This is a genomic window from Alcaligenes sp. Me129 (assembly GCF_050487245.1).
Lineage (GTDB): Bacteria > Pseudomonadota > Gammaproteobacteria > Burkholderiales > Burkholderiaceae_B > Alcaligenes > Alcaligenes phenolicus.
Genome location: NZ_JBKQGX010000001.1, coordinates 168,935 through 284,277 on the forward strand (window position 1 = coordinate 168,935; position 115,343 = coordinate 284,277).

At 56.3% G+C, this 115,343-nt stretch carries 93 protein-coding genes and 2 tRNA genes (2 of these 95 running past the window's edge); 55 read left to right on the forward strand and 40 right to left on the reverse strand.

Annotated features, from left to right (window positions below):
* The 5 genes from ACLPGZ_RS00825 to selD form a co-directional block, all read right to left on the reverse strand.
* On the reverse strand, positions 1-1,086 hold the 5' portion of the coding sequence (locus ACLPGZ_RS00825) for a nitrous oxide reductase family maturation protein NosD (RefSeq protein WP_239054819.1). Its footprint begins 255 nt before the window's first position; only the first 1,086 of its 1,341 coding nucleotides appear in the window; the start codon lies at positions 1,084-1,086; its stop codon lies off the left edge, out of view.
* 7 nt (positions 1,087-1,093) lie between these two features.
* Complete coding sequence (gene nosZ, locus ACLPGZ_RS00830; protein ID WP_239054818.1) at positions 1,094-2,998, reverse strand: TAT-dependent nitrous-oxide reductase; 1,905 nt, start codon at positions 2,996-2,998, stop codon at positions 1,094-1,096.
* A gap of 62 nt (positions 2,999-3,060) precedes the next feature.
* A complete protein-coding gene (locus ACLPGZ_RS00835; protein WP_239054817.1) occupies positions 3,061-5,322 on the reverse strand; it encodes a NosR/NirI family protein in 2,262 nt (753 codons plus the stop codon).
* Between the two features lie 171 nt (positions 5,323-5,493).
* Entirely contained in the window at positions 5,494-6,588 is a 1,095-nt protein-coding gene (mnmH, locus tag ACLPGZ_RS00840) for a tRNA 2-selenouridine(34) synthase MnmH (RefSeq protein ID WP_083054841.1), read from the reverse strand.
* On the reverse strand, positions 6,588-7,622 hold the full coding sequence (selD, locus tag ACLPGZ_RS00845) for a selenide, water dikinase SelD (protein ID WP_239055706.1): 1,035 nt from the start codon (positions 7,620-7,622) through the stop codon (positions 6,588-6,590). Before selD ends, mnmH begins: the two co-directional genes overlap by 1 nt.
* Before the next feature lie 237 nt (positions 7,623-7,859).
* Here selD and ACLPGZ_RS00850 point away from each other — a divergent pair, with 237 nt between their 5' ends.
* Positions 7,860-9,980 carry a TonB-dependent siderophore receptor gene (locus ACLPGZ_RS00850; RefSeq protein ID WP_239054816.1) on the forward strand — a complete coding sequence of 707 codons (2,121 nt, stop codon included), beginning with the start codon at positions 7,860-7,862 and terminating at the stop codon, positions 9,978-9,980.
* A 33-nt stretch (positions 9,981-10,013) separates the two neighbouring features.
* On the opposite strand, the gene ACLPGZ_RS00855 is transcribed toward ACLPGZ_RS00850, so the two are convergent.
* Entirely contained in the window at positions 10,014-11,102 is a 1,089-nt protein-coding gene (locus ACLPGZ_RS00855) for a hypothetical protein (protein ID WP_239054815.1), read from the reverse strand.
* A 183-nt stretch (positions 11,103-11,285) separates the two neighbouring features.
* Positions 11,286-13,268 carry a ligand-gated channel protein gene (locus tag ACLPGZ_RS00860; RefSeq protein ID WP_239054814.1) on the reverse strand — a complete coding sequence of 661 codons (1,983 nt, stop codon included), beginning with the start codon at positions 13,266-13,268 and terminating at the stop codon, positions 11,286-11,288.
* A gap of 702 nt (positions 13,269-13,970) precedes the next feature.
* On the opposite strand from ACLPGZ_RS00860, the gene ACLPGZ_RS00865 reads away from it, so the two are divergent.
* Positions 13,971-14,753: an aldolase gene (locus tag ACLPGZ_RS00865; protein WP_239054813.1), complete on the forward strand. Its 783-nt coding sequence runs from the start codon at positions 13,971-13,973 to the stop codon at positions 14,751-14,753.
* A 62-nt stretch (positions 14,754-14,815) separates the two neighbouring features.
* On the opposite strand, the gene ACLPGZ_RS00870 is transcribed toward ACLPGZ_RS00865, so the two are convergent.
* The 9 genes from ACLPGZ_RS00870 to ACLPGZ_RS00910 form a co-directional block, all read right to left on the reverse strand.
* Positions 14,816-14,911: transfer RNA gene (locus ACLPGZ_RS00870), tRNA-Sec, on the reverse strand.
* A gap of 87 nt (positions 14,912-14,998) precedes the next feature.
* Positions 14,999-16,918 carry a selenocysteine-specific translation elongation factor gene (gene selB, locus ACLPGZ_RS00875; protein ID WP_115634498.1) on the reverse strand — a complete coding sequence of 640 codons (1,920 nt, stop codon included), beginning with the start codon at positions 16,916-16,918 and terminating at the stop codon, positions 14,999-15,001.
* Positions 16,915-18,333 carry an L-seryl-tRNA(Sec) selenium transferase gene (gene selA / locus ACLPGZ_RS00880; RefSeq protein WP_239055705.1) on the reverse strand — a complete coding sequence of 473 codons (1,419 nt, stop codon included), beginning with the start codon at positions 18,331-18,333 and terminating at the stop codon, positions 16,915-16,917. Before selA ends, selB begins: the two co-directional genes overlap by 4 nt.
* Positions 18,334-18,420: 87 nt before the next feature.
* The gene (fdhE, locus tag ACLPGZ_RS00885) at positions 18,421-19,347 is read right to left on the reverse strand and encodes a formate dehydrogenase accessory protein FdhE (protein WP_083054831.1); all 927 of its coding nucleotides are present in this window, start codon (positions 19,345-19,347) and stop codon (positions 18,421-18,423) included.
* Positions 19,348-19,424: 77 nt separating this feature from the next.
* The gene (locus ACLPGZ_RS00890) at positions 19,425-20,078 is read right to left on the reverse strand and encodes a formate dehydrogenase subunit gamma (protein ID WP_009463457.1); all 654 of its coding nucleotides are present in this window, start codon (positions 20,076-20,078) and stop codon (positions 19,425-19,427) included.
* Positions 20,071-20,988: a formate dehydrogenase subunit beta gene (fdxH, locus tag ACLPGZ_RS00895; RefSeq protein WP_021447214.1), complete on the reverse strand. Its 918-nt coding sequence runs from the start codon at positions 20,986-20,988 to the stop codon at positions 20,071-20,073. Before fdxH ends, ACLPGZ_RS00890 begins: the two co-directional genes overlap by 8 nt.
* 3 nt (positions 20,989-20,991) lie before the next feature.
* Complete coding sequence (fdnG, locus tag ACLPGZ_RS00900) at positions 20,992-24,066, reverse strand: formate dehydrogenase-N subunit alpha (RefSeq protein ID WP_143241241.1); 3,075 nt, start codon at positions 24,064-24,066, stop codon at positions 20,992-20,994.
* 237 nt (positions 24,067-24,303) lie between these two features.
* Positions 24,304-24,978 carry a DUF1971 domain-containing protein gene (locus ACLPGZ_RS00905; protein ID WP_115634495.1) on the reverse strand — a complete coding sequence of 225 codons (675 nt, stop codon included), beginning with the start codon at positions 24,976-24,978 and terminating at the stop codon, positions 24,304-24,306.
* 87 nt (positions 24,979-25,065) lie between these two features.
* Positions 25,066-25,779, reverse strand: a complete 714-nt coding sequence (locus tag ACLPGZ_RS00910) for a Crp/Fnr family transcriptional regulator (protein WP_239054810.1) — start codon at positions 25,777-25,779, stop codon at positions 25,066-25,068.
* 229 nt (positions 25,780-26,008) lie between these two features.
* Between ACLPGZ_RS00910 and ACLPGZ_RS00915 the strand changes: the two genes are divergently transcribed.
* The 6 genes from ACLPGZ_RS00915 (at position 26,009) to ACLPGZ_RS00940 (ending at position 32,238) form a co-directional block, all read left to right on the forward strand.
* Positions 26,009-27,121, forward strand: coding sequence for an ABC transporter substrate-binding protein (locus ACLPGZ_RS00915; protein ID WP_429640930.1), 1,113 nt, complete (start codon positions 26,009-26,011; stop codon positions 27,119-27,121).
* On the forward strand, positions 27,118-27,897 hold the full coding sequence (locus ACLPGZ_RS00920) for an ABC transporter permease (RefSeq protein ID WP_239054808.1): 780 nt from the start codon (positions 27,118-27,120) through the stop codon (positions 27,895-27,897). The genes ACLPGZ_RS00915 and ACLPGZ_RS00920 overlap by 4 nt, the downstream gene beginning before the upstream one ends.
* Entirely contained in the window at positions 27,890-28,591 is a 702-nt protein-coding gene (locus ACLPGZ_RS00925) for an ABC transporter ATP-binding protein (RefSeq protein ID WP_239054807.1), read from the forward strand. Before ACLPGZ_RS00920 ends, ACLPGZ_RS00925 begins: the two co-directional genes overlap by 8 nt.
* The gene (locus ACLPGZ_RS00930; RefSeq protein ID WP_035270184.1) at positions 28,588-29,031 is read left to right on the forward strand and encodes a CopD family copper resistance protein; all 444 of its coding nucleotides are present in this window, start codon (positions 28,588-28,590) and stop codon (positions 29,029-29,031) included. The genes ACLPGZ_RS00925 and ACLPGZ_RS00930 overlap by 4 nt, the downstream gene beginning before the upstream one ends.
* Positions 29,032-29,054: 23 nt before the next feature.
* Complete coding sequence (locus ACLPGZ_RS00935; protein ID WP_429640931.1) at positions 29,055-31,163, forward strand: TonB-dependent receptor family protein; 2,109 nt, start codon at positions 29,055-29,057, stop codon at positions 31,161-31,163.
* A gap of 655 nt (positions 31,164-31,818) precedes the next feature.
* Complete coding sequence (locus ACLPGZ_RS00940) at positions 31,819-32,238, forward strand: helix-turn-helix domain-containing protein (RefSeq protein ID WP_239054805.1); 420 nt, start codon at positions 31,819-31,821, stop codon at positions 32,236-32,238.
* A 139-nt stretch (positions 32,239-32,377) separates the two neighbouring features.
* Here ACLPGZ_RS00940 and ACLPGZ_RS00945 read toward each other — a convergent pair whose 3' ends face one another.
* Positions 32,378-33,328, reverse strand: a complete 951-nt coding sequence (locus ACLPGZ_RS00945; RefSeq protein ID WP_021447211.1) for a carbon-nitrogen hydrolase family protein — start codon at positions 33,326-33,328, stop codon at positions 32,378-32,380.
* A gap of 20 nt (positions 33,329-33,348) precedes the next feature.
* A complete protein-coding gene (locus ACLPGZ_RS00950; protein WP_060185407.1) occupies positions 33,349-34,671 on the reverse strand; it encodes an MFS transporter in 1,323 nt (440 codons plus the stop codon).
* 103 nt (positions 34,672-34,774) lie between these two features.
* Here ACLPGZ_RS00950 and ACLPGZ_RS00955 point away from each other — a divergent pair, with 103 nt between their 5' ends.
* The 7 genes from ACLPGZ_RS00955 to ACLPGZ_RS00985 all read left to right on the forward strand — a co-directional run bounded on the left by ACLPGZ_RS00955 (position 34,775) and on the right by ACLPGZ_RS00985 (position 42,177).
* The gene (locus ACLPGZ_RS00955; protein WP_009463447.1) at positions 34,775-35,707 is read left to right on the forward strand and encodes a LysR family transcriptional regulator; all 933 of its coding nucleotides are present in this window, start codon (positions 34,775-34,777) and stop codon (positions 35,705-35,707) included.
* A 66-nt stretch (positions 35,708-35,773) separates the two neighbouring features.
* Positions 35,774-36,457 carry a response regulator gene (locus ACLPGZ_RS00960; RefSeq protein WP_035270192.1) on the forward strand — a complete coding sequence of 228 codons (684 nt, stop codon included), beginning with the start codon at positions 35,774-35,776 and terminating at the stop codon, positions 36,455-36,457.
* A 24-nt stretch (positions 36,458-36,481) separates the two neighbouring features.
* Positions 36,482-37,888: a sensor histidine kinase gene (locus ACLPGZ_RS00965; protein WP_115634489.1), complete on the forward strand. Its 1,407-nt coding sequence runs from the start codon at positions 36,482-36,484 to the stop codon at positions 37,886-37,888.
* A gap of 124 nt (positions 37,889-38,012) precedes the next feature.
* Complete coding sequence (locus ACLPGZ_RS00970; RefSeq protein ID WP_035270195.1) at positions 38,013-39,005, forward strand: Bug family tripartite tricarboxylate transporter substrate binding protein; 993 nt, start codon at positions 38,013-38,015, stop codon at positions 39,003-39,005.
* Positions 39,006-39,099: 94 nt separating this feature from the next.
* The gene (locus ACLPGZ_RS00975) at positions 39,100-39,537 is read left to right on the forward strand and encodes a tripartite tricarboxylate transporter TctB family protein (protein WP_035270589.1); all 438 of its coding nucleotides are present in this window, start codon (positions 39,100-39,102) and stop codon (positions 39,535-39,537) included.
* Complete coding sequence (locus ACLPGZ_RS00980) at positions 39,534-41,057, forward strand: tripartite tricarboxylate transporter permease (RefSeq protein ID WP_009463441.1); 1,524 nt, start codon at positions 39,534-39,536, stop codon at positions 41,055-41,057. Before ACLPGZ_RS00975 ends, ACLPGZ_RS00980 begins: the two co-directional genes overlap by 4 nt.
* 79 nt (positions 41,058-41,136) lie before the next feature.
* Positions 41,137-42,177 carry an AbrB family transcriptional regulator gene (locus ACLPGZ_RS00985; protein WP_239054804.1) on the forward strand — a complete coding sequence of 347 codons (1,041 nt, stop codon included), beginning with the start codon at positions 41,137-41,139 and terminating at the stop codon, positions 42,175-42,177.
* Between the two features lie 91 nt (positions 42,178-42,268).
* On the opposite strand, the gene ACLPGZ_RS00990 is transcribed toward ACLPGZ_RS00985, so the two are convergent.
* The 6 genes from ACLPGZ_RS00990 to ACLPGZ_RS01015 form a co-directional block, all read right to left on the reverse strand.
* On the reverse strand, positions 42,269-42,796 hold the full coding sequence (locus ACLPGZ_RS00990; protein ID WP_115634485.1) for a pyridoxamine 5'-phosphate oxidase family protein: 528 nt from the start codon (positions 42,794-42,796) through the stop codon (positions 42,269-42,271).
* Between the two features lie 36 nt (positions 42,797-42,832).
* Positions 42,833-43,381, reverse strand: a complete 549-nt coding sequence (gene sodC, locus ACLPGZ_RS00995; RefSeq protein ID WP_009463437.1) for a superoxide dismutase family protein — start codon at positions 43,379-43,381, stop codon at positions 42,833-42,835.
* Between the two features lie 141 nt (positions 43,382-43,522).
* Positions 43,523-44,425: a LysR family transcriptional regulator gene (locus tag ACLPGZ_RS01000; RefSeq protein ID WP_239054803.1), complete on the reverse strand. Its 903-nt coding sequence runs from the start codon at positions 44,423-44,425 to the stop codon at positions 43,523-43,525.
* Between the two features lie 245 nt (positions 44,426-44,670).
* Entirely contained in the window at positions 44,671-45,732 is a 1,062-nt protein-coding gene (locus ACLPGZ_RS01005; RefSeq protein WP_239054802.1) for a carbon-nitrogen hydrolase family protein, read from the reverse strand.
* 19 nt (positions 45,733-45,751) lie between these two features.
* Entirely contained in the window at positions 45,752-47,599 is a 1,848-nt protein-coding gene (locus tag ACLPGZ_RS01010) for a solute symporter family protein (RefSeq protein ID WP_239054801.1), read from the reverse strand.
* A 10-nt stretch (positions 47,600-47,609) separates the two neighbouring features.
* The gene (locus ACLPGZ_RS01015) at positions 47,610-47,948 is read right to left on the reverse strand and encodes a DUF485 domain-containing protein (protein ID WP_060185399.1); all 339 of its coding nucleotides are present in this window, start codon (positions 47,946-47,948) and stop codon (positions 47,610-47,612) included.
* Between the two features lie 198 nt (positions 47,949-48,146).
* Between ACLPGZ_RS01015 and ACLPGZ_RS01020 the strand changes: the two genes are divergently transcribed.
* The 3 genes from ACLPGZ_RS01020 (at position 48,147) to ACLPGZ_RS01030 (ending at position 52,424) form a co-directional block, all read left to right on the forward strand.
* A complete protein-coding gene (locus ACLPGZ_RS01020) occupies positions 48,147-48,653 on the forward strand; it encodes an RNA polymerase sigma factor (RefSeq protein WP_239054800.1) in 507 nt (168 codons plus the stop codon).
* Between the two features lie 78 nt (positions 48,654-48,731).
* Positions 48,732-49,718 (forward strand): FecR family protein, encoded by a 987-nt coding sequence (locus ACLPGZ_RS01025; protein WP_239054799.1) that lies wholly within the window; start codon positions 48,732-48,734, stop codon positions 49,716-49,718.
* A gap of 300 nt (positions 49,719-50,018) precedes the next feature.
* On the forward strand, positions 50,019-52,424 hold the full coding sequence (locus ACLPGZ_RS01030; RefSeq protein ID WP_239054798.1) for a TonB-dependent siderophore receptor: 2,406 nt from the start codon (positions 50,019-50,021) through the stop codon (positions 52,422-52,424).
* Positions 52,425-52,481: 57 nt separating this feature from the next.
* Here the strand turns inward: ACLPGZ_RS01030 and ACLPGZ_RS01035 are convergent, their stop codons facing one another.
* The gene (locus ACLPGZ_RS01035; protein ID WP_239054797.1) at positions 52,482-53,246 is read right to left on the reverse strand and encodes a class I SAM-dependent methyltransferase; all 765 of its coding nucleotides are present in this window, start codon (positions 53,244-53,246) and stop codon (positions 52,482-52,484) included.
* 234 nt (positions 53,247-53,480) lie between these two features.
* On the opposite strand from ACLPGZ_RS01035, the gene ACLPGZ_RS01040 reads away from it, so the two are divergent.
* Complete coding sequence (locus ACLPGZ_RS01040; protein WP_021447206.1) at positions 53,481-54,110, forward strand: class I SAM-dependent methyltransferase; 630 nt, start codon at positions 53,481-53,483, stop codon at positions 54,108-54,110.
* A gap of 144 nt (positions 54,111-54,254) precedes the next feature.
* Here the strand turns inward: ACLPGZ_RS01040 and ACLPGZ_RS01045 are convergent, their stop codons facing one another.
* The gene (locus tag ACLPGZ_RS01045) at positions 54,255-54,578 is read right to left on the reverse strand and encodes a hypothetical protein (protein WP_239054796.1); all 324 of its coding nucleotides are present in this window, start codon (positions 54,576-54,578) and stop codon (positions 54,255-54,257) included.
* Between the two features lie 445 nt (positions 54,579-55,023).
* Here ACLPGZ_RS01045 and ACLPGZ_RS01050 point away from each other — a divergent pair, with 445 nt between their 5' ends.
* From ACLPGZ_RS01050 to ACLPGZ_RS01125, 16 genes are all read left to right on the forward strand, one after another.
* The gene (locus tag ACLPGZ_RS01050; protein WP_021447205.1) at positions 55,024-56,562 is read left to right on the forward strand and encodes a ShlB/FhaC/HecB family hemolysin secretion/activation protein; all 1,539 of its coding nucleotides are present in this window, start codon (positions 55,024-55,026) and stop codon (positions 56,560-56,562) included.
* A 51-nt stretch (positions 56,563-56,613) separates the two neighbouring features.
* Positions 56,614-58,566, forward strand: a complete 1,953-nt coding sequence (locus ACLPGZ_RS01055) for a DUF2341 domain-containing protein (protein ID WP_239054795.1) — start codon at positions 56,614-56,616, stop codon at positions 58,564-58,566.
* A 9-nt stretch (positions 58,567-58,575) separates the two neighbouring features.
* Entirely contained in the window at positions 58,576-58,989 is a 414-nt protein-coding gene (locus tag ACLPGZ_RS01060; protein ID WP_009461843.1) for an ExbD/TolR family protein, read from the forward strand.
* Between the two features lie 19 nt (positions 58,990-59,008).
* Positions 59,009-59,728, forward strand: a complete 720-nt coding sequence (locus tag ACLPGZ_RS01065) for a TonB family protein (RefSeq protein ID WP_247966356.1) — start codon at positions 59,009-59,011, stop codon at positions 59,726-59,728.
* A gap of 42 nt (positions 59,729-59,770) precedes the next feature.
* Positions 59,771-61,489, forward strand: coding sequence for a putative porin (locus tag ACLPGZ_RS01070; RefSeq protein ID WP_239054793.1), 1,719 nt, complete (start codon positions 59,771-59,773; stop codon positions 61,487-61,489).
* A gap of 66 nt (positions 61,490-61,555) precedes the next feature.
* A complete protein-coding gene (locus tag ACLPGZ_RS01075) occupies positions 61,556-62,206 on the forward strand; it encodes a DNA repair protein (protein ID WP_239054792.1) in 651 nt (216 codons plus the stop codon).
* Between the two features lie 32 nt (positions 62,207-62,238).
* A complete protein-coding gene (locus ACLPGZ_RS01080; RefSeq protein WP_021447202.1) occupies positions 62,239-62,772 on the forward strand; it encodes a YbjN domain-containing protein in 534 nt (177 codons plus the stop codon).
* Between the two features lie 14 nt (positions 62,773-62,786).
* On the forward strand, positions 62,787-63,767 hold the full coding sequence (locus ACLPGZ_RS01085; RefSeq protein ID WP_239054791.1) for a peptidylprolyl isomerase: 981 nt from the start codon (positions 62,787-62,789) through the stop codon (positions 63,765-63,767).
* Between the two features lie 91 nt (positions 63,768-63,858).
* On the forward strand, positions 63,859-64,329 hold the full coding sequence (locus ACLPGZ_RS01090) for a hypothetical protein (RefSeq protein ID WP_429640932.1): 471 nt from the start codon (positions 63,859-63,861) through the stop codon (positions 64,327-64,329).
* A gap of 249 nt (positions 64,330-64,578) precedes the next feature.
* Complete coding sequence (locus ACLPGZ_RS01095) at positions 64,579-65,187, forward strand: STN domain-containing protein (protein ID WP_160289042.1); 609 nt, start codon at positions 64,579-64,581, stop codon at positions 65,185-65,187.
* A gap of 3 nt (positions 65,188-65,190) precedes the next feature.
* Complete coding sequence (locus ACLPGZ_RS01100; RefSeq protein WP_009461859.1) at positions 65,191-65,745, forward strand: RNA polymerase sigma factor; 555 nt, start codon at positions 65,191-65,193, stop codon at positions 65,743-65,745.
* A 10-nt stretch (positions 65,746-65,755) separates the two neighbouring features.
* A complete protein-coding gene (locus tag ACLPGZ_RS01105) occupies positions 65,756-66,733 on the forward strand; it encodes a FecR family protein (protein WP_239054789.1) in 978 nt (325 codons plus the stop codon).
* A 222-nt stretch (positions 66,734-66,955) separates the two neighbouring features.
* Positions 66,956-80,443: a filamentous haemagglutinin family protein gene (locus ACLPGZ_RS01110; protein WP_429640933.1), complete on the forward strand. Its 13,488-nt coding sequence runs from the start codon at positions 66,956-66,958 to the stop codon at positions 80,441-80,443.
* 22 nt (positions 80,444-80,465) lie between these two features.
* On the forward strand, positions 80,466-81,116 hold the full coding sequence (locus tag ACLPGZ_RS01115; protein WP_427975533.1) for an RNA polymerase sigma factor: 651 nt from the start codon (positions 80,466-80,468) through the stop codon (positions 81,114-81,116).
* Positions 81,117-81,224: 108 nt separating this feature from the next.
* Positions 81,225-81,467: a helix-turn-helix domain-containing protein gene (locus tag ACLPGZ_RS01120; RefSeq protein WP_080655514.1), complete on the forward strand. Its 243-nt coding sequence runs from the start codon at positions 81,225-81,227 to the stop codon at positions 81,465-81,467.
* A 2-nt stretch (positions 81,468-81,469) separates the two neighbouring features.
* On the forward strand, positions 81,470-82,819 hold the full coding sequence (locus ACLPGZ_RS01125; RefSeq protein WP_427975535.1) for a type II toxin-antitoxin system HipA family toxin: 1,350 nt from the start codon (positions 81,470-81,472) through the stop codon (positions 82,817-82,819).
* Between the two features lie 172 nt (positions 82,820-82,991).
* On the opposite strand, the gene ACLPGZ_RS01130 is transcribed toward ACLPGZ_RS01125, so the two are convergent.
* Positions 82,992-83,067, reverse strand: a tRNA-Phe gene (locus ACLPGZ_RS01130).
* Positions 83,068-83,362: 295 nt separating this feature from the next.
* Between ACLPGZ_RS01130 and hemA the strand changes: the two genes are divergently transcribed.
* From hemA to ACLPGZ_RS01155, 5 genes are all read left to right on the forward strand, one after another.
* Complete coding sequence (hemA, locus tag ACLPGZ_RS01135; protein ID WP_021447198.1) at positions 83,363-84,637, forward strand: glutamyl-tRNA reductase; 1,275 nt, start codon at positions 83,363-83,365, stop codon at positions 84,635-84,637.
* A 98-nt stretch (positions 84,638-84,735) separates the two neighbouring features.
* Complete coding sequence (gene prfA / locus ACLPGZ_RS01140; RefSeq protein WP_009464100.1) at positions 84,736-85,815, forward strand: peptide chain release factor 1; 1,080 nt, start codon at positions 84,736-84,738, stop codon at positions 85,813-85,815.
* A gap of 2 nt (positions 85,816-85,817) precedes the next feature.
* Entirely contained in the window at positions 85,818-86,684 is an 867-nt protein-coding gene (gene prmC / locus ACLPGZ_RS01145) for a peptide chain release factor N(5)-glutamine methyltransferase (RefSeq protein ID WP_083054779.1), read from the forward strand.
* Positions 86,685-86,705: 21 nt separating this feature from the next.
* The gene (grxD, locus tag ACLPGZ_RS01150; protein ID WP_003804985.1) at positions 86,706-87,032 is read left to right on the forward strand and encodes a Grx4 family monothiol glutaredoxin; all 327 of its coding nucleotides are present in this window, start codon (positions 86,706-86,708) and stop codon (positions 87,030-87,032) included.
* The gene (locus ACLPGZ_RS01155; protein ID WP_080748002.1) at positions 87,029-87,610 is read left to right on the forward strand and encodes a UbiX family flavin prenyltransferase; all 582 of its coding nucleotides are present in this window, start codon (positions 87,029-87,031) and stop codon (positions 87,608-87,610) included. Before grxD ends, ACLPGZ_RS01155 begins: the two co-directional genes overlap by 4 nt.
* A 159-nt stretch (positions 87,611-87,769) precedes the next feature.
* Here the strand turns inward: ACLPGZ_RS01155 and ttcA are convergent, their stop codons facing one another.
* Genes ttcA through ACLPGZ_RS01170 form a run of 3 tightly spaced genes read right to left on the reverse strand, consistent with a single transcriptional unit; the run spans position 87,770 to position 91,069 of the window.
* Positions 87,770-88,825 carry a tRNA 2-thiocytidine(32) synthetase TtcA gene (gene ttcA, locus ACLPGZ_RS01160; protein WP_060185382.1) on the reverse strand — a complete coding sequence of 352 codons (1,056 nt, stop codon included), beginning with the start codon at positions 88,823-88,825 and terminating at the stop codon, positions 87,770-87,772.
* 57 nt (positions 88,826-88,882) lie between these two features.
* A complete protein-coding gene (gene folB, locus ACLPGZ_RS01165; protein WP_060185381.1) occupies positions 88,883-89,242 on the reverse strand; it encodes a dihydroneopterin aldolase in 360 nt (119 codons plus the stop codon).
* Positions 89,243-89,293: 51 nt separating this feature from the next.
* Positions 89,294-91,069 carry a M61 family metallopeptidase gene (locus ACLPGZ_RS01170; protein WP_429640934.1) on the reverse strand — a complete coding sequence of 592 codons (1,776 nt, stop codon included), beginning with the start codon at positions 91,067-91,069 and terminating at the stop codon, positions 89,294-89,296.
* Between the two features lie 34 nt (positions 91,070-91,103).
* Between ACLPGZ_RS01170 and ACLPGZ_RS01175 the strand changes: the two genes are divergently transcribed.
* The 11 genes from ACLPGZ_RS01175 (at position 91,104) to ACLPGZ_RS01225 (ending at position 99,805) form a co-directional block, all read left to right on the forward strand.
* Positions 91,104-91,880 carry an enoyl-CoA hydratase gene (locus tag ACLPGZ_RS01175; RefSeq protein ID WP_035270221.1) on the forward strand — a complete coding sequence of 259 codons (777 nt, stop codon included), beginning with the start codon at positions 91,104-91,106 and terminating at the stop codon, positions 91,878-91,880.
* Positions 91,881-92,162: 282 nt separating this feature from the next.
* On the forward strand, positions 92,163-92,648 hold the full coding sequence (locus ACLPGZ_RS01180; RefSeq protein ID WP_429640935.1) for an ATP synthase subunit I: 486 nt from the start codon (positions 92,163-92,165) through the stop codon (positions 92,646-92,648).
* A gap of 56 nt (positions 92,649-92,704) precedes the next feature.
* Positions 92,705-93,586 carry a F0F1 ATP synthase subunit A gene (gene atpB, locus ACLPGZ_RS01185; protein ID WP_042486016.1) on the forward strand — a complete coding sequence of 294 codons (882 nt, stop codon included), beginning with the start codon at positions 92,705-92,707 and terminating at the stop codon, positions 93,584-93,586.
* A gap of 104 nt (positions 93,587-93,690) precedes the next feature.
* Positions 93,691-93,933: a F0F1 ATP synthase subunit C gene (gene atpE / locus ACLPGZ_RS01190; RefSeq protein WP_003805001.1), complete on the forward strand. Its 243-nt coding sequence runs from the start codon at positions 93,691-93,693 to the stop codon at positions 93,931-93,933.
* 154 nt (positions 93,934-94,087) lie between these two features.
* Positions 94,088-94,558: a F0F1 ATP synthase subunit B gene (locus tag ACLPGZ_RS01195; RefSeq protein WP_009464119.1), complete on the forward strand. Its 471-nt coding sequence runs from the start codon at positions 94,088-94,090 to the stop codon at positions 94,556-94,558.
* 14 nt (positions 94,559-94,572) lie between these two features.
* The gene (locus ACLPGZ_RS01200) at positions 94,573-95,112 is read left to right on the forward strand and encodes a F0F1 ATP synthase subunit delta (RefSeq protein ID WP_003805005.1); all 540 of its coding nucleotides are present in this window, start codon (positions 94,573-94,575) and stop codon (positions 95,110-95,112) included.
* 35 nt (positions 95,113-95,147) lie between these two features.
* Entirely contained in the window at positions 95,148-96,689 is a 1,542-nt protein-coding gene (atpA, locus tag ACLPGZ_RS01205) for a F0F1 ATP synthase subunit alpha (protein WP_003805007.1), read from the forward strand.
* A gap of 94 nt (positions 96,690-96,783) precedes the next feature.
* Positions 96,784-97,692 (forward strand): F0F1 ATP synthase subunit gamma, encoded by a 909-nt coding sequence (gene atpG, locus ACLPGZ_RS01210; RefSeq protein WP_035270228.1) that lies wholly within the window; start codon positions 96,784-96,786, stop codon positions 97,690-97,692.
* Positions 97,693-97,736: 44 nt separating this feature from the next.
* Complete coding sequence (atpD, locus tag ACLPGZ_RS01215) at positions 97,737-99,158, forward strand: F0F1 ATP synthase subunit beta (protein ID WP_035270229.1); 1,422 nt, start codon at positions 97,737-97,739, stop codon at positions 99,156-99,158.
* 12 nt (positions 99,159-99,170) lie between these two features.
* Positions 99,171-99,593 (forward strand): F0F1 ATP synthase subunit epsilon, encoded by a 423-nt coding sequence (locus tag ACLPGZ_RS01220; protein ID WP_009464130.1) that lies wholly within the window; start codon positions 99,171-99,173, stop codon positions 99,591-99,593.
* Between the two features lie 74 nt (positions 99,594-99,667).
* Complete coding sequence (locus ACLPGZ_RS01225; protein ID WP_429640936.1) at positions 99,668-99,805, forward strand: hypothetical protein; 138 nt, start codon at positions 99,668-99,670, stop codon at positions 99,803-99,805.
* A 118-nt stretch (positions 99,806-99,923) separates the two neighbouring features.
* Here the strand turns inward: ACLPGZ_RS01225 and rfbD are convergent, their stop codons facing one another.
* The 4 genes from rfbD to rfbB are packed head-to-tail and all read right to left on the reverse strand — an operon-like array spanning position 99,924 to position 103,381.
* A complete protein-coding gene (rfbD, locus tag ACLPGZ_RS01230; protein ID WP_429640937.1) occupies positions 99,924-100,916 on the reverse strand; it encodes a dTDP-4-dehydrorhamnose reductase in 993 nt (330 codons plus the stop codon).
* Positions 100,913-101,452: a dTDP-4-dehydrorhamnose 3,5-epimerase gene (gene rfbC, locus ACLPGZ_RS01235; RefSeq protein WP_429640938.1), complete on the reverse strand. Its 540-nt coding sequence runs from the start codon at positions 101,450-101,452 to the stop codon at positions 100,913-100,915. Before rfbC ends, rfbD begins: the two co-directional genes overlap by 4 nt.
* 1 nt (position 101,453) lies before the next feature.
* Complete coding sequence (gene rfbA / locus ACLPGZ_RS01240) at positions 101,454-102,320, reverse strand: glucose-1-phosphate thymidylyltransferase RfbA (protein ID WP_042486025.1); 867 nt, start codon at positions 102,318-102,320, stop codon at positions 101,454-101,456.
* Entirely contained in the window at positions 102,317-103,381 is a 1,065-nt protein-coding gene (rfbB, locus tag ACLPGZ_RS01245) for a dTDP-glucose 4,6-dehydratase (RefSeq protein WP_429640939.1), read from the reverse strand. Before rfbB ends, rfbA begins: the two co-directional genes overlap by 4 nt.
* Before the next feature lie 249 nt (positions 103,382-103,630).
* Between rfbB and ACLPGZ_RS01250 the strand changes: the two genes are divergently transcribed.
* A complete protein-coding gene (locus ACLPGZ_RS01250) occupies positions 103,631-105,013 on the forward strand; it encodes an O-antigen ligase family protein (RefSeq protein WP_247966369.1) in 1,383 nt (460 codons plus the stop codon).
* A 498-nt stretch (positions 105,014-105,511) separates the two neighbouring features.
* Positions 105,512-106,441, forward strand: a complete 930-nt coding sequence (locus ACLPGZ_RS01255) for an exopolysaccharide biosynthesis polyprenyl glycosylphosphotransferase (protein ID WP_429640940.1) — start codon at positions 105,512-105,514, stop codon at positions 106,439-106,441.
* Here the strand turns inward: ACLPGZ_RS01255 and ACLPGZ_RS01260 are convergent.
* The 6 genes from ACLPGZ_RS01260 to ACLPGZ_RS01285 all read right to left on the reverse strand — a co-directional run bounded on the left by ACLPGZ_RS01260 (position 106,418) and on the right by ACLPGZ_RS01285 (position 113,027).
* Complete coding sequence (locus ACLPGZ_RS01260) at positions 106,418-107,542, reverse strand: glycosyltransferase family 4 protein (protein WP_429640941.1); 1,125 nt, start codon at positions 107,540-107,542, stop codon at positions 106,418-106,420. The genes ACLPGZ_RS01255 and ACLPGZ_RS01260 overlap by 24 nt on opposite strands.
* 253 nt (positions 107,543-107,795) lie before the next feature.
* Positions 107,796-108,911: a glycosyltransferase family 4 protein gene (locus ACLPGZ_RS01265; RefSeq protein ID WP_247966372.1), complete on the reverse strand. Its 1,116-nt coding sequence runs from the start codon at positions 108,909-108,911 to the stop codon at positions 107,796-107,798.
* A complete protein-coding gene (locus tag ACLPGZ_RS01270; protein ID WP_429640942.1) occupies positions 108,908-110,179 on the reverse strand; it encodes an oligosaccharide flippase family protein in 1,272 nt (423 codons plus the stop codon). Before ACLPGZ_RS01270 ends, ACLPGZ_RS01265 begins: the two co-directional genes overlap by 4 nt.
* A complete protein-coding gene (locus ACLPGZ_RS01275) occupies positions 110,179-110,553 on the reverse strand; it encodes a hypothetical protein (protein ID WP_429640943.1) in 375 nt (124 codons plus the stop codon). Before ACLPGZ_RS01275 ends, ACLPGZ_RS01270 begins: the two co-directional genes overlap by 1 nt.
* Complete coding sequence (locus tag ACLPGZ_RS01280; protein WP_247966375.1) at positions 110,546-111,613, reverse strand: glycosyltransferase; 1,068 nt, start codon at positions 111,611-111,613, stop codon at positions 110,546-110,548. Before ACLPGZ_RS01280 ends, ACLPGZ_RS01275 begins: the two co-directional genes overlap by 8 nt.
* Positions 111,614-111,620: 7 nt before the next feature.
* Complete coding sequence (locus ACLPGZ_RS01285) at positions 111,621-113,027, reverse strand: hypothetical protein (protein WP_247966376.1); 1,407 nt, start codon at positions 113,025-113,027, stop codon at positions 111,621-111,623.
* A gap of 723 nt (positions 113,028-113,750) precedes the next feature.
* On the opposite strand from ACLPGZ_RS01285, the gene ACLPGZ_RS01290 reads away from it, so the two are divergent.
* On the forward strand, positions 113,751-114,764 hold the full coding sequence (locus ACLPGZ_RS01290; RefSeq protein WP_321291001.1) for an ABC transporter substrate-binding protein: 1,014 nt from the start codon (positions 113,751-113,753) through the stop codon (positions 114,762-114,764).
* Positions 114,764-115,343, forward strand: the 5' portion of a protein-coding gene (locus tag ACLPGZ_RS01295) for an ABC transporter permease (protein ID WP_238441731.1). Its footprint extends 248 nt past the window's final position; the window shows 580 of its 828 coding nt (coding positions 1-580); its start codon is at positions 114,764-114,766; the stop codon falls past the right edge of the window. The genes ACLPGZ_RS01290 and ACLPGZ_RS01295 overlap by 1 nt, the downstream gene beginning before the upstream one ends.

Here is a 115,343-nt window from a genome sequence, read left to right on the forward strand (position 1 = left end):
GTGATCGCTCCAGTAATTGCCCCGGTCCTTGCTGGACCACTCCAGGTAGCGGGTGCCCACATACTTCACCTGATTCTGGTTCTGGATGAAGGCGTTTTCCGTGATCTCATTGCCCTCGGAACCGGCGGTGTAGTGCACCCCGATCTGGGTGTTCTGAATCAGGTTGCCGGAGATCTTGTTGAAGTTGGCGTTGTAGAGAAAGACGCCTTTTTCGGCACCGTCCACGATGTTGTCAGTAATGGTCGATTGCTGAGCGGCATTGAGCATCAAGCCTTGATGCGTGCTGTTGATGCTGATGTTTTCACGTACTGTCAGGAACTGCGAAAACATCAGGGCATAGGCAATGTCATTGCCTATGGAAACATTGCTGCTGACCTCGCTGTTATTGGTGTACATGTAGTGCACCGCATAGCGCAGCTGGGTAAAGCGGTTATGGCTGAAAACGTTGTCGCGGCTGGTATTGGAAAAAATGCCGTCGCGACCCCAGGAAATATCGTTATGCAAAATGCGAGAGCCGGGGGAGTTCCACAGCGTGACGCCATTGCCGCGTTCGTTCAGACGCAGTTCTTTATTGCCTACGATGGTGTTGTTTTGCACCAGCGCGTTATGGGGCCCCCAGACATACACCCCCACCAGATTGTCGAGGATGTCGTTGTTTTCAATCAGGGCGTTATGGGCGGGTTTATCCAGGAATATGCCTGCATCCATGTCGGGCAGGCTCAAGCCGGAATTACGCACGGTAATCTGACGTATCTGCACATCTTCCGCCTGCACCCACACCGTGCGGCCTTCACGTTCGCCCAGCAACACGGCTTGCCGGTTGCTGGGGCCTTGAAGCGTCAAGGGCTTGTTCACGATGATGTTGCCCTGATACGTGCCGGGAGCCAGCATCAGGATGTCGCCAGCTTGGGCGGCATCGATGGCGGCTTGCAGCGATGTATCGGCAGACACCTCAATGGTGGCCGCGTGAGCCATCAGGCCACTGGCCGCCAGGGCCAGGACCGTAAGCGGCTTGAAGGCCAGCCTCAGCACCAGGGTTGGGCTGAGGCATCGTGCACGGATAGGGAGCAGGCAGAAAGGCTTCATGTCACCGTCAGACTTTGGGTTTCACGTTCATCTGACCGGACATTTCCATGTGCAGTGCGTGGCAGAACCACTGGCAGTAGTACCAATGCACACCGGGGCGGGAGGCCGTGAAGGTGACCGAGCTGGTTTGCTGCGGTCCAATTTCCATGGCCACGCCGTAGCCGGACAAGGTAAAGCCGTGGGTCAAGTCCTCGATCATCTCCATATTGGTGACCACGACGGTGACCTCATCGCCCTGATTGACCTCGAAGCTGGGTACGGAGAACACGGGCGCCACAGCGGTCATGTAGACCCGTACCTTGTTGCCATCCCGAATGACTTTGGACGCCCCCTCCAGGGTGACGCCGTCTTTTTCAGCCATTTTCCGTGCGCCGTCCCACCATGGGTCGTCACGAGTCCAGACGCGCTTGGGGCGCACTTTGTCAGCAGCAACCAGCAGCATGTCGTGTGGTTCGGCAAAGCTTGGGCCATCGTGAACCAGCTTCATGACGTCGCCCGAAATGTCGATCAGCTGATCGTTTTCTGGTTTGAGCGGGCCTACGTTCAGGAAGCGGTCTTTGGAGAACTTGTTCAGCGAGACCAGCCATTTACCATCGGCCTCTTTGGTCTCGCCCATGGTGGTGTGGTTGTGGCCGGGCTGGTAGTGCACGTCCAGTTTCTGGATGATGGGGTCTACGTCCTTGCCCTGGTAAGCCTCAATGGCTTTGGCCATATTCCACTTCACGATCTGGCTGTCGATAAACAGCGTGGTGTAGGCATTGCCGCGGCCGTCATAGGCTGTGTGCAGTGGGCCCAGGCCCAGTTGAGGCTCTGCCACTACGCAGTCGCGCGGTTTGATCTTGTCGGCGAACAAGTCGTCCAGGCGGCGCACGTCAATCATGGTGACGGTGGGCGAGAGCTTGCCGTTAAACACCACGTGGATGCCATCGGGGCTGGCATTGCAACCGTGCGGGGAGTTGGGCACAGGAATGTAGCGGGTGTAGCGCGACCCTTTGCGGCCATCCAGCACTTTGACGCCCTGCATTTCCTTGAAATCGCCTTTCTTGACGCCGTCTTCAATGGCCTTCAGGTTGAACACCACGGCCCAGTCCTGCTCGTTGGCGCTCATCTCGCCGACATCCAGTCCCTTTTCGGAGTTGTAGCAGGTGGAGAAGGCGTACTTGCCCTGGTAGTCGGCGTCGCAGTTGTCCAGGTTGCCATCCACGATCACCTGCCAGGCAATTTCCATGGTGTCGCCATCAATGGCGGTAAAGACAGAGAAGTAGTTCTCTTTGGGGTTGCCGAAGATGGTGCCGTTATTGGGCAGGGGAACGATGTGTTCGCCGTTGCAGAACACATAGCCGGTGCGGGGGTAACGTTGGGGGCGCAGGCCGTGGATGCCGTCGGCATTGGGGATCTCGATGATCTTGTCGCATTTCATGACATCGCAGCGCACGCGAGCCACGCGGTTATTGGCCTTGTCATTGATGTAGATGAAGCGCCCGTCGTAAGTTCCGTCGGTAAAGGACATATGGGGGTGGTGGGCATCGCCGTTAGGCAGGATACCGCCCAAGGAGTCAGCAAAGGCCAGGGTTTCAGGCGTCAGGTTGGCGCGCATGATCTGGCGGCTTTCGTTGGTAATGCCCCAGCCCGTCGCGCTGCAAATGTTGAAAATCGGGATGCGCATCAGCTCGCGCATGGAGGGCAGGCCCATGATGCGGATTTCGCCGGATTGACCGCCGGAGTTGAAGGCGTAGTACTGGTCCAGTTCACCCGGCTCGATATGGGCGTTTTGCCCGTCCGGTGCTTTTTTCGTATCGGCCAGGGCATTGCCAATATGGGTGGCGCTGACGACTGCGGCACCTGACAAGGCGGCGGTGCCCAGAAAGGCGCGGCGACTCAAGCCGTGTTTATCCTGTGTGTTCTCGGACATGGTGTGATCTTCCTTTTGTGTGATGACGTGACCGACTTGGCGCTGGGGCGCGCCCAGCCGTCTCACGGCGTGGCTGGCGTGGAATCGGTACTGTCTACGCTGCGTGGACGCACGGTAGGGCGGGCAGCAGCATCGTCTTGCAGCGAGCTGGCAACGGCGACGGGGGCCGGTTTATCTCGTTTGCGCTTGGCGATCTTTTGAATCAGGTGCGGGCATTTTTTCTCGTGGTGATACAGCATCTGGCAGTTCAGGCACTGGATGCACTCGTTGGGGTTGATCGGGCCTTCTGGCTCGATGGCTTGGACGGGGCAGTCGCTTGCACAGCGCTGACAGGGGTTGCCACACATGGGGTAGCGACGCAGCCAGTCAAAGATGCGCAAGCGGGCGGGGATAGCCAGGGCAGCACCCAGGGCACAGAGGTAGCGGCAGTAAAAACGCTCGATAAACAGGCTGGCAATCAGCAGCAATACGGCAAAGATGGTGAAGGGCCAGTCGCGGATGAATTTCAGGATAATGGCGGTCTTGAAGGGTTCGACTTCGGCCATCTTTTCCGCCACGGCCATGTCGTACAGGGCAAAGCCAAACAGCAGAATGAAGATCACGTATTTGATGGACACCAGGCGCTTATGGGCGCTGTAGGCTACCTTGATTTGCGGAATGCGCAGGAAGCGGGCCAGCTTGTTGGCTAGTTCTTGCAGTGCTCCAAAGGGGCAGAGCCAGCCACAGAAGGCACCTCGGTTCCAGAAGATCAGGGAGATGGCGGTGGCGATCCACAGAATGAAGACCAGCGGATCCATCAGGAAGTACTCCCAGCGGAAATCGGTGCGCAGTGCGTGGGAGAAAGTCAGTACGTTCACCACGGACAACTGGGCCGAGGCGTACCAGCCTATCCAGACCAGGGAGAACAGCAAAAAGCCGATGCGAAAGCGTTGGTAAAAGACCTCGTGCTTGGTCAGCGTGTCCTGAAAGAAGAAGACTCCACCCAAGGTCAGCAAGGACAGCAGCAGCACGGCAATTTGCACTTTCTTGCCCGCCCAGATTTGCTTGTACAAAGGCTCGCTGGCGGTTTCCAGGTCATCGTGCGCTGCGGTATCGGGGGGCGCTGCAACGGCTGCTGGAGGGGGCGCTGTCAAATAGGCGTCAGGAAGCTGGTAATTCAGGTTCAGCGTTACAAAGGCTTTGTCCTTGACGCTCAGCACGCGCTGAACCAGCAGTTGGAGCCGCCAGGGCTGGACCGGATCAAAGGTAGCAGTAGCCGGAATTTTGAACAGGGCGGCTTCTTTGAAGTCAGGGGCATTGGCAGCTTTCACGCCGGGCAGACGCTGGTGGTCCAGATCGGTGAAGTGAAAGCTGTCCAGATCCTGGACGATCTCGATACGGTCAAAAATCCCGCCGCGTACATAGCCTGATCCCTTGAAGGAATACAGCCCGTTCCCGACGACCAGCATGGCTTGCTGACCGGGTTTCAGTTCTTGCTGCAGGTATGTGTAGTCAGATTCGCCCAGCAGGCTTTTACCAATGCTGGGCACGCTGACCAGGGCGGCGTACAGATCAATAAAAGTGTCTTGTGGGTCGCCTTCCTGCGGATGAGCGGCGGCTTCTGTACGGCCACTGTCGATGAAGGCCTGGTTGATGTCGGCCACGCTGACGTGCAGGCGTTGGATGGCACCGCTTTGGAGCAATTCATCCCAGCTTGCAATGGTTTGATTGCTGCTGTCTATGCTGCGTTTGACTGCAGCCGGTGCTGTGGCGGGGGCGGCAGGCTGGCCTATGCCTTCTTGCCGGGCCACCAGTTGCGAAGAGCGCATGATGCTGTCACCGACCACCATCAAGGTCACGGTGGCGCCACTGATAATGTCGACAGGTGGTGGTGCGCCGGGTTTGGGACGGTTCTTGATGTAGTTCTGACCCACATAGCCTTGAATGAAGGCCTCTACCCGCGACTCGGGGATGCCAATCAAGACAATGGGTTCATGGTGTTCCAACAGTTTGGCAGCGACGATGCTGCCATCCATGCTCATGGCGACCAGGGTGTCGATGGGGAAGCTGGAGTAACCACGGGTGTTGACGATGTCGGTCGTCACATACACATACCCTAGCTGTTCCTGATCCTTAAAGACCTTGGCAACAGGCAAAGTGCCTGCGGGCTCGCTGGTGTGGGTGGCGGTGGGAAAGATCTCGTTAAGGGCAATGTCCGGCAAGAAATGGGCAATGCGTGAACTGGAGTGTGCCGGAGGACTGCTCAGACAGGCTGCCAGTACAAAAAGCAGGAGCCAGATAATACGGAACTGAACATGCCGGGCAACGCGATTGAGGGACGTCATTTCTTACCACCTGCAACAAGATTCTTGCGAGATGGTAGGGGTTACCCTTTGTTTACTCTTTGTGTCAGAGCAAGGACAGATTCTGACAAGAGTGGATGTGGGTCGGCGTCAGCCGGTCCTTGATCTGTGAGGAATGATGGCAGGCTTTGCTGGCCGGGCTTTAGATGAGGTTCAGCCTTGCTGACGCAAATAATTCAGGACCGCGTCGGCATCACCCTGAAAAATGATCCGTTCCGCTTTTTGTTCGCGTTGATAGGCGTACATGGGGTCGTAGTATTGCGTCAGCAAACCACCGATCCAGTCCCGGTGACCCTCCAGCGCGCCGCTGCGCTCCTGCTCCTGCAAGGCATCGTCCATGATGGCGGCCAGTTGCTGGTAGCGTTGATGGCCCAGGCGCTTGGTAATGCGGGCCAGGCTTTGACGCAGTTGTTCGGCAAAGAGGGCAAAGCCTGTTTGCGGGTCGTGCTGGGCAATGTACTCCGCGTGCAGGTTCTGGACATAATCGCGCACGATGCGCGTAATGCGGTTTTCCAGGCTATCTTCCAGCCAGATGATGGACCACTGCTGCATCCCCCGGTACAGGCCCAGTGGCAGGCTGCAACGGCCTATCGTTTGGCTTTCATCTTCCAGGACGAAGCGCTGGTGCCCTTGGGCCGTCTTTTTGAGCATGGCGATCGATAGCCTGTGCTCGAAGTCGATCTGGCTGGGTTGGCTGGTGGCGTGTTTGCCAAAGCTGGAACCACGATGATGTGCGTAGCCTTCCAGGTCCAGACTGTTATCAAGCTGCTGCAGGACATCGGTTTTGCCCGTGCCTGTCATGCCGCCCAGAACCTGAAAACGGGCGCTGCCGACGGTTTGTTCCAGATTATTCAGCAAAAAGCCACGCATAGCCTTGTAGCCGCCCACTACGCGGGGATAGGGGATGCCTGCCTCTTCGCGCAGCCAGGTTTGTGTGATCTGGCTGCGCAGGCCACCTCGAAAGCAATACAGGTAGCCGTCGGGATGGTCTTGCGTAAATTGTGCCCAGGCCTGCAGGCGAGCTTGCTTGAGCTGGCCACTGACCAGCTTGTTACCCAAGGCAATGGCGGCATCCTGGCCATGTTGCTTGTAGCAGATCCCCACCAGGTGACGCTCCTCGTCGTTCATCAGTGGCAGGTTCAATGCGCCGGGAAAGGCGCCTTTACTGAATTCGATGGGAGCGCGAGCGTCCATCAAAGGCACATCGTTCAGGAACAGCTCGCGGTAGTGGTGGGTATCAGGACGCATCAAGCGATTTCGACGGCGTGGGTTTTGGCGGGGATGAATTCCCCGATGGCTTCCAGGGTCAGGCCCAGTTCTTGTGCTGTTGCCAGAAACTCGGCAGTGGCAGCAGGCTCTACGGCGATCAGCAAACCGCCGCTGGTTTGTGGGTCGCACAGAATGTTGATCTGATCCTGGCTGATAGGGGCGATGCGATGGCCGTAGCTGTCGAAGTTGCGTTGCGTGCCGCCGGGCACACAGCCTTCTTGCAGGTAGTATTCAATGCCGGGCAACAGGGGCACACGATCCAGATTCAGACGGGCGGTCAGGCCGCTGCCATCAGCCATTTCGATCAGGTGGCCCAGCAGGCCAAAGCCAGTCACATCGGTCATGGCTTTAACACCGGGCAGTTGTGCAAAGCGGCTGCCGGGTTTGTTTAGCGTGCACATCCAGTCGCGGGCCAGGTTTTGATCTTCAGGACGAAGCTTGGCTTTTTTCTCGGCCGTGGTCAGCACGCCAATACCCAAAGGTTTGGTCAGATAGAGCTGGCAACCTTCGGTAGCCGTGTCGTTGCGCTTTAACTGGCCTTTATCAACCACGCCGGTGACGGCCAGACCAAAAATAGGTTCGGGTGCATCAATGGAATGGCCACCGGCCAGGGTGATGTCTGCAGCATCGCAAGCAGCCCGTCCGCCTCGCACCACTTCGCGGGCGACCTCAGGAGACAGCACATTGATAGGCCAGCCCAAAATGGCAATGGCCATGATGGGTTTGCCGCCCATGGCGTAGATATCGCTGATGGCGTTGGTCGCGGCAATGCGTCCAAAGTCATAGGGGTCGTCCACGATAGGCATGAAAAAATCGGTGGTCGAGACGACGCCCGTTTCCTCATTCAGGCCGTAGACAGCGGCGTCGTCGCGCGAGGTATTGCCTACCCACAGGTTCGGGTCCATGTTCTGGGCGCCACTACCGGCCAGGATAATGTCCAGTACCTTGGGGGAAATCTTGCAGCCGCAACCGGCTCCATGACTGTATTGGGTCAGACGAATAGGAGTATCCATATTGCTCGGGGGTAGGTTGTGATCGGAAGCTGTCATGGTAAATCGATCAGAGCACTTAGGCGAGGTCTGGGCGTCATGGACAGGTGAACGGTTTGCCCGCTGAGCACGTTTGGGCATTTGAACAGAGCGGGTTTCGTGCCTGAGTATTTACCTGTTGCTTATTAAATTGCATATTCAAAAATAATTAGTTCGCATTACAATAATGAGAATAATTCGCATTTAATAAAAGGGGAAGGTATGAAAGCAGTGGTTTGGGCTGGCGGGTACTCCATGGTTTTGGGGCTTTTGATGGGTGTAGCACAAGCTCAGGAAACGCCTCAGGAGGTATCCACCCTGTCGTCCATCAAAGTGCGGGCTCAGAATGAGAAGTCAGAGGGCACAGGCAGCTATCAGCAGCAAGCAGTGCCTCAAATTCTGAAACTGCCAGTGACGCTACAGGAACTGCCCCAGTCTGCAACGGTCATTACGCGTCAACGTATGGAAGACCAGGGCCTGGATACCTTGGGTCAGGTCATGGAGCAAAGTCCCGGGGTCAGTCGCCGGCAATATGGTGATGATGGCGCAGGTTACACCTCATTTCAGGCACGTGGCTTTAACATTACGAACTACGTGATTGATGGGGTGCCTACTACGGCTGCCGCCTTGCAAGGGTATGGCGGGGTCAGCGTCATGGATACCGCCATTTATGACAATGTCGCCATTGTGCGCGGTGCGACCGGCCTGCTAAGCGGAGCTGGGGAACCGTCGGCATCCATCATGATGCAGCGCAAGCGACCAACGGCCGAGTTTCAAGGACAGGTTTCAGCAGGAGTGGGGAGCTGGGACCGGTACCGGGGCATGGCGGATATTTCGGGCCCGCTCAATGACAGCGGTTCTGTGCGGGGACGGCTGGTTGCTGCTTATGATCAGTCCCGCTCCTGGAAGGATGGCTACAAGGGCAAACGGGATGTTTTCTATGGCGTGATAGAAGCGGATCTGGGGGCACGAACGGTCGCCAGACTGGGTCTTGAGCACATGGATAATCGTTACGATGGCTCTAGCATGCACGCATTCAGTGTCTCGGATACGGACGGAAATCTGGTGGAGTGGGATCGTAGCGATTCTGCGACGGCCGTCTGGGCCTACAGCAAGCAGCGCCGGACGATGGCATTTGCTCAACTTGAACACGAGTTCAATGATGACTGGTCCATTCAAATGGCGATGGGGCGTTCTTGGCTGAATAACGAGCAGTTGTATGGAGTGGCCGCTCCGGAGCCGACCCCGCAGGGACGTGGCTCCATGACGGCGGGCTTCAATGAAAAAACACCCACGCAGGATACGGCCGATATCACGATCAAAGGGCGCTTTCAGGCATGGGGGCAAGGGCATGACATTATGCTGGGGGCCAATTACTACGAGCTCTCCCGACATGACATGGCTTATGCGCGCCAGCGTATCCCCATTGCTCAGATCAAGGACTTTGACCGTAACCTGCCACGTCCGGACTTGAAGATTACCGGGCCGGATAATCAGCGGGCGCGCCAGTGGGGGGCTTATGCTGCAACACGCTTGCGCTTGACGGACAAGTTGGCTTTGATCGCGGGCGGACGAGTCACCAATTGGAAGGACCATTCCAATACGACCTTGCGTAAAGAAAATGGCGTGTTCACTCCGTATGCAGGTCTGGTTTACGACTGGAATGAGCAGTGGGCAACGTATGCCAGCTATACGCAAATCTTCAACCCCCAGTCCAGCCAGGACAGAGACGGCAATTATCTGGACCCTGAGAAAGGCAATAACTACGAACTGGGGGTCAAATATCTGTTCCCTGGAGAGGCGGCTTCAGCCTCTTTGGCGGTGTTTCAGACCCGCAAGGACAATCTGGCTGTTGTTGATGGCAAGGAACTGACTCCTAGCGGATCCCAAGCGTACACCGCAGCCAGCAATACGCGTTCTGAAGGGATTGAGTTCGAGATCAATGGCGAGCTTGCCCCTGGCTGGCAAATGGGGGCGGGTTATACCCACTACCGCTTCCGGGGTGCTGACGGGGAGAAGATCAAGACGGATATTCCGGCTGACCAGGTCAAGCTGTTCACGACTTACCGCTTGCCGGGTGCATGGCATAAATTGACGGTAGGCGGCTCTGTGCAATGGCAAAGCAAGATTTTTGATAATCAGCTGACCGGCGTAGCCCGTGAAACCAATACACAGAAAGCCTATGCGGTGGTGGATCTGATGGCTCGATATGCCATTACGCCTCGGGCGGATTTGACCGTGAATTTCAATAACATCTTCGACAAAACCTATCGTCTAGCGTACAGCAGTCATACCTACGGCGCACCCCGTAATGTGATGGCATCATTGCGCTATCAATTCTGAGCTGACTGGCACTTGTTGTGTGGCAAGTGCCGCTTATGGGAAGGGCAGGGGGCGTACAACCCGGGCAAGCTGGTCATCAGCGACCCACTGCGCAAACTGCTCGCCCAGGCGCTGGCTTTGTTCAACGGAGTGCTGCCAGGCCAGACGTCGCTCCGAATCAGACAGCCGTTTGTAGTCGGAGCGATCCGGGATTTTTTGGCCTTTCAGGCGCTGATAAAAGCGTGGAGTGGGGCACAGCAGAATCAAATTATCCAGGCAGTGGGGGCGGCGGGCTTTCTGCCAACGCGGCAGATATTTGTCGAACCAGCTGGCGCTGATTTTTTGCGTGAAATGGGGGAACAAGGTCAGGCCGGGACTATCCAGATCCAGCGCGCAGAAGTTGTAGTCAACCAGCCCTCCATCCCGGTAAAGCCCGGCGGGCCAGTTGTGGGCCGCATCCACACCATCGATGACCAATGGAATGGCCGTGCTGGCGGCCAAGGTCTCGAACAGATTGTGCTGATCCAGCGCCGCGTAACGGGCCCGGCCTTGATGTTTGCCATGAATGGGCAAGGGGCTGCGAGCGTCGTGCACGATGACCCGCTCAAAGAACCAGTGCGGGATGGCAGGGTGTACATAGTTGCCGACCATGCAGCTAAGCAGGGCCGCGCCAAGCTGCTTTTGATTTCGGGAACCCGCCCAGCCTTTGCTGCGCGCCACGGTAATGGCAAAGCGATAGCGCGGGTGGTTCAGGATCTCTGCCTGTGAGTCACTATCTCCCAGCAAGGTTTTCAGCATGGTCTGGGTCGACCGGGTAATGTCCGCTACCGTGGAGTTGGGCAGAAAGGGGCTGTGTATATAAAGCTGCGCAAAGTCTGCAAAGGCTTTGTGGGGATCGCTCTGAGCCGCGCAGGCAAAACGCCAGGAGGCAATTGAACTGCCAAATAACCACAGTGGTTCGTCATGCGTGTTGAGCCAGCCCCCAAACAGATATTGATCCAGTCCGGTCAGCGCCAAAGCCTTGGGTCCGCCCGCACTGCCAATCAGCGTGCTGATGTCCTTGGCATGTAAACCATGGCTTTGAATGTGGCGATAGGCACGAGGCCCGGCGTAGATCGCGAGATCAGACTCGGTGGATGACAAGATCAGCTCCCGAATGTGGTGGTGATTCTGTAGCCAGAAAGCTGGACAACAAGGCTTTAGTCTAGCGCTGTTGGGGCGAAAGGAAGAGCTTATCTGTCCTGTCGGCTGAGAGGGATTAACGCCGTGGAGAAATAAAAATGGCCGGCTCCAGAGGCGCCGGCCATTTGAAGGGACTAAAGGTGTTTAGAAACGCAAGCCTACGCCCAGCCAGTAGCGACGACCATCTTCGACGTAGCTGTAATCATCGTAGCGAATTTGCTTATCCAAAATATTGTAGATACCCGCGTACAGGTCTACGTTTTTGTTCAGTTTGTAGGTGCCACCCAGATCTACAAAGGTGTAGGACGGAGCCCGTGTTGTCGAGGAAGAGGCAGAGGTGACGGGTTCACTTTCTTTGCCACGGTAGTTCACCCGAGCCCATGTGCTGATTTTTTCTGTAGGGTGCCAATCCAGACTGACATTGGCCATGTGTTTGGGCATTTGATTCAGAGGCTGACCTTCGTTGGGACCGCTCTTTTGCTTGGAGTGGGTGTAGGTGTAATTGGCTTTCAAAGTCCAGTCTTGAGCCAGATCCCAGCTGAAGTTGGTTTCAATGCCACGAGTGACCGCCTTGTCCACGTTCTCGTAAGTAGTGGGGTCGGAACCAAACTGGTTAGGACCGTCGGTACATTTGCTGGCCGGGCATGCAATGCGAGTGATCTTGTCTTTGAAGTCGTTATTAAATAAAGTCACGCCAGCGGAAAAACCCTCCAGACTGTCATACATAACGCCGAATTCCTGCGACAGCGATTTTTCTGGCTTCAGATCGGGGTTACCGTACATATTGCCACCGCGGCTGACTTGACCCCAACCAGGAATGGTTTGACGCAGGTCAGGTGCACGGAAGCCGGTGGATACACCGCCTTTGATGGTCCAGTTGTCCGTGGCAGACCACACGCCATATATACGTGGACTGAAGTGCTTGCCAAAGTTCTCGTCGTGGTCGTAGCGAAGGCCGCCGGTCAGGGCGAAGCTATTGGTCAGGCTCCACTCATCTTCCATGAATAGCGACCATTGGGTGCGTTTGATACGGTTGATTCCAGTTGTGAGCTGGTTACCAGTTTCGTCGTTCAGTTTTTGATGCTGGTAGGAGGCGCCCAGCGTCAGCAGGTGATCGCCCAGCGGGGCAACCCATGCAGTGCGTGCATCGGTATTTTTGATGCGCATGTCACGCGACTTGTTGTTGAAGTCTTCCTGTTGCACGTAGGTGTCCGAGGTTGCAAATCCCCAGTTACCACTGTGAGTCAATGAAACCTTTTCACCGCGGTAATCTGTTTCGGAACTGGCAGGGCAGCCGGAGCGTCCGCAAGCAGTGCCGGGAGCGATTGGCTCAACGGTTTTGCCCAAGGTGGAATTGTATTTTTGACGCTTTGTGCTGCCTTCCAGTACAAAGCTGTGGTTTTCTGAAGGGGTCAGGCTCAGCTTGGCACCCACTTCAAAGGACTCACGCTTGCGGTAGCCGTTGTAAATATCGTCTTCTTTACGATTGGTTTGCTGACCGTAGACTTGCAAGCCCAGAACGCCCTCTTTAATCGGGCCGCCCAGCATGAAGTTACCCTGGAAAATATCGCCGGAGCGGCTGTGCGACTGCAAGGTGCTATCCAGGCGAATGGAGCCGCCCCATTCCTTGGGCACTTTGCGGGTAATGATGTTGATCACACCGCCCATGGCGTCGGAGCCATACAGCGAGGACATAGGTCCGCGTACGACCTCGATACGCTCAATTTCGGACAGGGGAGGGGTCCAGCCGCCTTCCACACCGGAGGAATCCGAGTTGGTACGTGTTTCGGTAGAGCTTTGGCGTTTGCCGTCGATCAGGATCAAGGTGTACTTGGAGCTCATGCCGCGAATGGTGATGTCGCGACGGTCGCCGCCGCCAGTCACAATAACGCCGGGTACATCTTGCAGGGCGTCGTAGGCATCGCGGTAGAACTTGTTTTCCAGTTCATCGCGGGTAATGACGGTAATCGACGCAGGAGCTTCTTTAATGTCTTGTTCGAAGCCCGAAGCGGTAACGACAACAGGGCTGAGTTGAACGGGTGTGCTTTCTTGAGCAACTGCACCACTGGCAGCAAAAACGCTTGCCAGAACGAGCGGCAAGCGCTTTACGGTAAATAGAGATTTCATTGACGACTTCCAATTTGTGTCTGTTTTTAGCGTGTGCTGCGGTTGCTTTGCTCTTGATAGCCGTGTTCCCCGTACAGCGAAATTAATGATACCTATTCTCATTTCCAAAGCAAAAATAAAACGCTGAATCGAGGGTAAAAATGAGAATAATTGCTAAACACGTGGTTGAATTGCAACATAACTGTAACTTCAACGGGAGAAGCGGGAACAAAGTCAGAGTGTTGGGGGGGGGGTATTCGTCTGGAAGGTTAGAAGAGCCTGGGTATTACTTGGTAAGCGGGGGGGGGCGGACGTTTAGGTGGCTAGCCGTTTAACTTAGGAGTTTTGGCATTGCTTGGCGCTGAAATGTGTCATATCGGGCTTCTGCAGCCAGTGTTTGAGGATGTCGCTGCCACTCGGTGGGCGTTAAGGGCTTGGTAAAGGTTTGATGGTGTATGAGCTCTGAGGAAATTCTGTTTCCTGATTGACAGGATTGGACTTTAAAGGAAACATGCTTGCTTGAAGATGTAGTTCAGAACAATTCCAAACAACACATTCTTCATCTTACGGATACGGCTAATGCTGTATCAGCCTTCACAGCAGTTCTTGGCCTGGGCCAGGATCGCCATCACTGAAGCGACTTCTTTTCAATAGCGCAGGAGCCCTGTTTAGGCATGAGGCTCTGTGCCTTTTGATGCTCCAGGCTGTTCACAAGGAATACTCATGACTACGACGATGGATTTGTCCAAATCAACGTTGATCACCCGCGCTCAGGAACAGATGCAGGCTCAGTTTCAGGTTCCGGAACGCAGTGTTAGAGAAAAGTTGGCCCTGACCTGTCGCATTCTGTTTGATGGCGGTCACGACTCGGGCTTGGCTGGGCAAATTACGGGGCGGGGCGAGCAGGACGGTACGTATTTCACCCAGCAGCTAGGCCTGGGGTTCGATGAGATCAGTGTGTCCAATATTTTGCTGGTGGATGAAGATCTGACGGTTCTTGAAGGGCAGGACATGCCTAACCCCGCGAATCGCTTTCACTCCTGGGTGTATCGGGCTCGGCCAGATGTGAATTGCATCATCCATACCCATCCCTTGCATGTGGCGTCTTTATCCATGTTAGGTGTGCCTTTGGAGGTATCTCATATGGATAACTGCACGTTGTACGAGGATTGTGCTTTTTTGAAGGACTGGCCTGGTGTGCCTGTCGGCAATGAAGAAGGGCAGATCATTTCCCAGGCATTGGGTAATAAGCGTGCGATTTTGCTGGCGCATCACGGCATGTTGATTGCGGCCAATTCCATTGAGGAGGCCTGTGTGCTGGCCTTGCAGTTCGAGCGTGCGGCGCGGATGCAGTTGCTGGCCATGTCGGCCGGGCAGATCAAGCCGATTCTTCCGGAACTGGGACGCGAGGCACATGACTGGATTTTGCGCCCTCGCCGGTCCGAGATCGGCTTCGAGTATTACGTGCGCAAGGCTTTAAAGCATCATGCCGATGCACTTGAGTAAAACAGAGGGGTGGATAGCTTTGAGGCGATTGGAGTGTAAGAGGTCTCTAGCCCAAAGGGAGTTGGCGGAAAGCAGCAGGAGTCGAACCTACCTGGGAACGTCTGACGCCCCCAACCGGGTTTGAAGCCCGGCCGTGCCACCGGGCACGGATGCTTTCCTTCAAGAGGCCCTATCATACGTTAGGGCCGGTGACGCTTCAACGATCAGGGCGTTGCCTGCTCTGGTTCCCGCATGAAGCTCCGGGCTCAGTCCGCCGCTGCCCAGGCTTCACCTCGTAATACATGGCGATCACGCACACGTCGTGTATAGCCGACGCGATCAAAGAACTCCAGAATCTGAATGGCCCGTTTGCGGCCCAGCCCTGTTGCGTCTCGGAACTGTGCGGCGCTGACGCCTTGGCCGCTGTGCAGCTCCTTGACGATATTGGCTAGCACCGCGATTTGGCGGCGGTGATAGAACAGGTCATGCACGATCTGAAACAGCTCGCCCTGGCGCATTAGTCGGCGCAGTACGTTGCGGGTCTGGTCTTCCGGGGCTTCGGTTTCTTTGGCCAGATCGCGTGTCCATGGAGGGTCGAAGCGGCCTGCCTCGATCAGGGGCAGCAGGGCGGTGGCCAAAGCTTGGTCTTCGGCGCTCAGGGTGACGCGGTGGCCTGGCGTATGCAGCCAGGCTCCTTGTCGGGCCAGGCGCTGTTCTGCCAGCAGGTATTCGGTCAGGAGCTGCCAGATTGCGTCGGGCATGGTGGGGGCGGCCATGCGTCGCAAGCGGCTGTTGGACAGGCCAGGCTCGTCCGGATTGCGCTCGTGAAACTGCAGCATCACGCTTTCTATGTGCTGACACAGCGCTTCCAGGCGCGCATCGCTGAGCAAGATGGGCTGACTTTGTGGGCGGGATCCGGTGTGCCAGCGGGCATTGGCTGGGGCGCTCAAGCCTTGTTGAGATCCTCCCGACAGACGCAGCAGTGTTGCTTCGTCCAGACCGTAAGGTGCTTGGGCCAGCAGGCTCTCCAACGGTCCGCCGCGCGTCCATTGCGCCAAGGCGTCCAGCCAGGCCAGGCGCGTTGCGGAGCGTCGTTTGCGGTCCGGTGCATTCGGGTCCAGCACAATCCCGCCGCCGACCGTTTCGCTGGCCTGGGCATTGCGCAAAATAAAGCGCTCGCCCGTCATGGTGCAGATCGGGCGGTCAAAGACCAACTGGACCTTGCCGGTCTGGCCGGGCTGCAAGGACTCGCCATCCAAAGGCACGGCATGGGCCGTCAGGTGAGCAGCCCCCATGTGGACATGCCAGGGCGACCAGGTACGTAGGGCGGGAATATCTTTGTCCAGCAGGCTCAACTCCACGTCGATACGTGTGGAGGGGATGAAGCATCGCGCGTCGGCCAGCCAGTCGCCACGCTCGATATCCTGTACATCAATTCCGCCCAGGTTCAGGGCACAACGCTGGCCGGCACGGGCCTGGCGTGATGCCTGATTCTGGGCGTGAATGCTGCGCACTCGTACGGGTGTACCGCGTGGCATCAGGCGCAAGTCCATCGCCGGGCCATCCAGATCCAGCACGCCATCGTGCACCGTGCCGGTCACGACGGTGCCGTGACCTTGCAAGGTGAAGACGCGGTCAATGGCCAGGCGGAAATAGCCTTGGCCATCCTGCTTGGTGGCTTGCATAGCCTGTGCGTGTAGATGCTGGCGCAGTGCTTCCAGGCCGGGTTTGTCGGCGGACAGGGCATCAACAACGAAGATGGGGGCATTGTCCAGAAAGCTTCCTTGGACGAGTGCTTGCAGCTCGGCTTTGACGGATTCAATTCTGGCAGCATCAGCGCGATCCGCCTTGCTCAGGACGATGGCTCCCGCCTGCAAACCCAGCAATTGCAGTACGGCCAGATGCTCGCGGGTTTGTGGCATGACGCCGTCATCTGCGGCCACGATCAGCAAGCCAAAATCAATACCGGTCGCACCTGCGACCATGGTGTGCACCAGACGTTCGTGACCGGGCACATCAATAAAGCCCAGGATCTGTCCGTCGGGCAAAGGTGTATAGGCATAGCCCAACTGGATGGAGATGCCGCGCTTTTTTTCCTCGTCCAGACGATCGGTATCCACGCCGGTCAAGGCGCGGATCAAGGTGGTTTTGCCGTGATCGATATGTCCTGCGGTGCCAACAATCATGCTTGCTCGGGAATCAGTTGTGCGCTGAAGGCGGCCTCAAAGGGCTCTTCCAGGCAGCGCAAGTCCAGCCAAAAGGCATCTTGCGCAATGCGCCCGATGACGGGCTGGGGCAAAGTGCGCAGGCGTTTTTCCAGTTGAGTCAGATGGCGGCCCGGACGGCCTGTGCCTTGGTAGGCAAAGCGCAGTCCAAAGCTGGGCAGTACGTCTTCGGGCAACGCACCGCTGCCGATCTGGCTCAGCATGGCAGTGGGTTCTACAGCAAATTGTGTCCCCACCCATTGCTGCAAGACAGGGGCCAAACGTAGTGCTTGGGCACGCATTTCAGCCGAAGGTCGAGTCAGCAGACGCAAGGTGGTCAGGTGCTCGGGCAGGCGCTCTGGCGAACGGTACAAGGCCAGCACAGGTTCCAGTGCGGCCAAGGTGATTTTGCCCACGCGCAGAGCACGTTTGAGCGGGTTTTTCTTGATCTTGGCGATCAGGTCTGCACGGCCTACGATCAGACCGGCCTGGGGGCCACCCAGCAGCTTGTCGCCGCTGAAGGTCACGATATCGGCACCGGCTTCGATGGTCTCGCGCACGGTGGGTTCAGGCGGCAGGCCCCATTGGCTCAGGTCCACCAAGGTGCCGCTGCCCAGATCCACGCTGGTGGGCAGGCCGTGTTTTTTGGCTATCTGTGCAACTTCTTCGACTGAAACGCTTTTGGTGAAGCCTTTGACGGCGTAGTTGCTGCAATGCACCTTCATCAACATGGCGCTGCGTTCGTTGATGGCGTTCTCGTAATCAGCTGCGTGGGTACGGTTGGTCGTGCCTACCTCATGCAGACGAGCACCGGCACGCTTCATGATGTCGGGAATACGAAAGGCCCCGCCAATTTCAACCAGCTCGCCACGTGACACCACGGTTTCGCGGCGGGGGCTCAGGGTGCTGAGCATCAGCAGCACGGCAGCCGCATTATTGTTCACGACTGTGGCGGCTTCAGCGCCGGTCAGTTCGCAGAGTAAGGGGTTGATCAAGTCATCGCGGTCGCCTCGGCCACCGGTTTCCAGATCAAATTCCAGATTGGCGGGCGAGCGCATGGCCTGGACGACGGCCTGTATGGCTTCATCCGGCAGCATCGCACGCCCAAGATTGGTGTGCAGTACGGTGCCGGTCAGGTTAAAGACCGGGCGTAGCTGCAAGCGGGATTCTTCCTGCAGTTGTGCTTGCAGTGCTTTGGCAAGCTGAGCGGGCTCCAGGTCCTGAGGGCTTAGTGCTCCCTTCAACACGGCCTCCCGCAGTGCCTGCAAATGGGCACGAGTGCGTTGACTCAGGCGTGTGTGACCGAACTGGTTTAGCAAGGGCTGGAACTCTGGCGAGCGCAGCAAGCGATCCAGGGAAGGGATGTGGGCGGGGGAGAGTTCAGGCGTTGGGCTCATCATTCAAAGGCAGGCGTTTGAGTCTATGGGCAGGGTCCGTCAGCTACGCCTTGTGCACGGGGCAGCAAGGCGTAGGGGAATCTTAGCTTAAGACTGGTGCCAAAGAAGTGGATTGCCGCTGGCGCGGGAATAGCCTTCTTCACCCATCAGAACGTCCAAAGCCAGACTGGCCAGGTCGTCCGCTACCGGGTCAATGCCCAGCTGCTTTTCCTGATAGAAGATTTTGCGGTAGGTATGGCAGTTGTCGCAGGACTCGGCCTTGATGCCTTCCGGGCCATCTTCAATGGCGTGATACGCCACGCTTTTGGTGCTTTCGCAATGCGAGCAGGTGACACGCACCAGATGCCATTCCACGCTGCAGCGCGGGCAGCACATGTAGCGGCAACCATCTTCACGACCACCCACACGCACCACGCTGGATACAGGCAGGCTGCCGCAGGACGGGCATACGCCAAAGGGGCTGGTTACAGACAGTTGGCCCTCGGTCAGCGAGCAGGCCAGGTGCGTCCAGTAAACCTGCAAGGCGGCCATGACAAAAGGTGCCGCGGCACCGTCTTGCTCAGGCAATTGCTCGGCCAGAATCGCGTCAGCCAGATCTTCCAGTTTTTGTGGGTCAGACTCGGCTTTCTTGAGCAGGCTCTGACAGACTTCTTGGGCGGCTGCAGGCACGTCCGAAGTGTTGATCATGTGATTGAGCAGACTGCTCAAAATGCTGAGCCACTGTGGATCGCGTTTCCAGCCCGATGCCAGCAAGGGTGGCATACCGTGTCTTTGTGCTGTTTCCAGCACCTCGGCGGGCAGTTCGGCCGGGGGCAGGGCATTGAGTTGTTTGTGCTGTCCATCAACCAGATGTGCCAGCAAGAGCAGGTAGGCACCAACGGGATTGCCGTCAGCCAATTGGCGCAGACGTGCTGCCCGGTCAGCAAAGACGCTGGCTCGCACAGGCAGGCGCAGTCGGGGGATGGAGGTGTGGTCCAGACTTTCGATTTCGCCGCGCGGAAGGATGCGTTGCAAGACAGACTCCTGAAAACAAGGCTGCCATGCCCGAAATGGTGCATGGCAGCCGGGTTGCTTATGTACCAGAGCCCCGCTTATTCGGCAGGACGGCTGGGACCTTTTTCCATTTCTTCACGGAACCAGGCGCGGTGGTGCTTCCAGGCCCAGGCACGGGTAACCGTACCGCGGGTCATGGCTTTGACCGAACCTTTTACCCAGATACCGGCGTAGATGTGCACGATAATCGCGCAAATCATCAGCAGGGCGCAGACCGCGTGCAGCACGGAGGCCAGGCGGATAGCCCAGATGGGGAAGAAGGCGGAAAAGTATTCGCGCCACATCACCACACCGGTTGCCAGCAGGCCGATCATGAAGATCACCAAAGCAAAAAACAGGATTTTTTGCCCGGCGTTATAGCGGCCTACTTCGGGAATGCGCTCGTCCTTGGCGTTCAGCACATCCTTGAAGTGACGCAGCCAGGCCGCGTCACCCTTGGAGAACATATTGTGCCGTACCATGCGGGCCGCAAACAGGAAAAAGCACACAAACATCACCACACCAATGAACGGGTGCAGAATGCGTGTCCACGGACCGCCGCCAAACAGGTTGGTCAGCCAGAACATTGACGGATGAAACAGCGCCAGCCCGGACAAGGCCAGCAGCACAAAGCTCATGGCAATGATCCAGTGATTAATGCGCTGACTGGTGGTGTAGCGCTGAATCAAGCCCTTGCGGTTGTGATCAGTCATGGTGAGCCTCCTGGATCTTGCGTGCGTCCTCGTCGGCGCGGCGCTCGTCTTCCTCGTCGGTCTCGTTAGGACCGGTTCGGATGTAGTGGAAGAAACCAATCAGGGCGGTCAGTGCCATGGCAGCAACCCCCAGCGGCTTGGCCACTCCCTTCCAGAGCGAGACCATCGGACTGATTTGCGGGTCCTTGGGCAGGTCGCTGTACAGCTCGGGCTTGTCGGCGTGGTGCAGCACGTACATGACGTGGGTGCCACCCACTCCAGCCGGGTCGTACAAACCTGCGTTTTCAAAGCCGCGCGATTTCAGGTCTTCGATACGCTCTGCAGCGTGGTGCTGCATGTCTTCTTTGGTACCGAACACAATCGCGCCGGTAGGACAGGTCTTGGCACAGGCCGGTTCCTGTCCGACCGCCACACGGTCCGAACACAAGGTGCACTTGTAGGCTTTCTTGTCCTTTTCCGAAATGCGAGGCACATCGAAAGGACAGCCGGTAACGCAGTAGCCGCAGCCAATGCAGTTTTCCTCGTGGAAATCCACAATGCCGTTGGTGTACTGCACGATGGCGCCTGGCGAGGGACAGGCCTTCAGGCAGCCCGGGTCCTCGCAGTGCATGCAGCCGTCTTTGCGAATCAGCCATTCCAGATCGCCAGCGGGGTTTTCATACTCCGCAAAACGCATGATGGTCCAGGACTTGTCGGTCAGGTCGGCCGGGTTGTCATACACCCCGACGTTGTGACCGATTTCGTCGCGCGTATCGTTCCATTCCATGCAGGCGACCTGACAGGCCTTACAGCCAATGCATTTACTGGTGTCGATCAGCTTGGCCACTTCCCCACCCACGGGCTCGCGTACGCTGGGCGATGGGGTGGTGGTTGCGGAGCGCCGTTTGATATCAAGTGATTGCAAGGCCATGGCTTACTCCTTAACCTTTTCAAGTTGAACCAGGAAGGCCTTGGTCTCCGGCGTTTGCGAGTTGCCATCGCCTACCGGCGGGGTCAGCGCATTGATCAGGAAACCAGGTCGGGCCAGACCCACAAATCCCCAGTGCAGCGGGATACCCACTTGGTGGACAACCTTGCCATCCACGTTCAGGGCCTTGATGCGCTTGGTCACCACCGCCACGGCCTTGATATAGCCACGGTTGGAGGACACCTTGACGCGGTCACCCTGCACAATGCCCACTTCCTTGGCCAGCTCCTCGCCAATTTCCACAAACTGTTCGGGCTGCACGATGGCGTTCAGCTTCACGTGCTTGGTCCAGTAGTGGAAGTGCTCGGTCAGGCGGTAGGTGGTGCCCACATAGGGGAACTTGTCTACCGTACCCATGGCCGCCAGGTCGTCCTTGAAGATACGCGCCGCCGGGTTGGTCATGGCACGTGGTTCGTCAGGACTGAGCGGGTTGTAGCTCAAGGGGCTTTCAAAAGGCTCGTAGTGCTCGGGGAAGGGGCCTTCTGCCATGCCTTTACGGGCAAAGAAGCGGGCGACACCTTCGGGGTTCATGATGAACGGGCCCATGCCATCAGCCGGATTCTCATCGGCCTTGTAGTCAGGGACGTCCGCACCACCCCAGCGCTTGCCATCCCAGTGAACCAGGCTGCGACGTGGGTCAAAGGGTTTGCCGGTCAGGTCACAGGATGCACGGTTGTAGAGCACGCGGCGGTTTGCTGGCCAGGCCCAGGCCCAGTTCAGCGTCTGGCCGATTCCGGTTGGATCGCTATTGTCGCGGCGAGCCATCAGGTTGCCTTGCTGTGTCCAGGCACCGGCATAGATCCAGCAACCGCTTAGCGTGGTGCCGTCGTCGCGCAATTCGGCAAAGCCATCCAGTTGCTCGCCTGCCTTACGCGTGATCTTCGTCGGATCCTTGGGATCATGCAGATCCACCAGTGCGCGGCCCGAGTATTCCTTGGCCAGTTCAGCGGCGGTTGGATCATCCGGGTTGGAGTAGGGCCAGGACAGGTTCAGGATCGGATCAGGGAAGGCACCGCCTTCTTTCTGGTACAGCGAGCGAATACGCGTGAACAGCGTGCTCATGATCTCAATGTCGCTCTTGGCCTCGCCCGGAGGGTTGGCGGCCTTCCAGTGCCATTGCAACCAGCGGCCCGAGTTCACCAGTGCGCCTTCTTCCTCGGCGAAACAGGTGGTGGGCAGACGGAAGACTTCGGTCTGGATGGAAGCGGAATCGACATCATTGTGCTCGCCATAGTTCTTCCAGAACTCTGACGTTTCCGTAACCAGCGGGTCCATGATGACCATGTACTTGAGCTTGGAGAAACCACGCAGCAGCTTGGCCTTGTACGGTGCCGCCGCCAGGGGGTTGAAGCCCTGACAGATGTAACCCGTCATCTTGCCTTCGTCCATCAGCTCGAACACTTGCAGCATGTCGTAGAGCTTGTCCAGCTTGGGCAGATAGTCGTAGGCCCAGTTGTTCTCGGCCTGGGCGGCATCACCAAACCAGGCTTTCATCAGGCTGACGTGGAACTTCTTGTAGTTGCGCCAGTAGCTTAGCTGGTTGGGGCGTAGCGGCTGTTGGGCACGTGCGCCGATGTAGCCGTCAAACTCTTTCTCGGCCTGGTTGGGCAAAGTTAGATAGCCGGGCAGCAGGTTGGACATCAAACCCAGGTCAGTCAGACCCTGAATGTTGGAGTGTCCGCGCAGCGCGTTCATGCCACCGCCGGCAATACCAATATTGCCCAGCAGCAGCTGGACCATGGCGCCGGTACGGATGATCTGCGAACCAATACTGTGTTGCGTCCAGCCCAGCGCATACAGGATGGTGCCCGCGCGACCCGGTTCAGCGGTCGAGGCCAGCATTTCACAGACTTTCAGGAACTTGTCCTTGGGCGTGCCACAGACGCGTTCCACCATCTCGGGCGTGTAGCGCTCGTAGTGCTTGCGCAGCAGTTGGTAGACCGAGCGTGGGTGTTGCAAGGTGGGGTCCGTCTTGACGTAGCCGTCCTCGCCCAGCTCGTAGTCCCAGGAGGACTTGTCGTAGCTGCGTTTTTCTTCGTTGTAGCCCGAGTACAGCCCCTGCTCGAAGTCAAAGTCTTCGCGCACGATAAAGGGCATATCGGTGTAGTTGCGCACGTATTCGTGCTGGATCTTGTCGTTATCCAGCAGGTATTTGATGACGCCACCCAGGAAGGTGATGTCACTACCGGTACGTATAGGCGCGTAAAAGTCCGCTACGGATGCCGAACGCGTAAAGCGTGGATCCACAACGATCAGTTTTGCATTGTTGTGTGCTTTGGCCTCGGTCACCCATTTGAAACCACAGGGGTGCGCCTCGGCTGCGTTGCCGCCCATAATCAGCACAATATCCGCGTTCTTGATGTCGACCCAATGGTTCGTCATCGCTCCACGGCCAAACGTCGGGGCAAGACCTGCCACCGTCGGGCCGTGTCAGACACGTGCTTGGTTATCGAACGCCAGTACACCCATGCTGCGGATGACTTTATGGGTGACATAGCCCACTTCGTTACTACTTGCCGAAGCAGCCAGCATGCCGGTGGTCAGCCAACGGTTGACGACGGTGCCGTCTTCAGCGGTGGTCTGGAAGTTGGCGTCGCGGTCTTCTTTCATCAGCTTGGCAATACGCGTGAAAGCGTCTTCCCAGGAGATGCGTTCCCACTTGTCCGAGCCAGCGGCACGGTATTCAGGGTATTTGAGTCGGTTGGGGCTCTTGATGAAATCCACCAAGCCTGCGCCCTTGGGACAGAGTGTGCCGCGGTTCACGGGGTGGTCGGCATCGCCTTCAATGTGAACCACGCTGGGTTCGGCATTCATGGCGCCGTCACCACGGGAGTACAGCAGCACCCCACAGGCTACGGAACAGTAAGGACAGGTATTGCGCGTCTCTGTCATGCGGGTCAGTTTGTACTGCCTGACTTCCGCCATGGCGGGGGTGGGCGCAGCGCCCAGCAAGACCATGCTGGAACTGGCCAGCGAGGCCCCCGTCACTTTGAAGAACTGACGCCGATTCATGTTCACCATGCGGCTCTCCAATAGGATTGTGTTTTCGTGTTTGAAATCGTCAGGGGAGGCGCCTTGTGAGCTCTGCCCCTGTTTTATAGTTGAACAGTATAAGCGTTGAACTTATGGGCTACTGCCAAGAGGGCGTGTCTAATTGATCAAGGACAATCTTGATTCTATTGAGGTTTTCACGCCGGAGCCGCAAGTGTAGTCGGTGATGCGGGTATTCACCTACTATTTGCAAGGGATTTTTTCAATTTAGCGGGCTTGTTTGAAGAATTCGATCTGAAAGCTGCCGGGCAGTTCGAACTCCACGTGATGCAGAACTTGGGGCTCAATCGCCACACATTGTCCGGCTGTCAGCACCACTTCAGTAAAAGGCTCCTGATCCAGAGCAAAGCGCAGCACGCCGGTTTGAACACGCAGCAGGCCCCAGGTGCCAACTTTGGTGTTGTGGGCACGGCGCAAGGCCTCGGGCAAATTGGCCGGCGTGAAAACGGGGGATTGGCTGTAGCGCTCCAGCCCTTCAGGCAGGGTGTCAGGCAGGCGCGTTTGATTGCTTTGCGCCTGATAGGTCTGCCAAAGTTTGGCGGCAATGCGGTCTGCCATAGCGTCTGCCTTTTGTTGCAGGGTGGGTTTGCCCAGCGTGGCCGTGGTTTGGTGGAAAATTTCCAGCCAGCGTTCAAACAAGGGCCAGGATAACTCGGGCAGGGCCGCATGGCGCGCAATCGGGGCGCCCTTGAAGCGGCGTGTGCCCAGCAAAATGGCCGACCAGAAATCGCACAGCATATCCAGATGCTCGTCCCAGTCCTGCACATTGTGTTCAAAAATCGGGCCTAGCTGCGCATCTTGCCGAACCTGGGCGTAGAACTGGGTCACCAATTGGCGAATGTCGGCTTCAGTGTAAGCGGCCTGTGGCGGCAAGTGTGTCATGAGTATCAAGCAGAGAAGCTAAAAGTCGGCATTCTCGGTCTGCTTGAAAAGTACTCAAATGACAAAAGTCATGAGTGCGTCGATCGCTTAAAAAGAGCGTTGGGCTGGACTGGCCAAGCGGCGCAGGTGGGCCTGGTCATGTACCTGCCAATCGCTGCGCTTGCCACTGACGTAACCACGCGCCTGCCAGTCGGTGAACAATCGGCTCAAGGTCTCTGCCCGTATACCCAGATGGGCGGCCAGTTGCCGTTGGTTCAAGGGTAACTGGATTTTTTCCCCTTGGCGGGCTTGCAGATTGAGCAAGTAGTTCGCCAAACGCTCGGCGGCCGAGCTGGCTGAAATCCAGTCCACTTTATTGACTTGTGCATACAAGGCGCTGCTCAAGCCCGCCATCATGTTCATGGCCAGTTCGGGCCAGCGGCGGCAGGCTTCTTGTAGGCTGCTGCGCGAGAGTTTGTAGACGCGCACGGTTCCCTTGGCGCGAGCGCACATGGGGTAGCGACCATGCGGCATGAACATGGCGGCTTCCGCCACCAATTGGCCGGGCTCGAAAACATTGAAAACACGTTCGTCGCCATTTTGGCTGTAGCGCAGGATTTCTACCTGACCAGTGTCTACCAGCAAGCAATAGCGGGCCTCGTCGCCTTCATTGAACAGAATCTGCCCAGAACTGGCGTTTTGAGCCAAAGCGTCACGGCACAAATGCTGGATGACCTCGATGGGCAAACCTTGCAGGAGACGGTGGCGAGCCAGCAATTCAAACAAAGCTGGACACGAGCCGGGCATGTTGACTTTTGTCATTGGGGGGCTGGGATGAAGATGGGAGAATTCCCATTTGATAATAGTTCTCATTATACAAATCTTCATGCCATATATCTATCAAGGGTTCTGCCGCTGGGCTGCATCTCAGGGAAAAAGTGTCCGTTCAGACAGAGGGCAGCAGGCTATAGCCAGCCATGCGCGTGGACTTCCCTTAAATCAGGCTACCCCCAAGGCAATTGATGCTGGCTTATCAGGTAAGCGTGCTGCCATGCCCCGTCTGGATGAGCTTGATCTAAAAAACGGGGCACAGGTTCACGTTTTTGGTGGGGTTAAGGAGCGGGTTCGTGCTCGGTTTGCCTCTACGACGCTGGGTAACTCCAAAAGAGATGGCCGTGGGATGTTCGTTCGCAAGGTCTTGAGCCGTGTTTTGCCTGGCTTGCTCCTGGCCTCGCTGGTAGCAGGTGCCCAGGCCGCTCCCCGTTACGAGTCTCTGACTCTGGCCGGCCCAGGCGCGGTGGTGTCCTATCCCTTGATGCATATGGCGCAGACCCAGGCCTTGAGCCAATACACGGACAAGCTGGAGTTTCGTCTGTGGCAGAACCCGGATCAGTTGCGTGTTCTGCTGGCTAAAAAGGAAGTGGATTACAGCGCTGCACCCAGCAATTTGTCTGCCTTGATGTTCAACAAGGGGCAGGCCGTCAAACAGCTGAATATTTCGGTCTGGGGCATTTTGTGGCTAGTCAGCCGTGATCCCGCCGTCAAGAGCTTTAGCGATCTGGCCGGTAAGGAACTGCTGGTGCCATTTCAGCGCGATCTGCCTGCTGTCTTGCTGGATACCTTGCTGGTCAAGCAAGCCCAAGGGGGTAAGGAAACTGTACGCTTGCGTCGTACGCGCGATGCTCAGGACGCCATTGCCTTGATGCTGACCGGCCAGGGCGATCAAGCCTTGTTAGTTGAGCCCACTGCTTCCTTGCTCTTGTGGCAGGCGGAGCAGAAGAAGGTGGAGCTGCATCGCGGTCAAAGTCTGGAGCAAGCCTGGGCGCAGGCTTTTCCTTTGCAACAGGCGCTGCCGCAAGCCGGCGTCATGGCTAACGTCACTGTGGCCCACGATACCGAGCTGAATCAGGCCGTGGAACGGGCTTATGCCGAGTCGGCCCGCTGGTGCAGCCAGCAGCCGCAAGAGTGCGCCCAAATGGTTCATGGCTATTTGCCTCAGTTCCCGGTTCCGGCAATTCAAACCGCGATTGAAAAGACTCGTCTGGATAGTCGTCCAGCCAGTGAAATCCGCCCTCAACTGGAAGCGCTGTATCAATTGCTGGCGGATCAGCATCCCCAAGCCTTGGGTGGTGGCCTGCCTGCTGCCGGGTTTTATGGACCATGAAAAGCAAGCCGAATTTATCGGCACGTAGCTCTCGTGCCTGGGGTGTCGTGGGTGTGCTGCTGATTCTGCTGTGCTGGCAGATCAGCGCCATGTTTCTGGGGCCCTTGCTGATGGCTTCGCCCATGGAAACCGCCCGTGCGATTCCGCGTTTGATGATGTCCGGCCATTTTCTGAATGACGCCGGAGCTAGTTTGCTGCGCGTGGCCATTGGCGTCAGCGTGGGGTGTTCCATTGGTTTCACGCTAGGCATTTTGGCGGCGCACAGTCCGCGGCTGCGTGGCTTGCTGGAACCTTTGCGTTGGCTATTGATGGCGATTCCGCCTGTGGTGGTTGTTGTGCTGGCCATGCTCTGGTTTGGCCTGGGTTCGAGCATGGTGATTTTCATGACGGTGCTGATGATGGTGCCGGGCATGTACGTGAACACCGTCAAAGGGATGTTGCAGGTGGACCGCGATCTGATCGAGATGAGCCACGTGTACCGCTTTGGCTGGTGGCGCCGTCTGCGTCACCTGTATCTGCCTTCTCTGACGGCTCCTTTGACTGCCGCTTTGCTGATCGCTTGCTGCGGTGGGGTTCGTCTGGTGGTGATGGCCGAAGTGCTGGGTGCAGAAAGTGGCGCAGGCTATGCCTTGGCCAATGCACGTAGCACCTTTGACAGCGCCGAGCTGTACGCCTGGGTTGTGCTGATTCTGGGCTTGGTCGCCGTGATTGAATTTGTTCTGCTGCAACCCTTGCAGCGTCGTCTGGGACAGTGGCGGGAGGATAGCCATGCTTGAGCTAAGCCATGTCCAGGTCCTGTTCGGGCAAAAGCCGGTTTTGCAGGATTTAAGTTTCATCTTGCAGGCCGGGCAGCGCCTGGGCGTTCTGGGGCCTAGTGGCGAAGGGAAAAGTACCTTGCTGCGTTTGGTTGCGGGCCTGATCAAGCCTGATTCCGGCCAGGTCTGGAACGAGTTTCGTCACCCCGTGCTGGTGTTTCAGCAGCCCCGTTTGTTGCCTTGGCGCAGCGTGCTGGACAACGTGCAGATTCCGCTGCGTGCGCAAGGCTTGTCGGCTGCGCAAGCCAAAGAGCGTGCCATGTACTGGCTGGGGCAGGTGGAGTTGGCCGGTGTCGCCCAGTCCTGGCCCGGCGAGTTGTCCGGTGGCATGGCGCAACGGGTGGCACTGGCCCGCGCCTTTGCCTTGCAACCGGATCTTTTGCTGCTGGATGAACCCTTCAGTGCTCTGGACCCGGCGCTGCGCAATAGCCTGGCTCAAGTCTGCCTGTGCTGCCTGGAAGAAACCGGAGCAGCGCTGTTGTACATCAGTCATCAACCCCGTGAATTGATGCGGGTCGCTGATTCCTGCCTGCTGCTGCAAAAGGGGCAAGGGCAGTTGTTTGAGCCGGTGGCCCCGGCGGATATCGCTGCCCGCGAGCGTCTGGCCGATTCCTTGTATGCCCAACTTTTGTCTCAGGAGGCTTTGACGCCATGACTGCCTATCCCGTGATCCTGCTGTTCCATCTGTTTGCCGCTCTGTTTTTCATTGGCACGGTGTTCTTTGAAGTCTTGATGCTGGAAGGCATACGCAAGCACGTTCCGCGAGAGGCCATGCGCACCTTGGAGATTGCCATTGGTGACCGTGCCCGGCGCATCATGCCCTGGGTTCTGCTGGTTCTGTACAGCGCCGGGATAGGTTTGGCCTGGCATCACCGCGCTGCGCTGGCCCATCCTTTCGATAACACTTTGGGCCTGTTTTTGACCATCAAGATTCTGTTGGCGCTTAGCGTTTTTGGTCATTTTCTGACGGCCATGACTTTGCGGCGCACCGGGCGCATGAAGTCCATCCATTTCAAGCGCATTCACCTAAGCGTGTTCTGTCACATGGTCGGGATCGTGATCCTGGCCAAGACCATGTTTTATCTGCACTGGTAATTTCACTTTCTATCGAGAATACGATGTCACACGTTCCTGTATTGCGTCGGCTGACGGTCAGCCTGGCGCTGGGAGGGCTGTGGTCGGGCGCCGCCTGGGCCGACCCGTCTACCTCCATCTTGTCTCCCATTGTCGTCGAGGCGCCTGTCGGGCAAAGCGTGCTGCAGGCCGACCTGCGACAAGAAAAGGCTCGCCTGGATGCGGTGCCTGGTGGCACCAATTTGATTCAGCCGCAGGAAGAACTGCGTCTGGTGACTTTGCGCGATGCCCTGGACTATCAGCCCGGCTTGATCGTGCAGGATTTTTTTGGCGGGATTGATCAGCCTCGGCTCAATATTCGCGGTTCGGGGATTCAAAGTAATCCGGTCAATCGAGGTGTCTTGCTGTTGCAAGATGGTCAGCCTTTGAACGAGGCGGACGGCTCGTTTGTGATCGGCTTTCTGGAACCGCGCAACAGCTCCTTGGTCAGCGTGCGGCGTGGTGCGAATGCCTTGTCGGCCAGTGCGACCACTTTAGGTGGAGAATTGGATTTTCGCTCCATGAACGGTACGCAGGGTGACGCCATCAGCGTGGAGGGCGGCAGTTTCGGGCGTCTGGGTTTGTATGCCGCCAAGGGTTTTCAGACGGACGAGTTTGATGGGCGCTTGGCAGTCAGCCATGACAAGGCTGATGGCTACCGTCATCACTCGGATTCCGAGCGCACGAATGTACAGGGCAATATCGGTTTCAAGCGCGGGCAGTTCGAGAATCGCACCTACCTGTCTTATGTGGATTTGAAGTTTGATATTCCCAATGTGGTCCCACGCGAACGTCTCTACAGCGATCCGCGCAGTGTGATGGGGGACTATGGCACGCCGCAGGATATGGCAGCTAACGTCTATAAACGTGACCCGAATCGCAAGGCTACTCAATTCCGTCTGGCTAACCGTAGCTACTGGGGCACTGAAGATTTCAATCAGACCGTGGGGCTGTATTGGCAGACGGTGGACGATACCTTTACGAATCCGCAGGTGTCTTCGCCCACCAAGGGCCACACCTATGGGGCGCAGTGGCAAATTGCTGGCCGCGAAGGTGCGTTGGATTACCGTGTGGCTTTGGATTGGGCGCGCAGTGATATGGATCGTGAGTTGTATGCGGTCAATCCCGCCAATGGCAGCCGTGCCTTGTTCTTTGGGGACTATCGCCTGCGCGCTGAAAACCGCAATGCGCTGTTGGGTTTGAGCTGGAAGGTTGCGCCCCAGTGGACCGTGGTGGGGGATGTGAAGTACAGCCAGGCGATTCGTGATGCGCGCAATCGTTTGGGGGGCGATACCCTGAACCAGAAATGGTCCTACGCCAGCCCGAAACTGGGCGTGGTGTGGCAGCCGTCCGAGGATTTGCGGGTGTTTGCCAATGTCAGCCGCAGTCATGAGGCGCCTACGTATTGGGAGATCATCAGTGCGGAAGTACCGCAGCCCATGAATGTGCGCTCGGCAGTGACAGGGCTGACGGAATTGAATGTGCAAAAGGCGACGACTTTTGAGTTGGGTGGTGCCGGGCGTTGGGGCAGTGGCGAATCGGCGGTGGACTGGTCCCTGGCTGTGTATCGCAGCAATGTGAAAGATGAGCTGATGGCTGTCAGTGATGCAACCGGGGCTTCATCGGTGACATTTAACTATGCTGATCGGACGCGGCACCAGGGCGTGGAGGCTGGTTTGAGCGGTTCCTTGCCTGCTCCGGCTGCAGGGCGCTGGGACTATCGTCTGTCCTATACCTACAGTGATTTCCGCTTCCGAGGGGGCGAGTATGAAGGCAATCGTATTGCCGGGGTGCCCAAGCATTTGCTGGGTGCAGAACTGATGTATCGACGTGGTGGCTGGCGGTTTGGGCCGAACGTGCGCTGGCTGGCTTCGGATACGCCGACCAACCATCAGAATGTGGAAGGCACGCATCAAAATGCTTATGCCATTTGGGGTTTCAAGGTCGCTTATCAGCATGACAAGCATTGGAGTGCCTATCTGATGGCAGATAACATTTTTGATAAGACCTACGCCAGCAGTTATGTGATTCGACGTTCGGCTTCGGAGGCGATGCCTACTTATCTGGCGGGCAATGGCAGGAGTTTCTTTGGTGGGGTGAAATATAACTTCTGATCGTTTTTGATGCCTTGGTTTTTGGCTTGATGATTAGTTAACGATTAGGCAGGAGTTGTCTCAGTGGAGACGCCCCTCTGGCCTGCGCCGGGGCCTTGGGGCTTGAGCACTTGCCGGTGCTGCGCACTGGTCCCCTTGTCAAGAGATCAGGCAGGGCGCACCCAGAACTCACCCGGTACTTGGTCCCCCGGACCAAGTGCAAGCGTCGGGTTCAAACAGCTGGGTGCTTGAACCCCTGCCTGATCTCTCGCCTGCGGCAAGCACTCTGAATCGCCCCAAGGCCCCGGCGCAGGCCAGAGGGGCTCACAGGGAATTCTTGCCTTAAGGCTTTCCGACTACAGGGGCGTGACTTGGGCTTTCATTGCACGGTTCCTTGGATCGGCCACGGGTTTATGACGCTGTGTCTGGGTGGATTAAGGCCCGCTTGTATCTGAATTGTTGTTGTTGTTGTTGTTGTTGTTGTTGTGTAGTGCGGTGGAAGAGTGCCTCTGACGTGTTCAGAGGCTTTTTTTTGGTCTGTTTGGATGTGTGTCTTGATCAGGATCAGCCGATAGGGCGGTCAGGGTGCACTTTCAGAATTATCTGACAGACCGGGGTGGAACGGGTAGGTAAGTTCAGGGTTCACCGTTCTCTTACATCCTTAGGTTTGTCAGCCATGATGAATACATACTTGTTGACCACTGAAGATATTGATCCTCGCACTTTGCCCGAGCAGGCCGTGCTGTATGCCCATCTGTTGACACGAGATGCCATGAATGATGAGTGCGTGCGCAAGTTGATGGCCGCACCGCGTTTCGTGCGTTCGGACAAGGGTATTCCGTATGTGGTGCTCAAGGATATGCGAACGCATCGCTGGACCCTGATTCGTGCCTGGCGCGAGTATCTGGAGATCAAGCGCGAGCGTTTGGCCAATCGTTTGGGAATCAGTGTGGCGGAATACAACGTGATCGAGAAAGGTCTTGTTCCATTGAGCCTGACGATGTTGGCTCTGTTGGCGCAGGGAATGGGTCTGGACGAGACGCAGTTGCAGATGTCTTCGTATCAGCCCGTGCTGGAACCTTTGGCTTTGAGCTAGTGCCAAGGGATTAAAAAGAAAGCTACGACAGGAAAGGGCAGGTGCAGGCAGCAGCTTGTGCCAGGCTCAAAAGCAGTTCCGGCCCCATCACGTTTATCGCGCGATGGGGCCGGTTTTTTGGTGCAGGATTTGGCTGGTTTTACTCGGCCGAGTCTTCGGTTTGCAGTTTCACTACCTGCTTGGCTCGGGTGTCGACATGCAGGGAGAAGATGTCGGGGCGCGAGTAGTGGCCGTAAACATCAAAGTCCAGGTTGGCCTGTTTGAGCAGGTCCATATCCAGTTCGGCGTACAGCTCGGTTTCTTCGTCAAACACCGGGCCGGCCAGCACTTCGCCGGTGGGGCTGACGATCATGCTGCCGCCGTGCATTACGTAGCTGTCCGGAGCAAATTCGCCGGGCAGGGCAAATTCTTTCTGGAAGGACTCGGGGTAATTGTTCAGGCGGATGGCCTGGCAGGCGGACAGCACAAATACACGGCCTTCAACGGCGATGTGAATCATGGACGAGGCCCAGGTGGGGCGGTCGTCTGCCGTGGGGGCGCAGTACAGTTCGGTGCCTTGGGCATACATGGTCTGACGCAGGGTGGGCATGTAGTTCTCCCAGCAGATCACGTTGCCGATTCGGCCCATGGGGGTGTCGACAGTGCCCATGGTGGAGCCATCGCCAAAGCCCCAGACCAGACGTTCCTGGCCGGTAGGCATCAGTTTGCGGTGGATGCCCACCACGCCTTTGCCCGGAGCCAGTGTCAGAGCGGTGCAGTACAGGGTGCGGCCCATTTTTTCGATTACGCCCATCACGGTGTAGACACCGGTTTGGGTAACGGCATCGGCCAGTGCTTCCAGTTCAGGGCCCCCCAGGGTGACAGCGCCTTCCACATACATCTGGTACAGGGCACGGCCTTCAGGACGGCGGTTGCCGATGACGCTGCCAAAGCTGATGCCTTTGGGATACCCGCCCAGAAAGGCTTCGGGAAAGACAGCCAGGGTGGCGCCATTGGCAGCCACACGCTGCAAGATGGCGGCGGCTTTTTCTACACTGCTGGCAGAGTCAAACGGGATGGATGCCGCTTGTATAACTGCAACTTTGCTCATAACTAGGTCTCCTTTAAAGGTCAGCCTGCGGACAAGTCCACGTTTTTGGTTTCAGGCAGGCGGGTATACAGGATCAGGAAGCACACCAGGGATACGGCAGCCAGGTACCAGGCCGGTACGTTGGGGTTGCCTGTGTACTGGATCAGGGCGGCAGCAATGAAGGGGCCAGGACCAGCCAGCAGTGCCGACGAGACGTTGTGACCCAGTGCGGCGCCGGTCGAGCGAATCGAGGCGGGGAACACTTCCACCAGCAGCACCACGTTCATGACGGCAGAGATGGCTACCAGGAAAGCCATGATGATCAGGCCCAGCAGAATCAGCGCGGGTTTGCCGGAGTTCATCATGATGAAAATCGGGTAGGCCATGATGGTCAGACCCGCAGCGGCAAACAAGGCCAGTTTGCGGCGACCATAGTGGTCCGAGAAACGGCCAACCAGTGGGTGCAAGATGCAATACACCACCAGCGAGGCACTGCACAGCCACAGGGCCGAGGTTTTGCTCATTCCCAGGATGGAAACCAGGTGGTTATTGGCGTAGGTGATGAAGTAGTACAGCGACACCAGGAACAGGGCGGAGAACGCAAAGGACAGAACAAAGGCGTTGAACTTGTCCTTGGACGAGACGCGCTCCAGTGTGTTGTTGGCTTTCTTTTCCTGCAGCTCGTGGTAGACGGGGGTGTCGTTCAGTTTGCGACGGATAAAAACCGCAATGAAGGTCATCACAATCGACAGCACGAAGGGCACACGCCAGCCCCAGCTGTAGACCTGGGCTTCGGTCAGCGTGGCGTTGATGGCGGCAGCGGTGGCGGTACCGAGCAGGAAGGCGATGCCGGCGGTGAAGGTCACTACGCTGGCGGCGGTGGCACGACGGTTGGAGGGGGCGCTTTCCACCAGGAAAATACCGGCAGCGGACCATTCACCACCCACCATCATGCCTTGCAGGAAGCGCAGCACAACCAGCAGGATAGGAGCGGTAATGCCGATGGTGTTATAGCCAGGCAGCAGGCCAATCAGGGTGGTGAATACACCCATGCCAAAGACGGTAATCATCAGCACGGTCTTGCGGCCAAAGCGGTCGCCAATGGGGCCCAGAATCAGGGCGCCAAAGGGGCGCGAGACAAAACCCACGGCAAATACGGCCAGGGACGAGAGCAGGGAAACGCCAGCGGCGTCGGATGGAAAATAGATGCTGCCGATAATGGCTGCAAAGTAGCCATAAATCGCGAAGTCAAACCATTCCATGAAGTTGCCAATACCAACGGCAACAACTTGTTTTTTACTTAAGCCCGGCTGGCCTGGGGGGGCCGATTTGGCATGTGCAGGGGCGACGGTAGCAGTGCCCATAAAGATCTCCTCGAGCAGGGCAGGTGAATACCCGACCCTTATTGTGGTTGTGGCTGATTTTTAGTCTAATCAAGCCAAATAATTATTCAAACTAATTAGAAAAATGGCTTCCATTAATATCGCTAATATCAGGCGGATGGATCTGAACCTGCTGCTGGTGTTCCAGTGCTTGATGAACGAGCGCAGCGTGACCAAGGCCGCCAATGCCCTATTTCTGACCCAGGGCGCGGTCAGCGCGTCCTTGCGCAAGTTGCGGGTGGTATTCAATGACGAGCTGTTTACCCGTGGTTCGCACGGAATGACGCCTACGCATCGGGCCTTGGAGATTGCCCCGCAGATATCCGAGGCCCTGAAAAGCATCTCGGCGCTGGTCACATCCGAGCAGGAGTTCGACCCAGCTCGCTCCAGCCGGGTTTTTCGCATCGCTTTGTCCGACGATCTGGAAAATATGCTGGCCAAACGCATGATTCGCATGGCTGACGAGCAGGGCTGGACGATCAGTTTTTCCTTCTACCAAACCAATAGCTATTTGTGGCCGCAAAGCATGGTGGAGCATGGGGCGGATCTGGCGATTTGCTCCAGCCCCAAATTTCTGAGCACCATGCACAAGTCGCAAGTGCTGTTTTCCGCTTCCTATATCTGCATTTACGATAAGCAGTCCATTGCGTTTTCAACCCCCATCAGCAAGCAGGAGTATCTGCATGCTCATCATGGGCGGGTGTCCTTTGACGGCTTGCGCGGCTTTGTCGATGAACTCTTTGATGCCGAGCGACTGCAGCGCAAGGTCAAGGCCTCGTTCACGCATTTTTCCGGGGCAATCAACGCCATTATTGGCAGCCCTTTGGTGCTGACCATGCCCGATTACGCCGCCCGTTCCTTTGTGGAATGCAATAGTCGATTAGCCGTCTCGCCGGTGCCGTTGCGGGTGCCATCTTTTGTGGTGTCCATGATTTGGGACATCAACAAGGAACATGATGAAGAAAGCCGCTGGTTGCGGCGTTTTGTGCTGGAGCTGACCGAGTCTGTCAGCCAGTGACGTGCTGCTGATACGATCCGGCGGCGTACTATTGCCCCTGTTCTGTTTTCTTTTCTACTACCCGCCATGCGAATTTTATTGATTGAAGACGAGCCCGATTTGGCCCTGTGGCTGACACGCAGCATGCAAAAGAAAGGGTTTGCAGTCGAGTGGTCCAACGACGGGATGGTGGCCTACCATCGTTTGCAGATCGAGGAATTTGATGCACTCGTCCTGGATCTGGGCTTGCCGGGCATGGACGGACGTGCCTTGCTGGCACGTCTGCGTTCGGAGGATAACCGGACTCCCGTGTTGATTTTGACGGCTCGCGACTCCTTGCAGGAGCGAGTGGAAGCCCTGGAGTGTGGGGCGGATGATTTTTTACCCAAACCTTTTCGTATTGAAGAGCTGGTGGCGCGCGTTAATGCCCTGATTCGTCGTAGCCGGGGCAAGGACAAACCGCGTATGGCGTGTGGCAGCCTGGTCTATGACTTGTCCACACAGCGCTTTACGCTGGATTCGGCGCTTCTGTCCGTGTCACCGCGTGAGGCCGAGGTACTGCGTATTCTGGTGCAGCGTAGCGGAGAACCTGTGAACAAGCAGTTCATCCTGGATCGGCTCAATGACAAGGATGAGGATGAAATCAATATCGAAGCTATCGAGGTATTGGTGCATCGCTTGCGCAAGAAACTGCAGTCCTCGGATGTCCATATCGTCACTTTGCGCGGCGTAGGTTATTGCCTGGAGCCTGTGGGCGATGATGAGCCTTAGCGTATTGCCTTATCGGGGGCAAATATGGCCTTAAGCAGTCTGCGTCGTACTTTGTTGTTCATGCTGATTCCTGCGGCTTTGCTGACCTCGGGCGTGTCCCTGTTTGTTTCCAGCATGACTCTGAAGGATCAGGTCAACGCCGCGTTTGACCGGGCTTTGGCCGGTGCCTTGAAGTCCATGTCGTCCAATGTCTTGACCATTAGTGGCGGGCTGGCGATGGAGCAGTCTTACTACATGATGGAGTTCATGGAGTACACCATCAGCAGTCAGGTGTATTTCAGGGTGGCTACTGAAGATGGTTTATCGGAAATTGGCTTTACCGGTATGCCGCTGCCCGTGCGGCGTCTGCTCAGTAATCAACCCGTTTTCTATGACGCTGAATATCTGGGAGAGCCCTTGCGCATCGCGGCGGTGGCGCTGGAGTCGGATGGGCGCCTGCAGACTTATCAAGACAGCCGAATTCTGATTCAGGCTGGTGAAAACCTGAGCGAGCGCCATGCTTTCATACGCAAAGTCATTATCCAGAATCTGATTCAGGACGTGGCGGTGCTCAGCCTTTTCATTATTCTGATTCTGGTTGGCACCTTGCTGGCGCTACGCCCTTTGCGCAAGTTGAGCGCCGAGGTACGGCATCGTTCCCCCGATAATCTGGAACCGATCAGCGAGGCCAGCCTGCCGCGAGAGGTCCGGCCTTTGGTACAGACCATCAATTTGCATATGGATCGTTATGCACGCAAATCACGCGAGCAACAGCAGTTTCTGGACGATGCCTCGCACCAGTTGAAAACCCCCTTGGCTGTTTTGCTGACCCAGGTGGATTTTGCCCTGTCTCTGGCCAAGACCGATGAAATGAAGGAGGTGCTGGAGGCAATTCAATTACGCTTGAACAACACGGCTCAGATGACGCATCAAATGGTGGCCTTGTCCAGGGTTCGCGATGCTGCTGACCAGCTACGCACCCGCGCGGCCTTGGGCACAGTCGACTTGTGCCAGCAAGCCGGGCTGGTGGTGGATGAGCTCTGGAGCCTGGCGAGGTCCAAGCGTCAGGACCTGGGCCTGGACGCGCCCTCCACCCCTGTTCGGGTAGCCGGGGAGGCTTGGCTCTTGCAACAGGCTTTAAGCAATATAGTCAGCAATGCCATCAAGTACTGCCCACGTGCTGCATGCATTACGGTAACGGTGCGCAAGGAAGGGCCGGTGTGCAGCATTCAGGTTGAAGACGATGGTCCGGGTATGAGTGCTGATGATATGGCCAAGGCGGGCCATCGTTTCAGGCGTGGCGAGGCGGGGAAGGCCTTGCAGGGCTCCGGTTTGGGGCTGGCGATCGTACAGGCTATTGCACAGATTCATGGCGCCCGCATGAGCTTGCGGACAGGCCCGCAGCAGCGTGGTTTGATTGTGCGTTTGGAGTTTGATTCGCTTGAACACTGATTGGATTGTTCAGGGTATACCCTTGAAAATCGTGTTTTTTGGCGAAATTGAAAGGTAGGCGAAAGCTTCGCTCCGGTAAGGTCGCACCCATTACAACGACTAAGATCCTCCTGGAGGCGAATCAATGACTATCCACATGAAACTACGGGTGCTACTGGCCAGCAGTATTCTGGGCTTGAGCAGCCTGAGTGGCGTACAGGCCCAGCAACCCTCCAAGCCTGAGTGTATTGCTCCAGCACAGCCAGGCGGCGGGTTTGACCTGACCTGTCGTGTAGCCGTGAACGGTTTTCTGGAAACCAAGCTGCTGGAAAATCCCATGCGCACCGTCTATATGCCCGGCGGTGTAGGGGCGGTGGCCTATAACCATATCGTGGCGCAGCGCCCGGGCGACGGCAATGCGATTGCTGCTTTCTCGGGTGGCTCCCTGCTGAATCTGGCACAGGGCAAGTTTGGCAAATATTCGGTAGAGGACGTGCGCTGGCTGGCGTCGATTGGCAGTGATTACGGCGTGGCTATTGTGCGTGCGGACTCACCCTATCAGGACCTGAAATCCCTGATGGAGGCCTTCAAGGCCGACCCGACCAAGATTGTTCTGGGAGCGGGTGGTTCCGTGGGTGGGCAGGACTGGATGAAGGCTGCGTTGACGGCCCGTGCCGCAGATGTGGATTTCCGCAAAATGCGCTTTGTTGCCTTTGAGGGCGGTGGCGAGGCGATGACGGCCCTGCGCGGTGGTCATATTCAGGCCTATATGGGTGATGCAGCCGAAGCTCACACCATGCTGGAGGGTGGAGCGCCTATTCGTGTTCTGGCTGTCTTTAACGATAAGCGACTGGACGGTGCGCTGGCCGAGATTCCCACGGCCAAAGAGCAGGGCTTTGATATCGAGTGGCCTATTATTCGCGGCTTTTATGTGGGCCCCAAAGTCTCTGACGAGCAATATCAGTGGTGGGTTCAGGCGTTCGAGCAACTGATGAAAACGCCCGAGTTTGCTCGCATGCAAACCCAGCAGGGCCTGTTCCCCTTCAATATGAGCGGCCAGGAACTGGATGCTTACGTAAAACAACAAGTACTTCAGTATCGAGAATTGGCTGACTCGTTTGGCCTGATCAAGAAGTAAGTTTTTACGGTACTCCCGGCCGGTTTGCGCCGGGAGTGCCGCCTGTCTGCCCCGTCGTCCATGGCGGGTGAATCCGGAGATTCCAATCATGACGCTGAATGATCGCGTACTAGGCGTGGGCGCGCTGGTGCTCGCTGCCTTGATCACCGCTTTTGGCTACGACCTAGAGCCCCCATTTTCCTATGAACCTGTTGGGCCCAAGGCCTTTCCCTTATTGCTGGCCTTGATCATTGCTTTATGCGGGCTGCGCCTGATTATCAAAGGTGGTGGGACTGTGCCTGCCAACCCCAGTGGAGCCAATGGCCGCATCTTGATGATGGTGGCCTACCTGGCGGCTTATGCCTGGCTGTTTCAGTGGCTGGGTTTCATCATTGCCACCACGCTGATGGCTACCTTGGTAGGCCGTTTGTTTGGCGGTAGCTGGAAGCAGGCCCTGATTGGCGGGCTGGCGATGGGAGTGGGGCTGTTTCTGCTATTTGATTTGGGCTTGGATGTGGTTCTGCCCTACGGCATCCTGGGAGAGTGGTTATGAGCTCGATTCTTGATTATTTGAGCGTAGGCTTTGGCGTTGCTTTTTCTGCCCAGAATCTGCTGGTCGCCGCGATTGGCGCTTTTATCGGCACCATTGTGGGCGTGTTGCCTGGGCTGGGGCCGATTAATGGTGTAGCCATGCTGGTGCCGATTGCCTTTGCCATGAAGCTGCCTCCGGAGTCTGCTCTGATCCTGCTGGCCGCTGTGTATGTGGGTGCGGAGTATGGTGGTCGTATTACCTCCATTCTGATCAATGTGCCCGGTGAAGCGGCAGCGGTCATGACGACGCTGGACGGTTATCCGCTGGCGCGCAAAGGTTTGGCCAGTGTGGCCTTGTCCCTGTCGGCTTTTTCCTCGTTCATCGGGTCCACCATTGCCATCTGCGGTATTGTGCTGCTGGCTCCCATGCTGGCGGGCTGGGCGGTTGCCTTTGGCCCGGCCGAGTATTTTGTGCTGATGGTGTTTGCCTTTTGTGCGCTGACCAGTTTGTTGGGGGATGAGCCAGTCAAAGGTATCCTGGCCGCTATGCTGGGCCTGTTCATTTCTACGGTGGGAGTGGACGCCAACTCGGGGGTATATCGGTACAGCTTTGATATTCCGAACCTGGCAGACGGCATTGATTTTGTTGTTGTCGTAATTGGTTTGTTTGCTGTGGCAGAGATGTTGCAGATGCTGGAAAACCTGTTGGGTGGCGTGTCGATCGAAGTACCTAAAAGCAAGCGCAAGCTCTTTAACCTGAAAGAGCTGGGCATGACCTGGTGGAGCACCGTGCGTGGTGGCGTGATGGGTTTTTTTATCGGTATCCTGCCCGGTGCCGGGGCCAGTGTGGCCTCTGCGGTGGCCTACGCCAATGAGAAAAAATATATCGAAGGCAAAGATCCCAATGCCATGTTTGGCCAGGGCGATATGCGTGGCCTGGCTGCGCCAGAGGCGGCCAATAACAGTGCTGCAACCGGCTCCTTTATTCCCATGCTGACACTGGGCGTGCCAGGCTCTGGAACAACGGCGGTCATGATGGGGGCCCTGACGCTGTACAACATCACGCCAGGGCCGGTGCTGTTTGAGTCTCAGCCACAGATTGTGTGGGGCTTGATTGCTTCCTTGATGGTCGCCAACGTCATGCTGTTCTTGATGAACGTGCCCATGGTGCGGGTCTTTGCCTCCATGCTGGCTATTCCTCCGCGCCTGTTGGTGCCTGGTATTTTGGCGATCAGCTATATCGGGGTCTATGCCATCAATGGCACGAGCTTTGATCTGCTGCTGGTCGTTGGTATCGGCGTTCTGGGCTACTTCCTGCGCAAGATGAACGTGCCCATGGCACCGATGGTGCTGGGAGTGGTTCTGGGCAATATGATGGAGCAGAATCTGCGTCGCGCGCTGTCCATCACGAACGGTGAAATCGGTATTCTGTTCGAGAGCAAAGTTTCAATTGCCTTGTGGATCGCGGCCGTTTTGGTTAGTGTAGGTCCGATCGTGCTGCGTCGTATTGCAGGGCGCAAGCAACTGCACGACGAGACATAAATAGGGGGACCCCACCGCCTCGGTGGGGCTTTTATCGGGAGAAAGCGCCAGGCTGCGGCCTGGCCTTGTTGTTTTTGTTATGGCTATCTGGTTTCGAATTGCCCTGGGTTTTGGGGTAGCCCTGCTTGGTGCCCTGGTGGCCAGTTGGCTAAGTATGCCTTTGCCCTGGATGTTGGGTGCCCTGATCTTGACGGCAGCTACCAAAATGGCAGGCAGTCCGGGGGCCTGCATGCCGCTGGCGCGCAACGCAGGTCAATGGGTTATTGGAACATCCTTGGGGCTGTATTTCACTCCGGCCATGGTGCATCTGATTGGCAGTAATGCTCTGTTTATCGTGATGGGCATGGTGTTTGCGCTGGTCTTGTGCTGCATAGGTACATTCATGCTGACTCGTTATGCCGGTACGGATCTGCGTACTGCCTGGTTTGCCAGTGCAGTAGGAGGAGCCAGCGAGATGACGGGGCTGGCGGAGCGTTATGGCGCACGTCCGGATCTGGTCGCCTCTGCACATGGTTTGCGGGTGCTGATGGTCGTAGTGATTATTCCCTTCGCGTTCGAGGCTTTGGGCTTTTCAGGGGAGCAGGCGGGAGCTGTCGTACGGCCTGATTTTTTGAACCTTCCTGGCCTGGCTCTGCTGGTGCTGTTAAGCAGTGCGGCCGGCTTCCTCTTTCAAATCCTGCGTTTGCCCAACCCTTGGGTGCTAGGCCCTTTGTTGGTGGTGGCCATTCTTACGTATAACGACATTATTTTGTCGGGCCTGCCGATACAAATTTCCAACTTGGGGCAGCTGTGCATTGGCTGGGCTCTGGGCGACAAGTTCGGGCCGGACTTTTTCCGTCGTGCTCCCAGGTATTTGGGGGTCGCTGCCATCAGTAACCTGATCAATCTGTGCTTGGCGTTTGCCTTCGCCTATGGCCTGTATCGGCTTTCCGATATTGCCTATCCCACGTTGGTGCTTGGCGTTAGCCCAGGCGGCATTGCAGAGATGGCGATTACCGCCAAAGTGCTGCAACTGGGAGCGCCGATGGTGACCTCCTTTCAGGTGGCGCGCATGGTTTGCGTGTTGGTGTTGACCGGACCTTTATATACCCGTCTTGCCCGCTACTTAAAACTGAGTTGAGGGCTGTTCGTATCAGCCTGATGAAAAAAGCCCGGTGTCTGACCGGGCTTTTTTTCTTTTGCACCAAGAAAGGGTGGCTTGCGACAGAGGGTTAGCGACCAGGCGTGACTTTGCCATGCTCGCCGATCTCGGTCAGGCGCTCGCCCATCAGGGTGGCTTTCAGCATTTTTCCGGCTTGTGCCAGCTTGCCTTCGCGCACGCTCCAGTACTCCGCACTATCAATATGCACGCACACCAGCGCCAGATCGGGGTCGGTAATGCCCTCGGCAAACCAGGCTTCGGTCATGGTGTTCCAGAAGCGTTCTTTCTGGTTCATGGAGTCGACCATGCGGGCCATACCGGACACCGACACATAGGTGTCGCTTTTAGGGTCGGCATAGCTGACGTTCACATGCGGATTGGCGCTCAGATTCCTGACCGGGTCACTGCTGCGCGACATGAAGAACCATAGCTTGTCATGCTCATAGTCCTCTTGGGTCGAACCCATTTTTGCCTTCTGGGTTGTCATGGGCCAGGCATGGAGTTCGCCATTGGCCGCATGGGTGACGAACATCGCAAAGCGGATGTCCTTGATAATCTCTTGCAGATGTTCAAAGGAAGATTCAATTGTTTCGTTCATGGCATCTCCTTGAGAAGGTTGAAGAGTTAAGACTGCTTACTTAATCACCCCGCAAGCAAAGCGTCCGCCACCGCCGCCCAGGGGCGCGGGGTGGTCGGAGTGGTTGTCACCGCCTTCGTGAATCATCAGGGAGCGGCCCTTGATCTGATCCAAGGACTTCAGGCGTGGGGCCAGAACGGGTGTGCTGGCGGTACCGTCAGCCTGTACATACAGGGCGGGCAGGTCGCCCAAGTGGCCGTTGCCCCATGGGAAGCCGTGCTTGCCGGTTTTTGCAGGATCCAGGTGGCCGCCCGCTGCTCCGGCAGGCGTTACCTTGCCGTCTTTTTCGCTGGGGGCGCAGCTGGCATTCTCATGCACATGGAAGCCATGTACACCGGGTTTCAGGTTTTTCAGGTCTGGCGTGAAAACCAAACCATGCTCTGTCTGACGGACGCTAACCTGGCCGATCTGTTCGCCAGCACCGCTTTCGGTCGCCATATTCATGGGGATGATGACGTCGGCCAGCGAGGGGGCGGATAAAGCAAGGGTGGCGCCTGCGGTGGCCAAGACCATTGCGCATCGCGCTTTGAAGGAAGAAAAACGCATAAGGCTGATTCCTTTGCTGAAATAAAACAGAAGGTTAGATCAGCCTAGCATTGCAGCCGCGCCATGCAGTTAAGAGACGTTTCTCTTTGTCAGTAAAGTCGGCCTGAAAAAGTGCCTGAAAGCGGTGGACCAAGCAAGGGTTTAGTCGGTCCGACAAGGGTAGTCCCGGCCTATCGTCTTTTCCAGAAAACGAGTTACTGCCTTGATGCGGGGCAAGTATTGCAAGTCCCGATGCACTGTCATCCAGATGGTGCGACGTACGGTAACTTGTTCATCCAGCAGCTTGATCATGCCCAGTCGTTCCGGTTTGGCAAAAGAGGGCAGCATGACGATACCTGCACCGGCTGCGGCTGCAAACATCTGGGCAATCATGCTGGAGGACTGAAAAGCCAGCTTGGGCCGGGAGATGATTTCATTAAGCCAGCGCACGGTATCCAGCTGGATCAGGTCGTCCACATAAGAGGCAAATTGGTGATCCAGCAGGTCGTCCAGATCACAGGGATGACCGTGACGGGCCAGGTACTCGGGAGACGCGTACAGATGTAGCGGAAAGGAGCCCAGGGGCACCACATCAATGGACTTGCCTGCCATGGGAAAAAAACTCAGGAATACATCCGCTTCGCGCCGGTTGACGTGCATTTGCTGGGTCGTCGTGACTAGCTCAATGGCGATTTTGGGGTGTAGCGATGAAAAGCCCTGAAACTCTGCCGCCAGATATAAGGAGGCAATGCCTTCCATGGAGCCGACCCGCACTGTGCCGGAGGGCTCTTTAGGGCGATCCCCCAATTGTTCTGCCAGAGCCACGGCACTGGCTTCCATGGACTCCACATACTCCAGCAAGCCTTGCCCGCCTGCGGTCAGATGCAGACCCTGGTTACTGCGCTCGAAGATGGGCGCGTTAATCGTTTCTTCCAGTCGGCTGATATGACGGCTCAGGGTGGACGGGTCTACCTTCAAACGTCTGGCGGCCGCGCCCAGGGTGCCGCAGCGCGCCACTTCCAGGAAAATTTTCAGATCATGCCAATTGGGATCAATAGGAGACATGGCTACAACCCTGGACAAGAATATTTGCAAGGCGGGTACCAAATAATGGACGAAACCCGTGCGTATTTTTAAGTCTACTGCGAGCTATCACGGTATAGATCAAGCTTTCAGGGAGTTGCAAATTTGCAATGCACCTTGTGTTGCGGACGGCCTTGTTTGGAAAGAGAAATAGAGGCTGCCATGTACCCCCGAGGCAACGGAAGTACATGGCAGGTACTGCTAGCAGGGTGGGTCAGACGATGGCCTTATTCCTCCATCGTTTCCGAACTGGCTACCTGACCGTCCTGCATGGGCTCACTGCTACGTGATTGTTTACCGCTTGCGCTGTTTGGTCCTCGGAAAGTAGCGGGCGTGATGCGTCGACGATCAATGGACAGATCAAACACATCGAAGCGGTTGTAGTAGCCCACAATGTCGTGGAACTGCTTGGGTTCCACGCAGGCGTTCAAGTCAAAAGTGGCGTAGGCAATCCCTTCTTCATTTTGCAGAAAGTCGCCTACGGATGCGCCGGTGGGGTCCAGGAACTGGGTTGCCGCGCGCGGGGTGTTTTCCAGCACTTCGCGCGCCTGGGCATCTCCGCCTTCGGTCAGGGCATCAAGCATGGCCTGGTCCATGAAACCGGCATTCAGAATGCCGAAGACTTTGGACTCAAAAGAGTGGCCGCCTGCTCGTATTTTGTTGGCTGCCACATTGTCAAAGTTCTGGCCGGATTTGGGCATGCGGGTCGGCCAGATCGCCGGCCAGGCGGAGATGTGAATCTGCTCGCCCTGGGCCGCTAGTGAGTAGCGGGCCAGCGGGTTGGTGTTCTCCCCGCAGATCAGGGCACCGATGCGGCCAATGCGGGTTTGGCACACGCGCAGACCATGGCCATCGCCCGGAGCCCAGACCATTTTTTCGTAGAAGGTGGGCACCAGTTTACGGTGGTGATTCAGGATGGAACCATCATCGCCAATGATCACATTGGAATTCCAGATGCAGCCTACGCTGGCCTCGGTGCTTTCGCTAAAACCCAGGGACACAAAGATGCCATTGCGCTTGGCAGCGGCACGAATCTGGGCGATTTCCGGGCCATCAATATGGATGCTGTTGGCTGCCATTTTCTTGAACCAGTCGTGGTTGTAAATGGGCGCCCACAGCGCGGCCCAGACTGGAAAACCGGGGATGAAGGCTTCGGGAAAGGTAATCAGCTCGGCACCGTGGCGGGCGGCCTCGTCAATAATGGCAATGGCCTTGCGTACCGAGGCGGCCGCGTCCATGTAAACAGAGGCAATATGTGCCGCGGCAACTTGAGTGATTGGAAGTGACATGGTGTGTTTCTCTCTACGTTTAATGAACGGTGGCCTTGGCCACACCTAATCCGGTTTCCCGGTGAACCGACATCTCTACCCACCTGGATTCCGACAGGGCGCTGCGGGTGAACAGCGAGAACAGAATCACCAGTAAAAAGCCCAGAGGGATGGAGATAATTCCGGGATTGCGCAAGCTGATCAGGGGCTTGGACAGGCCCACCACGCTGCTTGCATCGGCAGGAATGGCATCTGCCGTGGCCTGGGCTGCGTTGCGTTCAGTGACCAGCTTGTCGCGCAGGGCAGGGTCGCTTGCCGTGTTCAGCTTTTGATTGACGGTGGTGACAGTGGCCAGTGCCGCTTCTTTTTGCAGCAGCGGGTAGCTCATGTTGGGCGATACCAGCACCAGCCCGATGGACAGGATCGTTCCGCCTACTACACCCGCCACCACACCGGCGGTATTGCAGCGTTTCCAGTACAAGGTGCAGACCAGCGCTGGCAGGTTGGCCGATGCGGCAACGGCATAGCCCAGGCCCACCAGATGCGCCACGTTCTGTCCCTTGGCCGCAATACCGGCAGCGATGGAAATCACCGCCATCAGCAAGGTGGCGATACGCGCTGCAATGACCTGTTCGCGCTCGGTGCCCGCACCATTGCGAATCGCGCCGATATACACGTCATGGGCCAGCGAGGAAGCTGCGGCCAGTGTCAGGCCGGCCACCACCGCCACAATCGTGGCAAAGGACACGGCAGCCACCACGGCCAGCATGAAGTTGCCCATCATGCTCTCCGGCCCCCCACCCAACAGTTGCGCCAGCATGGGCGCGGCCAGATTGCCGCCCTTGTCCAGGCCCAGAATCGCGCTGGGGCTGACATTCAGTGCGGCAGAAAAGCCGATCACCACAATGAACAGATGGCACAGGCCGATGGCAAACATGGCGTACAGTGCCGATTTGCGGGCGGCTTGCGCATGTGGCACAGTGAAAAAGCGCATCAGGATATGTGGCATTGCGGCGGTTCCCAGCACCAGTGCCATACCCAGCGAAATCTGTTCGACCGGGTTTTTCAGATACAGGCCCGGTTCCAGAAAGCGCTGTCCGGCTTCGGCCACACCCAGCGAAGATTGCCCCAGGAAATTGATCACATGATTCTGGATGGCGGGGCTGGAAATGACCGAGCCAAAAAACGCTTCCACGTTAAAGCCGTAGGGCGCCCAGGACAGAATCACCAGCACGAAGCAGAAACTGATCAGCAGACCAGCCTTGAGCACTTGCACTGAGGTAGTGGCACGCATGCCACCAAATAACACGTAAATCAGCATCATCAGGCCGACGATGCCAACAGAAACCTCATAGGGAATCCCGATCAGCGCCCGGATAATCACGGCACCGCCCACAATCTGCGGGACCATGTAAAACAGCGCGACCAGAATGCTGGACCCGGCCACAACCAGCTTGGTGGCACGGAAGTTGTTTCGATAGGACAGCACATCGCCCAGCGTGTAGCGACCCAGATTCCGGCAAGGTTCGGCCACCAGAATCAGCACTGGAATGAAGGATACGAAAAAGCCCACCAGATAGCTGATACCGTCCAGACCATATATCGCGATCAGCCCGGAAACGCCCAAAAACGCGGCGGCTGAGAGGTAATCCCCGGCAATGGCCAGTCCATTAAAACGGGCGCTGATACCGCCGCCCGCCGTGTAGAAGTCGCTGGCAGTGGCGTTGCGGCGTGCCGCCAGAAACGTGATGCCCAGCGTGAACAAGAACAAGAAGGCGAATACTGAAAACGTCAGCACCCTGTTGCCTTCATTAACCAAGGTGCTTTCCTGTGCGAGCGCAGCTTCGCTGACAGCCATCAAGGCTGTCGCAAATACTATTTTTTTCATGATGAGCCCCTTAAACGGTCGCGGAGCGCATTGAGAACTGCTGGGATTCTTCTTGTGTTAACTGCTGCACCATCTTGTCCAGGTGACGCAACTGGACGGCATAGCGCCAGGCCACGGCACCCCCCACCAGATACTGGGCGATCAGATACCAGAGCCCGAAATTGGTGGAGTTGCTCAGTTTCAGACGAAAAAGCTCGGGGCTAAGACTGGAAAGAATGGGAACCAGAAAAAAGAAGGCCATGCTGACAAACAACAACCGCAGCACCACGCCTCTTCGCTTGCGTACCAGATCCTGGAATTGAGGCTTTGCGTACAGCGCCTCATAAACCTGGGCAGAGATATCCGCCATGTTTGTCTCCTTTTTTGATTGGATTTGTATTTGCCATTCTTAAGAAGAAGGGCGCGATAGGAAAGCGCCAATGTTGCAAACCCTCTTGCAAATTTGCAGGATGAGGTGGGATGCCACACCGCAGGGACTTTTCTATATCTAAATGAGAATTATTGTTAATATGCTCGCTTCATTCGACATCCGTCTCTTGTATTTGCCATGTCCCGCCGCCCCACGTCCAAGAAAGGCTGGCTCGCTCATTACAGCGGGCTGATCGGCTCGTGGGCCAAGCGCAGCTCTTTGCCGCAGGACGCGGAAGATGCCGCGCAGGACTCCATTGAAGGCTTGCTGCGCGGCGAACATGCTGCGGCACTGAATCAAAAAGCCTATATGTATCGCAGTGCGCAAAACCAGCTGATCAGTGAGATCCGCCGTCAGTCGCGCCACGACGTGGTGCCTCTACACGATTTGCGAGAGGAGGAGCACCCGGTAGGTCTTGGACCCGAAAGTGATCTGCGCATGGAGCAGCTCAGCCAGGCTTTGCGGGACGCTTTGCAGGAGTTGCCCTTGAAGTGCCAGCAAGTGTTTTTGTGGAACAAAATAGAGGGCTACACGCAAAAGGAAATTGCAGAGCAGCTGGGTCTAACGTCCAGCTCGGTGGAAAAATACATGAAGCGGGCATTGCGGCATCTTCAGAAAAAGTTACAAAACTATGCCCCTCATTGATTCCGGATTTCCTTATGCATAAACGTCTTATCAGTGAAGGGCACGGTTTTGTGCCCTGTGTCCCTGGCGACGCGAGCCATGCCTAAAAACGACAATCCCACCCCCTCTTATCTGCCCCAAGAGCAAGCGCTGGACTGGTTTTCCAGAGAGCAGCTCGGTGAGCTGACGCCGCAGGAGCAGCGTGAGCGGGATGCGTGGTTGGCGCAGGATCCGGCCAATGAGCGGGAGTACCGTTCCTTGCAGCAGGTCTGGCAGGTGGCGGACCATCTGCCCATGGACGAGATGCGGGAGATCATGAATCGTCCGGCGCAAGAGGTGCCTGACTTCGCGCGTCGACGCTGGGTGATGGGTACAGGGGTGACGCTTGCCACGGTGGCCGCCGGGGCCTGGTTCAGTCGTTCGATGTGGGCCGAAACGCCTGTGTTTACCCAGCGCCTGTTGACCGCACGCGGCGAGCGCAAGCGGCTGGAGTTGCCGGATGGTTCGCGTCTGGATTTGAATACGGATACGGAAGTGAATATCGCGTTTTACGCGTCGCGCCGAAACGTGGAGTTGCTGCGGGGCGAGGCCCTGTTTGCCGTGCAGTCCGACAAGAATCGCCCCTTTTCCGTAGACGCGGGTCAGGCGCAGGTGTTGGTTACTGGGACGCAGTTCAATGTGCGTCGAGAGGCGGAGAGTGTCGCCGTGGCTGTGCGCGAGGGCTCGGTGCAGCTTTCCACAGGCCCGTGGTGGCGCCGGGACCGGGCGATGTTATCGGCTGGGCAGGTATCCAGCGCGGTAAACAACAAGGTGATGTCTTTAGGTCAGGAGCGTGTGGAAGCGATTACGGCCTGGCAAGAGGGGCGCATCGTGTTCCGTGATGTGCCTTTGACGACGGTGGCACAGGAGCTGAGCCGTTATCTGGAACACCCCTTGCGGGTGACAGACTCACAGATCACCAAGTTGCGCATTTCGGGCACATTGAGTATTGAGGAACCAGCAGCGGCGCTGGATATCCTGCCGGATATCGCGCCAGTACGGGTGGTGCGACAAGCGGATGGCAGCGCTTTGTTGATGGCGCGTTAAGGTTACGGCTCGTTTTGCGTTTGGCAGCAAGCAATAAGCCACGAACCGTGAAGTGCGAATGGTGAACAGCGATTCTAAGACGAACGATGCTGTGCTGTTGAGTTCCGTTGCCAAGCAAGTCGTGCACCACTATTGATACATCTTGTATCAAAAAGAGCAGTGAGAATCATTCCGGAAAATTTTTCGCTACGGCGTCTTACTTATGGGGGCCTGCTTTCCAGATCGGAAACAGGCTAGCCCATAGCCTTGGCCAAGGGCCTCTGCGCACCATGCGCGTACTTATTTTTTGGAACTCTGTTCATGCTGGACACGCAAGCAATACCCGCCGCCGCGCGTCGGGGTACGACATCGATTGGTCTTAACGCCCTCGCACTTTCCCTTTTTCTGGCTATTGGTCTGTACGCACCCCATGCTTGGGCGCAGGAAACGCCGGTGGCGATCAGCATTGCCGCACAACCCTTGGAGGCCGCGCTGGAAAAGTTAGGTGCACAGGCCGGGTTGCAGATTTTCTATCTGCCTGACGCGGTTAAAGGGATTGCGGCTCCCCCTGTGTCCGGCAGTCTCACGGCAGATCAGGCCTTAAGTCGCTTGCTGGCAGGCACGGGTCTGGAATTTCGACGTAAGGGCAAGAATGTGTCCCTGACCCGCCCGGTGCAGGGCGAGACGACGCAGCTGGCTCCGGTTCGTGTGGTGGGGCGTGATCTGTCTACTGAAGGCTCGGGCTCCTATGCCGTTCAGGCGACCACGGCGGCAACAGGTTTGCGTCTGTCACCACGCGAGACCCCGCAGTCCGTCAGTGTGATTACACGCCAGCAGATGGAAGATATGAATTTGACCACGCTGGGCGAGAGCTTTAAGACCGTCACGGGGATTGCAACGTCCATGTCGGATATTGACCGCACCGATATTCATTCGCGTGGTTTCTATATCGACACTTACCAATACGATGGGGTGTCTATTGCCACACAGAATGATTTCTTCGGAACTTCCAACTTTGATCCCATTCTGTACGACCGCATCGAGATAGTGCGTGGTGCTACCGGTTTGATGACGGGGGCGGGCAATCCTGGGGCTTCGGTGAATATCGTGCGCAAACGCGCGACCAGCGATGTGTTTACCGGCACCGCCTCTGTTGGCATAGGCTCTTGGGATCATCACCGGGGCACGATTGATCTATCTACGCCCTTGAACAAGGACGGTACCGTGCGTGCCCGCGTGGCAGGGATGATGGAGGAGCGCGACTCGTATATCGACCGTTACCACACGCGCAATCGTGCCTGGTTAGCGACTGCGGAAGCGGATCTGACGCCTGACACGACTGTGCGGGTTGGAGTAGAGCATCAGGCCAAACGTCCGACGGGCGTGACCTGGGGCGGTCTGCCTACTCTGGATAACAAGGGCGGGGATCTGGATTGGCGTCGCTCTTTCAGTGTCGGTGCAGATTGGACACGCTGGGATACGACCAGCAATACCTTCTACGCGGGCATAGACCATCGCTTTTCCAATGGCTGGTCCTTGAAAGCCAATGTCAGCCGTCTGGAGAGCGAGTACGACTCCAAACTGGTGTATTTGATGGGCCACCCTGATCCTGTCACCGGCTTGGGCATGACGTCCTTGCTGAACAACTCGCATCAGGAGTTCGATCAGAACAGCGCCTCGCTGGAACTGAGCGGGCCATTTAATGCCTTCGGCCAGGAACATGAGGCTTTTGTGGGAGTGATGGGCAGCAAGTCCAACTACCGTTATGGCAACCACGCTCCGCAAGGCAATACGCCAGTGGGTAATGTCTTTGAATGGGACGGCTCCTATCCCGAGCCGGTATGGGGGAGTTTTCAGCCGTTGGGCGAACAGGAAACGCGCCAGAATGCGGTCTATGGCGCTCTGCGCCTGTCCTTGAGCGATTCCCTGAAGCTGATTGTGGGTGGTCGACAAACCAATTGGAAGCGCGAGTCCGGCAATGACACCATGAACCATCATGTATTCACGCCGTACGCTGGCCTGCTGTACGACTTCAACGATAACTTCACGGCTTATCTCAGCTACACGGATATCTTTCAGCCCCAGACCTATCGTGATGCCAGTGGCGGCTTTCTGGACCCGGTGCAGGGCAAGAGTTATGAGCTGGGTCTGAAATCCGAGCACTTTGATGGCAAGCTCAACACTTCGCTGGCATTGTTTCGTATCGAGCAGGACAATGTGGCCGAAAAAGACGGTGACAGGACTGTACCTGGCTCCAGCGATTTTGCTTATCGGGGGGCCAAGGGCGTGACTAGCGAGGGCTTCGAGCTACAGGCTTCGGGTGAAATTCAACCTGGCTGGCAGGTGTCCGCAGGCTTTGCACGTAATCTGGTGCGCAATGCTGAGGGTGGTCCTTTTAAAACTTCTGAACCGCAGAACCTGGCGCATTTGCAAACTTCCTATATCGTGCCGGGTACCGAAGGGAAGTTGACGGTAGGCGGCGGTGTGCAATGGCGCAGTCATGTTTATGTGGATAGAACTGTGGCGCCAAATCTTAACGCACGACGCGAGCAAGGTTCCATTTTGCTGGCCAACTTGATGGCGCATTACCGCTTCTCGCCTAGCTTGTCGGCCCAGTTGAACGTGAATAATCTGTTCGACAAAAAGTATGTAGACCTGACGGAAGACTCTCAGGGCTTTTACGGTGCACCGCAGAAGATCATGCTGACGATGAAGTACCAGTTCTAAAACAAAAGCCCTGGTCTGATGCCAGGGCTTGATATTGCGAAGCAGAGGTTTGTGGAATCAGTCCTCTGCTTCCACCTCTTCCACGGACAGCAGCTCCTGGTGGTCGAAGTACAGATTGGAGCTGATTACGGGCGAGGACTCGTTGGCCTGTGCGCTTAGTTCCAGACAATCGCCGGACAGATAAAGATCAGTCAGCAGAGCGGGTTTGCCATTCATCCAGATTTTCCCGCTGACATCCTGATACCGCTGCTTGAGCTGCAAGCGGTAGTCCGTCCCGTCCAGACCTTCCCATTCCCATTCGCCTGCCACCTGCGCGGGCACAATCCATTTGTAGATTTTGATGCCGCCTACATGCAGGATCTCGTCGGCTTCCCAGTCTCCCATATCAAAGGCGTGCGACACAATGCGCGCACCGGGTCGCAGCTCCTGCAACAAGCGTGGGCGCAGGATGGCATTGATGGTGTCCATCAAGTACAGCGTCACGATGGTGGCCTGGCTGAAGTCTGCGGTAAACAGATCCTCTTCCACAAAGTCCACCAGATACTCCACGCCGGCATGGCCGGCTTGCTCCATGGCATCGGCAACGCGCAGCGGGTCCAGTTCGACGCCTATGCTGGTGCAGTGGTATTTTTTGGCAGCCGCAATAACAATGCGCCCATCGCCACAGCCCAGGTCATACAAGACGTCCTTGCGCCCGGTTTGAGCCAGTTGCAGCATGGTGTCGATGACGCGGTCGTCGCTGGGGACGAAAGGTACGTCCAGAAAAATGTCAGGTTCCACGATGGAATGGTCGTCAAGGTCTTTAATCAGGTCTTTGAACAATAGCGGTCCTTATTAATGGTGTTGAGCGAAAATTCGTTTAAATTCGGCTATCTATAGTTTAAACCACAGCAAATTAAGCCAAAATTCGCTTTTTGTGTGGATATGGACGATCATCAGTCTATGTCAGACTTATATGGCTCGACCTCATCCACGCCCGCCAAGTTAAAAACCCGTCTCCAGCATATACGAATCTCGCCCAGAGAATCGTTACGTATTCGTTCCTTGGCCGATCACATGCAATATGCTGACCCGTTAGGGCATGCACAGTCTTTGGGCATAGGCCCGGCTGTCTGGCCCTTGTTTGGCCTGGTATGGCCGTCCAGCATTCAACTGGCGCGCAAATTGAAAAATCGTCCCATTCGGGCGGATGAAAGCATTCTGGAACTGGGCTGCGGATTGGGCCTGACCAGTCTGGTGATGCATAAACGTGGCGCGCAAATCCACGCCAGCGATTGCCATCCCATGGTGCCGCATTTCCTGAAGCTGAATCAGGCATTGAATGGCTTGTCCGATCTGCCGTATGTCCATGCCCAGTGGGGGGAGCAATCTTGCCCTGATTTGCTGGCTTCTTTGGGGCTGAAACCCGCCCGGCAGCGTTATGACCTGATCGTGGGCAGTGACCTGTTGTATGAAGGGAATACGCCCGCCCAATTAGCCCAACTGGTAGACCAGCGTGCGAAGAAGCAGGCCGAAGTCTGGGTAGTAGACCCGGACCGGGGGCATCGCAACAAATTTACTCAGGAAATGTCGCGCTACGGTTTTGAGCTGGTACGACAGGTTTGCTTGCGCGATCGCCCCATTTTGATGCCCGAAGGCAAGGAGGTGTCTTACAAGGGGCGTTGTTTGCAGTATCAGCGCAGTTAGAACAAACACATCATCTCAGGCTTTTTTACCTGAGGGGCTGGAGTCAGTCAGCGCTAGCAGAAGCCCCACACAAATCGGACACGGGACCGATTTGTGTGGGGCTTTTTTATATTCAAACAGGTTTGCTTAAGGCCGGCTGCTTTCTCAGGGATTCGGCGGCGCAAAAGGCGAGGGCGCTGATGGCCGTGGCGGTCGTTGCGGATAAGCCGAGGTCCCGAAGTTCGAGCCCATCCGATTGCTGCTTGTTGCCGGATTGACCAAACCCATTGCATTCGGGCCTTTCTGGATGATGGCTTCAGACCCTAGTCCTGGCGCGCCGGGTGTTGTGCCTGCTTTGGGCTGCATTTGCTGGTTCAAGCAATCGTAGGACAGGGCCGCCTGTCCATCCACTACTACACTGACACAGCCGGGAGACACATCGGACGGGGGCCTTTTTGCGCCTTCAGTCTGCGCGTTTTGCTGGGCCATGCTGCCTGCCTGAACCAAAAACAATAAGAAGAAAAGGAGAGGGCGCATAGGGTGGTGCCAATAAAAAGAAGTCACACCATAACGGCGTTCGGGTTCCACACACCCTAGCGCAAGCTTTCTCTTTTCTGGGTGAAGTTTTCATGACAAAGGCGGCGTATTTTGCCGCTGTCATGAGGGCAGGCACATCGTGCCGTTAGGGACGAGTCTTCCTGTTTGGCCCCCGCCGTCCAGAAAGAATTATGAAGTTTTTGTTACAAACGAAAGTTTTCGATTTCTGCTGCGTCTAGATGTCAACGAGTCGCGCGGCGTGTCGTCCCAGCAGGGGCACACCGACACAGCGCTCATCAGATTGAGGATCGGAAGCATCGTGATGCCAGCAGAAATTTCAGGGCGCAACGTCCGTTTGTCCGGGTGGAGGGGCCACCCCTTTTGTGCTGCGCCAGTGATGGCGCTGGCTTTGTTGCTGCCTCATAGTGCCTTTGCGCAGGCTCAGGGCAAGGTCAACATCAATGAATACATTGTGCGTGGCAATACCGTGCTGGATGCCCGCAGCATTGAAAAAGCGGTCTACCCCTTTTTAGGCCCCGAGCGCAGCCTTGAGGATATTGAAAAAGCGCGCGACGCCTTGCAGGAAGTCTATAACGCGCAGGGCTATCAGTCGGTTTACGTGGATCTGCCCGAGCAGGCCGTGGCCGATGGCGTGGTGTTTTTCCAGGTCACGGAAACCAAGGTAGGCCGTGTGCGCGTGGTCGGTGCTGAACACTATTCGCCGCTGGCCATTCGTGACGGCGTGCCGTCCTTGCAAGAAGGTCAGGTGCCGGATTTCAGCAAGGCGCAGGCGGAACTGGCGGAGCTTAATCGCGGTGCCAGTCGCCAGGTCATGCCCATGGTGAAAGAGGGGCGTGTGCCCGGCACCATGGACGTGGATTTGCGCGTTGACGACAAAAGCCCCTGGAGTGCCAGTGTGGGCTTGAACAATGATTACAGCGCTGACACCAGCAAGCTGCGCGGCATGGTCACCCTTGGCCACGACAATCTTTGGCAAAGCGGCCATACCTTCTCCCTGACCTACTTCACAGCTCCGCGTGACATGCAGGATGCCAAGGTCTGGTCGGCGGCCTACACCATGCCTTTGTCCCCGCGCTGGAGCCTGGCGTTCTCTGGCTACAAGTCTGACAGCGATGTCTCGACTGTTGGCGGTACCAATGTGCTGGGCAAGGGCCAGTCCTACGGCATTCATGCCACCTACACCTTTCCGCAGTCCGGCTCCTGGTATCACACCGCCTCGATTGGCATGGACTACAAGGATTTTGAAGAGCAAACCCGTTTTGGTGAGACCAGTGACCGCGTGCCGCTGACGTATCTGCCCTTCACGTTGGCCTACAACGGCTACCGCTATACCGAAGACTCGCAAACCAGTGTCGGCCTGACCTTGACGGGCGCCAGCCGCAGCCTGTTTGGCCTGAACAGCGAGTGGGAAGAGTTCGACTACAAGCGCTGGATGGCCAGCCCCAGTTTCATGGTGTTCAAGGGCGATCTGAACCACACCGAAACTTTTGCCAAAGACTGGCAGGCCTATGGCCGAGTGGGCTTTCAGATTGGTTCAGGTGCTCTGGTTTCCAACGAACAGTTTTCGGCCGGTGGCGCGACCAGCGTGCGCGGTTATCTGGCCGCTGAGCGCAGTGCAGACGATGGCTGGATGGCCAGCGTTGAGCTGCGCACCCCCTCGCTGGCCCGCTGGATTGGCCCCTCGGTTAACGAGTGGCGCTTCTACGCCTTCAGCGACGTTGCACGTTTGCGCTTGCGTGATCCCCTGCCTGAGCAAGAGTCCAGCTTTCATCTAGCCAGTGTGGGCATCGGTACGCGTCTGCAAATGTTTGACTGGCTGTCCCTGCATGCCGACTGGGCCTACCCCCTGACGCAAGGCGTCAACACCGAACGACACGATCCGCGTGTGCACTTCAGCCTGCGCGCCTCCTTCTGACCCCCTTAGCCAGAACAATCTGCCTGATTTTGTTCCCGGAGTAATTCGATCATGAAACGCCTTCTTCTTTTGATGCTCGCCATGATGGTGGGCTGGCTACCCGCCGTGGCGCAGGCCTGGTGGCAGCCTGATTGGCAGTACCGCAAGCAAATCTCTGTTGATACTACGCCTGAAGGCGCGGCCATCAGCGAAAACGTAGGCCGCACCCCCTTGCTGGTGCGTCTGCATACTGGCAATTTTTCCTTTGATGGCACCAATGAAAATGGCTCGGACCTGCGCTTTGTGTCCGGTGATGATCAGACCGTGCTGAACCACCAGATCGAGAGCTTTGACCCCTTGATGGGCATGGCGCTGATCTGGGTGGATATTCCTGAGGTGATGGCCAGCCAGAAGCAGGATATCTGGATGTACTACGGCAACGAGAAAGCCCCGGTGGCTTCCAACGGCCAGATTACCTTCGATCCCAACTACACCCTGGTCTACCACTTTGATGGCGCCGCTGGTGCACCTTCGCGTGACAGTACGGCGTACACCAACCACGCTCAAACAGCCCCAGCGGGCGTGATTGACGGCGTGTCCGGACGTGCCGCCCAGTTTGTGGGTACAGCGCCCTTGATGCTGCCTGCCAGTCCTTCCCTGGCCGTGCCAGCAGCCGGTGCTTTTTCGTTCAGCGCCTGGGTGCGTGCAGATCAGCCCCAAGGCCAGCAATTGGTCTATGCCCGTCGTGATGGTGCCAACAGCTTTCTGATCGGTCTGGACCAGGGCGTGCCCTTTGTTGAGATCAATGGCCAGCGCAGTCCTGCCGGTGCCCCCTTGTCGCCCAGCACCTGGCAGCACCTGGCCGTGACAGCCGATGGTAGCCAAGTGATTCTGTACGTCCAGGGCCGCGCCACGGCTTCCCTGAATGCCAGCCTGCCACCGCTGAACACGGTTGCTGCTTTGGGTGGTGATGTCCCTGGCACTTCGCTGGCCGCGCCTGCTCCTGTGGCGGCTGAAGTAGTTGGCGCTGAAGGTGCCACGCCCGGTGCAACTGCCTCTGCCGGTGCCGAGGCCACAGCGCCTGTCGCCGCTCCAGTCGCTAACTATGCTCCCTTTGTTGGCGCGATCGACGAGCTGCGCTTGTCCAAAACTGCCCGACCTGCTGCCCTGATTTACGCCGATGCACTGGCACAAGGAGCCGAGTCTCGCCTGATTGCGTACGGTGCGGATGAAGAGCAGTCCGGCTTCGGTTTCGGTGCTCTGGGCTTTCTGCTGAAAGCCGTCCCGATGGACGCCTGGATTGTGATCGCCGTGCTGGTATTCATGATGTTCCAGTCCTGGGTCATCATGTACCGCAAGAGCCGTCAGGTGGGCCGTGTGCAAGAAGCCAACCGTCAGTTCCGTGCTGCATTTGGTGAGTCCGGCGGCAAGCTGGATGCGGTACAGACCGACGCCAAGGCTGAACAGAACTTTGCTCATTCCTCTTTGTGGCGCCTGTACCGCATGGGGGTGAAAGAGCTGCACAACCGTCAGGCCCAAGGCATGAAGGCCTTGTCTCCCAACACCATCGAAGCCATCCGCGCTTCCATGGACGGTGTTCGTACACAAGAAAATCAGGCGCTGGGTGCACGTCTGGGCATTTTGTCCAACGCGATTGCCGGTGGCCCTTATATCGGTCTGCTTGGCACGGTGCTGGGGATCATGGTGGTGTTCCTGGGAACCGCGATGGCGGGTGATGTGAACATCAATGCAATTGCTCCCGGTATGGCTGCTGCCTTGCTGGCGACCGCCATGGGTCTGTTCGTCGCGATTCCGGCCCTGTTTGGCTACAACCGCCTGATTGGCCGCAATAAAGACGTCAGTGCGGATATGCGTGTGTTTGTGGACGAGTTTGTGACTCGCCTGGCTGAAATTCATGGACAGAACAGCGCGCCTGGCAAAACCAAACACGACAAGCATGAGGCGGCATTGGCTCAAGGCGCTGACCTTGATCTGGCCAATACCCAGGCTGCTGGCTCGGCATAAGGAACGGACATGGCAGCCCTACGAGACGACGATGATGACGGCGCAGCCGTTGACGGCATCAACATTACCCCGCTGGTTGATGTGCTGATGGTGGTGCTGGTCATGTTCATCCTGACCGCCACCGCACAAATTTCCGGCATTCAGGTGAATTTGCCCAAGGCCAGTTCCACCGTATCCCTGGTTCAACCCAAAACCAAAGCCATCTCCGTGAACGAAGCGGGCCAGGTGTTTCTGGATGCCTATCCGGTGACCCTGCCCGAGCTGGAAGACCGCTTGCGTACCGAGAAAGCCCTGAACCCGGATTTCCCGGTCATTGTGCGCGGCGACAGCATTGTGCAGTACCAGAAAGTGGTGGAAGTGCTGGATGTGTTGCGGCGCTTGGAACTGTCCCAGGTCGGTCTGGTGACCGGCAAACCTCAGTAAGTTAATTGGTGTTCTAACGATGTTGCCAAACTCATCCAAACCGCAAGCCAACCAACGCGCACGCTGGCGTCGGCTGGCCATCAAGGTGCTGGTTGTGGTGCTGGTGGCGCTGCTGGGCTGGTGGGTCTGGAAATGGGCCAACGACATGGCAGGGATCAAGCGCCAGGTGCCCAAAGAGCCCATGTTGATTCCTTTGCCGCCACCGCCTCCTCCGCCGCCCGAACCCGAGCCGCCACCGGAGCCTGAAGAGCCCAAAGAAGAGGAAGTGGTCGAGCCGGAGCCTGAACCCGAGCCTACGCCGGTTGAAGAGCCCCAACCGCAGGATGAAGCGCCACCTACGCCATCGGACGATTTGTCAGACCCGATGCAGATGGACAGCGACGCCCAGGCCGGTACTGACAGTTTCAACATCAGTGCCGGACAGGGACGAGGCATGGGCGGCAGTGGCGGTGGCCGTGCAGGCAATGCCACCTACAGCCAGTACCTGGCCTATGCGCTGCAAAAAATCCTGCGTGAGGACAGCCGCACCCGCAACCTGGTGTACCGCGTTCAGGTGCAGTTGTGGTTGACCGAAGACGGGTCCATTACCCGTGTCGCCCTGGCGCAGTCCTCGGGCGATACCGAGATTGATGAGGCCTTGGTAGCTGCCTTGCGTGAAGTCGGGCGCTTGAGCGAGCGGCCACCGGCGTCGGTAAGCATGCCTATCCGAGCCCAGGTAACGGGTCGTAGGCCCAGTTGATTGTCTGCCTTTTTTGACCGAATGATTTGGAGTGCGCTTTTCATGAAAACCCATCCTAGTCGGCTGGCTTGCGCGGTGGCGCTGGCCTTGACCTGCACCGCTGGCCCTGTGCTGGCTCAGGCGCCATCCCAGAACGCCACCGTTAACCTGATTCGTCTGCTGGTGCAGCAAGGCGTCTTGCCCCAGGCTCAGGCCGATGCCCTGGTGGCTCAGGCCGAGGCGGAAGCGGCCCAGGCTCGTAAAGCCGATATTGGTGCAGCAGGTGCCGCCCAGGCCCGGCCAGGTGATGTGCGTGTCACGTACATCCCGGAGACTGTGCGTGAGCAGATCCGCGAAGAAGTGAAGAATGAAGTGATGTCGCAAGCCAAGGCCGAGAACTGGGCCCAGCCCAACACCTTCCCGGACTGGGTGTCGCGCATCACGGTTGAAGGCGATGTACGCGTGCGTAACGAGTCGCGCCTGATGGATGGCGCGAACAGTAACGAGTTGATCAACTTTGCGAAGTGGAACGACAACGGCCCCATTCCTACCGTGGTCGAAAACAAGCCCTATGGTTTGAAGATTCCTTATCTGAACAGTCGCCAGGATCGCCGCAACCTGTGGCGTATCCGTGCTCGTCTGGGTGTGAAAGCGACGCTGTCCGAGCGTTGGGAGGCCGGTATCCGCCTGGCCACGGGCAGCGATGACAATCCGGTGTCCACTTCCGATACGTTGGGCAACGGCATGGGCAAGAAGCACCTGTGGCTGGATCAGGCCTACTTGTCTTACCGTCCTGCCGATTGGGCCACCATTGTGGCGGGTCGTGCCTCCAGTCCCTTTGATTCCACGGATCTGCTGTGGTCGTCTGACTTGAATGTCGATGGGATTTCTGCCGCCTTCAAGCACGCAATGTCGGATCGTCCAGTGACCGTCTTTGGCAATCTGGGTGCCTATGCGCTGGAATACGCCAACACGCCATGGGATCGCAACAGCCTCTCCGAAGGCTCCAGCGAAAACAAATGGCTGCTGGGTGCGCAGATCGGTGCCGAATGGAAGATCAACCAGCGCAACAATCTGCGCGGCAGCGTAGGGTACTACCACTTTGACAATATCGCTGGCCAGCGCTCCAGCGCGTGTACTTTGTACTCGTCCAGCGATGTGTGTGACACAGACTGGTCGCGTCCGGCCTTCATGCAAAAGGGCAATACCGTCTTCCTCTTGCGTGACATCCGTCAGTGGTCGGCAGATCCCAAGAACTGGAACGAATGGCAATACGTGGGCCTGGCCTCCAAGTTCAACTTGCTGGACGTGAACATGCGCTGGGATACCGAAGTCATGAATGGCTTGAACCTGCGTTTGGCCGGTAATTACGTGCGCAACCTGGCTTACGACAGCAACAAGATGGCGGATCGTGCTGGTGGTCTGTACAACATTGCCTCCAACGGTACTTACGATGCCTCCGGTAACCCGACGGGTATCGAAAGCGGCGGCAATGCCTGGATGGTTCAAGCGACCTTGGGCAGCAGCCTGGGCTTGAAGGACAAGGGCGATTGGCTGGCTTTTGCGGGCTACAAGTACATCGAACCGGATGCCATGCCCGATGGTTATAACGATTCTTCCTTCCACTTGGGTGGCACCAATGCACGTGGCTACTTCCTGGGTGCAGGTTATGCCTTCGAGAAGAACGTAACCGGCCATCTGCGCTGGAGCAGCTCCAAGGAAGTCTATGGCGCACCGCTGTCTATCGACATCATCCAGCTTGAACTTAACGCCAGGTTCTAAGCCATGAAGATATTGAACTCATCCTGGAAGCCGTGTGTGCAGCCAAGTGGGCGCAAGCCTTTTCTCATGACGCTGGGCGCGCTGCTGCTGGCGGGTTTGGGCCAATGGGCTGGCCCAGTCATGGCACAAAAATCGGATATGGAGGAGCGGCTGCGCACGCAGTTGCGCTCCAGCACGCAGCAATTGCAGCAGTTGCAAAGCCAGCAAGCGCAGCTGACGGCCGCCAAGACGGCCGCAGAAACCGAACGTGATGCGGCCCGCAAGGAGGTCGAACAGCTCAAGGCCCGTTTGGACAAGGCCAGCAAGCAGGCGCAAAGCTTGCAAGACGAGCAGGAGGGCATCAAGACGTCTGCGCGTCAGCAAGTGGCCGCTGCGCAATCGCAATTAGGCCGTGCGCGTAACGAGTTTGAAACCTTGCAGGTGCAAGCTCGTGCCACTGAAGCGCAACGTGCCAGTTTGGCTTCCAGTCTGGCTCAGCGCGAAGAGGAATTGGCGCTGTGTACAGCAAAAAACAAGGAACTGTATGCAGCCGGGAAAGAAATCCTGGCGGCGTATGAACAGTTCAGCACGGGCGATTTGCTCAAGATCCGACAACCGCTGGCCGGTTCGGCACGGGTGAAGTTTGACGAACACGCTCAGGCGCTGGGCGACAAGCTTTACGACGGCTTGTACACGCCCGGTGCCACGTCGTCGGAACAGCCGCCTGTCGCGCCCTGAGCCTTATTGATTGATACCCACAAGGAATATGTATGACTGACTCCCAAACCATCCAATCCGTCTCCTTGAAGCAATTGCAGGAGCTGTTGCAACAGATGGGCTATCGCGTGACCGAGTCCGAGCAGGCTGGTAATCGCCAGCTTTTGTCGGCTTCGCAAGGCATTGGTTTTGCGTTGCGCCTAGGTAATCCTGCGCATGAGGCGGACCAGGCACTGGACTACACCTTGAGCTGCGCTTTGCGCGTTCAAGGTGAGATGCCTGCCGGTATCGAATCGGCCTGGAATATTGGCAAGCGTTTTGCTCGCCTAGCGGTACAAGGCGAGTTTCTGGTGCTGGAAATGGACGTTATCGTGGCCGGTGGCGTTGCACCAAGCTACCTGCAAGCTACCGCTGAATTGTGGGACCGCTTGTTGCAGGAATTCCTGCTGTTTTTGCGTCAGCATGCGGCGGCGAATAATGAAGCCCAGAGTGCCGACAAGGGTGAAGCGGTTACTGTTCAGCCAGAAGTAGCCCAAGAGACTACTGCGCCTGTCGACGCTGAACAAACTGAAGCGGCACAAGCTTGAATCAGGTGTGCACGATGACACACCCCAAATTTCTGCTGCAAAGTGTGCTGGCTCTGAGCCTGTCGGCCCTGTTGGTGGGTTGTGGGAAAAATGGCGATGCTCAAGCCCAGCAGCCGCAAGCTGCCGGGCAACAAAGCAGCGCTCCGGCATCGACGGCAAAAAGCAGTGCTGCGACGCCGGCGGTCGCCACGCTGGGACAGGTGGTGGTCAGCCAGGACGAGCTACAGCAGTTCCTGCAGGTTTTGCCCGCAGCCCAGCGTGAAGCCATGCGTAATGATCGCGTGGTGCTGGAGCAGTGGCTACGCAGCCGCCTGGCCGAGAAAGCCGTGGTAGAGCAGGCCAAGGCTCAGGAATGGGACAAGAAGGCCGAGATACGCAGTGCCATTGAAGAAGCGCAGAATCAGGTGATCCTGCGCAGCTATCTGCAATCCGTGTCTGAACCTGCAGCGGATTACCCGTCCGAGCAGGATCTGCAAACGGCTTATCAGGCCAATCAGGATCAGTTCCAGTTGCCGGCCATGTATCGCTTGAGCCAGATTTTTTTAAGCGTGCCGAACAAGGACGAACAGGCTTTGGCGCAAGCGAAGAAACGGGCCGATGCCTGGGTCAAGCAAATGCGCGAAGGCAAGGCGGATTTTGCGGCGCTGGCCAAAGAGCATTCGGACGAGAAAATCAGTGCCGAGCGGGGTGGCGACAATGGCTTTTTACCGATGAGCCAGTTGGTACCTGCCATGCGTGCCACGGTTGCCAAGCTGGAACCGGGCCAGCTGAGTGATCCGATTGTGCAGGCCGATGGTGTGCATATTTTGCAATTGACTGATCTGCGCCCGGCCAGCGTGCGTTCGCTGGAGGAAGTGAAGCCGGCGCTACGCGATGCCTTGCGTCGTCAGCGACAGCAGGAAGCAACGCAGGCCTATGTGGCCGGCATGCTGGATGCCGATACGGTAAGCGTGGATGGCAAGGTGTTGAGTCAGTTGTTGCAGCAGACCCCATAGTCTTGAACCTTGGGGGTGATGCTGGCTGTTTGTACCGGGCAAAATGTTGCAGGCAGCAGGCCCAGGGGCAGGGCGGGTGAAGGAGAATGGCATGCGATTGTGGCGGATCAGCAGTACGCATTGGGAAAAGCAGCATGAAGCCACGCCGTGGTTCAGTGCCAAAACTTCTTCCATCTCCATCTACCATGCCTCCCCTCTGGCGGCAGTGTGCGCGTATTTATTGCGTCACTGCTTGCCTCATCCAGACCTGATCCCCAGCCACCAGACTCTGCATTCAGTCGGTGTCAGCCAGAATTTGATACGCCGTGCGCAGGTCTCGCGCCATTGGCATTTCAACCTGAAAGAAACGCGCGACCTGACCTTGCGCTGGCGCTTGTTGGCCGACCGGCCTGTGCTGTGTGTGCCCGCCTTGAACGGGGCGAATCAATATTTGATTGATACCCGCTCGCCGCTGATTTCCTTGATTCATCTGTACCGCCAGGATGCTCAGGCGCGGGAGCGCAGCCTGGAACAGATGCGTGAACACCTGCAGGGCGCTACGCCCTGGCTGGTGCTGCGCTAAGGTGGCTTGGCACGTAAAGCGGGCGGGAACTGTCACTATGTTGTCATTGGGGACTTCTACAATCGCCTCGCCTCACCCCTTTTCGTTTCACTGTCCGACGCCGCGGCTAGACCTATTAACGTGCGCATGACCATGACTCAGGTGGCGATCAGTGTGGCGGTGTTACTCGGCGCTTTCTTGTTATTTGCCTGTGCAAGTCTCGCAGTTGCCCGGTCTGATGCTGACACCCTGCTAAATTCTTCCGAACGTTTGTCTTTCGACATTCAGGCTCAGCCTTTGGCTCAGGCCTTGAAAGCGTATGGTCAACGTTCTGATCTCTCTGTGCTGCTGGACGGTGCCGATCCGCAGCGACCCATGCCAGCCGTGCGCGGCGAAATGACGCGCAAGCAAGCCTTGTCCTCCTTGCTGCATGGTTCGGGCTTGCAAGCCTATTACGTGGATAACCGCTCGATTGTGATCCGCTTGCCCGATAGCAGGCCGGGCAAAGTGGCCACCGGCCAGCGCCCCTTGAATCTGAATCACATCTCGGGCGTGCGTGATGGTGCCCATGATTACAGTGCCTATGTCACCCGAGTCCAGCAGACCGTGCGTAATGCCTTGTGCCGATCACCCCAGACCCGTCCCGGCGCGTACCGGCTGGCCATGCAGTTGTGGCTGAACCCGCAGGGGCAGGTGGAACGCGTGCACCTGTTGGGCTCGACCGGGCAGGCCAGCCGCGATCAGGCGATCAGTCAGGTGCTGGACTCACTGGCAATGGGCGTGGCCCCGGATGCCAGTCTGCCGCAACCCTTGGTCCTGTTGCTGGCCCCCGTTTCGGGCCATGTGCGTGACGACTGCCCTGTGCAGGCCGGGAAGTAAATCATGTCCGAAGCTCTGCGTAGTCGTTTGCGCCAAAGTCTGATCGCCCGTTACACGCATTTGCGTCGGCGGCTGGAGCGCACGATAGGTTCGCGTGAAGATGCGGCGGATGCCTTGCAGGAAACCTGGATACGGATAGGGGGGGTAGGCAATGGAGTATCGGTGAACAATGACGAAGCCTACTTGCTGCGCATGGCCACCCATATCGCCATTGATTCCTACAAACAGCGCAACAGCTTGCTGACTGCCATGGATCTGGACGCCTTGAGCCATATTGCCGATGACACCTACGATACCCAGCGTTGTGCCTGGGCGCGCATCACGACGGCGCAATTGCTGGCTGTGCTGCAGGACATGCCTATTCGTCAGCGCACGATTTTGATGGCTTCGCGGGTAGATGGTCTGACCTATGCCCAGATCGCCAAACAGTACAATATTTCGGTTTCCCTGGTGAACAAGGAAATGATGCGCGCGCTGGACTATCTGCGTCTGCGTTGCGCGGAACAATTCAATGATGCTGTGGGTGTCAGCGTCTCCGACAGCCTTACCGACGCTTAAGTTTTGCCCCATGAGTCCTTCTTCCTTCTCCCCGTCTGACGCCGTGCGTACTCAAGCCAATCAATGGTGGGTGCGGCTGCATTCGGGCAGTGCCCGGCAGTCCGATGCGCAGAGCTTTCAGCAATGGCTGGAGCAAAGTCCCGAACATCGCGTGGCCTGGCAGGAGCTGACGGTAACGATGGACACGGTAACGCCGGGTTTGCAGGCCGCCAGAGACTTGTTGCCGGAATGGAAAGCTCCCGCTGCCTCACCCGTATTTACGGCCCGGCGCGCCTTCATGGGGGGAGCTTTTGCAGCCTCGGCCCTGGCGGTGGTGGGAGTGGTACATCCGCCCTGGGGCTTGTGGCCATCGTTCACGGAATTGACATCGGATTTTCGAACAGGGGTGGGCGAGCAGCGCGAGATTCAACTGGGACAGGCCGTTGCCATTCAGATGAACACGCAAACTTGCATCAACCGCCGTGATACCGCCCAGGGAGCAGGTATTGAGCTTGTTGAAGGTGAAGTCGAAATCCGGGTGCTGGATGGAGCGGCCAGTCACCTCCACGTCCAGGCTGGGCCAGGGCGCATGCAAGCGCAACAGGCGCAGTTCAACGTGCGCTACACGGGGAAGAACGTAACGGTGACGTGCCTGCAAGGGGTGGTCCAGGTACAGGCGAATCAAACCGTCACTTTGCAGGCGGGCCAGCAAACGGTTTACGACTATGAGCGTATCCACGCGGTGCAGCGCCCTAACCTGGACCAGGTCAGTTCCTGGCGACGTGGTTATCTGGCTTTTGAAGGTCAGCCTCTGGCCGATGTAGTGGAAGAATTGAACCGCTATCGGCCCGGAAAAATCGTGATTTACAACGATAGTTTGAAGAGCCGCCCGGTGTACTTGAGCTTGTCCATCAGCGATATGGATTTGGCCCTGGATATGCTGCGCGCCATGTCCGGCATACGGGTGCAAGAGTTGGCGGGTGGTATTGCTCTGGTAAGGCAGGCTTAGTTACATAAAGTAACAGAATAGGCATGATTGATTTCTCGCCAGAACCAGTCTTGTAGATATGGATACGAAATCCCTCCAGTCTTAAGCCGGGAAACTCAAGCAATGTCGCCACGCCTACGCAGTTTGTCTTCCAAGTCATCTGATCCTAGAAACCCTGTCGATAGAGCTTCTCGCGACACGTCCCGGAATCGTCTTACGCCGCTTGCCCGCGCGATAGCCGCTTTGCTGGTAAGCGGTGGTTTGGGGGGGCAGGTCTATGCTCAGAGTCAGCCGGTGTCCGGAGCCTGGTTTGCGGCTCGCGGCGCGGTAGAGCGCAATGTTTCGGGCGCACAAGGGGGGATGGTGGACCCCAGCAGTGGCGTGCTGAATTCGGCGGCACGTCAACATGCCGAAGCACGTCAGCAATTGGCCCGTTCGGTCGAGAACCTGGGTCGTACCGCCAGTGCGATTGCTGCTCAGCAAGCTGCACAAAAAGCTGCGCGCGAGGCCGCTGCCAAAGAAGCCGGTGTGCCGGACGGTTATGTGCAAGGCGGGGTGTGGGATCGTGATGCTGCAGGCAATCTGCACGTCTGGACCGGCGCAGAGCGTCCGGTGCACACACAAGACAATGGTCAGCACACCGTTGCCATCAAGCAGACCGAAAGCAAAGCCGTACTGAATTGGGAAAGCTTTAACGTGGGCCGCAACACCACGGTGCAGTTCCAGCAAAAAGCGTCCGATGCGGTGTTGAACCGTGTTGTGGGAGCGGATACTGCCCCGAGCCAGATTCAAGGCGCCATCAAGGGCGATGGCACCGTGATGGTGGTGAACCAGAACGGGGTGGTGTTCAGCGGCACGTCTCAAGTGAACGTGCGCAATCTGGTGACAGCCGCCGCCAAGATCACGGACCAGCAATTCAAGGAAGGTTTGTATGGCAAGGACGCCAACACGGCGTCCTTCACTAATGCGCAAGGCAAGATCGAGATACACGCCGGTGCACGTATCGGCACACATGCGTCCGAGACCGTGAACCAGGGCGGGGGCTATGTGCTCTTGCTGGGGCAGGAAGTGCACAATGCAGGCAGTATCTCGACCCCGGGCGGGCAGGCTGCCTTGGCCGCTGGCGAGAACTTCATCATCCGCAAGGGGATGGGGACAGAGGAAAACGTCAATTCCACCACCCGTGGCAACACGGTGGTAGCTCAGGCAGGGGCATCCGACAAGGCGGGCCTGGTTCGCAATACGGGCGTGATTCAAGCCGCAACGGGCGACATCACCTTGGCCGGGCGCACGATCAGCCAGGACGGCGTGCTGGTGGCCAGCACCTCGGTTCACAACCGAGGCACGATTCATCTGCAGAACAACAAGACGGATGCTCAATCCAGCGTGACCTTGGGCAAGGATAGCGTCACAGCGATTGTACTGGACGAAAGCGCCGCCACCGCCCTGGATGTACAACGCGAAGCCTTGATCAAGGAATCGGACAAGGAAGGCGACGGCCTGCGTCATCGCCGTGATCAGTCGCTGGTACAGATTGCCAGCGGTGGCGATGTGGTTTTCGACGCCGACAGCCTGACGCTGGCGACGGGTGGTCAGGTCTTTGTGGACGCGGCCAGGAACAGCGAGGTACGTCAGGACGCCGTGATTGATGTGTCCGGCCATGTGGGTGTTCGCGTGGCGATGGAAGCCAACAACCTGATGATCAACATTCAGGGTAATGAGCAGCGCGACGCTCCGGTCAACCGCGAGGGCGACAATCTGCGCAGCAGCGATGTCTGGCTGGATCGCCGCAACCTGGTGTTTGTTCCTGCTGGCACCAATGGCTATGAAAAGGACCGTTGGTACACCGCGGGCGGGCTACTGGAAGTGGGTGGTTATCTGGGCGTCGCCAGCCATAGTATTGGCGAGTGGGCCGCCCAGGGCGGCACCGTGCAGTTCAGCGGTGCCAGCGTGGTGACGCGTCCCGGCTCCTTGATCAACTTGTCGGGCGGCACGCTGGATGTACAAAGCGGTTATCTGCGCCAAAGCTGGCTGCGGGGTGTGGATGGCCGTCTATACACGGTCGATAGTGCACCGGGCGATTTGCTCTACACCGGCTTGTACAAAGGTTACGAGCAGACCAGCGCGCGCTGGGGTCAAACCCGCAGCTTCTATAACCCGATTCTGGCTCCTACCCAGCGTTACGAAGAAGGCTATACGGTAGGACGTGATGCGGGCCGCCTGGTTATTTCGACCAAGGCGGCGGACCTGCAAGGGCATATCGAATCCGAGGTTTACCAGGGCCCGCGCCAGATTCAGGCACCGGCTCCCAAGCTGGATGGCTATCAGCAGTCACAAACGGCTGTAGCGCGTCGGGCCGAGCTGATTCTGGGCGGTTGGACACCGGTTTATGACAAGGACACGCAGAATCTGCGCTATAGCCCCAGTGCAGTGGTTGAGCAGATTGTGATTGGCAAGGCTCAGGCGCAAGAGGGGGGTGAGCAGTCCGACGCGACGTCCGGCCCTTCTCGCATCAGCCTGGATTCCGATTGGTTGACGCAAATGGGTCTGGGGGCTCTACGTGCCTATGCCAGCCAAAGTGTGGAAGTCAATGACGCGCTGGAGCTTGCTCTGGGGGGCGAGATCGCGCTGCATGCCAATCAAGTCGATGTGAAGGCTGACCTGACGGCACGCGGTGGGCGTATTGTGCTGGGTGATCTGGTGGATAAATGGACCAGCGCCAGTTTGGGCTGGCAATCCAGCAAGATTGCCGATGTGGCAGCCGGCGCTATCGCTGCCACACGAATTGACTCAGGTGTCACCCTGGATACCAGAGGCTTCTGGAGCAATCAGGAGCTGGATAGCCGCGCGATGCGCTATCTGCCGTGGCGTAATGGTGGTGAAATCATTTTGCGCAGCAGCGGTGATGTGACTGTGGCCGAACACGCGCTGCTGGACGTCTCCTCGGCGGCGGCCTATATGGCCGATGGCTCGGTGCTAGGTGGCAAGGGTGGCAATATAACTCTGGCCGCTGATGCGTATATGTCCGGCGTATCCGGCATAGGTGGACGACTGGTCTTCGAAGGTGAAATCCGTGGTCATGGTGTGGCTGGTGGTGGCACCTTGCGCTTGCAGACCGGGGAGACTGTCGTGTTGGGTGGCACGGTGCAGGGCAGTGATGGTGTCCTGCAAGCGGGTCAAAGCTCTCTGGCCGATTTGCTGACGACCGAGGCCTTTACCATTGCTGCTGGTGCGATTTTGCCGGTGGATTTCCACTACACGCGTACCCATGCCGCTGCTGGCGAGGTGATTGGTGGGGCGCCCAAGGTTGAGCAGGCCAATCAGTCCAGCTGGATTCATTTGACGACCCCCTGGACCTTGCCCAAGCCAAGCAACGAGAACTCCAGTTATTCGGTTTGGCTGTCCAATGGCCAGCAGTTGCGGGTAGACGGTTATAGCTGGAGTGTGGCGCCAACCTTGCCAGCGGGAACGGTGATCATGGAGATCATGAATCCTGCCAGCTTCCCGACCAACTATGTGGTGCCGGCCGATATCCTGCCTGATGGCATCGCCATTGCGCCATCACCCGGTGTGTACAAGGCTGGCACGGTCGCTCATGCCGATCTGAGCTATAGCGCAGGCACCTTGCTGCGTGCCGGAACGCGCTTGACGCAGGATGTGGCCGTGGGGTCCATGCTGCATTTGGACAGCAGCCTGTTTCAGAAAGGGTTTGCGAATTACGACGTGATAGGCGGCTACGGCGTGGCCGTGGCAGAAGGGGCCAATCTGGCGCTGAACATGCCCGTCATGCAGCTGGATCTGCCCGCTGCACGTCAACTGGCCAATGGTGGGGATCTGAATCAGGTTGCCTCCCTGTGGTTGCCACCCGAGTTCAGCGAATCGCCCGAAAAAGGCTCGATCAGCCAGCGCGGCGGTGCCGATCTGAGCTTGACGGCAGGTTTTGAGTACAAGCAGCAAGATGTGGACCCCAGTGGCCCCACCTTGTCCGTGGGCAAGGCGGCGCAGATTAGCGTAGATGATGGTCGCAATATTGTCTTGCAAGGCAGCGGTCAGATTACGGTGGATGGCTCCTTGCGAGCCTCGGGCGGCAAGATCGGTATCTATGGTCTGAGTGCTGGTAGCGAGGACGTGCGCCACCTCAAAGGACACGACGGTTCGATCTGGTTGGGCAGCAATGCCGTGCTGGATGTGTCGGGCAAAGCCATGACGGCTGTCGATGCCCAGGGTCAACGCTACGGCAAAGTGCTCAATGGTGGCCGTATCGAAATTGGCAGCAAGTACCAGCAGGCTGCAACGCAGGTCAAGGCTATCGACAGCTTTGTCATTGTGCGCGAAGGCGCGCGCCTGCTGGCATCCGGAGCCGCAGCGACTTTGGACATGCCTGGTCAGGGCGCGCAAACTATTGCTTCCAATGGCGGTGTGATTCATCTGGCCAGCTTCAACGGGCTCTATCTGGATGGCGATATGCAGGCCTGGGCCGGTGGTGTCAATGCGGCGGGCGGAACGTTGTCGGTCGCCCTGGAGTCGCCGAACTATGAAATGTCAGGTGGGCCGGGTGATCGCGTGTTGGCACACCGCGAAATGACCTTGGTGCAAGAGCAGCAACTGGAGAATCTGCCGCTTGATCTGCAAGCTGGTCGTGCTGATGCGGGTCTGGTCTACGGCCATGCTCGTGTGGGTGTGGACCGCATTCAGGCGGGGGGCTTTGATAATCTGGCCCTGCTGTCCAACGGCATTTTGTCGATTGAAAACGGTGTGGATTTGCAGATGGGCCAAAGCCTGCATCTGGCCACCCCCAAGATTGCCTTGGCCCCTGGCTCTATGCCTGGTGCTACGGTCAAGCTGGCCGCGCCTCATGTCCGTTTGGCAGGGGCAACGCATCCCACCCGCGACAAGTATGTGACTCCGCTGATTCAGGCTCTGAACAGTAATGAAGGCCGATTGCCCGAGCTGTTGCCAGACTCCTATCTGCGTATCGATGCCAATGTGCTGGACATAGCCAACCAGATCGCCTTCGGTGCGTTGGGCCGGTCCTTGCAAAGTGGCAAGGCCGAGGTATCGCGTGCCGGTTTTGATACGGTGGATCTGCGCGCGCAGAACGATCTTCGTTTCTTGAAGCATACGGTCGGTGATCGTACACAGCTGCTGACCGAAGGGGATCTGATGCTGGCGGCTGGTCGCATTTATCCGGGAACTGGCGTGACGGCGGAGGTGATTTCGGGTCGTTATATCCAGCGCGATCAGTGGAATAACCCGCTGACACAGTATGACCCGCAGCGCAGCTTGCGTATCGAGCGCATTGGCAGTGGCCCTGTCGCCCAGCCTTATTCTGCCTTGGGTGTCTTGCGCCTGATGTCGGGCAATATTGATCAGGGCGGTGTGTTGCTGGCTCCCTTGGGGCAGTTGGAATTGGGCGTGGGCGTAGGTGGTGCCTCGCAAGCCCCAACCTCCATGGTGATGCGCCCTGGCAGCATTACCTCGGTCAGTGCCGCGGGTTTGATCATGCCCTACGGCGGGACGGTGGATGGGCTGACCTATAACTATGCAGGTAGCGATGCGCCTTATGTGGGCCTGGGCGGTCTGCTGGGTAATCTCAGCCTGAAAGCCACCAGCGTGGACGTGCAAGAAGGTGCCTTGCTGGATCTGTCGGGTGGTGGGGAACTGACAGGAGCAGGTTTCCTGCCTGGGCGGGGTGGTTCTACGGATGCCCGTCTGCACCCCCTGATTCAGAGCACCAATAACGGCTTCATGCTGCCCGAGCTTGCTGGCAACCCGGTCTATGCCGTCGTGCCAGGTGTACAGCAAGTGGTGGCGCCATTGGCGGCCGACAATGGTGCAGGCGATCCTATGGTGGGACGCCAGATTCATATCGGAGAGGGCGTACCGGGCCTGGCCGCAGGGACGTATACCTTGCTGCCCTCTACCTACGCCTTGTTGCCTGGTGCTTACCGCGTTGAAATCAGTGGTTCGGGTAGTGCCAGTGCGGCTATGGGTGGCACCATTGCCCTGCGTAATGGTTCCTACAATGTGGCCGCCCGTTTGGGGATCGCCAATACCCATGTCATGGATGCCATGCCCTCGCGCGTGGTGCTGACCTCGGCAGACACTCTGCGCCAGTATTCCCAGTACAACGAAACGTCTTACTCGCAGTTTGGGCTGGACTGGGCCATGCGCGATAGCGTCCCGCGCCCTCAACTGGAGCGGGATGCCCGCCAACTGCAGCTGGAGGCGAACCGTTTGCAGGTGGCGTCCGGTGTTGCCAAGTTTGAACCGGCCCCGAATGGCCGTGGGGGCAATGTGGTGCTGACTGGTCAGCGCATTGAAGTGCTGGCTGATGGGGCAGCGCCGACCGCAGGCTTTGATGGTATGTCGGTAGAGTCCGGTGTGCTCAATCGCCTGGGGGCGGCAGGCATCAGTATCGGGGGTTCACCTACGTCCACGTTTGCCTTGCAAGGTTATGGTTCGACCCGCGATGCCTGGCGTGTCAGTCTGGGCAACACGCGCACAGATGAAATCTATATTCGCGGCGGCGCCGTGCTGGAAGCCGCCCAGGTATTTCTGGTGGTGGGTAATCGTGAAAAGGGCCTGACAGTTGAGCAGGGCGCCACGATCAACACCTTGGGCAAAGGCGCCGCGCCCTGGGACTCCAGCGAGGGCTATGTGCTGCAACCCGGTCAGAAAGGGGTTCTGGCCTTGAGCAATGGCTGGCTGGATGTCACAGCACCCAGCAACGACGATAGTTGGGGCACGGTAGGGGCGGGCTTTCTGCATATTGGGACTTGTGCCGTCGGTAGCAGCTGTTCGGGTGAAACCCGTTTGTATTCTGAAGGCACGATTACTGCTGCCACCAATAAAACCTTTGAGCTGGATGAGTCGGTGCGCTATGGCACACGCAATCTGGTGTTGGCTATGGGTGGCATCAATGTGGGCGGAGCGCAGGCCCTGTCCGACGCGTCTGCTGCGGGTATCTTGCCCTCCGGTCTGACGCTGAATCAACGTGTGCTGGAGCGCTTGTTGCGCGGCGATACCCAGATGGGGGCGCCTGCATTGGAGAACCTGGTGTTGACGGCGCGTGACTCCGTCAACTTCTATGGTGATGTCAATTTGAGCACGCTGGACCCGGTGACAGGCAAGTCGGCACTGGAGCGCCTGGTGTTAAGCGCAGCTGCCATTTATGGCTATGGCGACGCAAATAGTGAAGCACGTATCGAAACCGGAATTCTGGTCTGGAACGGAGCCACGACACCGGCGGGCAGCATCGTGGAAGGCGGCGCGGGCACGGGGAATGGCCGTCTGGTATTTGATGCTCAGCAGATTGAGTTTGGTTACGGCCCGAAAAGCCAGCCCGATACCGTGGGCATGCACGACCGTCTGGCCTTGGGCTTTAGCAGCGTGAACCTGAATGCCTCCGAGCGCATCACAGCCAATCACAAGGGCAGCTTGTCCGTATACCACAGTCGTGGTGCCTGGGATGCAGCCAGCAATGGCTGGACCTATCAGGGCGGCAATCTGAACATCAGCACCCCCTTGTTTACCGGACAGGCCGGTTCGGTCAACAACATCCGTGCAGGTGGCAACATTGCGGTGACTCGTCCGCAGGGGAGCAGCACGGTGCAGCCTGATCTGGCCACAGCAGTGCACGCCTTGGGAGCCGAGTTGAGCCTGGATGCTGCCAGGTCCCTGGTCTGGGACAGTGCGGCCTTGCTGCCTAGCGGCAAGCTGAAGCTGTCTGCTCAGGACGATGTGGTTCTGCAAGAGGGTGCGCAACTGGATCTGGCAGGGCGTCCGATCGGCTTCTTTGATGTGAACAAGTACAGCTGGGGTGGCGAGGTTGTGCTGGAGAGTCGCGGCGGCAATGTGACCCAAGCGGCGGAATCCCTGATTGATGTATCGGCCCAGCACAATCGTGCAGGCAAACTGACGGCCCTGGCCTTGAACGGCTTGGTGGACTTGCGTGGCCGTATGTCGGGAGCTGGAACAGGGCATTACGATGCGGGCGGTACCTTGGTGCCTTTTGCCTCCGGCTTTATTGAGCTGCGTGGACAGCAGATTGCGGACTTTGCGGGACTTAACGCCCGTCTGAATGAAGGATCGGTGTGGGGTGGTCGCAGCTTCCAACTGCGCCAGGGGGATCTGCTCATTGGCAACGAGCTTAAAGCGCGTGAAATCAATGTCTCCGTGGACAATGGCAGCCTGACGGTCAACGGCACCATTGATGCCAGCGGTGAGCAGGCGGGCAGCATTCGCCTGGCTGCCAAGCGAGGGGTGACCCTGACTGGCAGCGCCGTGCTGGATGCCAGTGCCAGTGTGCTGCGTCGGGACAGTTACGGCCAAGTGATTGAAGCACCTAACCGGGCTGTCATTGAAATTGATTCGGGCCAGGGTCGTCTGGTTCTGGCCGATGGCATGCGCATGAATCTGAGTGTGACTGGTTCCCATGCGAATTACGGCACTGTCGCTCTGAACGCACCGCGCCTGGGTGGCGCGACGGGCAACGATGTCGATATTGATGCACGCGGTGCACTCAACATTACCGGGGCCAGGTCGATTGCCGTCAATGCTTTCCAGCAATACGACGATGCGCAGCTCGGCCTCGATGAAACGGTAGATGGTCGCAGCTACCAGCGTATCGATCAGGACTATTTGCGTCAGAAGCATCTGGATAGTGAAACCTTCATCAACAAGGCTCTGGCGAATCAGGCCTTGATGCAAGGCAAGCTGGCCGGGCTGCGTGCTTATGGTGATCAATTCCACCTGCGCCCTGGTGTGGAGATTGTCAGCAATGCCGTCACGAATCCAAATGGTGATCTGCATGTGGATGGGGATATTGATCTGTCGGGCTACCGCTATGCCAGCGTCAATCCTCATGCTCAGAAAAGCTCGGTATATGGCTCGGGCGAGGCCGGAGCCCTGGTATTGCGCGCCGCTGGAGATCTGACGATTTTTGGCAGTTTGACGGATGGCTTCAATACCTCCGTGCTGGGTGTCACGGCTGATGATGGTGGCTGGGTTCTGCCCGCAGGTCGTATGCCTTTTGGCGGTGATCTCATCATCCCCCATGGCGGCATGGCCACGCTGGACGTGGGGACCCAGTTCGCGGCCGGTCGCACCGTTAACTATGATCTGCCCGTGGAGGGCATGAGCTTGCCACGCGGCACCGTAATCCCCAGCCTGATGAGTCTGGCGCAAGGCCTGTCCTTGCAGGCAGGAACGGTGCTGTCAGCGGCCGTGCTGGATGCGTCCGGGCAAGTGGTTTATGCCGCTGGCACGGTCTTGAAAGAGGCTGTGACACTACAAGCCAATATGCAGTTGGCCGCGGGCTTCCGTTTGCCGGAGGATGCGCAAATGGCGGCTACTCTGTGGCCCAAAGGCGTGCCCTTGCCGGTGCTCATGAAATTGAACCAGCAGGTTGCCTTGAAGAAAGGGGCGCTGGTGCCTTCCGAGACGGACGTGGTATTGCCGGGCGGGGCCGTGATGGTCGATCTTCGTCCTCGAGATGGGGATGACACGCAAGGTCGTATGCTGGCTCTGGCCCCCATGTTGGCCGCTGGCTCGCAGTCCTGGGATTTGCGTCTGGTTGCCGGGGCGGATACCTCGGCAGCGGATAATCGCTTGACGTTGATTGATACCGAGCGTCGCTTGATGCTGGCGGATACGCACTTTGGCCTTGGCGTGAAATCAATCGAAATTCCAGGAACGGGTAAACCAGCGGTGTATGGCTGGGGAGAGGTCAGCCGCTTTGAAGAGCTGATTGAATTGCTGGCGGGGGGCTATTGGTTGAGCTTTGTGCCTGTCTCTGGTGAGCAGGTGACACAGGCTCAGATCGAAGAGCTGCAAGCGTACGGCATTATCGGCGCCGATGTCACTGAACTGAATATTTTTGGCATGGGCGATATGGCCGCCGAGCTCTCGCCCGCTACACCGCCCGAGATGCAAGACGTGAAACAGCCCGCCCGTGAGCAACTGTTCAGTGTCCTGCGTACGGGCGTGGGTGACCTGGATCTGGTGTCTGGTGGCGACATCGAGATGAATTCGCTGTATGGGGTCTACACCGCGGGCACGCCGTCGGCATCGATGGGGGCGGCCTATAACCAGGCGCGTGGCAAGTTGTTCGATGGCACGATCTTGCGTGCGGAAGGCAAGCGTTTCGAGTCGCTGGTCGACGGTGGTGCGGACAGCCTGTACCAGGCCTGGTATCCCGAAAAGGGCGGCAATGTGTTGCTGCGTGCTCAAGGCAGTGTGAAGGGGGATCTGGTCGGCAATAACGACGGCAAGAATGATCTGAGCTACACCTTCTACAACACGCGTCAGCAGATTGCTTCTACGGCAGTGGGTAACTGGTTGTGGCGCCAGGGAACGGGTAGTGCAGTGTCAGCCTCGGAAGGGACTCCCAGTGCCTGGTGGGTCAACTTCGGGACATATGTGGCGGGTACCGCAAATGGCGGGTATAGCGAGTACGACACCTGGTTGTTTGCCAATGATCCTTTCCTGGCCGGCTTTACCGGAGTGGGTACTTTGGGTGGTGGCAATTTGACCGTGGAGGCCGGGGCGGATGCCGGCATGTTGAACCAGCGCGGTATTCGCAGCAGCTGGAATCAGCAGACGCATACGCCGCGCAGCCAGGGCTTGCATCTGGTGGTGGGCAGCACAGGCCGAATCACCCCGGGGGGCGAACTGGTACAGACAGGTGGCGGGGATCTGGTCCTGCGCCTGGGCGGCACACTGAACCCGAACCCCGATGTGCGCTTGAACGAGCATGATCTGAACAGCACTTTGGTGAATTTGCGAGGAGCCATTGCTCTGGATGCCGGCGCGGTTGGTGGGGTAAAGCTGGGCTTTGGTGGAACAGATCAAATGGATACGCGTCCTGGCAATATTTATGCCAGCGGCGGAGGGGCCGCAACCGGTGGTCCGATTCTGGTCTTGGGTGATTCCGCAGTACGCATGCAAACGCGGGGCGATCTGGTGCTGGGCAGTACGGTAGACCCAGGGCGTACCTTGTCTTTAAGCTCAACGCCTTTCTCCGTAGATGGCCAGCACTATGACGGCAATGGCTGGTCCTGGTTCTCCTTGTGGACACCGGCGACGGCGATTGATTTGTTGAGCGTGGGGGGCAACCTGACGCCCACCACGTCCTGGGATGAGCGCAATGCGTATGAAGATACGCGTTGGGGCGACCCAGGCCGCAACCAGTCTCATAACGCAGATGGTCATTTTTATCCTTCTATCCTGCGTGCGGCGGCCGCCAACGGCAATATTCAGTATGGAGCCAGTGCCAGCGATGCCACTGTATCCAGCAATTCGATATTGCGTTATGGCTTTGGTACGGTACTGGCCCCTTCGCCAATGGGCGAGCAGTTTGTCAACGCAACAGGGCGTGGTGAACTGCAGTTCCTGGCGGGGGGCTCCATTCAGGCGGCCGGCTATGTTTTCTCGGCCTCGGCGGCAGACGCAGCGGCCATGTCCAGCCCTTTCCGTCCTGCCTTTGTAGGCTTGCTATCGCAGACAGGGGGCGGCGAGTACGGCTATAACCCTCGCATTATTCATAACGTGGATGGCGAGGCCGTCAAGCTCAACGACTGGTTCACCGTCAGCAGCAAGGCGGTCACTTCGCTGTACGGAGGCCGTCAAAATACAGGTTCCTTGTTTGTGTTTGGTACGCCGGTCAATATCGGTACTGCCGCAGCTCAACGTCAGCCTGCTCGTTACTACGCTGTCAACGGCGACATTGTTGGCTTGCGCGTCGGTCAGGAAGTGTTGTTGGGGTACCCTCCAGGCTCGCAGGGCTCACGTATGGAAGGCTCGGTTCCTGTGGCGATTCGGGCCGGGCGTGACATTACCGACTCGGGCACACGCCTGGGGCAGAAAGATGCGGTGGCAGGGGCCAAGAGTGCCACTGCGACGACACGCGGTAATTTGATTACCCATGCCTGGGCAGACGATATTTCCATTGTTGAAGCGGGTCGGGACGTGCGTAACAGCAGCTTCTACATCTTGGGGCCAGGTTTGCTGGACGTGTCGGCCGGGCGTCATGTGTATCTGGCTGACAAGGGCGAGATCAAGAGTCTGGGGCCCTTGAGCAGTGCCTTGTCCGATAGTCGTGGTGGCGGCGCCAGTATTTCGGTCTCGGCCGGAATGGGCGAAGGAGCACATTGGAACGACTTTGCGGCGCGCTATCTGAACCCCGAGAATCAGGCTGATCTGGAACTGCCGTTTGCAGATCAACAGGGCAAGGCGCTGTATATCTACAGCGGTGGCCTGACGCTGGGGCAATGGCTGCAACGCGAGTTTGGCTACACAGGTGACGAATCCGGCGCACAAGCCTTCTTGCAGGAGAAGCAGGGAGAGCTGGACCAGGTACGCGATCAGGCCAGGGCTGAAGGCCGCAATGCCTCCAGTCGTCCCTTGGCGCGCGAGTACAAGCTGGAGAGCCAGCTGCATCTGGTCAACTGGTTGAGCACCCGCTTTGGCGACAAGAACGGCCTGGGCCTGCATTTTGATGCGGCCAGCATGGACGCCCGCAGCTTCTTCGAGGCCTTGCCGCCCGAGCAGCAACGCAGCTATCTGCGCAATGTGTACTACGCAGAGCTGAAGGCATCGGGCCGTGAGTACAACGATAGTGACAGCAAGCGCGCAGGCAGCTATTTGCGGGGTCGTGAAGCGATTGCCACCTTGTTCCCCGAACAGGATGCTCAAGGCAAGGCCTTGAGCTACACGGGTGATTTGACGATGTACAGCAGTGCGCTGTATTACGACGCGGATTACGTGAACAACACGGCGGGCAAGAGCCGGCCTAATCCCAAGCTGGATTACATCACCAAGGCCGAGTGGGAGGCCTTGGGCAGTCCGGGTTACAACGTGTCGTTCTACGACGTGCTGGATGCGGGTATTCACACCAACTTTGGTGGTGACATCAGCATTCTGACTCCCGGCGGGCGTGCCCTGGTGGGGATTGATGGTGGTTTTAACCCTGGACCGGGATCGGGTGTGATCACGCAAGGGGAAGGGGACATCAATTTCTTCTCGCAAAGCGACATTCTGATGGGACAGAGCCGGGTCTTTACGACCTTTGGCGGCAATATTCTGGCCTGGTCGGCAGCAGGGGACATTAACGCGGGTCGGGGCAGCAAGACCACGGTGGTCTACACACCGCAGCGTCGTGTTTACGATCTGTTTGGCAATGTGGCCTTGTCACCATCAACACCGAATACCGGTGCGGGTATCGCTACCTTGAACCCGGTTCCCGAGGTCCCGCCAGGTTATATCGATCTGATTGCGCCATTGGGAACGGTGGACGCGGGCGAGGCAGGGATTCGCGTGTCGGGCGACATCAATATTGCCGCCTTGCGTGTGGTCAATGCAGACAATATTCAGGTACAGGGCGAGTCCAAGGGAATTCCGGTGGTGGCGACCGTCAACACAGGCGCCTTGAGTAACGCCAGCGCGACAGCCTCGTCGGCCGCATCGGCGGCGCAGGATACGGTCAACCGCGCTCGTGCACAGGCTCGTCAGAATCTGCCTTCGGTCATTACTGTGCAGATTCTGGGATTTGGGGATGCAGGGCAGTCAGGGGGCGGGGCCACATCATCAGGAGCAGGCCCAGCGACTTCCAGGATAGATGCCTCTGCGTATCGCCAAGACAGTACGGTGCAGGTCCTGGGACTGGGCGCCAATCCGCAATCCGCTCTGGATCGGTTGACGCCCGAGGAGCGGCGGCGGATGACACTGTAGCTTGAGCCTGGGAGATCTGATCATGCTGTCCACTTGCCTGCCCTTGCCTACACGCAAGCGTAATGAAGAGTGTGTGACGCCGCAGTATTCACTGTGCTTGTATCTGAAGGTGCACTACGAAGAGCTGCTGCGTCAATTGACCATCCGCCTGCGCTGCCGCGACCGCGCAGCGGATGCCTTGCACGACACCTGGCTGCGTCTGCATGGCAGCCGGGAGATCGGGCCCGTTGCCAACCCGCGCTTGTATTTGCTGCGTATGGCCAGCAACCTGGCGATTGATGAATGGCGTGCCGAATCTGGCAGAGGGACGCTGGTGCCCCTGGAGGAACTGGAAGGGCATCAGCAGATTTCCCCTATGCCGGGGCCAGAGTCCAGCCTGATCGGCCGATCTTTGCTGTCGGTCCTGATCTACGCCATCGAGCTGCTGCCCCGCCAACGTCGCGCCATCTTTCTGGCGGCTCGCCTTGAGGAACAAAGCCTGAGCGTGGTGGCTGAGCGCTTCGGCGTCACTACCAGCAAGGCACGCAACGAACTGCGTCGGGCTGAGGCGCATTGCGAACAGGCCTTGCTCGGAAACTGGACGGAGCTGCGACAGGGGCGCAAGGCCTGTGTAACACCACCACCGACCATGACGGCCGGGTTTGGCTGGATGGCGGAGCCGGTGGGGTTTTGAGGCTTTTATCGTTAATATCGATAATTTAATTTTATCGATATTGTCGATATTTGTTGTTTATCGAGATAATCGATATACTCAAATTATCGACATTAGCGATAAATAGATATGTACATACTTTCTACTAGTGATCAGCTTGGTTATCAGCTTGTTGCTCGACGCAAGGCTTTAGGTCTGACGCAGCAGGAAGTCGCATCTCGTTTGGGGATCAGCCAAAATCGTTTGTCCGAACTGGAAAGTCAGCCGAGCCAGTTAACCGTTGAGCGATTGTTAGCCTTGACTGGTATTTTGGGGCTGGAGCTAGCCGTACAACAGCGCTCTCAAGCCCCTTTAAGTACAAGTGAATGGTAGCCATGGCGCACCGTTCACAGCAACGCCTATTGGGTTTATGGGCGAATGGCCTTCGGGTAGGGACTTGGCAAGTAGCCGCCAATGGCGAGGATAGACTGACTTACGACCCTGTTTGGCTCGTATCATCACAAGGGCGTCCCTTATCGCTTTCTTTGCCGTTCACTATTGATAACGCGCCTTTGCGTGGTCCTCAAGTACGAAATTATTTTGACAACCTGCTACCAGACAGTGATGTAATCCGCCGTCGCCTGCAGACACGATTCAGAACATCCAGCACAGATGCTTTTGATTTGCTAACGGCTATCGGGCGTGATTGTGTTGGAGCTATTCAGCTGCTCCCCGAAGGTGAGGAGCCCGATGATGTCTTTGATATTCAGGCTTGTCCTTTAAACGAGGCTGAAATCGCTAACGCTTTGAGGGCGGCTACTGCTGCACCGTTGGTCTTGGGGCAACAGCAAGCGTCTGATGAAGACTTCAGAATATCCTTGGCAGGAGCCCAGGAAAAAACAGCCTTTTTATGGCATCACGGACAATGGTGTCGACCTGTTGGATCTACTCCGACAACGCATATCTTCAAACTACCGTTGGGCTTGGTGGGGGGGCGCCAAGCGGATATGCGCAGTTCTGTAGAAAATGAATGGCTGTGTGCACAGATTTTGCGCGCCTTTGATTTACCTGTCGCTAACTGCGAGATGGCCAGGTTTGAAGAGCAAAAGGTATTGATCGTTGAGCGTTTTGACCGGAAGTTGGCTGCACAGTCTTATTGGCTGAGGCTGCCACAGGAGGACTTTTGTCAGGCAACAGGCAAGTCTCCTGATGCTAAATACGAGGCCGATGGCGGGCCGGGCGTTGTTGATATCGCGCGTATTTTGCAGCTGTCTGAAGCGAGGGAGCAGGACTTGCGTACTTTGCTGACAGCACAATTAGTGTTTTGGATGTTGGCAGCGACTGATGGGCATGCGAAGAATTTTTCGATTTTTCTATTGCCTGGTGGCCGTTACCGCTTGACGCCTTTGTACGATGTTTTGTCGGCTTGGCCAGTCACGGGTACTGGACCGAACAAGTTGGATGTGAATCGTCTCAAGCTGGCCATGGCCGTTCGCGGGAAAAATACCCACTACCGATTGCGTGATATTCAGCGCCGGCATTTCAACCACATGGCCCGACTGTGCGGGTGGGGAGAGAACATGGAGGGCCTGATCATGGATTGCTTAGGACGAGTCCCGCACGTGTTGGAGGTGGTCGCCCAGCAGCTGCCTGCTGAGTTTCCTATGGAAGTGTTTGAGGCAATTGAACTGGGAATGCGTGAGTCCGCCAAGCGCTTGGAGGCGATGCCAGCGACACTGCTGTAGGCAAAGCATGCTGTCTGATGATCGATAGACGAGGTGTCCGAGGCAGGTAGGGCAGATTTCCATACTGAAATGAAAATGCTTTCACGTCGTGTGTATGGGCTAGAGTCTGCGCATCTGGCAAGTAGAAAAACAAAAAGCCCAGTCAGATGACTGGGCTTTTTGCTTGAATTCTTGGTGGCCTGGGGCGGAATCGAACCACCGACACAAGGATTTTCAATCCTCTGCTCTACCGACTGAGCTACCAGGCCAACGTGTACTGCTCGGTAAAAATAGAACTATACCACGTTTTTTTATTTGTGCGCATAGTACAACAAAAATTTTATGCATCTTTTCGACTTCAAATTTGCCGTATCCCTAGGGAGAGGCCCTTTTCAGCAAAAAGAGGGCTGCATAAAGGAGTGCAATTGTAATCACAAAAGGGCAATTCAAGTAACATTTTTGGCAAAATTGCGGCTTGCGGCGTAAAATCACTTAAATTTCATGCGTTTTGCCTTTGCAAAATTGCCAGTCTTGGTCTTTTCAGGGCTATAGCCTGTACTGCTCATGTCTGTAGATGTTCTAACCTTCGGTCTGAATCATGTGTCCGCGCCCGTTGCCGTGCGCGAGCGCGTTGCGTTTCCGATCGATGTGTTAAAGCCTGCGCTTGATACCTTGCGTGCCACGTTCGGCACCGGTGTCCGTGAAGCAGCCATTCTGTCTACCTGTAATCGTACCGAGATCTACTGTGCGGCCGAGCCCCATGTGGCTGAGCGTCTGCCCGAATGGATGGCAGACTTCAACAGTCTGCGCTCTGCCGAGCTGACCCCCCATCTGTACCGCTACAACCAGAACGAGGCCGTGCGCCATGCGTTCCGTGTTGCCAGCGGTCTGGACTCCATGGTCTTGGGCGAGCCCCAGATTCTGGGTCAGATGAAAGATGCCGTGCGTGCCGCCAACGAGGCCGGCTCGCTGGGCACCTTGTTGCATCAATTGTTCCAGCGCACCTTCTCGGTGGCCAAGGAGGTCCGTACGCAAACCGCTATTGGCGCCCATTCGGTGTCCATGGCTGCCGCGGCTGTCCGTTTGGCCGAGCGTGTGTTTGGTGACCTGAGCCAGGCCAAGGTGCTGTTTATTGGTGCTGGGGAAATGATCGAGCTGTGTGCCACGCACTTTGCAGCAGTGAATCCCTGTAGCATCGTGGTCGCCAACCGTACTCAGGAACGGGCTGAAAGCCTGGCCTCGCGCTTCATGGCCAGCACCATGAAGCTGGCCGATGTGCCTGATCGTCTGGCAGATTTTGACGTGGTGGTTTCCTGTACGGCCAGTACCTTGCCCATTCTGGGTCTGGGTATGGTGGAGCGAGCCGTACGTTCGCGTCGTCACCGTCCTGTGGTCATGGTTGATCTGGCCGTGCCACGCGATATTGAAACCGAAGTAGGTCGCCTGGACGACGTGTACCTGTACACCGTCGATGATCTGGGCCGTTTTGTACAACGGGGTGCCGATGCGCGTCAGGCCGCTGTGGTTCAGGCCGAAGCCATTATCGACACCCAGGTGCAGCATTACATGCACTGGCTGAGCACCCGTGCGATTGTGCCGGCCATTCTGGATGTGCAGCAGTCGGTCGAAAAAGTACGTCAACACGAGCTGGAGCGCGCGCGCCGCATGTTGGCCCGTGGCGATGATCCAGCAGAAGTCATTGAAATGCTGGCGCATGGCCTGACTCAAAAGTACATGCACGGCCCGATGGCTGAATTGACGCGCAGTGAAGGTTCCGAGCGCGAGCAATTGTTGAATTTGCTGCCTCGTCTGTTGCCCTCGACCACCCGTCGACGTTAGCGTTTGGGCTGTTGTCTGTTCACCGACTTTCCTGCGGTGCAGCCCGATAGCTTTGAACTGCGCCCAGACCCTCTGATTTTCCCTTTAGGCTGTTCCCTATGAAAGACTCTATGCGCAGTCGGCTTGAGCAATTGGCTCGCCGTCTGCATGAAGTTGATGCCATGCTTGCCGAGCCTGAAATTGCCAGCAATATGGACGAGTTTCGCAAACTGTCGCGCGAACGTTCCGAGCTGGACCCTGTTGTAGCAGCCTTCAAAAGCTATGAGGCTGCCGAAGGCGATCTGCAAGCGGCCCAGGACATGATGTCCGACCCTGAATTGAAGGAAATGGGCGAGGAAGAATACAAGTTGGGCAAGGAACGTATCGCTCAACTGGAAGATGAATTGCAAATCCTGCTCCTGCCGCGCGACCCGGACGACACCCGTAACGTGTTCATTGAAATCCGCGCCGGTGCCGGTGGGGACGAAAGCGCCTTGTTTGCCGGGGATTTGCTGCGCATGTACATGCGCTATGCCGAAAACTGCGGCTGGCGTACGGAGATCATGTCTGCCAGCGATTCGGAAGTGGGTGGTTACAAGGAAGTGATCGTCCGAATTGAAGGCCAGGATGTGTACGGACGTCTGAAGTTCGAGTCCGGTGCGCACCGTGTGCAGCGTGTGCCTGAGACTGAAGCTCAGGGCCGCATCCATACCTCTACGTGTACCGTGGCCGTGTTGCCCGAAGCCGAAGGCCTGGCTGAAATCACCATTAACCCCGCTGACTTGCGTGTGGACACCTTCCGCGCCAGTGGTGCCGGAGGTCAGCACGTGAACAAGACGGACTCAGCTGTCCGTTTGACTCACTTGCCTACAGGTTTGGTGGTGGAGTGTCAGGACGACCGTTCCCAGCACCGTAACCGCGAAAAGGCCTTGCAGGTGCTGGCCGCGCGTCTGAAAGACAAGCAGCAGCGTGAGCAATCTGACAAAGAAGCCGCCGAGCGTAAAAGCCTGGTCGGTACGGGTGACCGCTCCGAGCGCATCCGTACCTACAACTTCCCGCAAGGCCGCATGACGGATCACCGTATTAATCTGACCTTGTACAAGCTGGGCTACATCATGGACGGCGATCTGGACGAGCTGATCAAGGCCTTGCTGTCCGAGCATCAGGCCGGTTTGCTGGCTGATCTGGCGCAGGCGTGAGCATGAACCTATCCGGTGAGCAGGCCGTGTCCTCAATGGCCACGCCTGCCGATTCTCCCCGTACCTTGCGAGCCTTGCAACCGCTAAGTCCCTTGCCGCGCCTGGAGCGCGACATGCTGTGGATGCAGGTGCTGGGCGTCGGTCGTTCCTGGTTGATTGCGCACGATACGGACGAGTTGCCGCTGGACAAGATCCAAGCCTATCAAGCTCTGGAAGCCCGCCGTGTGGCGGGCGAGCCCATGGCGTATATCGTGGGTGTGCGGGAATTCATGGGCCACGAGTTTCTGGTGTCGCCCTCGGTGCTGATTCCTCGCCCGGATACCGAAACCCTGGTCGAGCGCGCACTGGAGCGCGTGCAGCATATCCAATCTCCCCGCATTCTGGATATGGGCTGTGGCAGCGGTGCCATTGCGGTTTCTCTGGCGCTGGCCCGTCCCGATGCCCATGTGGTCGCCAGTGATATCAGCACGCTGGTATTGGCGCAGGCGGGCTTAAATGCTCAGCGTTTGTGTGGGAAAGTCGAGTTTTGCCTGGGGAGTTGGTACGATGCCGTGGCAGGCCAGGAACCTTTTGACCTGATCGTGTCCAACCCTCCATACATTGCAGTGGATGATGAACATCTGGCGCAGGGCGATGTGCGGTTCGAGCCGCGTCAGGCACTGACAGATGGCTCTGACGGCTTGACGGATTTGCGTACAATAGTTCAGGGAGCCGGGCCGTATCTGCGTCCTGGTGCTAGTCTTCTCATGGAGCACGGCTGGGATCAGGCCGACCATGTGCAAAATATGCTGCGGCAGGCAGGGTTCAAACAGGTCATCAGTTATGAAGATCTGGCAGGAATCCGGCGGGTCACAGGTGGACAGTGTTAATTCTTTTCTTAAGAGAACATCATGAGTGAAGTTCAAGATTTCATCCGCGAAACCGTAACGGAAAACCCCGTTGTGCTGTTTATGAAGGGCACAGCTCAAGCTCCTCAGTGCGGTTTCTCCGCACGCACCGTGCAGATTCTGCGCGCTGTTGGCCTGAGCCAGGTGGTTGTGGTCAACGTGCTGGACGACGCCGAAGTGCGTCAGGGCATCAAGGACTTCTCCAACTGGCCCACCATCCCCCAGCTGTACATCAAGGGCGAATTCGTCGGCGGTTCGGACATCGTGTCTGAAATGTACGAAAACGGCGAACTGGAAACCATGCTGCGCGAGGCTGGGGCTCTGGAGTGAGCACCAAGCGACGCCTGGTCATAGGCATGACCGGGGCCACCGGGGCGGTCTACACCGTGCGCCTGCTGCAAGTGCTGCAGTCCTGTCCGGATGTGGAAACCCATTTGGTGATCTCGCCCTCCGGGGTGCTGAACATCAAATATGAGCTGGATATCGGCAGGCACGAGATTCAGGCTCTGGCCGATCAGGTGCACAGCTTCCGCGATGTGGGGGCAACCTTGGCCAGTGGCAGTTTTCCTACAGCCGGCATGGTGATTGTGCCCTGTTCGATGCGTACCCTGGCCGCTGTGGCGCATGGTTTGTCTGACAACCTGATTACCCGGGCTGCCGACGTTACCTTGAAAGAGCGTCGTCGTTTGGTGATGATGGTGCGCGAAACGCCATTCAATCTGGCGCATTTGCGTAATATGACGGCCGTGACGGAAATGGGCGGGATCATCTTCCCGCCTATGCCCGCGTTTTACCTGCGACCCAAAAGCATCGATGATATTGTCGATCACACGGTGATGCGGGTGTTGGAATTGTTCGATATTCAGGTGCCCGGTGAACGCTGGGATGGTTCGCAAAAACCGAGCTAAGGCCTGATAGTCGTTCAGCGGGCGCAAAAAAAAGCCCCGATATAAACCTCCACAATCTGGATGTCATTCCAGACACTAGCGGTTTATATCGGGGCTTTTTATTGTCTGTCGCTTGTGTATTGGCAGGCGGCAAGCGCTACGCTAAGCCGCGTGTCATGTTTATTGGCCGGAACGACGCTTGCTCATGAACACAATCTGCTGTTCACCAGAAGCGGCAGGCTGAGCGGGTGTGAAGGCATCCTGACGCACGCCCGGAGTAGCTTCGTCGTTATCTTCCTCAAAGCCTGCGGCCAGCAAGCTCTCGGGCAGGTGATCGTCAAAATAATCCTGATCAAAGCCTTTATCGCCTTCCGGATCGGCCTGGCCTGTGACCTTCAAGTCTGCAAAGTTATGCAGCTTGGGGTCCATCAGGTGCGAAGGCACCACGCGAGTCAGGGCACCAAACACGTTCCAGGAGCGATGCGGAAATTTCTTGTCCCAGTCCGCAATCATGCGGTTGATTTCCTGGCGCTTCAGGTTTTCCTGCGAACCGCACAAATTACAGGGGATGATGGGGAATTCCTTGAGCTTGGCGTAGGCGATCAGGTCCTTCTCGGGCACATAGGCCAGAGGGCGGATCACGATGTGCTCGCCATTGTCCGACATCAGCTTGGGCGGCATGCCCTTCATACGGCCACCGTAAAACAGGTTCAGGAAGAAGGTAGCCAGAATGTCATCACGATGATGGCCCAGGGCGATCTTGGTGGCACCCAGTTCCTTGGCGACACGGTACAAGATGCCGCGACGCAAACGCGAGCACAGTGAGCACATGGTCTTGCCTTCGGCAATCACGCGCGTCACCACCGAGTACGTGTCCTGAGTTTCGATGTGATAGGGCACGCCCAGCTTTTCCAGATACTCGGGCAGGATGTGGTCAGGGAAACCGGGCTGTTTCTGGTCCAGGTTCACGGCCACGATGTCGAACTTGATCGGAGCGCGCTTTTGCAAAGTCATCAGCACGTCCAGCAAGCCGTAGGAATCCTTGCCGCCAGACAGGCAGACCATGATCTTGTCGCCTTCCTCGATCATGTTGAAGTCACCGATGGCGCGGCCCACCTCACGCATGATGCGTTTGCTCAGCTTGTTGTCATTGACGCGCTGCTTGCGTTCAGCCTTGCTGGCAAACACGGGAGTCTCGGTTTCGGAAGGAGGGAGGGTGCTGGTGTCTTGGGACATAAGGAAAAGCGGAAAGAAGTGTCGTCGTAGCCCCGGCCAGAGGCGGGGCAGGGGGCTTTAGCGGCTGCGTTCAATCTCGATGCCGACGGCATCACAGTCGGCAAAGGCCTCGGGTTTGCTGGCGCGGATTTTAACGCGTTCCACGGTCGGGAAATCATTCTGGATGCGATCAGCCAGGCGCTCTACCAGTGTTTCCAGCAGATTCGTGTGTTCCGTGGTGCTGACTTCGATCAGTGCCTCGCGCAGCTGACGGTAGTCCAACACGGTCCCGATGTCCTCGTCCTGAACGTCCTGCGTAATGGTGGTGTCGAATTCGGCATCAATATGCAGGGGCTGGCGGTGAACCAGTTCGTGGTCCAGCATGCCGATAGAGGCTTGCACCACCAGATTGTTGATGAATATACGGCGTGTAGTCATGGCAAAAACAAAGTAGCAGGCCCGCCATGGTTGGCGGGCCTGGAAAGAAGATCAGGACTGGCGGCTCAGGACGCATTCGTCCAGAGCAGGGCGCGCCAGTTGTAGCGTGAAGCAGTGTAGTTCATCGCGGCGGAAGGCGTGAACTTGTACGGTCTGGCCGGGTTCATAGGCTGCCAGCAGGCGCTCCAGGCTGGCGGTGTCACTGACACGCAAGCCGTCAATAGCGACCAGGGCATCACCGGCAGACAGCCCGGCTTGATGCGCTGCACCATCAGTGAAGACGGTAGCCAGCTGGCATTGGCCTGCGCTTTGGCGCAAGCGAGCGTTCAGGCTGGGCAGCTTGGAGGAGGCTTGCCATTCCAGCTTCAGGCCTTGTTCGGCCAGCCAGGGTTTCAAGGGCAGGTCCTCGCAGCCTTCCACATAGCGGGCAATGAAGTCGGTAGCGTCATAGCCAGTTGCCTCCAGAATCAGCGCTGGCATGGCGTCCTCAGGGATGCCGTGTGGCTTGCCTTGATAGAACTCGCGCCCATAGCGCTCCCACATCAAGAGCATCACATCGTCCAGCCCCTTGGCCTGCTGGGTATGGCTGCGAATGCACAGGTCCAGACCCAGTGCAATCAGGGCGCCCTTGCTGTAGTAGCTGACCAGTGCATTGGGCGAGTTTTCGTCCTGCTTGTAGTAACGAGTCCAGGCGTCAAAAGAGCTTTGTGCGGCGGACTGCTTGAAGCGCCCGGGGCCTCGTTCAACCGCATTGATGTTCTTGGCCAGCAGCTTCAGGTAGTCGGCTTCGCTCAGCACGCCCGAGCGCAGCAGCATCAAATCGTCGTAGTACGAGGTGAAGCCTTCAAACACCCATAGCAAGCGGGTGTGGTTTTCACGGCTCAGGTCGTAGGGTGCGAAGACGGCGGGCTTGATGCGTTTGACGTTCCAGGTATGGAAGTACTCATGGCTGACCAGGCCCAAAAAGGTCTGGTAGCCCGCGCTTTTCACCGATTTGTCCTGGCCCTGGGTAGGCAGGTCTCGACGCGAAGCCATCAGGGCGGTCGAGGCGCGATGCTCCAGCCCGCCGTAACCGTCATCAGTCACCATGGTCATGAACACGTAGCGCGAGCTGCAATCCAGGAAGGGCGCGCGACGGGTTTCAGGTTCGAAAAAGGCGATTTGCTCGGCACAGATTTTCTCTACGTCACGGGCAATGCGGGGCAGGTCCAGGTTCGGGATGACGCCAGTAAAGACCAGTTCGTGTTCAGCGCCGTGGGCAAAGAAGCTGATGACCTGGGGAGTGCCCATTTCAATGGGGTGGTCGATCAACTCGTCGTAATTGCTGGCGCGGTACAGGCCAAAACCATAGCGCTCTGCCGCGCCTGGCATGCCGGTGGCCTCGGGCAGGCTGGTGTAGACCTGCCAATCTTCCATGTCCTCGTTGGACACCAGTTCCAGCAGGCACGGCTGTTCAGTCTGGCCCTCAACGGCCAGCAGGGCGCTGGTGCCATTAAAGAAAGCGTGGGTCTGATCAATATGTGCGCCGCGTACGGACAGGTCCCAGGCATAGACCTGGTATTGCACGCTCAAGGGGCCCTCGCAGGGCTCGCACTGCCAGCGGTGATTGTCCAGCTTGCGGATGGAAACCGGCTTTTCGCCAGAGAAGGCCGCTATGCTTTCGATCTGACGCGAGAAGTCGCGGATCAGGTAGCTGCCAGGGATCCAGGCCGGAAGGCTCAAGATCTGGCCATCTGTTTGGGGGGAAGTGATCTGTATCTGGACAGTCAGACGGTGGCCGGCGAGATCTGTCGGCTCGGCACGGTAAAGTACGGGTGTAGGTTCCATTCCCCTATTCTATTTAATTTTTCTGGGAGTCAGCATGAACGAACCCTTAGTCAAAGCAGAGGTGCATGGTCGTGTTGCTTTATTGACATTAAATCGGCCCAAGGCTTTGAATGCGCTCAATAACGAGCTGATCGCCGAGTTGTATGCCCTGTTAAAGAAATACGATGCCGACAACGAAATCGGTTGTATCGTGCTGACCGGTAATGAAAAAGCCTTTGCGGCCGGTGCCGACATTGGCGCCATGAAAGACTGGACTTACCACGATGTCAGCTCCCAGGACTATCTGGGTGGCCAGTGGGAAGAGCTGCGCCGTTTCCGCAAGCCCATCATTGCCGCCGTCGCTGGCTACGCCTTGGGTGGGGGCTGCGAACTGGCCATGTTGTGTGACTTCATCATTGCCGCAGACTCCGCTCGTTTTGGTCAGCCAGAAATCAAGCTGGGCGTGATTCCCGGTTTTGGTGGTACGCAGCGTCTGCCCCGTGCCGTGGGCAAGGCCAAGGCCATGGATCTGATCCTGACTTCGCGCATGATGAATGCCGAAGAGGCCGAGCGCTCCGGTCTGGTGTCGCGTGTGGTGCCTGCCGACAAGCTGATTGAAGAGGCGCTGGAAGCCGCCACGGTCATTTCCAGCATGTCCCTGCCGTCTGTCCTGATGGCCAAGGAGTGCGTGAACCGTGCTTTTGAATCGTCACTGGAAGAAGGGTTACTGTTCGAGCGTCGTAACTTCCATGGCTTGTTTGCCACTGACGATCAGAAAGAAGGCATGCGTGCTTTTGTCGAGAAGCGCAAGCCCGAGTTCAAGCACCGCTAAGTTTCTCAATCGCTGATAAAACAAGGGGTGTGTTGTAAAATTGCTGCACTGCAATGTTACAAAATAAGCTTACCCCTTGATGCCATTGAGATTGCGTAAATCAGCCTTGCATTAAGTATCAAACAAGCAAGGCTGAATTTGCTTACAACAAAAAAAAGACGCTATACTTTATGGGTTTGACGACACCGGCTTTTGAAAGGGGCCGATAATATTGCGCGGATGGATTGGCCAAGGCCTTTGCAGTACATCCACCCACACAACGTTATCTGATTGTTTCCTACTATGAATCAGCCGATTTATCAGCAGACAGGCACCACAGCCAAGGTGCAGGCAGCAGGGGACAAAGCACCATTTCCTGAACCCGTAGTACTTACGCCCGAGCAACGTAGCCGCATGGCTCGCCGGGCAGGGCAAGGAATTGTGCGCACACTTGTTGCCCAGGCTTTTATAGGTCTGGTGGCAATTGGCCTGTCGGCATGGATTTCCGGCGCATATGCAGCAGCCTCAGCACTGATTGGTGCGGCTGCTTATTTTGTGCCTAACGCATTGTTCGCATTGCGTCTTTTGCTGGGTTTGATGGGCGGCGGCAACGCCGGAGCGCTTTCCTTCTTCTGGGGGGAGGCATTCAAACTCGGTTTTGCGGTATTGACACTGGCAACGGCTGCCATGGCAAACACGGGCTGGTTAGTTTGGCCTGCCTTGCTCTTTGGCCTGCTGTGTGTCTTGAAGGGATATGTGCTGCTGCTGTTTTTCCGCAAGCTGCCATAACGAATTTTTGTTTCACGGGCTCGTCCCATAACGTATACATCACAGGGTAAATACAGATGGCTGCTGCTAGTGATATTTCGCCTCAGTCAGGGTACATCCAGCATCACTTGGTTCACTTGAACAACTTGGGTGAAAAACAGGATGTTCTGGCCAACTTCGGTGTCATTAACTACGACTCCATGTTCTGGTCCCTGCTGATGGGTCTGGTTGTGGTTTTCTTTCTGTGGCGCGCCGCTTCGGCCGCAACAGCCGGCGTACCAGGCCGCTTGCAGTCTTTTGTAGAAATGCTGGTCGATTGGGTTGAAGACCAGGCCAAATCCATTGTTCCTAATGCCGAGTCCCGGAAATTTGTCTCGCCCCTGGCGCTGACCGTGTTCCTGTGGATCATCATGATGAACGTGCTGGACTTGCTGCCCGTTGATGGTTTGGGCTGGATTTTCATTCAGACCGGTCTGGCCTCCGAGCATGGCGACCCTCTGTACTACCACCGTATTTTGCCTACCGCTGACTTGAACGTGCCAATGGGCATGTCCATGGGCGTGCTGCTGCTGATGTTCTACTACGGCATCAAGATCAAGCACCCCGGCGGCTTTGTCAAAGAGCTGTTTACTGCACCGTTCACCGCGACCGGCCTGATGGCTGTTGTGCTCGCACCTTTCAACTTTTTGCTGAACTGCATCGAATACGCGGCCAAGTCTGTGTCTTTGGGCATGCGGTTGTTCGGCAATATGTTTGCCGGTGAACTGGTTTTCATGTTGATCGCTCTGCTGGGTGGCGCATGGACAGGGTTTAATGGCGCCAGCCTGGGACTGGGTATCGGTCACATTCTGGCCGGTTCTGTGTGGGCAATCTTCCACATTCTGATTGTGTTGCTCCAGGCGTTCATCTTCATGATGCTCACCCTTGTCTATATCGGACAAGCACACGAAGGCCATTAATCCGATTCCGACTGGACAATGGTGTCTGGTTGGGGGGAGCAGGCTTAGCTTGCTAACGCTTTGATTTTTTTGAATTACACCTGATTTTTAACCAAGGAGTTGTCATGACCAACGTAGCTTTCGTTGCTCTTGCTTGCGGTATCATCATCGGTCTGGGCGCATTTGGCGCTTGCATTGGTATCGCCCTGATGGGTGGTAAATATCTGGAAGCATCGGCTCGTCAGCCAGAACTGATGAACGCTCTGCAAACCAAGATGTTCCTGTTGGCCGGTCTGATCGATGCTGCTTTCCTGATCGGTGTCGGTATCGCCATGTTGTTTGCATTCGCCAACCCATTCGTTGGGTAAGAAGGCGAGTCCGTTGCCGCTTTTGGCAGACGGGCAGGCAGTCGTCGTTAGCGGTGTGTTGCTCGGTTTGATCATGCACCGCTTGTCGACTTGAACATACATGTGTCAGGACGCATACCGCATCCTACACACGTGGTATTGAAGGGATACGACCGTGAATTTAAACGCGACTCTCTTTTTTCAGATGATCGTGTTTTTCGTTTTGGCCTGGTTTACGATGAAATTCGTATGGCCGCCACTGACGAAAGCAATCGATGATCGTCGTCAGAAAATCGCTGATGGTTTGGCTGCTGCCGATAAAGGCAAGGCCGATCTGGCACAGGCCCAAGCGCGTATCAGCCTGATGGACGCTTCGGCCAAGTCCGAAAACCATCAACGCATTGTCGACGCTGAAAAACAAGCGACTGCTCTTTTGGAGCAAGCTCGTCGTGAAGCCGAAGCCGAAAAAGCCCGCATTATTGCGCAGGCCCAGCAAGACGCCAACCAGGAAGTGCAACGCGTACGTGAAGGTCTGCGTAGCGAAGTGGCTGCCTTGGCTGTCAAGGGTGCCGAGCAAATCTTGCGACGCGAAGTTGACGCGAATGCGCACGCCCAGCTGCTCGAGCAGCTCAAGGCAGAACTTTAACATCAAGGCAGGCCATGGCTGAACTATCGACTATTGCCAGACCTTACGCCGAAGCCCTGTTCGCCGCCGTGCGCGACGACAGCCAGGGCCTCGAATCGTGGTCGGCCCTGTTGTCCGAAATGGCTCAGGTGGCCGGTCTCCACGATGTGCGCGAGGCACTGAACGATCCGCGCCTGAATAACGGGCAGCGACTCGAACTCTTTACGGGCCTGGTTAAGTCACAGGTCACCGAAAAGGCTCGCAACTTTCTTCAATTGTTGGTGGATAACCAGCGCATCTTGCTGTTGCCACAGATTGCAGAACAGTTTGATCTATTGAAACACCAACTCGAAGGCACGGCGCAGGCACAAATTATCAGTGCTTTCCCGATGGCTGAGGCTCAGGTTGCTGAGCTGACCGCTGGGCTGGAGAAAAAGTTTGGCCTGAAGCTAAAACCGACTGTGACCGTCGACGCTGACCTTATCGGCGGTATTCGGGTGATTGTTGGTGACCAGGTGCTCGACACTTCCGTGCAGGCCCGGCTGGCCAGCATGCGCGATACGCTGACCGCATAGCGCGAGTCAGTAAACAGGATTTCAGGAGTCTGAACATGCAACTTAATCCGTCCGAGATCAGCGAACTGCTCAAGAGCCGCATCGAAGGCCTGGGTGCGTCGACTGACGTTCGTACACAAGGTACGGTCGTATCCGTGACCGACGGTATTACGCGCATCCACGGTTTGTCCGATGTGATGCAGGGCGAAATGCTCGAATTTCCGAACAACACGTTCGGTCTGGCCCTTAACCTCGAGCGCGACTCTGTCGGCGCCGTGATTCTGGGTGAATACACAGGTGTTTCCGAAGGCGACGCAGTTAAAACAACTGGCCGCATTCTGGAAGTGCCCGTTGGCCCCGAACTGCTGGGTCGTGTGGTTGATACTCTGGGTATGCCTATCGACGGCAAGGGCCCGATCAACGCCAAGATGACTGACGTCATCGAGAAAGTGGCTCCTGGCGTTATCGCCCGTGAGTCCGTCTCCCAGCCCATGCAGACCGGCACGAAAGCCGTGGACTCCATGGTGCCAATCGGCCGTGGTCAGCGCGAACTGATCATTGGTGACCGTCAGACCGGTAAAACTGCCGTGGCTGTGGACACCATCATTGCTCAAAAGGGCAATGGCGTTAAATGTATCTACGTTGCCGTGGGCCAAAAAGCCTCCACGATCAACAACGTGGTGCGCAAGCTCGAAGAGCACGGTGCTCTGGAGTACACGATTGTTGTGGCCGCCTCGGCTTCCGAGTCCGCTGCCATGCAATACCTGGCTCCTTACTCCGGTTGCACCATGGGTGAATACTTCCGTGATCGTGGCGAAGACGCCCTGATCATTTATGACGACTTGACCAAGCAAGCTTGGGCCTACCGTCAAGTATCCCTGTTGCTGCGTCGCCCACCAGGCCGTGAAGCCTACCCTGGTGACGTGTTCTACCTGCACTCCCGTCTGCTCGAGCGCGCTGCTCGTGTGAACGCCGAGTACGTAGAAAAATTCACTAACGGTGAAGTGAAGGGCAAGACCGGTTCGTTGACCGCATTGCCTATCATTGAAACGCAAGCCGGTGACGTTTCCGCTTTCGTTCCAACCAACGTGATTTCGATTACTGACGGTCAGATCTTCCTGGAGTCCGACCTGTTCAACGCTGGTGTTCGTCCCGCTATTAACGCCGGTATTTCGGTGTCCCGCGTGGGTGGCGCTGCTCAAACCAAGGTCATCAAGAAACTGTCCGGCGGTATTCGTACCGACTTGGCTCAGTACCGTGAATTGGCTGCGTTTGCTCAGTTCGCTTCCGACCTGGATGACGCAACCCGTCGCCAGCTGGAACGTGGTAAGCGCGTGGTCGAACTGCTCAAGCAGCCCCAGTACCAGCCTCTGGCTGTGTGGGAACTGGCCGTGAGCCTGTACGCTGTGAACAACGGTTACTTCGACGATCTGGAAGTCGCTCAGGTTCTGCCTTTCGAGAAAGGCTTGAAAGATCACCTGCGCAGCAAGTTCGCTGCCCTGGTTGAGCGTATCGAAAGCAAGAAGGAACTGGTTAAAGAAGACGAGGCTGAGTTGGTTACAGCCATCCAGGACTTCAAAAAGCACGGCGCTTTCTAATCATTGTTGGCAGGCGCCGGAAACCCCGGCGTCATGATTAGCGGGAGTCGACAGCCTAGTCTGGCTCCCGATAATGCCCTTACAGGAAAGTGTGATGGCCGGAATCAAGGAAATTCGTACTAAGATCAAGAGCGTGCAAAACACGTCCAAGATCACCAAAGCCATGGAGATGGTGGCGGCATCCAAGATGCGCAAGGCGCAAGAGCGGATGCGTGCTGGTCGTCCCTATGCAGACAAGGTGCGCGAGATTGCTTCGCATCTGATGCAGGCGCACCCCGACTACACTCACCCCTACATGGTTGAGCCTGCCGAAGTCAAATCGGTAGGTATCGTGGTTGTCAGCACGGACAAAGGTCTGTGTGGCGGCCTGAACACCAATATTCTGCGTCTGGTACTTGCGCGTGTTCGCGAGTTTGAGGACAAGGGTATTAAGGTTCAGACAACGGCTCTGGGTGGTAAAGCTGCTGGAACATTGGCGCGTGTTGGTGCCAATCTGGTTTCTCAGGAAGTGGGCTTGGGCGACGCGCCTAACCTGGAACGTCTGATTGGCGCTATCAAGGTGCAGATCGACGACTTCGTGGAAGGCCGCATTGATGCTGTTTATCTGGCGACCAGCCGCTTTGTCAATACGATGAAGCAGGACCCAACATTTATTCGCTTGCTGCCTCTGCCTTCCGGTCTGAAAGATCCTTTCCAGGCTGGTGATCAGGTAGTCGCTCAAGAAAGCGCTAACTCTTCCGAATACGGTTGGGATTACATCTACGAACCCGATGCCAAGTCGGTTATTGACGACTTGCTGCTGCGTTACGTAGAGGGTCTGGTGTATCAGGCCGTTGCCGAGAACATGGCCTCTGAGCAGTCTGCCCGTATGGTGGCCATGAAAGCCGCTTCGGACAACGCCAAGACCGTTATCGGTGATCTTCAGCTGGTCTATAACAAGACCCGCCAGGCAGCGATTACGAAAGAAATCTCTGAAATCGTGGGGGGTGCCGCTGCTGTGTAATCACGGCAAGGCACACCATCAAAGTTATATTGCAAGGACTCAACATGAGCAACGGTACCATCGTTCAGTGCATCGGCGCCGTGGTGGATATTCAGTTCCCCCGCGACAGCATCCCTAAAGTCTACGAAGCATTGACGCTCGTTGACGAAAGTTCGGCTTTCGCAGAAAAAGGCCTGACTTTTGAAGTACAGCAACAATTGGGTGACGGTGTAGTTCGCACCATCGCCATGGGTTCCAGCGACGGCCTGCGCCGCGGTATGGAAGTGGCCGGTTCGGGCGCTCCCATCTCCGTACCCGTGGGTGTTGGCACCCTGGGTCGCATTATGGACGTTCTGGGTCGCCCCATTGACGAAGTCGGTCCTATCCAGTCCGACGAGCGTCGCGCCATTCACCAGGCTGCTCCTACTTTCGACGAACTGTCGCCTTCCGTAGAGCTGCTGGAAACCGGTATTAAAGTGATTGACCTGGTTTGCCCGTTCGCCAAGGGTGGTAAGGTTGGTCTGTTCGGTGGTGCCGGTGTGGGCAAGACCGTGAACATGCTGGAGCTGATCAACAACATCGCCAAGGCACACAGCGGTCTGTCCGTGTTTGCCGGTGTGGGTGAGCGTACCCGTGAAGGGAACGACTTCTACCACGAAATGGCCGATGCTGGCGTTATCCAGATGGACAACCTGAGCGAGTCCAAAGTGGCCATGGTGTTCGGTCAGATGAACGAACCTCCAGGCAACCGTCTGCGTGTGGCACTGTCCGGCCTGACCATGGCCGAGAAGTTCCGTGACGAAGGCCGTGACATCCTGTTCTTTGTGGACAACATCTACCGCTACACGCTGGCCGGTACCGAAGTGTCCGCTTTGCTGGGTCGTATGCCTTCCGCAGTGGGTTACCAGCCTACGCTGGCCGAGGAAATGGGTAAGCTGCAAGAGCGCATTACCTCCACCAAGACCGGTTCGATTACGTCCATCCAGGCCGTTTACGTTCCAGCCGATGACTTGACTGACCCATCGCCTGCTACGACCTTCTTGCACTTGGACTCCACTGTTGTGTTGTCGCGTGACATTGCTGCTCTGGGTATTTACCCCGCTGTGGACCCTCTGGACTCCACCAGCCGTCAGCTGGATCCACAAATTGTGGGCGAAGAGCACTACGCAGTGGCTCGCGGTGTTCAGCAAACGCTGCAGCGCTACAAGGAATTGCGTGACATTATCGCGATTCTGGGTATGGACGAGCTGTCTCCAGAAGACAAGCAGGCTGTTGCCCGCGCCCGTAAGATCCAGCGCTTCCTGTCTCAGCCTTTCCACGTGGCAGAAGTATTTACCGGCTCGCCTGGTAAGTACGTTCCACTGGCTGAAACTCTGCGCGGCTTCAAGATGATCGTCGACGGCGAGTGTGATGCACTGCCAGAACAGGCGTTCTACATGGTCGGTTCGATCGACGAGGCTTTCGAAAAAGCCAAGACTATTCAGTAATAAGGATTACTCATGGCTAAGCTTCATGTTGACGTGGTTAGTGCTGAAGAATCGATCTTTGCTGGTGAAGCAAAGTTCGTGGCACTGCCCGGCGAGGCTGGGGAGCTGGGTATTTTGCCCGGTCACACTCCACTGATCTCGCGGATTCGTCCCGGCACGCTGAAGATCGTTATGGACGATGGCAGCGAAGAGCATATCTTTGTCGCTGGCGGCATACTCGAGGTTCAGCCTGGGAAAGTCACTGTATTGTCGGATACCGCGATTCGCGCACAAGACCTGGATGAAGCAAAGGCGCTGGAAGCCCGCAAGCATGCGGAAGAAGCCCTGCGTAACACCAAGGACAAGGCCGATATCGCTGTTGTGGAAGCCGAGCTGGCCATGCTGGCCGCTCAAGCTGCCGCAGCACGTCGCTTGAGCAACGCGCGCAAGCACTAAGCTCAAGTCAGTAGCATCCGTGAAAAAGCCACCCTTAGGGGTGGCTTTTTTGCGTTGAGATTGTCCAAACGGCAATGAAATACCATACTGCTGCCAACGCCAACGCCAACGCCAACGCCAACGCCAACGCCAACGCCAACGCCAACGCCAACGCCAACGCCAACGCCAACGCCACAACGATTGACAGCATGGCACAGCTCAGCACACGGTAAAGGGCTGAAGGGGTAAGTCGATACATCGTTATCGGCTAAGGCCAGTAGCACACGGTAGTGTCGTCTTCTGTTACTTCGACGCTATTGGGTACTGATTCTTGGCGCGATGGAACAAACCTCAGCGTGAGCCTTTCAGCGATAGCAGGCTTTTTTCTATGCCCAGGTGCCAGTCCCGTTCTATGTTTGCCGAGCCGAATAAAGCATCCAGTTTGGTCTGCGACAGTCCCGACTGCGCCGGCCTTCTGGCTGGCGTGGAGTATTGGCTGGCGGGGATAGCTGTCAGGCTTGGTATTTGGGCTAATAGCCCTAGTCTAAGTGCCCGGGCAAAAATCTCTTGAGCAAAGCCATACCAGCTAACATCAGGCTGTCCGGCAAAATGGTAAATCCCACAAGGGGCTACTGGCTCATTTGCTTTCTGCTGTGATTCAACCAGCTTCTCGGCTAGTGCCAACAAAACCTGAGCAATATGTGGCGCATAGCTTGGGCCACCGATTTGATCTCTCACAATGCTTAATTCAGAGCGTTCTTGACCAAGACGCAGCATGGTTTTCAGGAAGTTGTTCCCGAACTGGCTGAACACCCGGCTGGTGCGCAGAATGACGGCCGAGGGCAGGGCGGCAAGAGCTGCCTGCTCTCCTGCCAGCTTGCTTTGCCCATAGACGCTAAGGGGATGGGTAGGGGCGTCCTCAAGGTAAGGCTGCTCGGCTGAGCCATCAAAGACATAGTCTGTAGAGACATGTACCAGCCCTATGCCACGTTCGGCGCAGGCAGCGGCCAGTAGGCCTGGGGCTTTACCGTTAATCAGATGCGCTGTCTCTGGTTCGGACTCGGCTTTATCGACTGCTGTGTAGGCCGCTGCATTGATGACTACATCGGCTTGATAGTGATCCAAGGCACGGGCAATCGAGGTGTCATGCGTAATATCAAGCTCCTGGTGACTGAGTGGAATCAGTTGCAGCGCTTGCGTTGAGGCGGTCAGTGGGGACTGGGAAGCTAATTGATCAAGGTCAGTTGTGTGCTTGTCGCGTGTAGCAGGTTTGAGACGCTTGTGGCAGCTAGCGAGTGCCTGGCCTAGTTGTCCGTACCCTCCGGCTATCAAGATGCGTGTCATGGCAGCAGGAACTGCTCCAGTCCCGGGTGTGACCTGTCTTTGGCGGAGAGTACAGGGTTTTGAATTGGCCAGTTGATGGCCAAGCGTGGACAATCCCAAGCGAGTCCACCTTCATCGTCCGGCTGATAGTAGTCCGTGCATTTATAGCTGATGTCGGCCTCGTCGCTTAGAACACAAAAACCGTGCGCGTATCCCGGGGCGACCCAAAGCTGTCTGTGATTGTCCTGGCTAAGCTCCAGCCCTACATACTGACCGAAGGTGGTGGAACGAGGGTCTATGTCTACGACAACGTCAAAGATGGCTCCCCGCGTGACACTGATCAGCTTGCCTTGAGGTCTGGTTTTTTGAAAGTGCAGGCCTCGCAGCACAGAGCCTTTGGAGTGGGACTGATTGTCTTGGACAAAGGCGCTCTCTATCCCGGCTACCGCTTGATAGCGTGCCGCATTAAAGCTTTCTTTAAAAAAGCCCCGCTCATCGTTGAATACGCGAGGCTCAATGATCAGAACGCCAGGTAAGTGGGTGGTGTGCGTGCGCATATTACAGTTGCAGCAAGCGGGCCAAATATTGTCCGTAGCCTGTTTTTTCCAAGGCCAGGGCCTGTGTTTCCAGGGTTTGTCGGGATAGCCAACCTTGGTTAAATGCGATTTCTTCCAGGCAGGCAACTTTCAAACCCTGACGATGTTCAATGGTGCGAATAAAAGAGCCCGCTTCCATCAGGCTCTCGTGAGTGCCGGAGTCCAGCCAGGCAAAGCCTCGCCCGAGGATGGACACATGCAGATCATCCAAGTGCAGGTAGGCATTGTTGATGTCGGTAATTTCCAGTTCACCACGAGCAGAAGGGGTGACTTGGCGGGCGATATCCACAACGCGATTATCGTAAAAATATAGCCCTGTCACTGCAAGGTTCGATTTGGGTTTAGCTGGCTTTTCTTCAATGGATACTGGTTTGCCCGCGGCATCCATTTCGACTACGCCAAAGCTTTCGGGATTATTGACGGGGTAGCCAAAAATCGTGGCGCCATGAGGGCGGGTACGAGCCGAGCGCAGCATCTGGCTAAAACCATAGCCGTAGAAAATATTGTCACCCAGAATCAGACAGACAGAATCCGAGCCGATAAAGTCAGCACCAATCAGAAAAGCTTGGGCCAGGCCGTCAGGCGAAGCTTGCTCAGCGTAGGATAGCTTAATACCAAACCGTGAGCCGTCCCCCAGTAAATTGCGGAAATTGGGTAGATCTTCCGGGGTACAGATGATCAGAATCTCCCTGATATCCGCAAGCATCAGCACGGATAAGGGGTAGTAGATCATGGGCTTGTCGTAGACAGGGAGCAAGTGCTTGGACACACCCATGGTGATAGGGTGCAGGCGCGTGCCCGAGCCACCTGCTAATACAATTCCTTTCAAGCTTGTTTTCCCAGGCGATCCAGACGGTAGGCACCGTTCAAGATGCGTTCCCACCAGGATGTGTTTTCAAGGTACCAAAGTACAGTCTTGCGCAGACCCGTCTCAAAACTTTCTTGAGGGTGCCAGCCAAGTTCCGCCCTTATTTTACTGGCATCAATCGCGTAGCGCTGATCGTGACCGGGACGGTCCTCCACAAATGTAATCAGATCAGAGTAACGGTTTAATCCGGCCGGCTTGCCAGGACGTAAGTGCTCGAGAATAGAGCAGATGGCCTGCACAACCTCTAGATTTGTTCGCTCTTGATTGCCGCCGATATTGTAGGTTTCGCCGATATGGCCATGGGTCGCAACGGCGACTAGGGCACGGACATGGTCTTCCACGTAGAGCCAGTCGCGCACTTGCTCGCCATTACCGTAAATGGGTAGGGGTTTCCCACTGAGAGCGTTGAGGATCATGTGCGGAATCAGCTTTTCAGGGAATTGGTGGGGACCGTAGTTATTAGAGCAGTTGCTGATAACTACTGGTAGGCCATAAGTACGATGCCAAGCCCTGACTAAGTGGTCGGAGCTTGCCTTGCTGGCTGAGTACGGAGAGCTGGGGGCATAGGGTGTGCGTTCAGTAAAGCGTGCGTCCGTTTTGCTCAGATCGCCGTATACCTCGTCCGTGGAGACATGATGAAAGCGGAAGGTTTGCTTGCGTTGTGGTTCCAAACTCTCCCAGTAGCGGCGACATTGCTCTAGCAGGGAGTAGGTGCCCACGATGTTGGTTTGAATGAATTCTGCCGATCCATCAATAGAGCGGTCGACGTGAGATTCGGCGGCCAGGTGTATGATGATGTCCGGCTGGAATCGTTCAAGTTGCGCGGATATTTCTGCTGAATCGCAAATATTGGTCTGACTAAACGAGTAATGTGGAAGTTTTTGTGCCCGAGTCAGAGACTCCAAGTTGCCAGCGTAGCTCAACACATCAACATTCAGGATGAGATGATCGCTAGTTTGCAGCAAGTGTCGAATCAGAGCCGAGCCGATAAAGCCGGCTCCGCCAGTAACAAGGATACGCATAGTTCAGTTATGAGCGTCGATTTTTGTTGAGGCTTGCACAGGGTGTGGGGGAGTCTTCCCTGGACAACTGATTGCCAAGCCCCTACCTTAACCCAGATAAAAAGATGGCAGCTGCTTCTAATCATAGAGGATGGCTGGCTTTTTAAAGATTAGGGCTTGTTTGGCTGCCACGGCCTAGTTATCAGCTCGTGCGTTACACGCGGAGAAGTTATATTTAAAAACCTTTACTGATACTGCACTGGTTGTAATGTGTTAGACAACCCTGGTTCTCCAGGTTTGGCGGACCGCAGTCTGGATAGTCAGGCTGACCCTTTCGCTGTCTTTGGTTCTAACTGCATAGGCTTTACCCTTCTTTTGTATCGTTCCTCCACACTGCATATGGCCTTTTCTACACTTTTATTTGCTCCAGGTAACCGTCTGATATCGATACTGGTTTTCCTGTTTTATGCCACTTTATTGTCGACTAAGGATATGTACTCTTACGGAGCAGGAGCATTGGCTCTATTCTCTTTATGGAAAATACGTGACTTACGAAATATAGAGCTTGGAACAAAAGAAAAACTCATTTTAATTTGGATGCTAGCATTTGCGGGTATCAGTATTGCAGTGACAGTCTGGCATGGATCGTATATGCGCAGTTTTGAGGTGCCAGTCAAGTTTGTTTTTGGTGTGTTGTTAGTCCTGTGCATGATCAGATTCCCTCCTCAACCAGGCATGTTTTGGTTAGGGCTATGTACTGGGGCTGCTGCCGGTCTTGCTGTTGCCTCCTGGAAAATGTGGCAGGCTGGAGATTTCAAGGCATTTGGTTTTACTGGAGCCATTCAGTTCGGGAACTTGGCATTGAGCATGGCTGTCCTATTGATGGCGGCGTTGTGTTGGCTACTCGCGCACCAGAATATGAATCGTCGGCTCTGGTTCACAATTCTGACGATCGGGGTGGTTTGTGGCCTGTTAGGTTCCTATTATTCCGGTACTCGTGGTGGATGGGTGGCGATTCCGTTATTCATCCTGCTGTTTTTGTTTGCCTATGTCCGTCGTAGCAATGTCCTGGCTTGTAGCGTGGTACTGCTGGCTCTTGTAGCCAGCATAGGACTTCTCGCCTTTCAGTCTCCTTTAGTGGGTGAGCGTATTGCGTTGGTCCACCACGAGCTGGCCGATTATGAAATAAATGGCACAAGCAGCTCGAGCTCTTTAGGGGCGCGATTTGCGATTTGGGAAGCCTCATGGGAGCTTCTCAAAGAGCGTCCCATCCTTGGTTTCGGGGAGGTGGGCTATCGGAAAGCCTTGCAGCTTAGGACAGAGGCTGGCCTAGTAGGGGCCGTACCCGCAAGTCTAGCTAACACTCATAATGCTTTTTTAGAGTTTTGGGTGTTGTACGGCCTATTGGCTTTGTTTTCGTTACTTGCGATGATGTTAAGTGCAGGTTGGTATTTTCTTTCTTATATTCGAAATAAGGACTCAGTGTTGCGTAGTTATGCGTTGAGCGGTGCATGCTTGGTGGGTGGGTATTTTATTTATGGACAAACTCAAATCATGTTGTCTCGTAATAATACACTGCTGTTTTTTCTGTGTACTTTGGCAATTTTGATAGGCCTTATGCATCAGCGTCAATGTGAGCTAGCGAAAGTCTGATTTAATAATAGCTAGATGTGGCTTTCAGTATTAATCCTGTCTTTTTTGACCAAGCGAAGAAGATATTTATAGTTAGTGTCGGTCTCTTTTTTGGATTCCTTGACTGGATTTTTTCTTTCTTTTAGGTTTTATTAAGTAGGAACTGCTCCTGAATGACTAATATCCCAGCCCGACGATTTAAAAAGCTGTATGAGCAAATTTTGCTATCACGTATTCTATTTTTTATAACTGGGTGGCTGCTTACGGTTTTTTTACCTGCAGTAATTTATTGGGATATTGATGCATTTCTCAGACCAAGTACTGGCCAGTACGTAGGCTTATTGGCGAGCACAATGGCATTCTGGGCTACTAACTTTAGTTTGAAATACTGGCTTATGCCTTTTCCAGGAGGACGCTCTGTCGGTTTGGTATTGACGCAGGTCTTTACTATCTATCTATCTAGCTGTTTTTTTTATTACTTTATTTCTTAGAGTTGAGGCTTCTCGGGCGTTGCTATTAATGTCAGCTGTATTGGCTATGTTGTTCTTTTTATTTGAGCTGCGTGTGGCTCAAATATATTACCGTAGTAAGTTGGCGGTTTTACCTAAAGGTTTTGCTTTAAATCTCTTGGGACTTACTGAAGTGGATGCACGGCCTTTGAGTGCCTTAGTCTTGGGAGGCATTCGTTATGATGGTGTAGTGGCGGATTTTGGGGTTTTGAGTGCTGAAGAGGAGCGGTTTTTAACTTCTTGTGCTCTGCAAGGGGTGCCAGTATATAACGCCAAGCAGATTTACGAATCTATTACAGGCCGGGTGAAAATAGATCGCATGTCAGAAAACTCTATCGGGGCGCTTTTGCCATCTCCAGTATTCGAAAGAGTGAAGCAATGCATTGATATGACACTAGTTTTGTTGGCCGCTCCATTCTGTATTCTGATTGGACTGGTCACAGCTGTGTTGATTAGGTTGGAGAGTCCGGGACCGGTTATTTACTCGCAGTTACGCATAGGTAAAGGGAATCGCCCCTTTCGAATTTATAAGTTCCGTAGCATGCGTTTTGATATAGATGCTCCACCGCAATTTGCTGGAGAGAATGATCCACGCATCACGCGGGTTGGTCGTATTATTCGAAAACTGCGTATTGACGAGTTACCACAGTTTGCTAATGTCTTAAAAGGGGACATGAGTTTGATCGGGCCCCGTCCAGAGCAACCTATTTTTGTAGAAGAGTTCGATCGGAAAATTCCATTCTACAGTTATAGGCATGTGGTCAAACCCGGTATTACTGGTTGGGCACAGGTCAGACACGGTTATGCTGCTGATGCAGATACCACACAGATTAAAATTGAATATGACTTTTTCTACATTAAGCATTGCTCCTTCAGGTTGGATTTTTATATTGTCCTGTTAACGTTACGCACGATGTTAACTGGATTTGGAGCGCGTTAGGCATTCCTGGTACAGCTTTTCAGTCTTATCGACCATCGCATCGACGGTGAAGTGTGTAAGAAAGTCCTGCCTTGCCGCTTCTCCTAAGCATTGCCGGATATTATCTTGCTCGATCAACGTAGTCAGATGTTCAGCTAGTGCCTGGGGATTTTGGCGGGGAACCAAGTAGCCGTTATGCTGATTTTTTACGCACTCGGCTACACCGCCTACATCGGTGGCTACAATTGGCAAACCAGCGCTCATAGCTTCCAATATGCTCAACGGTAGTCCTTCCCAGTTAGTGCTCAATACAAATACGTCAGCTTCGACCAGATACTGGTTTACCTTATCCGAGGCACCGTGAAAATAAACTTTATCTGACAACTTCAGGCGTTGACTTAAGTCCTGAATTTGTCCTAGGGTTTCGCCAGTTCCTAACAGATCCAACCGCCAGTTGAGAGAGGAGATTAGGTGGAGAGCCTTTAGTAACGTGCTGTGGTCTTTTTGTTGTGAAAATCGTGCCACCATAAGCAGTCGGACTGGTCTCCCTGCCTCTAGCGAAGCCGAGCGCGCTGGTAAACGTGGGTTCTGATCTACTACTCCATTATGTATAACCTGCAGCTTATGGCGGGGGAATCGATAATGTAAAGCTAGGTCCTTATCGTACTGCGAAACGGTAATTATTTTTTTAGCAAAAAAAGCGAGGCTGTACTCTATGCTCAGATATAGCATTCGTTTCTTTTTTGATACCCCTTCTGTAAAAGCCCATCCGTGGGCTGTAAAGACGCTAGGGACACCAGCCAATAGCGCTGCCACGCGACCAATTGCGCCTGCCTTCGAGGAATGTAAGTGAACTAGGTCAGGTTTGACCTGCTTAAGTATCTGCCTTAGTTGACGTATGCAACGGTAGTCAGATCTAATTTGAATAGGGTGCACCAGCTCCCCCAGATTTTGTATGGGGATGCCTCGTTGTCGAGCCCGATCGAAAAGTTCTCCGTCTTTGCCTCCTGCAAGAACTAGGACATCATGCTTACGCCGTTGCATCTGCTCAGCAAGATCAAGTACATGTATGCCGGCGCCGCCGATTTCGTCTCCACGCGTGATGAGATACAGTATTTTCATATAAATTAAAATAGCAGTTTATAAGGCAAAAAGGGACTGAGGGAGAACCATACTCTAGCTAGTTAAATCAGGCCCGCCTGAACAAGTCGATAGAAGTCACGAACGTCGCATTGACGAGGCTGGCCTTGAGCTAAGTGATGACAGAGATCCCGTAGATCAAGGAGGAAATGGGATACAGAAGCGCACTAGAGAGGCCTGCAGCAGAACGAAGCGGTCCAAGGTGATCAAGGCCAAGCCGAACAAGATGCCCTTTTTATGGAGTGGTTGTTTTCTGAGAAGCGACCAGTTTTTCAAAGAGCGCATCCCATTGTTGCAGAACCTGCGGTAGCATGTATTTGGCTGCAGCAACTCGGGCATTGTTCCGCATGTCAGTACATAATTCAGGCTCATTGAGCAGTTGCAATATCCCCTTGGCCAGGGCCGCCGGGTTGGCAGGGTCACACAATAAGCCATCCTGCCCATCAGCAATTATCTCACGCGGGCCAAAATCACAGTCGAAAGATACTATAGGCAGGCCGCAGGCCTGAGCTTCTAGTAAGACTAGGCCTTGGCCTTCGTAGCGTGAGCTGACTGCCAGCAGGGTTGCTCTCTGGTAATACTGGAAAATCTGATTAGTAAAAGGTAGCCAAGTGAGCTGGGCGCTGATGCCTAATTGCTCGGCCTGGGTATGCAAAGCGCTCTGTTCGGGACCTTCGCCGATGATGGTCAGGTGCGCGTCCGGGCGTTGTTCGGTCACCAATGCCCAGGCCTGAAGCAGATAATCAAAGCCTTTCTGATAAGCTAAGCGGCCAACGGCCAGCACCTGATTGTCGGGTACCGCGTCAATCGGTTGCTCAGGTGTTGGCAGATTTACAGGATTGGAAATGACTGTAATGCGGTGTACGAACTCCTGGTAGAGCTTCGCCTGGGGCTGCGTCAGTGAGAGTACGCAGTCTGCATGTCGATATAGCAGGCGACAGGTAAAGCGGGTCAGGGAGCCAAACGCAGCCGGGTTGTTGTGATCGCATACGATGAGCGCTGGAGCGCCCCGCAGCCTGAGTGGGAACTTGAGTGCCAGAATGGATAGCAGAGCGCACCAGGGGCCATTGGCGATCAGTATGTCAGCTCCGCGTACGTCGGGCTGGCGTCTGATAGCAAAGATATCCTGTACATAATTGAGCAAGCGCCGCCCTCGACCAGGCTGGGGGGCATGCATTAAGCTACTGCGCTTGATGTCGGCATGCAAGGGATACACATCGGTGACTTGTCCTTCTCGTACAAGTAGAGAAACATCATGACCGTCCGCAGCCCAGCTGTTCAACAGTAGCGCCAGCACGCGTTCAACGCCGCCTTTGATGAAATAGCTGTCATATAGTTGGACGATTTTCATGGTGCAGCGGCCTCTTGAGATGTGACGCGTGAGTAATACAGCAGCAATGTACCGATCACGAAACTTATCGAGTAGGCTGCGCCGATGGCTAGTGGTCCCTGTTTCCAGGAAAGAGGCAAGTCTAGCAAAAGGATTGAAGCGGCTGTTGCTAGACCTGCTAGCCATTTGATTGTGACGGCATAATGCAGCCCGGCTCGTATGAGGATGGCATCTAGGCTGAGAGCGGCAAACCCCGGAATCAATATGAGTGAGCCCAAGCGGATAATGCCAATGGCCGGGTCAAATGCAGGGCCGTAAATCAATGGAATGAATAACGGAGCAAATAAGTTTACGCCCGCGGTCAGAATCAATCCAAGCATGATCAGGGCAGGTATGAAAAGAGGGGAGGCCTTATGGGTCGCCGACTCCCGGCGATAAACGAGGGACGGCGCCAGGGCTGCAATGGCAACTGGGCCAAAAAACCAACCACTATCGATCAACCCAAAGGCCGCTGTGTATTGACCATAAAGAGCGGCACTCAGGCGAGTTTCCAGTACGACCCGGTCTAGGCGTTGGATCAACACAAGGGCCAACACGCCAACCCAGACAACGAAGCCTCTACTGAGTACCCAGGTCATGTATTCTTGGCATGCGTGCCAGCGCCATGGCGGCCCGTCGTCCCGGATGGCATAGACGTACCAAGCGGCGATGGCGAAGTACTCAGCACTGTAGATCAAAATAAACCAAGTGACAGAAGCATCCAAGAAGTACAGTGCAGCAATACAGATCAGTTTCAGGCAGGAAATCACCAGCCTGACAGCAGTGATGACACGGGTGTTTTGACTAACTTCTCTAATCAAACGCAGTGTATTAAATGGCTCTGCGACGAGTAGCGATGCAGCTAGAATAAAGAGAAGCGGTTGTCGTGAATCAGGTTCTGCAGCCACGGTCCACACCATCATACTGATACTGGCTAACAAGCCCACTAATAGGCGTAGGACGAACACTGAGCCTAGTAAGCGTTTCCGGCTGGCAGGGTCGTTACTTGCAGCCAGTTGCGGAGCAACCGTTTCAGAGCCAGCCATAAGGCTGATGGCGGAGAACAAAAATAGTAAGGCGAGTGCATATTGGAATTCACCGAAGGCATGAACACCCAGCGTACGCGCAATTAAACCTACTGATATGGCTGAGAATGCAAGCTGAAGCAGTTTTTCCAAAACTAGCCAGATCAGGCTGGAGAGTTCCCGACGGGCTAACAGTTGGCGCAGACGTAAAGGTAGGGCTCTCATCACGAATCAGTGCGATCTACGCCGACAGGAAAGCGGAGGTGCAGGCACAATGCCTTGGCCCCGTAAAGCATCACAGGCCCAGTGTTTTCTAGGGTAGGAGACCCGAGTGCATTGTGATAGGTGCGCCATTGCAGATTGCGAACTTTCTTTGATGAACAGGACTCAGGTTGCACACGATAGTGGGTCATCGGAGTGGTAGCTGGCAGGTGATAACCAACTGAAACACGCAGCAATGCCTTATGTGCCTTCGAGGCGCCTTGATTAGCCTGGCACATCAAAACCTTTACGCGATCCGCAATACGCTTGGCAATGGCCAGCGTTCGGGCCGCGCTATAGGCCAGCATAAAAATTGAAACCCGGGCAGACTCAAGCATGTTGGATCAATGTCTCCAATTGATTGCGGTACTGCGATGAATACACGTCGTGGGCATATTGCCGATAGTGCTGATCCCATATTGCCCTTGCCCGCTCACCACGAGCCACAAGCTCAGCTTTGGTAACATTGGCGAGCCATTCACGAATTGCGTCGGTAGTTTCGGCCAGCGCCCATCCGGTCTGTTCTTCTACTACGCGCTTACCGGGCGGAGTACCTGCCGTGGTAAGTAAGGCTCGCCCCAGAAGCAAGTGTTCGTAGTATTTATTGGGGGCAGCATACCTGTGGTTGGGTATGCTCAGGTAATAAAACCCGACGACGCAGTGCATGCCGGATAGCATGTTCAGGCCTGCTTCGTGGCTAAGGGGGCCGTGTGCGATGATGTTGTCGTGATCGCGTGCGGCGGCCTCGACGCGGCTGGATAACGGCCCGTAGCCACCAACATGCAGCTCTACGTTGGGGCAGCCCGCGCAGGCCGCCAGAAGATTTTCCAAACCCCGATGTTGTTTTTCCAGAATGCCTAGGTAGCCAATGCGAATGGGGCCGGATTCAAGTGGATCAAGTGGTTGAGCAGGCAATTGACTGGCGGGTACATTCTCCACGACCATGATGTTGGGCGCCGGAGCGAGCGAGTGCTGCTGATAGCGGGATTCGTCAGCCAGCAGAGTCAGATCCGCATGGCGGGCCAAGAAACCTTCGATGCAATTGAAGAGCAGGCGCACTGGGCCGCCGATGGCACGTGAATCGGCATAGTGATCATAAATGTCGAAAACGAGTGGTTTGCCAAACAGGCGGCAGAAGATCCATGCAGCTAGGGTACTGTCAAGGTCCACAGAGTGGACCACAGAGAGCTGCCGCCTTTGACGAAAGAGGGTGCGGAGAATAAATATGTTCCAACCTATCAACGCCCACAGGTTCCGCCAACGCGCACCCAAAGCGGCAACTTTGTTGTACAGAAACACTTTGTCTTCGCCGGCAGGAATATTGGCCTGATCACGGTCCCAGCCTATGAAACTGACTGTGTCCCCCCGTGCTTTCAAGGCATGAGCATATTTACTCATGCGAGCATCAAGCTGTGGCAGCAACGCTCTGACGAATGTGATATGCATGGTTCTGATTTGCCGCCGAATCGAAATGATGGAATAGAAGGAAAAAATAGAATATGAAAAAATTTTGATACAGCCATTCGGATTTCACAAAAAAAATCAGGCTGTAAACAGTGAAGAGTGTAAGGTAAGTCCGAGATAGCAGGGGCGAATGCCGCGAGCGTCGCCATGTAGATACGAAAAGAAGCAACCAGAACAGGATAAACAGCATGCAGCCGAGGTATCCAACCAGATAGGTCAAACGTACAAATCCAGAGTCACTGTAGGCCAACCCCCTTTCTTCGTACTGTTCATTATCTCTGAAGTAGACCCCCTGACCAACCAGCGACGAAGGCTTCACGAGGTCTCCGGCATGAAATGAAAAGGATTGTTCGTTCATGGGTTGCTGGCTGGTAGTTTGAGGACTGTTGGTGGGCAGTCCTTGGTAAGACTCGAGAGTAACGTCTAGCGATGCGGAAGCGAGTGTGCCTCGCTCCAGGGATGTCTGGATCGGTTCTAGCAGCCATGTGATCAGTTGTTGGCCATCTTTGGAGACTCTGGGAAGCAGAGCGAGCAGCAAGCCGATGACCACGTAGACGAGGCACAACGACAGCCGCTGGCGCAGGCTATGAGCAAGAAACAAACTAGTGAGTATGTAAATACCTATTAGGGGTAAAGCGCTACGGCCACTGAGCAACGCTGCCAGAAGGCATGTGATTTCTATGCACAAAAACGAATATGTCACAGCTCGAGAGCCTGTGTTGCTGCGCCAGACAAGCATTCCAAGTGCAGCAAAGGCGAAGGCTACGCCATGCGAGGAAAAAAGAAAGCCATTGGGCCCGAGAAATCGGAATGGATGGCCATGATGATTGCCGCTGATGACCTGCTCAACCCGGAAACCACCCAGTTGTTCGATGCTCCATTCATGAAACGACGGGATGAGAAGTTGGAACACCATCAGAATCAGCGGGAGTATCACAGCCAGCCAGAATACTTGCATGGTCGCACTTGAACTGAAGCCCAAGCGTTGCAGTGTGTGCATGGCACCATAAGTTAGCAAGCCCAGCACGGGGATCTTGAACATATATGCTATGAAAACTAACAACTCAGAATGCTCGCTCCCCTGCATCAGGTGGAAAAACAGAATGCCGCAAAGCAACAGATAGGGTATCCAGGCCAAACCGAAGAATTTCCTGACAGCCGCAGGCCAGTTTTGCCCTCCTGCCAAGCAGGGCAGGAGCATACAGGCGCCAACAATCTGGCTGGAAAATCCAGCCCAGGAAAAGGGCCAGACGATGCATGACGTGGCCAAAGCAATCCATGCGGCGGTCAGATTGATGCAGATCGGATGGGGCTTGGTAAAAGCAGTGTTAGGGGTAGTAAGTGTCATGGAATTCCGAACAGGATCATATATCGATCCAAAGCCTTGGTTATGTACTTCGGCTGTTGATAAAAAGGACATTCCGATCAATCCCGATCGACTGAGTAATCTTCTCTTTATATTAATTGCGGAATGTCAATCAACTAGCTTCGAACTTAAACCAAACCATACAATTAAGCAGCGCAACGATCTCTTTGTTACTTTGACATAGCTCCGATCTTAGCGAAAGGCACTTCGATTGTAGCGGTTTTTGCTGCATGCCCAATTGGGCTGTGCTTGAGACATTGCTTTGCCGTAATAGCGGCGCAATATGCTGAAAGTCGATCCTGATGCACTGGAGGTAATCTCTCAGGGTTAAGCCAAAATTTGGCAGACTTTGACTAATCATGCTGTAGACGCGGCCGCTATTTTCGAACCTGCTGTCTGCCAGTTTCCGCGGGGTCAACCTGAAGGCAGGTTGGTGGCTCATGGAGGGGAACTAGTTGCTAATTAGTCTGGCTCTGTGCTGATGATTCTCGAGCCTTCAAACCTGAACTGGTATTTGTAGGTGAGGGCGGTCGCCTATTGTTCCCCTGGTTCTAGGAGGTGAGTGACTTGGACCCCTATGAGGAGATCGGACAAAATAAGTTTGCGTAAAGAATTCATATTTCATTATTTTTAGTTATAAGCAAATAAAGATGCGTCTCCCCAACAGGTTTAAGCTTCAGTTTTCGCCTGTTTCACGAGATCGTTATGTTTTCCCGTTATTTAGCCCCCAGCCTTCTTGCCCTCTCTGTTTCCTTCTCCGCACAGGCTGCCGAGCAAGCGCTGGAGATCGGCTATTTGCCCATCATGCCTGCCGCTCAATTGTTCGTGGGCTTAGGGTCTGGCGACTTATTGCCAGAGGGACAAGCGGAACCCAAGCTGGTTCAGTTTCAAAGCGGTCCAGCGCTGACCCAGGCCTTGATCGCCGGTCAGCTGGATGTTGCCTATGTGGGTATTGGCCCCGCTTTGGTGGCCAAGGCTAAAGAGGCCGACGTTAAAGTAGTCGCCTCCAATATTGTGGAACAGGTCAGTGTGGTCGCTATTGGTGATCTGGCTGCTTATCTTGATGCCGACAAGCCTGATTTCGCAGCGGCTGTGGCCAAGTTCACTCAAGAGAAAGGTCACAAGCCCAAGGTTGCCAGCTACCCCAAAGGCGCTGTGCCAGAGGCTGCCTTGCAGTACTGGCTGCGCAATATGCTGAAAGTAGACCCGAATGTGGTCGAGGTGATCTACCAGGGCGAGGCCCAGATTCAACAGGCCTTGAGCAATCACGCTGTTGATGCCGCCGCCATTCTGGAACCTACGGTTAGCCAAATTCTGCAGCGCCAGCCCGATGCCAAGATTGTGGCTCACGGTGGGGAGTTGTTCCCCAATGAGCCCGGCTCGGTACTGCTGGTGCGTGAAGGCTTGATCAAATCCAATCCTGATCTGGTTCAGCATTTGGTGAATGCTCACCTGCGTGCCACTGCCATGTTGCGCGACGAGCCAGCCAAGGCAACGCCTTATGTGCAGAAGTATGTAGGCGGTGGTCGCTTGCCTAAAGAGATTGTGCAAGCCGCTATCGAGCGCTCGCGTGATCAGTTCCAGCCTGATCCTCACAAGATTATTGATGGCACGGTTCAGCTGCAGGATTTCCAGGTTTCTTTAGGCACGCTGGCTACCAAGCTGGATGATGTTCAAAGCCTGTTTGACGTTCGCTTTTATGAAAAGGCAGCACCGTAATGAGCGTTGCGAAACAAGCAAGTTTGCCCGCCGCAGCACCCGCAACTGCGGGTGCCCTGGTTGATGCCTTGTGGCGTCGCGGTCTGGAGCGGATTGTTTACGGCGTAGCCGGTCTGGCCTTGTTTATCCTGGTGTGGCGCCTGGCTTATGTCTATGGCTGGGCTCCGCGCGGTACGCTGCCTGATCCATTGAGCTTGCCCTCGGCTTTGTTCCAGGAGATTGAAGCCGGTCGTCTTTGGCCGGCTGCTCAGTCCAGTCTGGTGCATTATTTCTGGGGCTTGGGCATCGGCACTTTCCTGGGTATTGCTTTTGGTCTGGCGGCGGCAACGATCCATCGCTTTGATTTACTGCAAGCTTACTTGGTTCGCTTGCTGCGTCCTATCCCGCCCTTGGCGTGGGTGGTGTTTGCCATTGCCTGGTTCAAGGTCAGCCACACTGGTGCAGCCTTTGTGATTGCAATCGGTGTGTTCTGGCTGAATTACTTTGCCACTTACAGTGCGGTGCGTTCGGTCGATCCCCGCTATTACGAATTGGCTGCGGCTTTCGGGCATAACTCCTATTTCGCTCGCGCCTGGACGG

Excerpts from the sequence above, each read along its gene's own strand:
- ACLPGZ_RS01105 (WP_239054789.1), top strand. The coding sequence starts at position 65,756 with ATGAGTCCTTCTTCCTTCTCCCCGTCTGACGCCGTGCGTACTCAAGCC.
- ACLPGZ_RS00940 (WP_239054805.1), top strand. The coding sequence starts at position 31,819 with ATGATGAATACATACTTGTTGACCACTGAAGATATTGATCCTCGCACT.
- ACLPGZ_RS01090 (WP_429640932.1), top strand. The coding sequence starts at position 63,859 with ATGCGATTGTGGCGGATCAGCAGTACGCATTGGGAAAAGCAGCATGAA.
- ACLPGZ_RS00935 (WP_429640931.1), top strand. The coding sequence starts at position 29,055 with ATGTCACACGTTCCTGTATTGCGTCGGCTGACGGTCAGCCTGGCGCTG.
- ACLPGZ_RS01285 (WP_247966376.1), bottom strand. The coding sequence starts at position 113,027 with ATGACACTTACTACCCCTAACACTGCTTTTACCAAGCCCCATCCGATC.
- ACLPGZ_RS00905 (WP_115634495.1), bottom strand. The coding sequence starts at position 24,978 with ATGACACACTTGCCGCCACAGGCCGCTTACACTGAAGCCGACATTCGC.
- ACLPGZ_RS01200 (WP_003805005.1), top strand. The coding sequence starts at position 94,573 with ATGGCTGAACTATCGACTATTGCCAGACCTTACGCCGAAGCCCTGTTC.
- ACLPGZ_RS00965 (WP_115634489.1), top strand. The coding sequence starts at position 36,482 with ATGGCCTTAAGCAGTCTGCGTCGTACTTTGTTGTTCATGCTGATTCCT.
- ttcA (WP_060185382.1), bottom strand. The coding sequence starts at position 88,825 with ATGTCCCAAGACACCAGCACCCTCCCTCCTTCCGAAACCGAGACTCCC.
- prmC (WP_083054779.1), top strand. The coding sequence starts at position 85,818 with ATGAACCTATCCGGTGAGCAGGCCGTGTCCTCAATGGCCACGCCTGCC.
- ACLPGZ_RS01050 (WP_021447205.1), top strand. The coding sequence starts at position 55,024 with ATGGCGCTGGCTTTGTTGCTGCCTCATAGTGCCTTTGCGCAGGCTCAG.
- ACLPGZ_RS00945 (WP_021447211.1), bottom strand. The coding sequence starts at position 33,328 with ATGAGCAAAGTTGCAGTTATACAAGCGGCATCCATCCCGTTTGACTCT.
- ACLPGZ_RS00910 (WP_239054810.1), bottom strand. The coding sequence starts at position 25,779 with ATGACAAAAGTCAACATGCCCGGCTCGTGTCCAGCTTTGTTTGAATTG.
- ACLPGZ_RS01000 (WP_239054803.1), bottom strand. The coding sequence starts at position 44,425 with ATGTCTCCTATTGATCCCAATTGGCATGATCTGAAAATTTTCCTGGAA.
- atpB (WP_042486016.1), top strand. The coding sequence starts at position 92,705 with ATGGCTGCTGCTAGTGATATTTCGCCTCAGTCAGGGTACATCCAGCAT.
- ACLPGZ_RS00950 (WP_060185407.1), bottom strand. The coding sequence starts at position 34,671 with ATGGGCACTGCTACCGTCGCCCCTGCACATGCCAAATCGGCCCCCCCA.
- sodC (WP_009463437.1), bottom strand. The coding sequence starts at position 43,381 with ATGCGTTTTTCTTCCTTCAAAGCGCGATGCGCAATGGTCTTGGCCACC.
- ACLPGZ_RS01015 (WP_060185399.1), bottom strand. The coding sequence starts at position 47,948 with ATGGCGGATATCTCTGCCCAGGTTTATGAGGCGCTGTACGCAAAGCCT.
- ACLPGZ_RS00890 (WP_009463457.1), bottom strand. The coding sequence starts at position 20,078 with ATGACTGATCACAACCGCAAGGGCTTGATTCAGCGCTACACCACCAGT.
- ACLPGZ_RS01270 (WP_429640942.1), bottom strand. The coding sequence starts at position 110,179 with ATGAGAGCCCTACCTTTACGTCTGCGCCAACTGTTAGCCCGTCGGGAA.
- ACLPGZ_RS00925 (WP_239054807.1), top strand. The coding sequence starts at position 27,890 with ATGCTTGAGCTAAGCCATGTCCAGGTCCTGTTCGGGCAAAAGCCGGTT.
- ACLPGZ_RS01265 (WP_247966372.1), bottom strand. The coding sequence starts at position 108,911 with ATGAAAATCGTCCAACTATATGACAGCTATTTCATCAAAGGCGGCGTT.
- ACLPGZ_RS01255 (WP_429640940.1), top strand. The coding sequence starts at position 105,512 with ATGTCAGCTGTATTGGCTATGTTGTTCTTTTTATTTGAGCTGCGTGTG.
- ACLPGZ_RS00970 (WP_035270195.1), top strand. The coding sequence starts at position 38,013 with ATGACTATCCACATGAAACTACGGGTGCTACTGGCCAGCAGTATTCTG.
- ACLPGZ_RS01125 (WP_427975535.1), top strand. The coding sequence starts at position 81,470 with ATGGCGCACCGTTCACAGCAACGCCTATTGGGTTTATGGGCGAATGGC.
- ACLPGZ_RS01085 (WP_239054791.1), top strand. The coding sequence starts at position 62,787 with ATGACACACCCCAAATTTCTGCTGCAAAGTGTGCTGGCTCTGAGCCTG.
- ACLPGZ_RS01025 (WP_239054799.1), top strand. The coding sequence starts at position 48,732 with ATGCCTAAAAACGACAATCCCACCCCCTCTTATCTGCCCCAAGAGCAA.
- ACLPGZ_RS01070 (WP_239054793.1), top strand. The coding sequence starts at position 59,771 with ATGAAAACCCATCCTAGTCGGCTGGCTTGCGCGGTGGCGCTGGCCTTG.
- grxD (WP_003804985.1), top strand. The coding sequence starts at position 86,706 with ATGAGTGAAGTTCAAGATTTCATCCGCGAAACCGTAACGGAAAACCCC.
- ACLPGZ_RS01040 (WP_021447206.1), top strand. The coding sequence starts at position 53,481 with ATGCAATATGCTGACCCGTTAGGGCATGCACAGTCTTTGGGCATAGGC.
- ACLPGZ_RS00865 (WP_239054813.1), top strand. The coding sequence starts at position 13,971 with ATGACTACGACGATGGATTTGTCCAAATCAACGTTGATCACCCGCGCT.
- ACLPGZ_RS00960 (WP_035270192.1), top strand. The coding sequence starts at position 35,774 with ATGCGAATTTTATTGATTGAAGACGAGCCCGATTTGGCCCTGTGGCTG.
- ACLPGZ_RS01225 (WP_429640936.1), top strand. The coding sequence starts at position 99,668 with ATGAAATACCATACTGCTGCCAACGCCAACGCCAACGCCAACGCCAAC.
- ACLPGZ_RS01060 (WP_009461843.1), top strand. The coding sequence starts at position 58,576 with ATGGCAGCCCTACGAGACGACGATGATGACGGCGCAGCCGTTGACGGC.
- ACLPGZ_RS01120 (WP_080655514.1), top strand. The coding sequence starts at position 81,225 with ATGTACATACTTTCTACTAGTGATCAGCTTGGTTATCAGCTTGTTGCT.
- ACLPGZ_RS01280 (WP_247966375.1), bottom strand. The coding sequence starts at position 111,613 with ATGAGTAAATATGCTCATGCCTTGAAAGCACGGGGGGACACAGTCAGT.
- ACLPGZ_RS00930 (WP_035270184.1), top strand. The coding sequence starts at position 28,588 with ATGACTGCCTATCCCGTGATCCTGCTGTTCCATCTGTTTGCCGCTCTG.
- rfbD (WP_429640937.1), bottom strand. The coding sequence starts at position 100,916 with ATGACACGCATCTTGATAGCCGGAGGGTACGGACAACTAGGCCAGGCA.
- fdxH (WP_021447214.1), bottom strand. The coding sequence starts at position 20,988 with ATGGCCTTGCAATCACTTGATATCAAACGGCGCTCCGCAACCACCACC.
- nosZ (WP_239054818.1), bottom strand. The coding sequence starts at position 2,998 with ATGTCCGAGAACACACAGGATAAACACGGCTTGAGTCGCCGCGCCTTT.
- ACLPGZ_RS01220 (WP_009464130.1), top strand. The coding sequence starts at position 99,171 with ATGGCTAAGCTTCATGTTGACGTGGTTAGTGCTGAAGAATCGATCTTT.
- ACLPGZ_RS01180 (WP_429640935.1), top strand. The coding sequence starts at position 92,163 with ATGAATCAGCCGATTTATCAGCAGACAGGCACCACAGCCAAGGTGCAG.
- mnmH (WP_083054841.1), bottom strand. The coding sequence starts at position 6,588 with ATGCGTCCTGATACCCACCACTACCGCGAGCTGTTCCTGAACGATGTG.
- ACLPGZ_RS01030 (WP_239054798.1), top strand. The coding sequence starts at position 50,019 with ATGCTGGACACGCAAGCAATACCCGCCGCCGCGCGTCGGGGTACGACA.
- atpG (WP_035270228.1), top strand. The coding sequence starts at position 96,784 with ATGGCCGGAATCAAGGAAATTCGTACTAAGATCAAGAGCGTGCAAAAC.
- atpD (WP_035270229.1), top strand. The coding sequence starts at position 97,737 with ATGAGCAACGGTACCATCGTTCAGTGCATCGGCGCCGTGGTGGATATT.
- ACLPGZ_RS01055 (WP_239054795.1), top strand. The coding sequence starts at position 56,614 with ATGAAACGCCTTCTTCTTTTGATGCTCGCCATGATGGTGGGCTGGCTA.
- ACLPGZ_RS01275 (WP_429640943.1), bottom strand. The coding sequence starts at position 110,553 with ATGCTTGAGTCTGCCCGGGTTTCAATTTTTATGCTGGCCTATAGCGCG.
- selD (WP_239055706.1), bottom strand. The coding sequence starts at position 7,622 with ATGGATACTCCTATTCGTCTGACCCAATACAGTCATGGAGCCGGTTGC.
- hemA (WP_021447198.1), top strand. The coding sequence starts at position 83,363 with ATGTCTGTAGATGTTCTAACCTTCGGTCTGAATCATGTGTCCGCGCCC.
- ACLPGZ_RS01045 (WP_239054796.1), bottom strand. The coding sequence starts at position 54,578 with ATGGCCCAGCAAAACGCGCAGACTGAAGGCGCAAAAAGGCCCCCGTCC.
- ACLPGZ_RS01005 (WP_239054802.1), bottom strand. The coding sequence starts at position 45,732 with ATGTCACTTCCAATCACTCAAGTTGCCGCGGCACATATTGCCTCTGTT.
- ACLPGZ_RS01260 (WP_429640941.1), bottom strand. The coding sequence starts at position 107,542 with ATGAAAATACTGTATCTCATCACGCGTGGAGACGAAATCGGCGGCGCC.
- ACLPGZ_RS00860 (WP_239054814.1), bottom strand. The coding sequence starts at position 13,268 with ATGAAATCTCTATTTACCGTAAAGCGCTTGCCGCTCGTTCTGGCAAGC.
- ACLPGZ_RS01100 (WP_009461859.1), top strand. The coding sequence starts at position 65,191 with ATGTCCGAAGCTCTGCGTAGTCGTTTGCGCCAAAGTCTGATCGCCCGT.
- ACLPGZ_RS01020 (WP_239054800.1), top strand. The coding sequence starts at position 48,147 with ATGTCCCGCCGCCCCACGTCCAAGAAAGGCTGGCTCGCTCATTACAGC.
- selB (WP_115634498.1), bottom strand. The coding sequence starts at position 16,918 with ATGATTGTTGGCACCGCAGGACATATCGATCACGGCAAAACCACCTTG.
- ACLPGZ_RS01290 (WP_321291001.1), top strand. The coding sequence starts at position 113,751 with ATGTTTTCCCGTTATTTAGCCCCCAGCCTTCTTGCCCTCTCTGTTTCC.
- ACLPGZ_RS00920 (WP_239054808.1), top strand. The coding sequence starts at position 27,118 with ATGAAAAGCAAGCCGAATTTATCGGCACGTAGCTCTCGTGCCTGGGGT.
- ACLPGZ_RS01010 (WP_239054801.1), bottom strand. The coding sequence starts at position 47,599 with ATGAAAAAAATAGTATTTGCGACAGCCTTGATGGCTGTCAGCGAAGCT.
- ACLPGZ_RS01175 (WP_035270221.1), top strand. The coding sequence starts at position 91,104 with ATGAACGAACCCTTAGTCAAAGCAGAGGTGCATGGTCGTGTTGCTTTA.
- ACLPGZ_RS01080 (WP_021447202.1), top strand. The coding sequence starts at position 62,239 with ATGACTGACTCCCAAACCATCCAATCCGTCTCCTTGAAGCAATTGCAG.
- ACLPGZ_RS01065 (WP_247966356.1), top strand. The coding sequence starts at position 59,009 with ATGTTGCCAAACTCATCCAAACCGCAAGCCAACCAACGCGCACGCTGG.
- ACLPGZ_RS00955 (WP_009463447.1), top strand. The coding sequence starts at position 34,775 with ATGGCTTCCATTAATATCGCTAATATCAGGCGGATGGATCTGAACCTG.
- prfA (WP_009464100.1), top strand. The coding sequence starts at position 84,736 with ATGAAAGACTCTATGCGCAGTCGGCTTGAGCAATTGGCTCGCCGTCTG.
- rfbC (WP_429640938.1), bottom strand. The coding sequence starts at position 101,452 with ATGCGCACGCACACCACCCACTTACCTGGCGTTCTGATCATTGAGCCT.
- ACLPGZ_RS01115 (WP_427975533.1), top strand. The coding sequence starts at position 80,466 with ATGCTGTCCACTTGCCTGCCCTTGCCTACACGCAAGCGTAATGAAGAG.
- folB (WP_060185381.1), bottom strand. The coding sequence starts at position 89,242 with ATGACTACACGCCGTATATTCATCAACAATCTGGTGGTGCAAGCCTCT.
- ACLPGZ_RS00990 (WP_115634485.1), bottom strand. The coding sequence starts at position 42,796 with ATGAACGAAACAATTGAATCTTCCTTTGAACATCTGCAAGAGATTATC.
- atpE (WP_003805001.1), top strand. The coding sequence starts at position 93,691 with ATGACCAACGTAGCTTTCGTTGCTCTTGCTTGCGGTATCATCATCGGT.
- ACLPGZ_RS00915 (WP_429640930.1), top strand. The coding sequence starts at position 26,009 with ATGCCCCGTCTGGATGAGCTTGATCTAAAAAACGGGGCACAGGTTCAC.
- ACLPGZ_RS00980 (WP_009463441.1), top strand. The coding sequence starts at position 39,534 with ATGAGCTCGATTCTTGATTATTTGAGCGTAGGCTTTGGCGTTGCTTTT.
- ACLPGZ_RS01075 (WP_239054792.1), top strand. The coding sequence starts at position 61,556 with ATGACGCTGGGCGCGCTGCTGCTGGCGGGTTTGGGCCAATGGGCTGGC.
- ACLPGZ_RS01170 (WP_429640934.1), bottom strand. The coding sequence starts at position 91,069 with ATGGAACCTACACCCGTACTTTACCGTGCCGAGCCGACAGATCTCGCC.
- ACLPGZ_RS00985 (WP_239054804.1), top strand. The coding sequence starts at position 41,137 with ATGGCTATCTGGTTTCGAATTGCCCTGGGTTTTGGGGTAGCCCTGCTT.
- rfbB (WP_429640939.1), bottom strand. The coding sequence starts at position 103,381 with ATGCGTATCCTTGTTACTGGCGGAGCCGGCTTTATCGGCTCGGCTCTG.
- selA (WP_239055705.1), bottom strand. The coding sequence starts at position 18,333 with ATGAGCCCAACGCCTGAACTCTCCCCCGCCCACATCCCTTCCCTGGAT.
- ACLPGZ_RS00850 (WP_239054816.1), top strand. The coding sequence starts at position 7,860 with ATGAAAGCAGTGGTTTGGGCTGGCGGGTACTCCATGGTTTTGGGGCTT.
- ACLPGZ_RS00835 (WP_239054817.1), bottom strand. The coding sequence starts at position 5,322 with ATGACGTCCCTCAATCGCGTTGCCCGGCATGTTCAGTTCCGTATTATC.
- atpA (WP_003805007.1), top strand. The coding sequence starts at position 95,148 with ATGCAACTTAATCCGTCCGAGATCAGCGAACTGCTCAAGAGCCGCATC.